Origin of the sequence: Nonomuraea antimicrobica (genome assembly GCF_039536965.1) — a bacterium.
GTDB lineage: Bacteria > Actinomycetota > Actinomycetes > Streptosporangiales > Streptosporangiaceae > Nonomuraea > Nonomuraea antimicrobica.
The window spans coordinates 14845-96370 of record NZ_BAAAZP010000003.1 but is presented as its reverse complement, the minus strand read 5'-3'; the positions used below and the strand labels follow the sequence as shown (position 1 = coordinate 96370).

The 81526-nt window shown below is 71.1% G+C and carries 80 protein-coding genes, 1 pseudogene and 1 riboswitch; of the genes and pseudogenes, 48 read left to right on the top strand and 33 right to left on the bottom strand.

All coding sequences use genetic code 11. From position 1 onward, the window contains the following. A pseudogene (locus ABD844_RS00515) lies at positions 1–655 on the top strand (FtsX-like permease family protein); the annotation flags it as partial. 21 nt (positions 656–676) lie between these two features. Here ABD844_RS00515 and ABD844_RS00510 read toward each other — a convergent pair. Further along, on the bottom strand, positions 677–1678 hold the full coding sequence (locus tag ABD844_RS00510) for an LLM class F420-dependent oxidoreductase (protein ID WP_344871725.1): 1002 nt from the start codon (positions 1676–1678) through the stop codon (positions 677–679). Positions 1679–1760: 82 nt separating this feature from the next. On the opposite strand from ABD844_RS00510, the gene ABD844_RS00505 reads away from it, so the two are divergent. After that, positions 1761–3188, top strand: a complete 1428-nt coding sequence (locus ABD844_RS00505) for a sulfatase family protein (RefSeq protein ID WP_344871723.1) — start codon at positions 1761–1763, stop codon at positions 3186–3188. A gap of 7 nt (positions 3189–3195) precedes the next feature. On the opposite strand, the gene ABD844_RS00500 is transcribed toward ABD844_RS00505, so the two are convergent. Then, positions 3196–3894, bottom strand: coding sequence for a FadR/GntR family transcriptional regulator (locus ABD844_RS00500; protein WP_344871721.1), 699 nt, complete (start codon positions 3892–3894; stop codon positions 3196–3198). A 98-nt stretch (positions 3895–3992) separates the two neighbouring features. On the opposite strand from ABD844_RS00500, the gene ABD844_RS00495 reads away from it, so the two are divergent. The 3 genes from ABD844_RS00495 to ABD844_RS00485 are packed head-to-tail and all read left to right on the top strand — an operon-like array spanning position 3993 to position 6656. Next, positions 3993–4724 (top strand): (Fe-S)-binding protein, encoded by a 732-nt coding sequence (locus ABD844_RS00495; protein WP_344871719.1) that lies wholly within the window; start codon positions 3993–3995, stop codon positions 4722–4724. Continuing rightward, a complete protein-coding gene (locus ABD844_RS00490; RefSeq protein ID WP_344871717.1) occupies positions 4721–6112 on the top strand; it encodes a lactate utilization protein B in 1392 nt (463 codons plus the stop codon). Before ABD844_RS00495 ends, ABD844_RS00490 begins: the two co-directional genes overlap by 4 nt. Next, positions 6099–6656 (top strand): LutC/YkgG family protein, encoded by a 558-nt coding sequence (locus ABD844_RS00485; RefSeq protein ID WP_344871715.1) that lies wholly within the window; start codon positions 6099–6101, stop codon positions 6654–6656. Before ABD844_RS00490 ends, ABD844_RS00485 begins: the two co-directional genes overlap by 14 nt. A gap of 49 nt (positions 6657–6705) precedes the next feature. Here ABD844_RS00485 and ABD844_RS00480 read toward each other — a convergent pair whose 3' ends face one another. Next, the gene (locus ABD844_RS00480; RefSeq protein WP_344871713.1) at positions 6706–7719 is read right to left on the bottom strand and encodes a baeRF2 domain-containing protein; all 1014 of its coding nucleotides are present in this window, start codon (positions 7717–7719) and stop codon (positions 6706–6708) included. A 3-nt stretch (positions 7720–7722) separates the two neighbouring features. Then, positions 7723–8130, bottom strand: coding sequence for a DUF2795 domain-containing protein (locus tag ABD844_RS00475; RefSeq protein WP_344871711.1), 408 nt, complete (start codon positions 8128–8130; stop codon positions 7723–7725). A 76-nt stretch (positions 8131–8206) separates the two neighbouring features. On the opposite strand from ABD844_RS00475, the gene ABD844_RS00470 reads away from it, so the two are divergent. The 11 genes from ABD844_RS00470 to ettA all read left to right on the top strand — a co-directional run bounded on the left by ABD844_RS00470 (position 8207) and on the right by ettA (position 25227). Beyond that, positions 8207–9286: a GNAT family N-acetyltransferase gene (locus tag ABD844_RS00470; protein ID WP_344871709.1), complete on the top strand. Its 1080-nt coding sequence runs from the start codon at positions 8207–8209 to the stop codon at positions 9284–9286. An 80-nt stretch (positions 9287–9366) separates the two neighbouring features. Next, on the top strand, positions 9367–10542 hold the full coding sequence (locus ABD844_RS00465; protein WP_344871707.1) for a bifunctional cobalt-precorrin-7 (C(5))-methyltransferase/cobalt-precorrin-6B (C(15))-methyltransferase: 1176 nt from the start codon (positions 9367–9369) through the stop codon (positions 10540–10542). A gap of 69 nt (positions 10543–10611) precedes the next feature. Further along, positions 10612–11457, top strand: coding sequence for a sirohydrochlorin chelatase (locus ABD844_RS00460; RefSeq protein ID WP_344871705.1), 846 nt, complete (start codon positions 10612–10614; stop codon positions 11455–11457). A 13-nt stretch (positions 11458–11470) separates the two neighbouring features. Beyond that, the gene (gene cobT / locus ABD844_RS00455; RefSeq protein ID WP_344871704.1) at positions 11471–12544 is read left to right on the top strand and encodes a nicotinate-nucleotide--dimethylbenzimidazole phosphoribosyltransferase; all 1074 of its coding nucleotides are present in this window, start codon (positions 11471–11473) and stop codon (positions 12542–12544) included. A 27-nt stretch (positions 12545–12571) separates the two neighbouring features. Then, a complete protein-coding gene (speB, locus tag ABD844_RS00450) occupies positions 12572–13585 on the top strand; it encodes an agmatinase (protein ID WP_344871702.1) in 1014 nt (337 codons plus the stop codon). A gap of 83 nt (positions 13586–13668) precedes the next feature. Further along, positions 13669–14901: a uroporphyrinogen-III C-methyltransferase gene (cobA, locus tag ABD844_RS00445; protein WP_344871700.1), complete on the top strand. Its 1233-nt coding sequence runs from the start codon at positions 13669–13671 to the stop codon at positions 14899–14901. Further along, positions 14898–17630: a dynamin family protein gene (locus tag ABD844_RS00440; RefSeq protein ID WP_344871698.1), complete on the top strand. Its 2733-nt coding sequence runs from the start codon at positions 14898–14900 to the stop codon at positions 17628–17630. Before cobA ends, ABD844_RS00440 begins: the two co-directional genes overlap by 4 nt. After that, the gene (locus tag ABD844_RS00435; RefSeq protein ID WP_344871696.1) at positions 17627–19249 is read left to right on the top strand and encodes a YfjP family GTPase; all 1623 of its coding nucleotides are present in this window, start codon (positions 17627–17629) and stop codon (positions 19247–19249) included. Before ABD844_RS00440 ends, ABD844_RS00435 begins: the two co-directional genes overlap by 4 nt. Positions 19250–19694: 445 nt before the next feature. Beyond that, on the top strand, positions 19695–20465 hold the full coding sequence (locus ABD844_RS00430) for a single-stranded DNA-binding protein (protein WP_344871694.1): 771 nt from the start codon (positions 19695–19697) through the stop codon (positions 20463–20465). A 1318-nt stretch (positions 20466–21783) separates the two neighbouring features. Next, positions 21784–23097, top strand: coding sequence for a GGDEF domain-containing protein (locus ABD844_RS00425; RefSeq protein ID WP_344871692.1), 1314 nt, complete (start codon positions 21784–21786; stop codon positions 23095–23097). Positions 23098–23562: 465 nt separating this feature from the next. Further along, entirely contained in the window at positions 23563–25227 is a 1665-nt protein-coding gene (gene ettA, locus ABD844_RS00420; RefSeq protein WP_344871690.1) for an energy-dependent translational throttle protein EttA, read from the top strand. 255 nt (positions 25228–25482) lie between these two features. Here ettA and ABD844_RS00415 read toward each other — a convergent pair whose 3' ends face one another. From ABD844_RS00415 to ABD844_RS00405, 3 genes are read right to left on the bottom strand one after another with little or no spacing between them, the layout of a single operon-like run. Further along, positions 25483–25902: a hypothetical protein gene (locus tag ABD844_RS00415; protein ID WP_344871688.1), complete on the bottom strand. Its 420-nt coding sequence runs from the start codon at positions 25900–25902 to the stop codon at positions 25483–25485. 3 nt (positions 25903–25905) lie between these two features. Next, positions 25906–26853 carry a ribonucleotide-diphosphate reductase subunit beta gene (locus ABD844_RS00410; RefSeq protein ID WP_344871686.1) on the bottom strand — a complete coding sequence of 316 codons (948 nt, stop codon included), beginning with the start codon at positions 26851–26853 and terminating at the stop codon, positions 25906–25908. Further along, the gene (locus ABD844_RS00405) at positions 26850–26999 is read right to left on the bottom strand and encodes a hypothetical protein (RefSeq protein WP_344871684.1); all 150 of its coding nucleotides are present in this window, start codon (positions 26997–26999) and stop codon (positions 26850–26852) included. Before ABD844_RS00405 ends, ABD844_RS00410 begins: the two co-directional genes overlap by 4 nt. A gap of 98 nt (positions 27000–27097) precedes the next feature. On the opposite strand from ABD844_RS00405, the gene ABD844_RS00400 reads away from it, so the two are divergent. The 4 genes from ABD844_RS00400 to ABD844_RS00385 all read left to right on the top strand — a co-directional run bounded on the left by ABD844_RS00400 (position 27098) and on the right by ABD844_RS00385 (position 30518). Continuing rightward, positions 27098–27604: a VOC family protein gene (locus ABD844_RS00400; RefSeq protein WP_344871682.1), complete on the top strand. Its 507-nt coding sequence runs from the start codon at positions 27098–27100 to the stop codon at positions 27602–27604. A gap of 247 nt (positions 27605–27851) precedes the next feature. After that, positions 27852–28532 (top strand): LuxR C-terminal-related transcriptional regulator, encoded by a 681-nt coding sequence (locus ABD844_RS00395; protein WP_344871680.1) that lies wholly within the window; start codon positions 27852–27854, stop codon positions 28530–28532. An 87-nt stretch (positions 28533–28619) separates the two neighbouring features. Beyond that, positions 28620–29819: a sensor histidine kinase gene (locus ABD844_RS00390; protein WP_344871678.1), complete on the top strand. Its 1200-nt coding sequence runs from the start codon at positions 28620–28622 to the stop codon at positions 29817–29819. Positions 29820–29906: 87 nt separating this feature from the next. Continuing rightward, positions 29907–30518 carry a TetR/AcrR family transcriptional regulator gene (locus tag ABD844_RS00385; RefSeq protein WP_344871676.1) on the top strand — a complete coding sequence of 204 codons (612 nt, stop codon included), beginning with the start codon at positions 29907–29909 and terminating at the stop codon, positions 30516–30518. Between the two features lie 112 nt (positions 30519–30630). On the opposite strand, the gene ABD844_RS00380 is transcribed toward ABD844_RS00385, so the two are convergent. Together ABD844_RS00380 and ABD844_RS00375 are read right to left on the bottom strand one after the other, a co-directional pair. Further along, a complete protein-coding gene (locus ABD844_RS00380; RefSeq protein ID WP_344871674.1) occupies positions 30631–31449 on the bottom strand; it encodes a MaoC/PaaZ C-terminal domain-containing protein in 819 nt (272 codons plus the stop codon). A 1-nt stretch (position 31450) separates the two neighbouring features. Beyond that, on the bottom strand, positions 31451–32350 hold the full coding sequence (locus ABD844_RS00375; RefSeq protein WP_344871672.1) for an SDR family oxidoreductase: 900 nt from the start codon (positions 32348–32350) through the stop codon (positions 31451–31453). Positions 32351–32410: 60 nt separating this feature from the next. Between ABD844_RS00375 and ABD844_RS00370 the strand changes: the two genes are divergently transcribed. From ABD844_RS00370 to ABD844_RS00360, 3 genes are read left to right on the top strand one after another with little or no spacing between them, the layout of a single operon-like run. After that, complete coding sequence (locus ABD844_RS00370; protein ID WP_344871670.1) at positions 32411–32605, top strand: hypothetical protein; 195 nt, start codon at positions 32411–32413, stop codon at positions 32603–32605. Next, the gene (locus ABD844_RS00365) at positions 32557–32976 is read left to right on the top strand and encodes an acyl-CoA thioesterase (RefSeq protein ID WP_344871668.1); all 420 of its coding nucleotides are present in this window, start codon (positions 32557–32559) and stop codon (positions 32974–32976) included. Before ABD844_RS00370 ends, ABD844_RS00365 begins: the two co-directional genes overlap by 49 nt. An 8-nt stretch (positions 32977–32984) precedes the next feature. Continuing rightward, on the top strand, positions 32985–34148 hold the full coding sequence (locus ABD844_RS00360) for an MFS transporter (protein WP_344871666.1): 1164 nt from the start codon (positions 32985–32987) through the stop codon (positions 34146–34148). 112 nt (positions 34149–34260) lie between these two features. On the opposite strand, the gene ABD844_RS00355 is transcribed toward ABD844_RS00360, so the two are convergent. From ABD844_RS00355 to ABD844_RS00345, 3 genes are all read right to left on the bottom strand, one after another. Next, a complete protein-coding gene (locus ABD844_RS00355; protein WP_344871665.1) occupies positions 34261–34641 on the bottom strand; it encodes a globin in 381 nt (126 codons plus the stop codon). A gap of 10 nt (positions 34642–34651) precedes the next feature. Next, positions 34652–35608, bottom strand: a complete 957-nt coding sequence (locus ABD844_RS00350) for a mechanosensitive ion channel family protein (protein ID WP_344871663.1) — start codon at positions 35606–35608, stop codon at positions 34652–34654. A gap of 742 nt (positions 35609–36350) precedes the next feature. Further along, a complete protein-coding gene (locus tag ABD844_RS00345; RefSeq protein ID WP_344871661.1) occupies positions 36351–36635 on the bottom strand; it encodes a hypothetical protein in 285 nt (94 codons plus the stop codon). A gap of 276 nt (positions 36636–36911) precedes the next feature. Here ABD844_RS00345 and ABD844_RS00340 point away from each other — a divergent pair, with 276 nt between their 5' ends. The 5 genes from ABD844_RS00340 to ABD844_RS00320 all read left to right on the top strand — a co-directional run bounded on the left by ABD844_RS00340 (position 36912) and on the right by ABD844_RS00320 (position 42959). Next, on the top strand, positions 36912–38465 hold the full coding sequence (locus ABD844_RS00340) for an NsdA family TPR-like regulatory protein (protein ID WP_344871659.1): 1554 nt from the start codon (positions 36912–36914) through the stop codon (positions 38463–38465). Continuing rightward, a complete protein-coding gene (locus ABD844_RS00335) occupies positions 38465–38953 on the top strand; it encodes a GNAT family N-acetyltransferase (protein ID WP_344871657.1) in 489 nt (162 codons plus the stop codon). Before ABD844_RS00340 ends, ABD844_RS00335 begins: the two co-directional genes overlap by 1 nt. A 342-nt stretch (positions 38954–39295) precedes the next feature. Continuing rightward, on the top strand, positions 39296–40558 hold the full coding sequence (locus tag ABD844_RS00330) for a DMT family transporter (RefSeq protein WP_344871655.1): 1263 nt from the start codon (positions 39296–39298) through the stop codon (positions 40556–40558). A gap of 197 nt (positions 40559–40755) precedes the next feature. Next, a complete protein-coding gene (locus ABD844_RS00325) occupies positions 40756–42465 on the top strand; it encodes a tetratricopeptide repeat protein (RefSeq protein WP_344871654.1) in 1710 nt (569 codons plus the stop codon). A 41-nt stretch (positions 42466–42506) separates the two neighbouring features. Then, positions 42507–42959: a hypothetical protein gene (locus tag ABD844_RS00320; RefSeq protein ID WP_344871652.1), complete on the top strand. Its 453-nt coding sequence runs from the start codon at positions 42507–42509 to the stop codon at positions 42957–42959. A 101-nt stretch (positions 42960–43060) separates the two neighbouring features. On the opposite strand, the gene ABD844_RS00315 is transcribed toward ABD844_RS00320, so the two are convergent. Next, the gene (locus tag ABD844_RS00315) at positions 43061–44008 is read right to left on the bottom strand and encodes a zinc-binding dehydrogenase (protein ID WP_344871650.1); all 948 of its coding nucleotides are present in this window, start codon (positions 44006–44008) and stop codon (positions 43061–43063) included. A 73-nt stretch (positions 44009–44081) separates the two neighbouring features. On the opposite strand from ABD844_RS00315, the gene ABD844_RS00310 reads away from it, so the two are divergent. Together ABD844_RS00310 and ABD844_RS00305 are read left to right on the top strand one after the other, a co-directional pair. Continuing rightward, the gene (locus tag ABD844_RS00310) at positions 44082–44708 is read left to right on the top strand and encodes a TetR/AcrR family transcriptional regulator (RefSeq protein ID WP_344871648.1); all 627 of its coding nucleotides are present in this window, start codon (positions 44082–44084) and stop codon (positions 44706–44708) included. A gap of 15 nt (positions 44709–44723) precedes the next feature. Further along, complete coding sequence (locus ABD844_RS00305; RefSeq protein WP_344871646.1) at positions 44724–45497, top strand: hypothetical protein; 774 nt, start codon at positions 44724–44726, stop codon at positions 45495–45497. 65 nt (positions 45498–45562) lie between these two features. Here the strand turns inward: ABD844_RS00305 and ABD844_RS00300 are convergent, their stop codons facing one another. Beyond that, positions 45563–46006 carry an NUDIX hydrolase gene (locus ABD844_RS00300; RefSeq protein ID WP_344871644.1) on the bottom strand — a complete coding sequence of 148 codons (444 nt, stop codon included), beginning with the start codon at positions 46004–46006 and terminating at the stop codon, positions 45563–45565. A gap of 85 nt (positions 46007–46091) precedes the next feature. On the opposite strand from ABD844_RS00300, the gene ABD844_RS00295 reads away from it, so the two are divergent. Both ABD844_RS00295 and purU read left to right on the top strand, forming a co-directional pair. Continuing rightward, positions 46092–47045: an SDR family NAD(P)-dependent oxidoreductase gene (locus ABD844_RS00295; RefSeq protein WP_344871642.1), complete on the top strand. Its 954-nt coding sequence runs from the start codon at positions 46092–46094 to the stop codon at positions 47043–47045. Positions 47046–47195: 150 nt separating this feature from the next. Further along, positions 47196–48050 (top strand): formyltetrahydrofolate deformylase, encoded by an 855-nt coding sequence (gene purU, locus ABD844_RS00290; RefSeq protein WP_344871640.1) that lies wholly within the window; start codon positions 47196–47198, stop codon positions 48048–48050. 27 nt (positions 48051–48077) lie between these two features. Here purU and ABD844_RS00285 read toward each other — a convergent pair whose 3' ends face one another. Further along, the gene (locus tag ABD844_RS00285; protein ID WP_344871638.1) at positions 48078–50135 is read right to left on the bottom strand and encodes a prolyl oligopeptidase family serine peptidase; all 2058 of its coding nucleotides are present in this window, start codon (positions 50133–50135) and stop codon (positions 48078–48080) included. A gap of 283 nt (positions 50136–50418) precedes the next feature. On the opposite strand from ABD844_RS00285, the gene ABD844_RS00280 reads away from it, so the two are divergent. From ABD844_RS00280 to ABD844_RS00270, 3 genes are read left to right on the top strand one after another with little or no spacing between them, the layout of a single operon-like run. Then, positions 50419–50925 carry an HNH endonuclease gene (locus tag ABD844_RS00280; RefSeq protein WP_344871994.1) on the top strand — a complete coding sequence of 169 codons (507 nt, stop codon included), beginning with the start codon at positions 50419–50421 and terminating at the stop codon, positions 50923–50925. Between the two features lie 45 nt (positions 50926–50970). Next, positions 50971–51780 (top strand): GNAT family N-acetyltransferase, encoded by an 810-nt coding sequence (locus ABD844_RS00275; protein WP_344871636.1) that lies wholly within the window; start codon positions 50971–50973, stop codon positions 51778–51780. Positions 51781–51789: 9 nt separating this feature from the next. Further along, positions 51790–51996 (top strand): FmdB family zinc ribbon protein, encoded by a 207-nt coding sequence (locus tag ABD844_RS00270; RefSeq protein ID WP_344871634.1) that lies wholly within the window; start codon positions 51790–51792, stop codon positions 51994–51996. Between the two features lie 41 nt (positions 51997–52037). On the opposite strand, the gene ABD844_RS00265 is transcribed toward ABD844_RS00270, so the two are convergent. The 3 genes from ABD844_RS00265 to ABD844_RS00255 form a co-directional block, all read right to left on the bottom strand. Continuing rightward, positions 52038–52538 carry a helix-turn-helix transcriptional regulator gene (locus ABD844_RS00265; protein ID WP_344871632.1) on the bottom strand — a complete coding sequence of 167 codons (501 nt, stop codon included), beginning with the start codon at positions 52536–52538 and terminating at the stop codon, positions 52038–52040. Positions 52539–52735: 197 nt separating this feature from the next. Next, a complete protein-coding gene (gene ilvD / locus ABD844_RS00260) occupies positions 52736–54574 on the bottom strand; it encodes a dihydroxy-acid dehydratase (protein ID WP_344871630.1) in 1839 nt (612 codons plus the stop codon). 210 nt (positions 54575–54784) lie between these two features. Next, positions 54785–55567 carry a thioesterase family protein gene (locus ABD844_RS00255; protein WP_344871628.1) on the bottom strand — a complete coding sequence of 261 codons (783 nt, stop codon included), beginning with the start codon at positions 55565–55567 and terminating at the stop codon, positions 54785–54787. A 93-nt stretch (positions 55568–55660) separates the two neighbouring features. Between ABD844_RS00255 and ABD844_RS00250 the strand changes: the two genes are divergently transcribed. Beyond that, on the top strand, positions 55661–56422 hold the full coding sequence (locus ABD844_RS00250; protein WP_344871626.1) for a TetR/AcrR family transcriptional regulator: 762 nt from the start codon (positions 55661–55663) through the stop codon (positions 56420–56422). On the opposite strand, the gene ABD844_RS00245 is transcribed toward ABD844_RS00250, so the two are convergent. After that, on the bottom strand, positions 56407–57234 hold the full coding sequence (locus tag ABD844_RS00245; RefSeq protein ID WP_344871624.1) for a nuclease-related domain-containing protein: 828 nt from the start codon (positions 57232–57234) through the stop codon (positions 56407–56409). The two genes, ABD844_RS00250 and ABD844_RS00245, sit on opposite strands and share 16 nt — an antisense overlap. Before the next feature lie 275 nt (positions 57235–57509). Here ABD844_RS00245 and ABD844_RS00240 point away from each other — a divergent pair, with 275 nt between their 5' ends. Continuing rightward, a complete protein-coding gene (locus ABD844_RS00240) occupies positions 57510–57800 on the top strand; it encodes a hypothetical protein (RefSeq protein ID WP_344871622.1) in 291 nt (96 codons plus the stop codon). A 20-nt stretch (positions 57801–57820) separates the two neighbouring features. Beyond that, the gene (locus ABD844_RS00235; RefSeq protein WP_344871620.1) at positions 57821–58183 is read left to right on the top strand and encodes a DUF5130 family protein; all 363 of its coding nucleotides are present in this window, start codon (positions 57821–57823) and stop codon (positions 58181–58183) included. Here the strand turns inward: ABD844_RS00235 and ABD844_RS00230 are convergent. The 3 genes from ABD844_RS00230 to pepN all read right to left on the bottom strand — a co-directional run bounded on the left by ABD844_RS00230 (position 58180) and on the right by pepN (position 63353). Further along, the gene (locus tag ABD844_RS00230; protein ID WP_344871618.1) at positions 58180–59130 is read right to left on the bottom strand and encodes a hypothetical protein; all 951 of its coding nucleotides are present in this window, start codon (positions 59128–59130) and stop codon (positions 58180–58182) included. The two genes, ABD844_RS00235 and ABD844_RS00230, sit on opposite strands and share 4 nt — an antisense overlap. Positions 59131–59347: 217 nt before the next feature. Continuing rightward, on the bottom strand, positions 59348–60628 hold the full coding sequence (locus ABD844_RS00225; RefSeq protein ID WP_344871616.1) for a serine/threonine-protein kinase: 1281 nt from the start codon (positions 60626–60628) through the stop codon (positions 59348–59350). Between the two features lie 160 nt (positions 60629–60788). Further along, positions 60789–63353 carry an aminopeptidase N gene (gene pepN, locus ABD844_RS00220; RefSeq protein ID WP_344871614.1) on the bottom strand — a complete coding sequence of 855 codons (2565 nt, stop codon included), beginning with the start codon at positions 63351–63353 and terminating at the stop codon, positions 60789–60791. 89 nt (positions 63354–63442) lie between these two features. Here pepN and ABD844_RS00215 point away from each other — a divergent pair, with 89 nt between their 5' ends. Together ABD844_RS00215 and ABD844_RS00210 are read left to right on the top strand one after the other, a co-directional pair. Next, the gene (locus ABD844_RS00215) at positions 63443–64063 is read left to right on the top strand and encodes a mycothiol-dependent nitroreductase Rv2466c family protein (protein ID WP_344871612.1); all 621 of its coding nucleotides are present in this window, start codon (positions 63443–63445) and stop codon (positions 64061–64063) included. 146 nt (positions 64064–64209) lie between these two features. Then, positions 64210–65613: an aldehyde dehydrogenase family protein gene (locus ABD844_RS00210; protein WP_344871610.1), complete on the top strand. Its 1404-nt coding sequence runs from the start codon at positions 64210–64212 to the stop codon at positions 65611–65613. 60 nt (positions 65614–65673) lie between these two features. On the opposite strand, the gene ABD844_RS00205 is transcribed toward ABD844_RS00210, so the two are convergent. Then, positions 65674–66405: an SDR family oxidoreductase gene (locus ABD844_RS00205; protein WP_344871608.1), complete on the bottom strand. Its 732-nt coding sequence runs from the start codon at positions 66403–66405 to the stop codon at positions 65674–65676. A gap of 9 nt (positions 66406–66414) precedes the next feature. Further along, positions 66415–66900: a peptide deformylase gene (gene def, locus ABD844_RS00200; RefSeq protein ID WP_344871606.1), complete on the bottom strand. Its 486-nt coding sequence runs from the start codon at positions 66898–66900 to the stop codon at positions 66415–66417. Between the two features lie 95 nt (positions 66901–66995). On the opposite strand from def, the gene ABD844_RS00195 reads away from it, so the two are divergent. Further along, positions 66996–67463, top strand: coding sequence for a ribose-5-phosphate isomerase (locus ABD844_RS00195; RefSeq protein WP_344871604.1), 468 nt, complete (start codon positions 66996–66998; stop codon positions 67461–67463). A gap of 11 nt (positions 67464–67474) precedes the next feature. Here the strand turns inward: ABD844_RS00195 and ABD844_RS00190 are convergent, their stop codons facing one another. Both ABD844_RS00190 and ABD844_RS00185 read right to left on the bottom strand, forming a co-directional pair. Further along, complete coding sequence (locus ABD844_RS00190) at positions 67475–67633, bottom strand: hypothetical protein (RefSeq protein WP_344871602.1); 159 nt, start codon at positions 67631–67633, stop codon at positions 67475–67477. Positions 67634–67705: 72 nt separating this feature from the next. Continuing rightward, positions 67706–68935: a GNAT family N-acetyltransferase gene (locus ABD844_RS00185; RefSeq protein WP_344871600.1), complete on the bottom strand. Its 1230-nt coding sequence runs from the start codon at positions 68933–68935 to the stop codon at positions 67706–67708. 118 nt (positions 68936–69053) lie between these two features. Here ABD844_RS00185 and ABD844_RS00180 point away from each other — a divergent pair, with 118 nt between their 5' ends. Beyond that, positions 69054–70166 carry a PP2C family protein-serine/threonine phosphatase gene (locus ABD844_RS00180; protein ID WP_344871598.1) on the top strand — a complete coding sequence of 371 codons (1113 nt, stop codon included), beginning with the start codon at positions 69054–69056 and terminating at the stop codon, positions 70164–70166. 191 nt (positions 70167–70357) lie between these two features. Here ABD844_RS00180 and ABD844_RS00175 read toward each other — a convergent pair whose 3' ends face one another. Further along, a complete protein-coding gene (locus tag ABD844_RS00175; protein ID WP_344871596.1) occupies positions 70358–70954 on the bottom strand; it encodes a response regulator transcription factor in 597 nt (198 codons plus the stop codon). A gap of 153 nt (positions 70955–71107) precedes the next feature. Between ABD844_RS00175 and ABD844_RS00170 the strand changes: the two genes are divergently transcribed. Together ABD844_RS00170 and ABD844_RS00165 are read left to right on the top strand one after the other, a co-directional pair. After that, complete coding sequence (locus tag ABD844_RS00170; RefSeq protein ID WP_344871594.1) at positions 71108–72412, top strand: M50 family metallopeptidase; 1305 nt, start codon at positions 71108–71110, stop codon at positions 72410–72412. Between the two features lie 7 nt (positions 72413–72419). Continuing rightward, entirely contained in the window at positions 72420–72773 is a 354-nt protein-coding gene (locus tag ABD844_RS00165; protein ID WP_344871593.1) for an MmcQ/YjbR family DNA-binding protein, read from the top strand. Positions 72774–72794: 21 nt separating this feature from the next. Here the strand turns inward: ABD844_RS00165 and ABD844_RS00160 are convergent, their stop codons facing one another. The 3 genes from ABD844_RS00160 to ABD844_RS00150 form a co-directional block, all read right to left on the bottom strand. Beyond that, positions 72795–73781 carry a coiled-coil domain-containing protein gene (locus tag ABD844_RS00160; RefSeq protein WP_344871591.1) on the bottom strand — a complete coding sequence of 329 codons (987 nt, stop codon included), beginning with the start codon at positions 73779–73781 and terminating at the stop codon, positions 72795–72797. Between the two features lie 6 nt (positions 73782–73787). Further along, positions 73788–73931: riboswitch (cyclic di-AMP (ydaO/yuaA leader) on the bottom strand. Positions 73932–73999: 68 nt separating this feature from the next. Beyond that, complete coding sequence (gene galT, locus ABD844_RS00155; RefSeq protein ID WP_344871590.1) at positions 74000–75079, bottom strand: galactose-1-phosphate uridylyltransferase; 1080 nt, start codon at positions 75077–75079, stop codon at positions 74000–74002. Beyond that, entirely contained in the window at positions 75076–75855 is a 780-nt protein-coding gene (locus ABD844_RS00150) for a DeoR/GlpR family DNA-binding transcription regulator (protein ID WP_344871588.1), read from the bottom strand. The genes galT and ABD844_RS00150 overlap by 4 nt, the downstream gene beginning before the upstream one ends. 169 nt (positions 75856–76024) lie before the next feature. Here ABD844_RS00150 and ABD844_RS53010 point away from each other — a divergent pair, with 169 nt between their 5' ends. Then, entirely contained in the window at positions 76025–76102 is a 78-nt protein-coding gene (locus ABD844_RS53010; protein ID WP_371252575.1) for a 50S ribosomal protein bL37, read from the top strand. Between the two features lie 50 nt (positions 76103–76152). On the opposite strand, the gene ABD844_RS00140 is transcribed toward ABD844_RS53010, so the two are convergent. Both ABD844_RS00140 and ABD844_RS00135 read right to left on the bottom strand, forming a co-directional pair. Continuing rightward, entirely contained in the window at positions 76153–77463 is a 1311-nt protein-coding gene (locus ABD844_RS00140) for a TrpB-like pyridoxal phosphate-dependent enzyme (RefSeq protein WP_344871584.1), read from the bottom strand. A gap of 4 nt (positions 77464–77467) precedes the next feature. Further along, positions 77468–78130, bottom strand: coding sequence for a nucleoside/nucleotide kinase family protein (locus ABD844_RS00135; RefSeq protein WP_344871582.1), 663 nt, complete (start codon positions 78128–78130; stop codon positions 77468–77470). Positions 78131–78207: 77 nt separating this feature from the next. On the opposite strand from ABD844_RS00135, the gene ABD844_RS00130 reads away from it, so the two are divergent. Continuing rightward, positions 78208–78708 carry a DUF5946 family protein gene (locus tag ABD844_RS00130; RefSeq protein ID WP_344871580.1) on the top strand — a complete coding sequence of 167 codons (501 nt, stop codon included), beginning with the start codon at positions 78208–78210 and terminating at the stop codon, positions 78706–78708. A 55-nt stretch (positions 78709–78763) separates the two neighbouring features. Here the strand turns inward: ABD844_RS00130 and ABD844_RS00125 are convergent, their stop codons facing one another. Beyond that, complete coding sequence (locus tag ABD844_RS00125; protein WP_344871578.1) at positions 78764–79012, bottom strand: hypothetical protein; 249 nt, start codon at positions 79010–79012, stop codon at positions 78764–78766. A gap of 234 nt (positions 79013–79246) precedes the next feature. On the opposite strand from ABD844_RS00125, the gene ABD844_RS00120 reads away from it, so the two are divergent. Next, positions 79247–79801, top strand: a complete 555-nt coding sequence (locus ABD844_RS00120; protein ID WP_344871577.1) for a hypothetical protein — start codon at positions 79247–79249, stop codon at positions 79799–79801. Positions 79802–80605: 804 nt separating this feature from the next. Further along, positions 80606–81040 (top strand): VOC family protein, encoded by a 435-nt coding sequence (locus ABD844_RS00115; protein ID WP_344871575.1) that lies wholly within the window; start codon positions 80606–80608, stop codon positions 81038–81040. The last annotated feature ends 486 nt before the right edge of the window (positions 81041–81526 follow it).

Genomic DNA, 81526 nt, shown 5'->3' with positions numbered 1-81526 from the left:
GCACGGCGGCGAGGCCGCCGGGCCGCCCCAGCTCCGCGTCACCGCGCCCGCCGGGCAGGCGGCGAAGGTGACGGACCAGGCCCGCGAACGGCTGCGGGCGGCGGGCGTCACGGCCACCGTCGAGCCGGTCAAGGGCGTCGTGGTCGCGGCCCTGGGCAGCTCCGCGGACGCGGCCGCGGTCGACCGGGCGCGTACCGCGCTGGCCGGGCTCGTTCCCGGCCGCACGCCCACCACACAGAGCGACGACCGGCGCTTCGGCACCCAGATCCTGGCCGACGTCCGGGTGGGCACGATCGTGGTGCTGTCGGTGTCGTTCCTGGTCGCCATCGCCAGCTCGGGGATCACCGCCACGTCGTCGGTGCTGGACCGGCGCCAGACGTACGGGCTGCTGCGGTTGGCCGGGACCCCGCTGGAGGTGCTCGACAGGGCCAGGCGGGCCGAGACGCTCATCCCGCTGACCGTGATGGGCGGCGGGGCGATCCTGGTGGGGGCGTTCTGCGCGCTGCCTTTCATGATCGGCGGCGTCAACGTGGTCGGGGTGGTCACGCTGGTGGGCTGCGTGGTCGCGGGTTTCGCGGGGGTGGTCGGCGCGGGCGCGCTGAGCAGGCCGCTGCTCCGCTCGGTGACCGCCGACCCGGCGCCCCGCCCCGACTGACCGCCGCGCGGGCGGGGTTCGTCAGCCGAGGACGAGGTCGCGGACGAGCTTGAGCGACGGCTCGTCCCTGACGCCCATGACCAGCAGGCTCGTGACCGGGCTGCGGTGCCACAGCTCCAGGCGTTCCTTGATCCGGCCGGGCGGGCCCACGAGCGAGATGCCGTCGGCCAGCTCGTCCGGGATCGCCCGGAACGCCTCGTCTCTGCGCCCCGCCAGGTAGAGCGCCTGGATGTGCTCGGCGGCCTCGGCGTATCCCATCCGGCCGATGATGTCGGCGTGGAAGTTGCGCTGTTTGGCGCCCATGCCGCCGATGTACAGCGTCAGCATCGTCTTCACGCCGTCCAGCGCGGAACGCACGTCGTCGGAGATGGTCACCAGCACCATGGCGGCCACGTCGAAGCCGTCGGGGGCGCCTGACAGCGCGTCGCCGTACATCTCCCCGATCTTCTCGGGGAAGGCGAACAGCGGCAGCCATCCCTGGGCCACCTCGGCGGCCAGCGCGACGTTCTTGGGCCCCTCCGCCCCGAGGTAGACGGGGATGTCGGACCTGAGCGGATGCGTGATGAGCTTGAGCGGCTTGCCCAGCCCGCCGGGCAGCGGCAGCGGGTAGTGTTCGCCCTCGCTGGTGACCGGCTCCTCGCGGCGCCAGACCTTGCGCATGATCTCGACGTACTCGCGCGTCCTGGCCAGCGGCCTGGCGAACGGCCGGCCGTACCAGCCCTCCACGACCTGCGGCCCCGAGGCGCCGATGCCGAGCAGCAGCCGGCCGCCGGTGAGGTGGTCGAGCGTCATCGCGGTCATCGCGGTCGTGACGGGCGGCCTGGCCGAGATCTGGGCGATCGAGGTGCCCAGCTTGATACGGCTGGTACGGGCGCCGTACCAGGCCAGCGGGGTGAACACGTCGCTGCCGTACGCCTCGGCCGTCCACACCGAGTCGTAGCCGAGCCGTTCGGCGGCCAGGACGGATTCGGTCGCGTCGTCGGCGTTGCGCTGCCAGTAACCGAGGTTCAGGCCGAGCTTCATGAGACACCTCCGGAATTAAGTTCTATTACCCCTGTGGGCCGTCAGAGTGTCAATGGCGGATCTATCGGGGAAGTCACATTCTGTGCTCAAGGCTCTCTGTCGTCTCGCCTGCCTGCTGCTTCTCCTGCCTGCGGCCGAACCCACGGTCGCCGAGGGTGACTCCAGGCCGAACATCGTGGTCGTGCTGGCCGACGACCTGGAGAGCGGCACGCTGCCGTACTTCCCGAACATCTCCCGGCACCTCGTACGGCAGGGCGCCTCGTTCGACCGGTTCTTCGTGACCAACTCCTGGTGCTGCCCGTCGAGGTCGTCGATCCTGCGCTCCCAGCACGTCCACAGCCACAGCGTGTGGACCAACACCGCGCCGGAGGGCGGTTTCGACCGATTCCACACGCTCGGTCTGGAACGTTCCACGATCGGCACCTGGATGCAACAGGCCGGCTACCGCACGGGGCTCATGGGCAAGTTCCTCAACCACTATCCGGGGGCGAGCGCTCCCGAGACGTTCGTGCCGCCCGGCTGGAACGAGTGGGCCGTGCCCGTGCGCGCCCTCTACGAGGAGTACGGCTACCGACTCAACGAGAACGGCACCCTGTACGACTACAACTGGTCCGAGCACGCCTATCTCTCCGACGTGCTGGCCAACAAGGCGTATGACTTCATCAGAGGGTCGGACAAGCCGTTCTTCCTCTTCCTGGCCCCGATCGGCCCGCACAACCCGGCCAACCCGGCCCTGCGGCACATGGACGCGTTCCCGATGGCCAAGGCGCCGCGCACGCCGTCGTTCAACCAGGACGACGTCAGCGCCGAGCCGCTCTGGCTGCGCACCCGGCCGCCGCTCTCGCCCATGCTCGTCGACGAGGTCGACGAGCGCTTCCGCGCCAGGCTGAGGTCCATGCTGGGGGTGGACGACCTGGTCGGGGCCGTGGTCCACGCCCTGCGCGACTCGGGGAAGCTCGACGACACCTACATCTTCTTCAGCTCCGACAACGGCTTCCACCTCGGAACACACCGGCTCAAGCAGGGCAAGACCACCCCGTTCGAGGAGGCCATCAGGGTTCCGATGGTCGTCCGCGGTCCCGGCGTCGAGCCCGGCTCGATGATCAACCAGATGGGAGCCGCGATCGACCTGGCGCCCACGATCGCCGAACTCGGCGGGGCCACGGTGCCGCCCTTCGCGGAGGGCCGCTCCCTGGTGCCGCTGCTGCGCGGGCGACCGCCGGACGAGTGGCGCACCCAGGTGCTCGTGGAGTTCGCCAGGCCGTCCGACCGCTCCTCGGCGGCCCAGACGCCGGTGCCGGCCTATCAGGCGCTGCGCACCGAGCAGTACGCGTACGTGCGCTACGAGACGGGCGAACGCCAGCTCTACGACCTCGACGCCGACCCGTACGAGCTGCGCAACCTGGCCATGACCGCCGATCCGGGGCTGGTGGCGCGGCTGGACGCGCGGCTGGCGGGCATGGTCGCGTGCTCCGGCGCCAACTGCAGGGAGGCCGACCGGCAGGAATGACGGCCGGTCAGCGAAAGAGCGAGGGGTAGGCGTGCGCCAGATGGTCGGAGACGGCGCGGACGGCCTCGTCCCGGTCGCCGCGGCCGATGGCCTCCAGGATGCGAACATGGTCCGCGCGCAGGACCGACGTGTCGCCCAGGCGCTGGACCGCTTCGACCGAGTACCTGCGCATGGAGTCGCGGAGTGAGCGCATCATGGCGGCGATGAGGCGGTTGCCCGAGGCGTCCGCGATCGCGCGGTGGAAGGCGATGTCGTGCTCGACGAACTCCTCGGCCGACGTCGCCGCGTCCATCCCGGCCAGGGCGGCGGCCAGGCCCGAGGTGTCGGCCCCCGCGGTGGCCGCGTGCGCGGCGGCCCACTGCTCGATCATGTGGCGGGCGTCGATGACCTCGCGCATCTCCAGGCTGGCCAGGCCGAGGTGGAGCCTGAGCAGGTCGGTCAGCGGCGAGTCGGGGCGAGAGGTGAGCACCGCGCCCGCGTCAGGCCCCCGGCCCACCTGTGAGGAGACCACGCCGAGCGTCTCCAGCACGCGCATGGCCTCGCGTACCGAGGAGCGGCTGACGCCCAGTTGCTCGGCGAGGTGGCGTTCGGCGGGCAGCCGGTCGCCCGCCGTCAGGCCGTCCTCGGCGATACGCCGCTCGATCTGCGCGAGCACGTCCTCGAACGCCCGCGTTCGCTTGACGGGACGCCAGCCGGTGCCGTCCAACGAAGCCTCCGATGGTGGCCGGGGAAAGGTGTGTTAGATATGGTCTGACCATACAGTGGTCGGACCATACCGTTGGCCATCACTTTGGAAGGAGAGTCGTGCGAGTCGCCCTGTTCATCACGTGCGTGAACGACACGCTCTTCCCGGGCACCGGCAAGGCCGTCGTGTCGCTCCTGCGCCGGCTCGGCTGCGACGTCGACTTCCCCGCCGCCCAGACGTGCTGCGGGCAGATGCACGTCAACACCGGTTACCGGGAGGAGGGCGTGCGGCTGGCCCGGCACTTCACCGAGGTGTTCGCCGGGTACGACGCCGTCGTGGCGCCGTCGGGGTCCTGCGCGGCCATGGTGCGCGAGCAGTACCCGAGGCTGGCCAGGCCGGGCAGCAGGGGAGCGGCGGCGATCGCGGAGGTCGTCCCGAAGGTGTATGAGCTGTCCGAGTTCCTGATCGACGTCCTGAAGGTCGAGGACGTCGGCGCATATTTCCCGCACCGGGTGACATATCACCCGACGTGCCACTCGCTCCGCAGTCTCCGCCTGGGCGACCGGCCCACCCGGCTCCTCCAGCACGTACGCGGCCTGGAGCTGGTCCCGCTGCCCGGCGCGGAGGAGTGCTGCGGCTTCGGCGGCACGTTCGCGGTCAAGAACCCGGCGGTCTCCGCCGCGATGGGCGCCGACAAGACCCGCAGCATCCTCGACACCGGGGCCGAGGTGCTGTGCGCGGCGGACAACTCCTGTCTCATGCACATCGGCGGCACGCTGAGCCGCCAGCAGACCGGTGTCAGGACGATGCACCTGGCCGAGATCCTCGCGTCGACGGAGGGGGCCCGATGAGTGCGACATTCCTCGGCATGCCCGGAAATTTCCCGGAGAACGCGCAAAAAGCCGTTCAAAACTCTCAGCTTCGCTTCAACCTCCGCAAGGCCACCCACACCATCCGTGGCAGGCGCGCGAGCGTCGTGGGCGAGCTGCCCGACTGGCAGGAGCTCCGCGCGGCCGGCAAGGCCATCAAGGACCACACCCTCCGCCACCTCGACCGCTACCTGCTCCAGCTCGAAGCGGCCGTGACCGGGGCGGGCGGCACCGTGCACTGGGCCAGGGACGCCGCCGAGGCCAACCGCATCGTCACCGGCCTGGTCCAGGCCACCGGCGAGACCGAGGTGGTCAAGGTCAAGTCGATGGCCACCCAGGAGATCGAGCTCAACGAGGCGCTGGCCGCGCACGGCATCACCGCGTACGAGACCGACCTGGCCGAGCTGATCGTCCAGCTCGGCGACGACTTCCCGAGCCACATCCTGGTCCCCGCGATCCACCGCAACCGGTCGGAGATCCGCGAGATCTTCCTGGAGAAGATGCCCGAGGTGTCACCCGACCTCACCGACGACCCGCCCGACCTGGCCGAGGCCGCCCGGCTCCACCTGCGCGAACGCTTCCTCAGGAGCAAGGTCGCGATCTCCGGCGCCAACTTCATGGTGGCCGAGACCGGCACGCTGGTGGTGCTGGAGTCGGAGGGCAACGGCCGCATGTGCCTGACCCTGCCCGAGACCCTCATCAGCGTGGTCGGGATCGAGAAGCTGCTGCCGTCCTGGCGGGATCTGGAGGTGTTCCTCCAGCTCCTGCCGCGAAGCTCCACGGGCGAGCGGATGAACCCCTACACGAGCATGTGGACCGGCGCGGTCGAGGGCCAGGACTTCCACCTGGTGCTGCTCGACAACGGTCGCACCGACGTGCTCGCCGACGAGGTCGGCCGCCAGGCGCTGCGCTGCATCCGCTGCTCGGCCTGCCTGAACGTGTGCCCCGTGTACGAGCGCGCCGGCGGCCACGCGTACGGCTCGGTCTACCCCGGCCCCATCGGCGCGATCCTCACCCCGCAGCTCAGGGGCATGTCCTCCGACCTGGACGCCTCGCTGCCGTACGCCTCCAGCCTCTGCGGCGCCTGCTACGAGGCGTGCCCGGTGGCCATCGACATCCCGGAGGTCCTGGTGGACCTGCGGGCGAAGGCCCCGCACGCCGCTGCGGAGCGGGCCGGGATGACGGCCGCCGGCTGGATACTCAACGATCACCGGCGGCTGGCCAAGGCGCAGCGCGCGGCCATCCGCCTGCGCAAGCTGGTGCCCAGGCGGCTGCCGGGCCCGCTGTCGGCGTGGACCGACACCAGGGACGTCCCCGAGATCCCGGAAGAATCCTTCAGAGACTGGTGGGAGCGGAATGAGCGCGCGTGAGGAGATCCTCGCCAGGGTCCGCGAGGCCGTGGCCGGCGCCGAGGACGTCGAGATCCCCCGGCACTACCGGACGGAGCGGGAGGTGGCCGACCTCGTGGGGCTGTTCGCCGAGCGGGTGGACGACTACCGGGCCATCGTGCACGTCGTCCCCGAGGCGGAGGTCCCAGGCCGGATCGACGCCGCCGTGGGCGAGCGGCGCATGATCGTGCCCGACGGCTTCGACCGGGCCGGCGGCTGGGCCGATCTGAAGACGGCCGACGGCGTGATCACCAACTGTGCCGTGGCCATCGCCGAGACCGGCACCATCGTCCTCGACCACGGCCCCGGCCAGGGCACGCGGGCCCAGACCCTGGTGCCCGACTACCACCTGTGCGTCGTACGGGCCGATCAGATCGTGGCCGGCGTGCCCGAGGCCGTCGCCCGCCTCGACCCGGCCCGTCCACTCACCTGGATCAGCGGCCCCTCGGCCACCAGCGACATCGAGCTGAACCGGGTCGAGGGCGTGCACGGCCCCCGCACCCTCGAAGTGATCATCAGCACCTGACCGCTCAGCACCTGACCGCTCAGCACCCGAGCGCTCAATACCTGAGCGCTCAATACCTGAGCACCGCCGCGACCTCCGGCACTCCGTCCGTGAACCACAGCTCGGCGTCCGTCATCGCGGCGGCCCGCACCAGGGCCGAGTCGGAGCGCTCGCGGACGGGCTTTTCCACGCCCCAGTGCCGCAGCTCGCCCTCGTCGGTGGCGAGCTGCGTGCCGGCCTCGCCGATCCAGACGGGAGCGGGCAGGTCGCCGGGCACGAGCACCGCGTGCACCCGGCCCTCGCGCAGCGCCTGGGAGACCCTGGCCATCCCGCACGGCCCGGCGGACTCCAGGTGCCGTTCGAGCAACTCGGCGCGGCGGCGGGCGAGCCAGTCGTCGAGGGCCTGCTCCACGTCCTGCTCGAACCGGCCGTGGTCCTCCCGGCTGCCGTGCTCGACCATCGTCACCCGGTCGGCGGCCTTGGTGCCGAGGTGGTGCAGCAGGTACGAGCGCGACTTCGGCTCCCCGGCCACCAGCACCATCTCGACGCGGACGCGGCGTACCTGCTCGTCGATCTCCTGGGCCACGGCCGCCGCGTTCTTCTCCCAGGTCTCGTCCACGGCCCGCTCGTACCGCTTCTGCGACCAGCCGCCCTGCGCGGTCTTCTGCAGCGGCCACGAGGCGGCCGCCACGGTGGCCCTGCGCGGCGCCCCGCACCCGAACACGGTCAGCTCGGCCCCCGCGTGGTCCACGATGACCCGCAGGTGCGGCACATTCTCGCCGCGGGCCATCAGCATGGGGGTGACGTGCGGCAACGGCGTCCACGTGGCCAGCTCGGACGGTGCCCGCGGCAACGACTCGGCCACCACCACGTCACCGTGCGTGGCGAACAGCGCACGCCCCGCGGCGGCCCGCAGGGCCTCCTCCTCCAGCGCGTCCAGGGTCGCCTGGTCGGCCTGGTGGTCGAGCCGGTCGCGCACGCCGCGCCAGTGGGACTCCCGCTCGGGCCCGGTGAGCGCGCCCAGGTACACCGACGCGTACGGGCCGCGCCTCTCGTAGAGCGGCCGGATGAAGTCGAGCCGCACCGGTCACCACCTCCGCTCCTCCACGCCCAGCCCCAGGGCCTTGGCGACGTCCGCCACGTTCACGTAGCGACGTTCAGGGAGGGACTCCACCATGTCCGACACCCGGTCCGGCGCGTCCGCGCGCTCGGCATGCCGCGCCAGCTCCTCCTTGGACGCGGGCCAGCGGGCGTCACTGAGCCATTTCGCGAGGTCGCTGCGGATGTTCACACCGCGTGGCGTGATTCCGGCCGCAGTGCCCGGCGCGTGTCCTGGCGGGTACGAACCAAGCGCATCCTCACCGGCCGCCGGCATGGCCTCGGGCTGCTTCCACTCCTCGGCGTGCGTGGTGCCGCCACCGCGTATCAGGCCCTCGGTCTCGTGCTTCTGCTGGTCGTCGAGGCGGGGGTTGTGCTTGTCGCTCCCACGTTGCATGGTTTCCTCCCTCCTCTCAGTGCGCCCCTACCCCCGCTTTCGTGGGCAAACATCGCGGGTGTGTACCCTGCCCAGCGTGTTCGTCCCCGATGTGAGCATCACCGCGGCACGGCTTACGCTCCGGCCGTTCGGCCCTCACGACGCTCCCCGGATCCGCTCGATCGTGCAGTCCGGCGCGCGGTTCCTGCCGCCTGGCGCGCCCGCCAAGCCGTCCGGGGTCCCCCAGTGGCTGGAGATCGGCGTCCACGAGCTGCACCGCTCGGGGCAGGGCGTCCATCTGGCCATGACCGAGGCCGACGGGCTGATCGTGGGCGCGATCAGCCTGTTCAAGACCTCGTGGAGCGCGGGCACGACCGAGGTCGGCTACGGCGTGCACCCCCTCTATCGCAGCCGCGGCTTCGCCACCGAGGCCGTGTGCGCGCTGGCCGCCTGGACCTTCGAGAACACCGGCCTGCGCCGGATCGACCTGACCGCGAACCTGGACAACCTGGCCTCGCTCCGCGTCGCCCAGAAAGCGGGCTTCACCTGGGAAGGCGTGCTGCGCGCAGCCGTGCTCGAAGCGGACGGCCCGCGCGACCTGGTGCTGTTCGGCCTGCTGCGCGAGGACGGCCGCCTGCCCTCCGACACCCTGCCCAGGACCGAGCTGCGCACGCCCCGGCTGCTGCTGCGCCCGCCGTCCCTGGCCGACGTCCGCGACCTGGCCGCGACCGGCGGCGACCCGCTCACCCAGGCCATGACGGGCATCCCCCGCGACTACTCCGAGCAGCACGCGCGGGCGTTCATCGAGCACGCCGAGCGGGCGCGGATCAGGGGCGCGGGCATCGCCTGGACGGCCGAAGAGCTGCGCACCGGCCGCTTCGCCGCGAACCTGGACCTGCGCGACGTCGACTGGAACCACCGGACCGTCGAGATCGGCTACATGACCGCGCCCTGGGCCAGGGGCAACGGGTACGCGGGAGAGGCCGTGCAGGCCGTCGCCCGCTGGCTGTTCGAGCAGCAGGGCTTCAGCCGGCTCCAGCTCCGCGCCGCCCCCGGCAACACGGCCTCCTGCCGGGTGGCGGAGAAGGCCGGCTTCGTCCGCGAGGGCGTCGCCCGTGCCTCCCTCGACGGCGAGGACCTGGTGGTCTTCAGCCTCATCCCCGCGGACCTGCCGTGAGGGCACACCGGACTGACCCCCGTACCCTTTGTGAAACCCCTCGGGAGCGGTCACCCTTGAGTTGAGGACGGTGAGGCTCAATGATCACGGTTGTCGGCTGGGACGGGTCGGATCTCTCGGCCAGGGCGGTGGCCAAGCTGCACGAGGCCGGGCTCGTTGTCGGCCCCGACGCCGTCCTGCGACAGCTCGGGCTCACCTCGACGACCGCCGAGCAGGGGTCGCTGCTGGAGAGGATCGACGCCCACCTCGAACGCGGCGAGGGCCCGGCGGTCGTGGTCGCGGAGGGTGATCCCGGCTTCTTCGGCGTCGTACGCACGTTGCGGGCGCACGGCCTCAGCCCCGACGTGCTGCCGGCCATGCCGCTCGTCACCCGCGCCTTCGCCCGCGCCGGGCTCAACTGGGAGGACGCCCTGGTCGTGGCCCCGTCGGGCCCGGCCCAGCTCAACCGGGTGGTCAACGCCTGCCGCGCGCACCCCAAGGTCGCGCTGCTCGTCGCGCCCGGCGTCGGCCCCGGCGAGATCGCCAGAGAGCTGGCCCCCACCACGCCGCGCACGCTGATCGTGTGCGAGGACCTCGGCGGGCCCGACGAACGGGTCACGCACAGCCGCATGGGCGAGGCCACCACCCGGCCGTGGAAGGACCCCGACGTGGTGCTCGTCATCGACCCGCTGCACCGGCCCAGGGAGGCGGGCTGGGTGGCCGGGGCGCAGCCGGGGCCGTCCGAGTGGGCGCTGCCGTCCGAGGGCCCGCTGCCGCCGGAGGTGCGGGCGTACGTGCTGGCCAAGCTGGGCCCCCGGCTCGGCGACCTGGTGTGGGACGTGGGCGCGGGCGTCGGCCAGATCGCCGTCGAATGCGCCAGGCTGGGCGCGGCCGTCGTGGCCGTCGAACGCGACGAGGGCCGGTGCGCCCGGTTGCGCGCCAACGTGCTCGCACACGGCGTGAAAGTGGCCCTGGCCAGAGGGCAGGCGCCGCCCGCGCTGGAGCCGCTGCCCGACCCCGACGCCGTCTTCGTCGGCGGTGGCGGCCTCGACGTGATCCTGGCCTGCGCCGCCAGGGGCCCGCGCGCGCTGGTGTGCGCGCTGCGCAAGGTCGAGCAGGTCCCGGCCGTGCTGGAGCGGCTGCGCGATCAGGGCTATTGTGGCGAGGGCACCCAGATCCTGGCCTCGAAGCTCACGCTCGACCCCGACGGTTCACATCGTCTGAGCGCCTGCGACCCCGTGTTCGTGGTGCATGCGACGCCCGCGCACACAGCGTGACCTGTTCCCTACCGGTGTGCATCGGTTATCCTCGCGTGTCTTTGTCCACTGCTCCGGAGATCCCTCACGATGAAGCCGCCGCTCCTGCTGATCGGGCAGGGCTCACAGGATGACGCCTACGCCGCGGAGTTCGGCAGGTTCGTACACCGCCTGCGCTGCCGCCTCGACCAGACGGGCGCCGACGTCTCCGGCGGTTACCTGGAGCGGGCCACGCCCCGGCTGAGCGACTCCGTCGCCTCCCTGGTCGCCAGGGGGCACCACCGGCTGGTGGCGTTGCCGTTGAGCCTCAGCAGGGTGAGCGAGGAGTTCCCCGCCGCGATGGCGATCGAGCAGCAGCGCCACCCCACGCTCATGTACGACTACGGCCGCCCTCTCGGCCCCGACCCCCGCGTGCTTGCGCTGCTGGCCGAGCGGCTCAACGACGCCGCCACCGAGATCTCCAAGCCGCGCGCGCTCGAACTGGTGGGCGCCAGGCCCCGGCTGCGGGCCGTCGACTCCTCGCCGGCCGACGACCTCCACGCGCACGTCGAGCCGGGGGAGACCGCGGTGGTCCTGGTGGGCGAGGGCTCCACCGACGCGACCGCCAACGCCGAGATCCACCGGGTGTCGCGGCTGTTCTGGGAGACGCACGCCTACGACTTCATGACCGTCGAGACGGCGTTCGTGTCCGTCACCCCGCCCGGGGTGCCCGGCGGGCTCGAACGGTGCCGCCGGCTGGGGGCCAAGCGGGTGATCGTGGTGCCGTACCTGCTGTTCGCGGGGGGCATGCTGGAGCGCGTGTGGGCGCAGGCGCTGGCGTACGGCGCGGGGCACCCCGATCTCGACATCCGCTGTGCCGAGGTGATCGGCGACTGTGAGACGCTGGCCGACGTCGTGATCGACCGTTACGAGGAAGCGCTCCAGCTCGTCCCCTAAGTGGAGGTTTGTCGTGCTCGCTGAGACGCTGGCCGCGATTCGCCCGGCTGACCCGGGGGCGCTCGCCGAGGCCCGCGCCCATCAGGACCGCCTCACCAAGCCCCGCGGCTCGCTCGGCGTGCTCGAAGAGGTGGCCGTACGCCTCGCGGGCGCGGCCGGCGTGAGCCCGCCGCCCATGCCGGAGCCGGCCGCGCTGGCGATCTTCGCCGCCGACCACGGCGTGCACGCGCGCGGCGTCAGCCCGTGGCCGCAGGAGGTCACGGTGCAGATGGTCGCCAACTTCCTGTCCGGCGGGGCCGTCGCCAACGCCTTCGCCGCCCAGGCGGGCGCGTCGGTGACCGTGGTGGACATGGGCGTGGCCGCCGACCTGCCCGACGCTCCCGACCTGGTCAAGCACAAGGTCGCGTACGGCACCGCCGACCTGTCCGAGGGACCCGCGATGACCGCCGACCAGGCCGTCAGCGCGCTGGAGGCCGGCATCGCCGTGGCCAAGGGCCTGGTCGACGGGGGCGCGCGCTGCCTGATCACCGGAGACATGGGCATCGCCAACACCACCGCCTCCGCCGCCCTGGTCTCCGCGTTCACCGGCAAGGACCCGGCCGAGGTGACCGGCAGGGGCACGGGGATCGACGATGAGACACACGCGCACAAGGTCGGCGTCGTCCGCGCCGCGCTGCGCGCGAACGCGCTCACCGGCTTCGCCCCCAGCTCCCCTGGCGAGGTGTTGCGGGCCCTGGCAGGCGTCGGCGGGTTCGAGCACGCGGCCATCGCGGGCTTCGCCCTGTACGGCGCGGCGGCGCGCGTACCGGTGATCCTTGACGGCGTGATCGCCGGCGCGGCCGCCCTCGTGGCCGCCGCGCTCGCGCCTGCCGCCGTCGACCACTGGGTGGCCGGTCACCGCTCCGCCGAGCCGGGCCACACCGCCGCGCTCGCCCACCTCGGGCTGCGTCCGCTGGTGGAGCTGGAGTTGCGGCTCGGCGAGGGCACGGGCGGCCTGCTGGCCCATCCGATGGTGTGCGCGGCCGTACGGGTGATGCACGAGGTGGCCACGTTCGACTCGGCGGGAGTGACCGAGAAGCCCGTGTGATGATGGGAGACGCTGGAGGTGCGAACAGTGTCTCGTTATGGAGCCATGTACGGCCCGGACATCACGTTTCTCGGAGTCGACCGCTGCGACGTCGACGACCCGGCCACCTACGAGGACGCCGACGTGGTCATCATCGGCGCGCCTTTCGACGGCGGCACCAGCAACCGGCCGGGCGCCAGGTTCGGCCCCATGGCGCTGCGCCAGGCGTGCTACCTGCCGCACGACGGCTCCAGGCCCAGCCTGGCGCTGCGCGTCGACGCCCTGCGCGACCTGCGCGTGCTGGACGCCGGTGACGTGGAGTGCTATTCGGGTGACGTCGAGGGCTCGCTGGCGGCGATCGAGGAGGCGGTGCACCGGGTGGCGTCATCGGGCGCGATCCCGATGGTGCTCGGGGGCGACCACACGATCGCGCTGCCCGACGCGAGGGGCACGGCCAGGGCGCACGCGGCAGGACGCACCTCGATGCTCCACTTCGACGCGCACGCCGACACCGGCGACATCACGTTCGGCCACCTGTACGGGCACGGGCAGCCCATGCGCAGGCTCATCGAGTCGGGGGCCATCAGGGGTGACAGGTTCCTGCAGATCGGGCTGCGCGGCTACTGGCCGGAGCCGGAGACGCTGGGTTGGATGGCCGCCCAGCACATGCGTTCCTACGAGATGACCGAGATCGTGGCCCGCGGGCTCGACGAATGCCTGACCGAGTCGTTCCGGATCGCCCTCGACGAGTGCGACCAGATCTTCCTGTCGGTGGACATCGACGTCTGCGACCCCGGCCACGCCCCAGGCACCGGCACGCCCGAGCCCGGTGGCCTCACGGCCAGGCAGCTCCTCGACGCCGTCCGCCGGATCTGCTACGAGCTGCCGGTGGCCGGGATGGAGGTGGTCGAGGTGGCGCCGCCGTACGATCACGCGGACATCACCGCCCACCTCGGGAACCGGGTTATCCTTGAAGCCTTGTCAGCGATGGCCAGACGCCGTGAAGACGATGGGGGCGGGCCTCGCTGGGATCCTCGCCAGCCCCTTCTCGACGGGCGTTGACCCGTGCGCAGCAAATGACGGATGCGAAGCCGGTAGGTTTACCTCTGAAGACAACCAACCTCCGCGAACGGGAGATTCCCCCCATGGGTCCCTACCTCCTCGGCCTGCGGCTTTCCGGCCGCCGGGTCCTCGTCGTGGGCGGCGGGCACGTCGCGCAGCGGCGAGTGCCCGCGCTGCTAGAGGCCGGCGCGGAGGTCACCGTCGTCTCGCCGAGCGTCACACCGGCCCTCGACGACCTGATCGCCGCGGGCCGGGTCACTTGGCACGCCCGCCCCTACGAGGTCGGCGACTGCGACGGGGCCTGGCTCGTGCAGGCGTGCACCGATGACCGGTCGGTCAACACGGCGGTCGCCGCCGAGGCGGAGGCCAAGCGCGTGTGGTGCGTGCGCGCCGACGACAAAGACGCCTCCGCCGCCTGGACCCCGGCCAGCGGACGGGTCGACGAGATCGGCGTGGCCGTCACGGCGGGCGGCGACCCGCGCCGGGCCGCGGGCATCAGAGACGCGGTCGTCGAGGCGCTGCGCGACGGCACGGTCGACGCCCGCCGCAACCGCACCAAGCCGGTCGGCGTGGCCCTGGTCGGCGGCGGTCCCGGCGACCCCGGCCTGATCACGGTGCGCGGGCGGCAGTTGCTCGCCCAGGCCGACGTGGTGGTCGCCGACCGGCTCGCACCCCGGGCCCTGCTCGACGAGCTGGCCCCCGACGTCGAGCTGATCGACGCCGCCAAGGTGCCCTACGGCCGCGCGCTGTCCCAGGAGACGATCAACGAGCTGCTCGTCGACCGCGCCAGGCAGGGCAAGTTCGTGGTCCGGCTCAAGGGCGGCGACCCGTTCGTGTTCGGCCGGGGCGGCGAGGAGATGATCGCGTGCGCGGAGGCCGGCATCCCGGTGCTGGTCGTGCCCGGCATCACCAGCGCCGTCGCGGTGCCAGGCGCGGCCGGCGTACCGGTGACGCACCGCGGGGTCAGCCAGGCGTTCCACGTCATCTCGGTGCACGTGGCCCCCGACGACCCCAGGTCCACCGTCGACTGGCCCGCACTGGCGCGCTCCGAGGGCACCCTGGTGCTGATGATGGCCGTCGAGCGCCTGGCGAAGGTGACAGAGACACTCATCCGCGACGGACGTTCGCCGGAGACTCCCGTAATGGTGGTGCAGGACGGTACTCTTCCGACCCAGCGGGCGGTCAGCGCTTCGCTTTCCACCGTGGCCGACCGCGTCTCCGCGGCCGGGATACGGCCGCCTGCGATCGTCATCGTCGGCGACGTCGTGAGGGTCGGCCAGGAGGTCGAGATGGTTCGAGCGGAGCGCTTGCCGTGAACACGGCCATGGATGACGGGCAACAGGAGTCACCTGGGGAGCAGACGTTGAGCTTCCGCGCGGTGACCGACCAGGACCTCCACGAGGTCCGGCCCGACGACGCCCAGAAAGGCGCCCCAGAAGGCGCCCACGCCGAGCCCGCGGACGGCTCGGCCGGCCCTGAGGCCGACCGTGCCGCCGCCGGCGGCGGCTCCAGCGTTCACCGGGATCGTGGCGATCCTGACGCCTCTGGGGCTGAGGGCGGCACCCAGGCTCGCGGCGCTCAGGACGACGCGGATGCTCGCGAGGCTCCGGGCGGGGCGGACGACTTCGAGCCCTGGGGTGGCGCAGGCGCTCGCGAGGCTCCGGGAGGGCCGGACGACTTCGAACCCTGGGGCGGCGCAGGCGCTCGTGCGGCTCGGGGCGGGGCGGACGTTCGCGAGGAGCCCCCTGCGCGCAGGCCGTCGCTCTTCGAGAAGCCGGAGGCGCTGCGACGGCCCCCGGCCTCCGACGCGTCCTCGCCCGCCTTCCGGCCCGCCTTCGAGGAGCCCGAGCCCTCCTCCGAGCGCCCCTCCCTGTTCGTGAAGCCCGCCTCCCTCGGTGGCCCAGGTGTCCGCACGTCCTCGCCCTCTCCGGCGGCGAGCGAGCCGAGCGGCGGGGCGCGGCCGTCCACGCGAGATGACGAGCCCGCGCCACGCCTCGCCGACGCGGCAGGCACGACGACGGATGTTCCCGACGAGTCCGCGGATTTCCCTGATACGGCGGAAGCGGAGCCCGAGTTCGATCCAGGGCGCGCGGGGCTCGGGGCCGAGGGCGTCGAGTCCGGGGAAGCGGACGCCGGGCCGCGAGCCGACGCGTCCGATGCCGACTCCACAACTGGGTCCACAACTGGGTCCACGACCGAGCCTCCGACTGAGCCCGAGCCTGAGCCTGAGGAGTCCGACGAGCCGGAGACGGCCGAGACCGGCTCCGACGACGGCGAGTCGGCTTCCGAGCCCGGCGCCGGAGCGGCTGAGGCAGCGGCCGACTCCGCTGAGCGGGTGGCCGCGGCGGGCGTTGGGGCCGACCAGCCCGAGACCGAGAGGGCCGGTCGTGAGCGGGTGGAGGAGCTGCCCGCCGAAGTCGTCGAAGCCCTCACCTCGGCCCTCGGCGCCCTCCGCGAAAGCGTCGCCGACCTGCGCTTCAGCCTCGACCTGCCCGGTTCGGCGGAGGCCAGGCAGGCCCAGACCGACCTGCTGGCCCAGCTCGAGAACTACGTCCTGCCCAGGGTCAAGACCACCGCCGCCCCCGCCCTCATCGTGATCGCGGGCTCCACCGGCGCGGGCAAGTCCACCCTGGTCAACAGCCTCGCCGAGAAGCACGTCTCGCGCACCGGCGTACGCCGCCCGACCACCGGCACCCCCGTCCTGGTCTGCCACCCGGAAGACCACAAGTGGTTCGCGGAGGGAGAGCTGCTCGGCGGCCTCGAACGCCTGGAGCAGGCCACACCTGAAGCCGGGCTGGGCAGCCTGCTCATCGTCACCACCGAGAAGCTCCCGCAGGGCGTCGCGCTGCTCGACACCCCCGACATCGACTCGGTGGTCGAGGAGCACCACGAGGTCGCCCACCGCATGCTCGACGCCGCCGACCTGTGGATCTTCGTCACCACGGCGGCCCGCTACGCCGACGCCCCCGCCTGGAGCCTGCTGCGCCTGGCCAAGGAGCGGGGCGCGCGGCTGGCCATCGTCCTGTCGCGGGTGCCGCAGAGGTCGGCTGACGTGGTGCTCAAGCACTTCGTACGCATGCTCACCGAATACGGGCTCGGCGACATCGACAGGTTCGTCATCCACGAGTCGAAGGTGGCCGACGGGAGGCTGCCCGACAGTGAGGTGACCGACCTGCGGCTGTGGCTGGCCGAGCTGTCGGTGGACGAGGGGCGGCGGGCCCTGGCCGTACGCGAGACGCTCAACGGCGTGCTCAACAGCTTCCGCACCCGCGTACCCGCGCTGGCCAAGCACCTGGAGGCGCAGGTCGCGTTCAGGGCCGAGCTGCGCGGCGACGTGGAGGCGGCGTTCCTGAGCGCCCTGACCGAGATAGACAAGGCGTCCAAGAACGGCTCGCTGCTGCACGGCGAGGTGCTGGCCCGCTGGCAGGACTTCGCGGGCTCGGGCGACCTCATGCGCTCGCTCCAGGTCCGCAGGCGCGGCCGGCCGGACAGGCAGGCGCCGGAGCGGGTGCTGGCGTTCAAGGCGGCGATCCGTACCGGCCTCGAATCGGTCATCGTGGCCGCGGCCAACCGCGCCTCGGAGGAGGTGGTGGCGCGCTGGCGGCACCGTTCGGGGCTGGGGGCCAAGCTGGGGGAGAGTCTCGACCGGCCGTCCGACGACCTCGCACGCCACACCGGCCGGGCCATCGCGTCCTGGCAGGAGCACCTGAGCGAGCTGGTACGCACGGAGGGTGTGGCCAAGCGGTCGGTGTCGAAGCTGGTGTCGTTCGATCCCGACTCGCTCGCCCTGATCTTCATGGTCGCCATGTTCAGCGGGGGCAACGGTGAAGGAGTGCCCCACAGGCTGGTCAACGCCGTGCTCGGCGCCGAGTCGCTGCGCGGCATCGGGGCCAAGGCGTTCAGCGACCTGCGGGCCAGGATCGGCATGTTGTTCGACGAGGAAGCAATGCGTTACGTGCAAGCGCTCGACTCCGCGGGCATTCCGGACGAGTCCGTCGCCACCCGCCTCTACCAGGCGACGTACAACCTCGAGGTCGCTCGATGACCACGATGACCACCAGGCCAGGGCTCGCTCCGCGGCTGACCGCGCTCACCAAGGTGGTGGAGCTGGGGCCGGGGCGGCTGGACAAGAAACTGCTCAAAGAGGCCAACGAGCTGCTGCGGCGGGCCGGTGAGCGGCTCAAGCTGTCGTCAGACCACACCGTCGTCGCACTCGCGGGTGGCACCGGCAGCGGCAAGTCGTCGCTGTTCAACGCGATCTCGGGGCTGGAGCTGTCGCCGACCGGCGTACGCAGGCCGACCACCGCCCGCACACACGCCTGCGTGTGGGGGCTGGAGGGCGCCGGGCCGCTGCTCGACTGGCTGCAGATCCAGTGGCGGCACCGCTTCTCGCGGGCCAGCGCGCTCGACAAGGGCGACAGCCAGTTGCACGGGCTGATCCTGCTCGACCTGCCCGACCACGACTCGATCCGGGCGCTCACCGACACCGAGGCCGACCGGCTCATCGGGCTGGCCGACCTGGTGGTGTGGGTGCTCGACCCGCAGAAGTACGCCGACGCCTCCACGCACCGGCGCTACGTCACGGAGCTGGCCGGGCACGAGGCGGTCACCGTGTTCGCGCTCAACCAGGCCGACCGGCTGACCACCGAAGAGCTGGCCGAGCTGGTCATCGACCTCAACGACCTGCTGCGCCGCGAAGGCGTCGAACACCCCAGCGTGGTCCCGACCTCCGCGGTCACCGGGCGGGGCGTCGAGAGCCTCAAGAGCGTGATCGCGACCGCGGTCACCCGGCGGCGGGCCGCCATCCAGAAGCTCGAAGCCGACCTGCACCGGCTGGAGCAGAAGCTCAGCCAGGCGATGCCCATGGGGGAGGCGCTGTCGGCGCCGTCCGCCGTCGACGAGGCCCGCCGGATGGGGTTGACGGACGCGCTGTGTGACGCCGTGGGCGTACCGGCTGTGGGCGAGGCCATGGAGAACGTCTACGCGGAGCGGTCGAACCAGTTTGTCGGATGGCCGTACCCGAGGTGGTTCGCGAAGTTCCGTCCCGATCCGTTGAAGAGCCTCAAGCTGGAGGACGTCGGCCAGGAGATCCGCGGCATCTCGAGCACCACGGTGAGCGCTCAGTCGGCCGAGGTCTCCAACGCGGTGCAGGCGCTGGCCGACGGGCTGTCCCAGGGGATGGACCCGGTGTGGCGCACCGCCGTGCACCAGGCGGCGCGCTCCCGGTCGACCCAGCTCCCGCAGGCTTTGACGGAAGACCTCACGGAGGTCGCGCCGCAGCTCGACCGCGTACCGGCGTGGTGGCGGCTGCTCAAGATCTGGCAGTACTTCCTGGTGGTGGCGTTCGTGGCCGGGCTCGCCTGGCTGGCGGTGGGGCTGTTGCTGCCCGGCCAGCCTCCGTCGTCCCTCGAACTGCTGGGCGACACGGCGACGCTGCCGTGGGTGGGGCTCATGATGGCCTCCGTACTGGGGCTGGGGGCTCTGTCCGGCATCGCGTCGCGGAACTTCGTGGAGCTGGGGGCGTCGAGGGAGCGCGAGCGGCTCGAACGGGAGATGCGGCGCCGGGTCGCGGCGGTGTCGGCGACCATGGTGGTGGAGCCGGTGGAGCGGGAGCTCGGACGTCACCATGCCTTCTACACGGCCATGCGAGACCTGTCGGTGTGACCGCTGGGCGCGGCGAGTAGGCGGCTGCGTCGGCGGTGGCCACGGCTTGGTGTGATCGCGGCGGTGGTGGCCGTGGCTTGCGGTGGTCAGGGCTTCTGGTGGCTACGGCTTGCGGCGGTTGCGGCTTTGTGGTGGCTACGGCTTGTGGTGGTCACGGCTTTGTGGTGGCTACGGCTGCGGTGGCTACGGCTGCGGTGGCTACGACCTGCGGTGGTCACGGCCTGCGGTGGTCACGGCCTGCGGTGGTCATGGCTGCGGTGGTCACGGCGCTCTCCGCTGCCATCCGCGTCGTGCGCGGTCCAGGCCCTATTGCCGTCATCCACAGCCTCAACGCTCACCCTCTCCCTTTTCCACAGAACCGCGTTCGGCCTCTCCCCGGCCCGCCCTCCCACGGCACCGTGTCCTCAGGTCGCGGGCAGTCGGCCCGCCGTATGGGAGGCACGGGATGAACGACATCTACATCACGCTCACCGGCAACGTCGCAGCGGAGCCGAGGCAGTACAGCTTCGACGAGGGCGTCAAGGTCACCTCGCTGAGGGTGCTCACGTCCCACCGCTATTTCGACAGGAAGACCGGCCAGTGGACGGACGGCGAAAAGGTCTGCTTCACGGTCCGCTGCTGGCGGGCGCTGGGGGAGAACGTCGCGGCGTCCGTACGGGCGGGCCAACCCGTGGTGGTGTCGGGCAAGTTGCGCATCCGCGAGTTCGGCGGAGAGGGCGACCGCCGCTTCGTCCCCGAGATCGAGGCCAGCGCGGTGGGCCACGACCTGCGCTGGGGCACCGGCGTCTTCACCAAGCCCGAAAGGGGCGGCATCGGCACGATGAGCAGGGAGATGCGCGACCGGCTGGACGAGGAGACCCGCGACTGGGCAATGGGCACGCGTCCCGCCCAACGCCCTGGGCACCGCCCCGGCTTCACCGAGGCACCTGACGCATCCCACGCCGACGGGCCCGCCCGCCAAGAGGGGGCGGATGACGGCACGGTCCACCCGCTGACGACGAGGGAGGATGGGGCCCGTACCTGGGGGTCGGAGGAGGGCGCTCTACACACGTGGGAGTCGGAGGGCGGCACCGTACGCACCTTGGGCCAGACCGACGACACGGTCCGCATCCTGGGCGCGAGGGGTGATATGGAGGAGCCCGAGACGAGGGCTGACGGCGCGAACGAAGACGGCGACGCCGCGCAACCTGCACTGGAGGAACGCGCAGCCGCGTAACCGAGTCGCCCGCGTCACTAAGCGCTTCTGCCGCAAAGCGCTTCCGCCACTGAGCGCTCCTGCTATTGAACGCCCGCGCAACCCAGGCACCCGCACAGCGGCGAGCGGCGGCCCGGCCGGGGCACCCGCTTAGCCCAAGCGGGTGCGTGCCTGAAGTCGGGTGAGTAGCTCAAGCAGGTGTGTAGCCGAGTGCGCGCTGAACGGGCATGGGCTCGACGAGCGCGAGCCGGATGGACGTCGGCTGGACGGGCATGGCCGGATGGGCGCTGGCTGGATGGGCGTGGGCTGGGCGGGCATGGCCGGGCGGGCGCTGGCCGGATGGGCGTGCGCTGGACGAGCGCCGGTTGGGCGGGCATGGCCGGATGGGCGCGGGTCGGATGAGTTCGGGTCGGATGGGTTCCCGACCCGTGCCCCACAGCCCTGCGTCCCCACAGCCCTGCGTCCCCAGCTCCGAGCCCTCAAGCCCGAAGCCCCCAAGCCCCAAGCCCTGAGTTCTGAGAGTCCTGAGTCCCCAAGCTCTGAGCCCTCGGCTCTGAGCCGCCCCAGCCCCGAGACTCGTGCACGTCCAGCCTCGTCTCGTCGCACTCGCCCCCGTGTCCGCCAGCCTTGTGCGCGCCCACGCGGCCCGTGCCCATCGGACCCGGACCCCATCGGACCCGGACCCCATCGGACCCGGTCAGGTCCATGGTCGGAGTCGGGTGGTCAGGTTCATGGTTGAGGGTGCCCGTTCGGTGACATGTGTGATGCCGTCCCGTGAGTCATCTCAGCCGGTGAGTCGTACGGAGACGGGCGCATGACGGTGTGGTCGGCGCAGCGGTGAGTGGTCGAAGCGGGGCGTAGAGCCGAGGAGGCAGGCGAGGCTGACGGCGGCGAGAGGGCCGGGAAATGCGGCGCCGGATGCTGGGGGCGTCCGCGCGACCCGTGCTTGGGCGGCCGGCGTGGCCCATGCGCGCGGCTCATGAGAGCGGGCCGCGCGCGTGGGCCGTTTCGGGTGTCGTGCCTGCTCACAGGCGGAGGGGAGTGGGGGAAGTGAGCGTAGCGATCAAACCGGAATGGAGGGGAGAAGGGGGCCACCGGCCGAGTCCCGACGACACCCTCAGGGACCGCCGATGGTGTGTTGCCCGTGTCAGATACCTAGAGCATCTGTCACGTCCAGGTCACGCCCCGAACCATGGCTGCTCCTTTCCAGCACGGCTCTTTTGTCACGTCCCGCTCGTGGATTGAGCAGGTGTGTTCCTTGCCAACGTATCGGTTCCCATCGCACAACGCACACTCCGCAATTATTGTGTTACACATCGTTAGTTTGGGAGGAGACGGGATGGCGGTGACGAGTCACGCCTCGATCAAGTCTCGCGACGCTGTGTCAACGCTGGCCGACCGCTGGCCACTGCTTGGGCAACGTCGCCCGCTCGTGGTCTACCTGTGCGCGATTGTCGCTCTTGATCTCGTCGCGATCGTCGTGTTCTCGGCTACTACCGTTTTCCAGTGGCGCGACGCGCTCACGTTCACCGCCCTCATGGCGTGCGGAGCGGTGTGCATCGAGGCCACCAGGCGGCTGGGAATGCCCGCAGGGGTGTCCCGTGACCTGCTGTCGGCATGGTGGCTGCCCGTGGCACTGCTGCTGCCGCCGGTGTACGCGCTCTTCGCCCCCATCGTGCTGCAGATCCTGCTCCAGGTCCGCGTACGGGCGACCGTGCTCTACCGCCGGGTGTTCAGCTCGGCCGCCATCGGGCTGGCCGGGTGCACCGCCTCCCTGGTGTTCCACCGGCTCGTGGACGATCCGTGGGTGCTGTCGCAGGGCAGTGGGCCGCCGATCCTCTTCGCGGTGGCGGCCGCCGTGCTCTTCTCCCTGCTCAACATCGCGCTCATCGCCATCGCCGCACACACGGCCGACCCCGACATGAGCTGGCGGGAGGTTCTGTGGAACCGGGAGAGCGTGCTGCTGGACATCGTCGAGCTCTGCCTCGGGGTCACGGTCTCCATCGCTTGCGGTCTCAACCTGGCCCTGCTGCTTCTCGCCCTGCCGCCCGTGGTGCTGCTGCAACGCAGCCTCCTGCACGCGCAACTCCAGGCCGCAGCCCGTACGGACGCCAAGACCGGCCTGCTCAACGCCGCCGCGTGGCAGCGTGAGGCCGACACCGAGATCGTCAGAGCCCGCCGCACCGGCGACTCGCTGGCACTGCTGATCATCGACATCGACCACTTCAAACGGGTCAACGACGCTCATGGCCACCTCGTCGGCGATCAGGTGCTGGTCGGGGTGGCCTCGTTGTTGCGCAACCAGCTCCGCGAGTATGACGTGGTGGGGCGGTTCGGGGGTGAGGAGTTTGTGGTCCTGCTGCCGGGGGCGGACATCGACGAGGCCCGCCAGGTGGCCGAACGCCTGCGCGTCGGCATCGGGCGTATGGCCGTGCCCGTTGACGACACTCTGGTCAGGGTCACGGTCTCGACCGGGGTGGCGTTGATGAGCGTGCACGGTGACGACCTGATCGATCTGCTGACGGCTGCGGACCTGGCCCTTTACCGGGCCAAGGAGCTGGGACGCGATCGGGTCTGCATCCCCGCCGTGCCGCCTCCCCCGCCTCCCCAGCCGCCACCTCCCACTCTCCCCAACGACACCCCCACTCCCTGACTCCAACCCCCCATCCCCACCTTCTCGCTCCGAGGCCCACTTCCGTCCGCACCTTCTGGCTCCAATGCCCACCCCCACCCCCTGGCTTAAACGCCGACTTCTGCTCCCGCTTCGTGGTTCCGGGGCCCGCTTCTGCTCCACTTCCTGGCTCTGAGGCCCGCTTCCACTCCACCTCCTGGCTGCAACGCCCACCCCCGCCCTCATCCCCTGGCTCCAACGCCCGACTTCCACTTGCTTCTTGTTCGGGCGTGTCCCTTGGCCGGGTCGGTTTGGCCGGGCTGGTTTGCGGTTGGGGCTGGAGCTTGTGGGGGTGGGTGGAGGCCGTGGTTTGCGGCTGGTGGTGGTGGGAGTTGGGGATGTTCACCTGCGCTTCGAGGGTTCGGTCTGCACCTTGTGAGCGTGGTCGCGGACCGTACGCAAGAGGAGCGGCGGAAGCCTGGGCTGGGAACCCCTAAGCTAGGGGGCATGCCGGAGTACATCTACACCCTGCAGCGCGTGCGCAAGGCGCACGGTGACAAGGTTGTCCTCGACAATGTCACGCTGTCGTTCCTGCCCGGAGCCAAGATCGGTGTTCTGGGGCCGAACGGCACCGGGAAGTCGACGTTGCTCCGGATGATGGCCGGCCTGGAGCAGCCGTCCAACGGTGAGGCCAAGCTCATGCCGGGCTTCACGGTCGGCATGCTCCAGCAGGAGCCGCCGCTCAACGAGGAGAAGACCGTCCTCGGTAATGTGCAGGAGGGCGTCGCCGAGACGATGGCGATGCTCCAGCGCTACAACGACATCGCCGAGCAGATGGCCACCGACTACAGCGACGAGTTGCTGGAGGAGATGGGCAAGCTCCAGGAGCAGCTCGAGCACCGCAACGCCTGGGACCTCGACAGTCAGCTCGAGCAGGCCATGGACGCCCTGCGCTGTCCGCCGCCCGACGCCGAGGTGGCCAAGCTGTCCGGTGGTGAGCGCCGCCGGGTCGCGCTGTGCAAGCTGCTGCTCGAAGCGCCCGACCTGCTCCTGCTCGACGAGCCCACCAACCACCTCGACGCCGAGAGCGTGCAGTGGCTGGAGCAGCACCTGGAGAAATACGCCGGCACCGTGCTGGCCGTCACCCACGACCGCTACTTCCTCGACAACGTCGCCGGCTGGATCCTGGAGCTCGACCGGGGCCGTGCGTTCGTCTACGAGGGCAACTACTCCACCTACCTGGACGCCAAGACCCAGCGGCTCAGGGTCGAGGGCCAGAAGGACGTTAAGCGCAAGAAGCGCCTGGAAGATGAGCTCGAGTGGGTCCGGTCCAACCCGAAGGCCCGCCAGACGAAGAGCAAGGCCCGACTCCAGCGCTACGAGGAGATGGCCGCCGAGGCCGACAAGTTCCGCAAGCTGGACTTTGACGAGATCCAGATCCCGCCGGGCCCGCGCCTGGGCACCACGGTGATCAAGGCCGATGAGCTGACCAAGGGGTTCGGCGACCGGCTGCTGATGGAGGGGCTGACGTTCGACCTGCCGCGTAACGGCATCGTCGGCATCATCGGCCCCAACGGCGTCGGTAAGACGACGCTGTTCCGCATGATCACCGGCGGCGAGACGCCCGACACGGGCGCGATCATCGTTGGTGACACGGTCAAGATCTCCTACGCCGACCAGAGCCGGGGCGGCATCGACCCCAGCAAGAACGTGTGGGAGGTCGTCTCCGACGGGCTCGACCACATCAAGGTCGGCAACGTGGAGATGCCGTCGCGGGCGTACATCGCGGCGTTCGGGTTCAAGGGGCCCGACCAGCAGAAGAAGTCCGGGGTGCTGTCGGGCGGCGAGCGTAACCGGCTCAACCTGGCACTCACGCTCAAGCAGGGCGGCAACGTGCTGCTGCTGGACGAGCCCACCAACGACCTCGACACCGAGACCCTGTCGTCGCTGGAAAACGCGCTGCTCGACTTCCCGGGCTGTGCCGTGATCACCTCCCACGACCGGTGGTTCCTCGACCGCATCGCGACCCACATCCTGGCTTGGGAGGAAGGGTCGAACTGGTTCTGGTTCGAGGGCAACTTCGCGGACTATGAGAAGAACAAGATCGAACGGCTGGGTGCCGACGCGGCGCGTCCGCACCGGGTGACGTACCGGAAGCTGCACCGAGACTGAGCGACTGATCGAAGGGTTCCCCCGCAGAGCGCAGTGCGAGAGGTCGTGCGCCGCTGGGCTTAGGTTCCTGGGTGCTGGGCTCAGGTTCCTGGGGTGTCGTGAGTGGATTGTCGGCCCCGTGCCGCCCCCACCGATGAAGGGTGGTGGTGGCGGCAAGGAGGGTCGTGTCGTGGCTTTGCGGCTTCCGGACCGCCCTGAGGGCTGGCGTTACGTGTTCTGCCTGTCAGGGGGGTCGGGCTGGTTTCGGTGTCTCTGTTATGGCTTTGTCGGCACCTTGGCCAGGGCGGCGAGTGACTCGACGAAGAAGTAGATCACCCGGAAGAAGCCCAGCACGTCGCCTCGTTCGAGGCGCAGCCTCCGGTACATGACCATCCGTCCGGGATCGGCGCCCTCCAGCAGTTCGCGCCAGGCGGCCTCGCCTGCGACCAGTACGTAGTCGGCCGCGCCCGGGTCGGATGTGATCTCCGCCGCCGTGCAGGTGCCGTCCTTCCAGGCCAGCAGCACGTACGTGCCCGTCTCCCGCACGCCGAGCGCCCACGTGGCGGTGTGTCCGGAGCGGGCCCGTTCGATCCAGTTCCAGTACGACGGCAGCTTGCGCTCCCGCTCGGCGGCGGAGGGACCGGTGTTCACGGAGGCGCGTACGGCCTGGGCCCATTCGTCGGTGAACCAGCGCACGCCTCAGCCTCCGGCCAGCTCGGGTTCGATGCGGGAGACCTGTTCGCGGAGGTCGGGCGCGAGCGCGATGCCCACGTCCGTCAGCTTCATGTCGAGCTGGCGGATCATGAGCCGCTGGACCTCCTCGGGCGTCCAGCCGAGCGACTCCAGCGCGAGCCGGTGGCTGGTGGCGCCGTTGATGGCCAGGATCGTGCGCAGGGTCTCGTGGATCTGCAGCAGCAGCCTCGGATCCTCCCGTACGGAGTCGCGCAGGAACCGCATCCCGAACTGCACGTGCCTGGCCTCGTCGCGGCACGTCGCGGTGAACCCGGTGTAGTAACCCGGCAGGAACCCCCGCTCCCGGCAGTAGGTGAGCGTGATCTTCATGACGGTCAGCGCGAGCACACCCTCGATCCACAAGAAGTACGTGGTGCCGTAACGCACCCTGGCCGCCGGGTCCTCGGGATCCCTGCGCAGCTCGTCGGCCTGGTACGCCAGCAGGCCGAACGGCCCCACGAACGTCTCCGACACGTGCTCGAACGACGCGTCCAGCACCTCCTGGACGGTGTCGCCCGGCATGCCGACCACCTCGCGGTAGAAGCGGTCGAAGAAGACGGTGTGGCGGGCCTCGTCCTCGATCTGGCTGGACATGTAGATCTTGGACTCCTCGGAGCCGCCCAGCATGAACACCGGCAGCTCCACCTCCACCTGCCGCTCCCCGTGGTGGAAGCCGGCGGAGATCCCGACGAAGGCGTCGCGCTCCTCCCGCGTCATGCGTTCGCGCCAGTCGAGGACGTCCTGGGAGAAGTCCAGCTCGTAGACGTCCCACCGCTGGCGTAGGTAGCGCCGGTACAGCTCGGTGTAGCTGGGCAGCCGTTTGAGGTCGCGGTGCAGGTAGGCGAGCACGTCGTCGATGTCGAGATCGCGGATCTGGCGCAGGTCGGAATCGCCGACGCCGGGCCTGTCGGTCATGCTTCCGCCTCCCCGACGGCGAATGCGGCGGTGGTGCGCGTGGTACGCCGCCACGGCCCATTGAACCTCAGGATCGCCGGGATGAACAGGACGAGGCAGCCGAGCGCCGTGACGAGCCCTGCCTGCTCGGGCGGCCGTTCGTTCATCCGTGCGTGGGTGAGGGCTGGGGCGGTGAGGGGCACGGGCAGGTGATGTGCGGGCCGCTAGAATGACATTCTAGGATTGTCTAGAGTGAGGAGCCCCCGTGGACCTGGACGGCCTCGACATGTCCTTCGATCACACGGCTGTGGCCGCGCCCCGGATCAGGGATCTGCTGCCGATCTACCACGATCTGCTCGGCGGACGGCATCTCGGCGGCGGGGGCGACCAGCGGGTGGCGGGCTATCGCACGCTGCAGCTCACGTACGCGAACGGGGGCAAGGTCGAGCTCATGGAGCCGCTGGCCGGATCGACGTTCTTCGACAGCTTCTTCGAGCTCACCCGGGGGAGGGGCGGCGTCCACCACCTGAACTTCCACGTCGGCGACCTCAGGGCCGCCGTGGCCGCGCTGACCGAACGCGGCTATCGTCTGCACGGTCTCAACCGGTCGGACGTTCGCTGGCAGGAGGTGTTCCTGCACCCGAAGGAGGCGCACGGCGTACTGATCCAGCTTGCCCAGCCGGGGCCGCGCGAGCCGGGTGAGCCGCGTCCGACGCTGGAGGAGGTGCTGGCCGGGCGCGGCAGGAACGGCAACGGGATTCCCAGCCCTTGAGTGCGCCGAATGTCCCCGAAGGCCGGCGCTGCTGGGCGTGGTGCTGCGGGTGATGGCTGGACGGTGTGGGGCGGCGGCGTGGTGCTGTTCCGGGCGACTGGGCGACTGGGCGGCCGGGTGGTCGGGTGGTCGGGCGGCCGGATGGCCGGGTGGTCGGGCGGCCGGGCGGGTTGAGGGGCGGCTGTTGTCGCTTGTAGTACTTTTAGGGGACTTGTCGGCCGTGCATGGCCCTGCTCACTCTTCCGGCATGCCTTCGCGTTCTGAGCCCAGGGGACACGACGTGATTCGCATCGCGGTGATCGACGACCACGAGCTGATCCGCCATGGCCTGGAGTACCTCCTCCACCGCTCCGACGACCTCAAGGTCGTGCTCCGGGGCGCCGGTATCGGTGACCTGCGCGACTCGGATCTGGACCACGACGTGCTGATCCTCGATCTGTACCTGGCCACCGACCGGCCGTGCGTGGCCGAGATCAGGGAGCTGTCGGCGGTCACCAGGGTGCTGGTCGTCTCCGCCTCGGGGCGGCCCGCCGACGTGCTGGCCGCCGTCCGTTCGGGCGCCAACGGGTACGTCACCAAGGACGCCCCCGCCGAGCTCGTCGTGGACGCCGTGCGTACGGTGGCGGCGGGCGGCTTCTACCTGTCGGCCGGACTGGCCGACATCCTGCAGCGCGAGCTGGACTCGCCCGGTCCCGGCTTCGGCTCCGGCTCTGATTCTGCGCTGCCGCGGTTGTCGGAGCGGGAGGAGCAGACGTTGTCCTACATCGCCCAGGGGTTCACCCACGCGCAGATCGCCCGCCGGATGGACATCAGCAAGGCGACCGTGGACACCTATGTCGAGCGGATCAGGACCAAACTGCAGGTCGGCAACAAGGCCCAGCTCACTCGCGCGGCCCTGGACCGTCTCGAACGCCGCCACCGGCCATGACCGCGGACGCCGCCCGCGAGCCGGACACCGCGCGTGAGGTGGACACCGCGCGTGAGGTGGAGGCGGCACGTGAGGTGGAGGCGGTCCGTGAGTGAGGCGGAGGCCGGCCAGAGGGCGGGTGTGGCGGGCCGTGAGTCGGGGGTGGCGGCCGTTGAGCGTACTCGGGCGGTGGCGGTTTTCGCGCTTCAGATGGGATCGGTGGTGTTGTGCGGGTCGCTGGAGGTGATCGGCGACGCGCGGTGGGCAGGCGTCTGGCCGATGCCCGCCCTGCTGGCGCTTCTCGTGCTGACCGGTCTGGCGATCTCCGCGCCGGCCGGGATCCGTCGCAGGCTTCCGTCACGGTGGTTGTTCGCCGCGCACTACGCGAGCGTGGCGGTGATCTGCGTGGCCGCCCCGCGGCTGGCTCACGACCTTGTGGTGGTCTGGTGGCCGGGCAGCGCGCTGCCGTACGTGCTGCTCACGGCCGTGATGACAGGTGTCTCGTACCGGTCGTGGCAGGCGGTGGCGGCGTGGGTGGGCGTGCTGGGCGGGGCGTTCACGTACGGGAGCGTCATGACCGGCGACGAGTGGTGGGCGGTGCTGCCGCACGTGGCCGGGATGGTGGCCAACGCCGGCGTGGCCTGGTACGTGACCAGGATCCTCACCAGGAACGCCGGTGACCTGGATCGGGCGCGGGCCGAGGAGGTGCTGCGTACCGCGCAGCTCTCGGAGGAGCGCGAGCGTGCGAGGACAGCCCGGCTCCTGCACGACCGGATCCTGCAGACGTTGGAGGCGCTGGTCAGGGACGGATGGATCGCCGACGACGGGGTACGGGCGCGGGTGGCGGAGGAGTCGCGGTGGCTGCGGGCGTACCTGAGGGGTGATGACGGCGACCCGGAGGGCGACGTGCTGGCCGTGCTGGAGACGGTGGTGCGGCAGGCCGTGGGGACGGGGTTGCACGTGGAGTTCAACGCGGGTCGCCTGCGGGGCTCCCCGGACCGCGAACGGGTGCCTCCGGAGATCGCCGACGCGCTGGCGGGCGCGCTGCGCGAGGCCCTGACGAACGTGGCCAAGCACGCCGGGGTCCGGCACGCCGTGGTGTGGGCGGAGAGCCGGGCGGGCGTGCTCACGCTGAGCGTCCTCGATCACGGACGCGGCTTCGACCCGGCCCGCCGCCCGCCGGGTCTCGGGATCGCCCGCTCGATCGTCGACCGCGCCACCGCCGTGGGCGGCACCGCCACCGTCGACTCCGCCGCCGGAGAGGGCACTCACGTCACCGTACGGGTGCCGCTCCCGTCTCCGGTCTAGCCACGTACGGTCGCGCCGGGGCGTAGGCGGGGAACGCTCGACCGCATTTGAATTCAATTCTAGAATTTGCTGGGCTACGATGGCCGCATGGCGCGCAAGTCCTCGTGGGAGTGGAGCCGTACGGCCCAGACCCGTAAAAGCATGCTGCAGGCGGCTCGCGAGGTCTTCAGCGAGCACGGCTTCGCCGACTCCAGCGTCTCCGAGGTGGTCTCCCGGGCCGGTTCCAGCGTCGGCAGTCTCTACCACCACTTCGGCGGCAAGACCGAGCTGTTCCTCGCGCTCTACGAGGATCACCAGGCCGCCCACGAGCAGGCGTCCGCCTCCAGCGTGGCCAGGGCCAGGAAGGAAGGCGTCGACGACCCCGTGGAGCTGCTGATCGCGGGGGCTCGGGCGTACCTCGCGGGGGCTTGGGAGCGGCGTGACCTCGTCCGGCTCTTCATCGACGGCGACGGGCCGCCGGGGTTCGAGCTGATCCGGCGTACGCGGGGGCGAGAGTGGGTGCGTCAGAACGCGGTGCTGCTGGGGGCCGGGGGTGATCCCCTCGACAGGTTCACGGTGGCCGTGCTGACCAGCATCATCGGCGAGGCCGCGCGGGAGGTGGCCACCTCCGACAGTGAGAAGGAGGCGCAGGAGGTCATCGAGGCGGCGATGACGCTGATCCGCCGCCTCGACCCGCTCCAGGTGCTCGACGAGACCTGACCCAACCCGCTCCGCGACGAACGAGACCCGACCCGGCCAGCTCCGCGACGCGCGAGACCTAACCCAACCCGCCCCCGTGACGAACGAGATCAGATTCCGCCCGGAGGCGTCGTCAGGTGATGGTCGCGCGGCCGTGGTCGAGGGCCACGGTCCCGTCGTCCTTGGTGGTCCTGAACAGCACCTCGTCCCCGTCCACCCAGATCGACACCGTCAGCGTCTCCCCGGGGAACACCGGGCTGGAGAAGCGTCCCGACATGGCCTTGAAGCGTCCCGGGTCCGACCCGGCCACCGTGTGCAGCAGCGCTCGGCCCGCCACCCCGTACGTGCACAGCCCGTGCAGGATCGGCCGGTCGAAGCCGGCCCTGGCGGCGAACTCCGGGTCGCTGTGCAGCGGGTTGAGGTCGCCGGACAGCCGGTAGAGCAGCGCCTGCTCCGGACGCGTCGAGCAGGTCACCCGGTGGTCGGGCGCCCGGTCCGGCGGGCTCCACGGGTCGCGCGGCCCCCGGTCGCCGCCGAAGCCGCCCTCGCCCCTGATGAACACCGAGCTGCGCGTGACGATCATCAGCTCGCCGCTGTCCGGGTCCACGGCCCTGGACTCGATGGTCACCAGCGCCCCCGACCCCTTGTCGTAGATCCCGGTCACCGTCGAGCGGGTCCGTACGCCTCCGGCCGGAGGCAGCTCCCGGTGCAGCTCGAAGCCCTGCTCGGCGTGGAGCAGCAGGGCGGGGTCGAAGTCGCCCAGCTGGGGCCTCGGCGCCTGCGCCGCCAGCACGGCGAACGTCGGCAGCACCCGCTGCCCCCTCTCCGTCGTGAACTCCAGCTCGGCGGTGCCGGCTCCGACGCCGAGGGCGTACAGCATGGTGTCCTTCGCGGTCCACGTACGCTCTTGGGCCGGTCCTTCGACACCCACCAGTGAGTGGTCGAGCGGCATGTCAGTCCTCCCGTCCGGGGATGCGGCCGTTGGTGAGGGCGTTCTGGGCGGCCTGGCCGACCAGGGCCGGGATGACCGCGCCCAGCTCGGCCGGGTCCCACCTGCCGCCCTTGTCCACGCCGGGCCCGGCGTGCCAGCCCTCGGCCACGCTGATCGCGCCCGCGCGCACGTTGAACACCCGGCCGGTGATGTCCCGGGCCTCGGCGCTCGACAGCCAGACGACCAGCGGCGCGATGTCGCCGGGGTCGGCACCGGACGAGCCCTCCGGCATGAGGCCCTCGGTCATGCGGGTCAGCGCGGCGGGGGCGATCGCGTTGACGGTCACGCCGTAGCGCGCCAGCTCCTTGGCCGCGATGACCGTGAGGCCCGCGATGCCCGCCTTGGCGGCGCCGTAGTTACCCTGCCCCGGGTTGCCGTAGATGCCGGAGGACGAGGTCGTGTTGACGATCCGGGCGTCCACCGGCTCGCCCGCCTTGGCCCTCGCCCGCCAGTACGCGGCGGCGTGGCGCAGCGGCGCGAACGTGCCGCGCAGGTGCACCCTGATCACGGCGTCCCACTCGTCGGCGGTCATGTTGACGAGCATCCGGTCGCGCAGGATGCCCGCGTTGTTGACCAGTACGTCCAGCGTGCCGAAGCGGTCGACGGCCGCGCGGACCAGCCGTTCGGCGCCGTCGAAGTCGGAGACGTCCTCGCCGTTGACGACCGCCTGGCCGCCCATGGCCTCGATCTCGGCCACCACCCCGGCCGCCGCCCGCGACGACCCCGTGCCGTCCACCTCCGCACCCAGGTCGTTGACCACCACCTTCGCACCCTGCCTGGCGAACTCCAGCGCGTGTCCCCGTCCGATGCCTCTGGCCGCACCTGTGACGATCACCACGCGACCCTCGACGATCCCGCTCATCCGACACCTCATCCCTGACCGGCAGACGATCTGAATAGGATTCTAGAAAAGCTCGGCTCCGTGCCCGGCGACCGCTCGATGGTCGCGTTCTCGGTGCCGACCGTGCCGACCGTGCCGACCGTGCCGACCGTGCTGACCGTGCTGACCGTGCCGACCTGTCCGGCCCGGCGCGAGGCCACCCGGCAAAGCCCGGTACGGTTGCGGACGTGGTTGAACGCACCCCGTACGAACGGCACATCTATCCGCGCACGGTGAGATTCGGCGATGTCGACTCCCAGGGTCACGTGAACAACGTGCGCTTCCTCGACTACCTCGAGGACGCCCGCTTCGGCATGTTCCACATCGATCCGTACAACGCCGGCGAAGAGCCGTTCAAGGGCCTGGTCGTGACCCGCCACGAGATCGACTACCGCCGCCCGCTCGGCTTCCGCGCCGCCCCCGTACGCGTCGAGACCTGGGTGACCGAGATCAGGCCGGTACGCTTCACGCTCCGCTACGAGATCGTCGACGACGAGGCCCTCTACGTCACCGCCCTGTCCGTGCTGGCGGCCTACGACGTCGAGCGGGCCGCGCCGCGCAGGCTCAGCGAGGGGGAGCTGGCCTACCTCAAACGGTTCGCGGAGTAGCGCGCGGGATGCGACGGTGGCTGATGCTGGCGCTGGGCGTCAACGCGCACGCCAGCGTCACTCTGGGGCTGTTCGGCCTGCCTCTGGTCATGCCCGAAATATTGCGACATTTCAACGTCTTACTGCCCGTGGGTGGCCTCATTGGCAACGCCCCGGCTCTGGGGATTCTGTGCGCCCTCGTCGCCTGGGGCGCGCTGGCCGACCGGCACGGCGAGCGGCTGGTCCTGGGCCTCGGCGTGGGGCTGGCCGCCGCGCTGTTCGCCGTCACGGCCTTCGTCGAGCAGACGTGGGCGGTGGTCTCGCTGCTGGCGCTATCGGGGGCGGCGGGCTCGGCCGCGATGGTCGGCGGCGGGCGGATCGTGCTGCGCTGGTTCGAGCCGCCGGAACGCGGGGTCGCCATGGGCCTGCGCCAGGTCTCCTTCACCCTCGGCATGGCCGTGGCCGCCTTCACGCTGCCGCCCATGGCCCAGGCGTACGGGCTGTCCGGCGTGCTGCTGCTCTGCTCCGGCGTGAGCCTGCTGGCCGCCGTTCTGGCCGCGCTGTTCATGGCCGAGCCGCCGCACCCGATCTCCGGGGCGCGGGCGGAACGGGCGCCCTCGCCGTACCGGCAGGCCGCGCTCTGGCGGGTGCACGCCACCAGCGCCCTGCACGTCGTGCCGCAGGTCGTGGTCAGCACGTACGGCGTGGACTGCCTGGTCACGGTCTACGGCTGGGACGACGTGGCCGCCGGGCGGCTGTTCGGGGTGGCGGCCATCGGCGGGGCCGTCGTACGCATCGCCGCCGGGCGCTGGTCCGACCGTACGGGGCTGCGCATGCGGCCCCTGCTCCTGCTCACCCTCTGGAACCTGGCCGTGCTGGCCCTGCTGGTCGCCGGGACGTTCACCGTCAGCGCCCTGGGCGTGGGGACGCTCGTCGTGGCGGCGGTGATGACCGTGGCGGGCAACGGGCTGGCGTACCTGTCGGCGGGCGAGCTGGCCGGACCCGGCTGGGCGGGCAAGGTGCTCGGCACCCACAACACCGTCCAGAACAGCGTCTCGCTCGTGGTCACGCCGCTTGCCGGGGCGCTGATGCTGAGCACCGGCTACTGGGCCGGGTTCGCCGTCGGCCTGGTGTGCGCCGTGGCGTCGCTGCCCGTCATCCCCTTCCGCGGCGAGCGGCCCCGAGGGTCGTGACCCGGCGCCCTCCGGTGGAGAAAAGCACTCCCTCGGGGGGAGTCCAGCCACTCCCCGGTATGAGGAATGGAACTCCGCGTGGCACGCCGTCAGGGGAAGTCAGACGGGCGCGTCAGGTGGGGGAGTTGATCAGGCTGTGGGCCGCGTAGACCAGATAGTCCCAGAGCCGGGTCTCCTGCTCGTCCGGCAGGCCGAGCGAGTCGACCGCGTCGCGCATGTGCCGCAGCCAGGCGTCGCGCTCCGGCTCGCCGATCACGAACGGCATGTGCCGCATCCGCAGCCGGGGGTGGCCGCGCTGCTCGCTGTAGGTCTTGGGGCCGCCCCAGTATTGGATCAGGAAGCCCCGCAGCCGCTCCTCGGCGCCCGTCAGATCGGGCTCCGGGTAGAGCGGCCGCAGGAGCGGGTCTTCCGCGACCCCCTCGTAGAAGCGCTGTACGAGGCGCCTGAAGGTCTCCTCGCCTCCGACGGCGTCGTAAAAGGAGGTCTCTGTCACGGTAATCAGCTTAGGGGGTGGTGGAGACCATCGGGATGTCCGCGGCGTCGAGCGCCGTCTTGACCCGGAGCCTGAGCTCCCTCGATACCTCCGCCTGCGCGGAGGGCAGCGTCTTGGCGGTGATGCGGAACACCAGTGAGCTGTCGGAGAGCTGCTCGACCCCGAACACCTGCGGCTGCTCCACGATCTTGGACTCGCGCAGCTCGGAGTCGGCCCACAGCTCCTCCGCCACGTGCTCCAGCAGCACCCGCACGCCCACGACGTCGGCGTCGTAGGCCACCGGCACGTCCATGTACGCCCGCGACCAGCCCTGCGACTCGTTGCCGACCCGCGTGATCGTGCCGTTGCGGACGTACCAGACGCGGCCGTCGACGTCTCTCAGCCTGGTGACGCGCAGGGTGACCGCCTCGACCGTGCCGACGGCGGCGCCCGCGTCGATCACGTCGCCCACGCCGTACTGGTCCTCCAGCAGCATGAACATGCCCGCGATGAAGTCTTTGACCAGCTCCTGCGCGCCGAAGCCGATGGCCACGCCGAGGATGCCGACGCTGGTCAGCAGCGGCGCGATCGGGATGGTCAGCCGGTCGAGCACGGTCAGCACCGTGGTGCCCAGGACGACGATCGAGGCGACGTGCTTGAGCACCGACCCCATCGTCTCGGCCCGCTGCTTGCGCCGCTCGTGCAGGAGGGCGTCGATGCCGTCGGTCGCCACGCCCTTGCGGAACTTGCTCGTGATCGAGCCGCTCGTCGCCGCCCGGTTCACCACCTTGGTGATGATCCGGTGCACGAGATTGCGGATGACGAAGCCCAGCACGAGGATCAGGACGATCACGATCGCACTGCCCACGAGCGGAGCCCACCACGCGTTGTTGAGCATCCCGGCAAGACTAGAGCAGATGGGGTCATCTTTGCAGGCCCCGGCCATCTGCGTGGTCACCCTGTCGAAGTCGGGCAGGACGGTCGACACCGTCGATGTCCCCGACGGTGCCGGGGACACGGTTGTCACCGCCGGTGTCGGCAACGACGTCGGGGACACGGTCGGTGTCGCCGGGGTCGGCGACGGGGACACGGTCGGCGGCGACAGCGTCACCTGCAGTAACACTATGGTGAATCCCCCTCCGGAAGCGGTTCGGTCGGCGTTTGGACCGTTTCGATCCAAAATACCGCCGACCGAACCGCCCGCCGTCACATCACGCCGGGGAAGACGGGGTCACCGGCTCTCTGGGCCGCGGAGGGAGAGAGCCGGCGCTCCGATGACGGACGGCTCGGAACGGGACACACACCCGGAAGCATGTCCCGTGCCGGTTCCGGAAGGGATCCCCCGAACACCCGACCGGCGGACCGGGCGGGCGGCTTGCGGGCACGGCGTACGTGCCGTCAGGGGTGGGGGAGTGCCTGATGACGGCGCACGCGGTGCGGGCACCTGCGGTGGGGCGTGGCCGGCGCGGGCATGCGCGGCGCGGGCACACGTGGCGAGAGGGCGCGTGAGGGGCACGTGAACACGGGAGCAGGTGGTGAGGGGGGCACGTGGGGAGGGAGCACGTGACGCGGGCGCACGCGGTGGATGCGCGCCCGGGCCGGAACCGGCGGAGTGGCCAGGGCTCCGGCATAAGGGAGTCCCTCCGCACCGATCACTCCGCCGGCCCCCAGGAACCGCCGTGGGGTCCGGTGAGCCGTGGTGGCTGCGCTCCACCCGGTCCACCGTGTCGTCACTCCCCCACGGCGGCGAGCACGCGGGCGACCTTGGTCGCCGCACCGGCCGGGTCGTCGGCCGTGTGCATGCGTTCGCCCCAGGACCAGCAGTACCACCAGTCCGGCAGGCCCGACACGGCTGCCGGCCGACAGGTGACGCTTTCGGACAGGCTCGTGGCGTTCGGGTTGATGACCCGTACGAACCTGCGCCCGCTCTGGGTCTGGACCACTCGTGCGAGCAACCCCCGAGCGCCGAGTTCAGCCACCAGACGCTCCAGGTGCTCGAAGTTGGCGTCCCCCACAGTTCGTCCCTCCGTTGGGAATCGTTGCTGGTGCGCCCAAGATGGCTCAACGTCAAGGGTGTGCGCAACGGCACGTTCCGCTCACGGGGAGTCGCTTCTCCCTCGTGGGTTGTAAGAAACAGTCCCTGGGTGGACGATCCTTAACCGTAGGCTGGCTACTGGCGTTTCCCATCCTGTCGGCATTACTTCATAGTCATGGGTAGGCGCACAGCGACTTGCGGGCTACGCTGAGTCACCAGTTGCGGACCGGTCGAGACATGCGTGAGAGGGGCCGGGATGTCCGGCAGACAGCACAGGGAGACGGAGATCGCCCGACGGGTCAGGGCCAGGGGCCTTGCCGTCGGGCGCACGTCTGCCCAGATCGCTGAAGAGATCCACGAAGCGTGCACGGGCCAGTTCAGCACGACCCGCATCAAGGCGCATCGCTTGGCCTACGGGATCGCGCTGGCGGACGTCATCGAGCAGGTCAGAGCCCTGTTCGAACGTGACGCGAAACCGATGCCCGGCATCGGCGAGACCTTGCTCTCGGCGTACGAGAGCGGGCTCAAACGCCCGGGGCCCGAATACCTGCACTACCTGTGCACGGTCTACCGCGTGGAGCCGATCGCCCTGGGCTTCGACTCGCCCTGCATCTGCGGCCACGGCCACCGGATGCCGGGCGTGCTGACGTCGGAGGTGGTCAAGGACCGGTCGTCGCCGGCTCCCGAGCGGGAGCTGGTCCTGCACCCGATGGGGCCCGACCCCGACGCGGAGGAGGACGAGAACATCCTCCGCCGCACCCTTTTAAGCTTGCTCCACACCGACACCAACCTGGCGGAGCAACTTGAGGGACCGGTGCTCGGAGCGTGCGAGGGCATCCGGCGCAGGATGGACGAGACCATGGTCTCGGCCACCGTCTCCGCCGCGATGCTCGACCAGTGGGAGGAGGCCACGCTCAGCTTCGGCCGCCAGTACACGACGACGGCCCCCCTGCGGCTCCTGTGCGACGTGATGCTCGAACTGAGCGCCGTACGCACGGCGATGGCCCGCCGCCAGCCCATCGACCTGCAAGAGCGTCTGTGCAGGATGGCCGCGCAGCTCGCCGGGCTGAGCGGGATGATCATGATCAACCTGGGTGACCATCGCCTGGCCCGCTCGTTCTTCCGCACCGGGCGCACCGCCGCCGACGAGACCGGAGACCGCGCGCTGCGCGCGTGGATCTGCGCCCGCGAGTCGCTCGTCCCCCTCTACTTCGGCGACGCCCGCGAGGCGCTCACCCTGGCGAAGAAGAGCCGCGACCTGGCCGGCTCCACGCCGTGCCCGGCGCAGGCCATGGCTCCGGTCGTGGAGGCCAGGGCGCTGGCCACGATGGCCGCGACCGACAACAACAAGGAGATCGTCGACCAGGCCAGGCGGGCTCTGGCGCGGGCCAGGAGCGCCTTCGCGCACATGAAACCCGAGGACAAGGAAGACCTCGCCTTCGGCTACACCGAGAAGCAGCTCTACTTCTACCAGGGCGACGTGCTCACCAAGCTCGGCCAGACCATCGAGGCGGAGGTCGTCCTCGACCAGGCACTCGACAAGTACGAGGACCACGTACTCGACCAGACGCTGATCAGGCTCGACCAGGCCCATTGCCGGCTCATCGACGGCGACGTCAAGGAGGCGGTGGCCATCGGCATCAAGGCTCTCACCCTGCTCGGCGACGAATACCTCACCGACTTCATCGTGCGGCCCGCGCTGGCGCTCGAACAGGCCATCATGTCGCGCGACGCGGACGCTCCGAGGATCGGCGAGTTCCGGGCCCTGATCCGGCGGCCGAGGCAGGCCACGTTGAAGGGGGGCGGTTGATGAAGCTGGCGATCAGGCGCTATCGCTGGTCCGACCTCGACACCATCCTCGCGCTGCACCGGGTCTGCCTCGCCGAGGTGGGCCTGGTCCCCGGTGACGGCGTCTACTACGACGACGACTTCCCGCGCATCCAGGAGATCTACCTCGCCTGTGGCGGTGACTTCCTGGTGGGGGAGGTGGCCTCCCGGGTCGTGGCCATGGGCGGGCTCAAACCCGTCGACACGGGCACGGCCGAGATCTGCCGGTTGCGCGTGCACCCCGCGTACCAGCGGCGCGGGTTCGGCGCGGCCATGCTCACGGCGCTGGAGCGGCGCGCGGTGGATCTCGGGTTCCATCTGGCCAGGGGTGACACCACGCTCAACCAGGAGGCCGCGCTGGCGCTGTACGAGCGCCGGGGATGGCGCGAGCTGTCCAGAGAGCAGGTGGGCCGCCTGACCGTCGTCTACATCGAGAAACGCCTGATCCCTCCCGCGGTGCTGGAGCTCTAGGCCGCGACGCCGTCTGTCCAACGGCCCCATGCCGTCCTCTTCCTGGGGCCGCTGTTCGCGGTGCACGTTCCCGGTCAACGGCCCCGGACCTCGGCGTGACGTCCCCGCCGGTCCTGCGCCCTCTCGGCGGCCCTCCTCCGGGCCCCACCGCCCTGCCGGGCGAATCGGGTATCTGCCGCCGAATTTCTCATGAACGAAATGTTCGGCCGGTCCCTATATCAGAGTCCCCGGATAAGGATGTACAAACCCGCGGGTGAGGCTCTTACCACCGAGGTATAGACAAGCCTCACCGGCTGCGCCCTGTACATCCAAGGCTGCGAATAGTAGTGCCATGCTTTTCTCATGGCAGTCGTGCCCGCTCCCCGCCCCCTTCTGGGAGCCGTGCTTCTGTTGTTCGTGAGCGCCGCTTGGGGGTCGGCGTTCCCACTGATGAAAGATCTCATTCCGCGGTTACCGGTCGAGGACCTGCTCGCCGAGCGCTATCTCCTCGCCGCGCTGACGCTGTTCCTCATCCGGCCGCGCTGCCTTCGGGGGCTGCCGCGGCAGGTGTGGATCAACGGGGCCGTACTCGGGGTCATGTTCGGGGTCGGGCAGGCGGCGCAGGCCGTGGCGCTCGACAGCCTGCCGTCGGCGGTGTCGGGCTTCGCCGTCGGCTGCAGCGTGATGATCACGCCCATCCTCTCGCTCGTGCTGTTCCGGCAGCGGGTGGCGGGGCGGGTCTGGGCGGGTGTCCTGCTCGCGCTGGCCGGCATGACTGTGTTCACGCTGGTGCGGGGGGCGGACAAGGAGCAGGAGGTCTCGGTGGTGGCGCTCGTCGTCACCATCACGGCCGCCGCGCTCTACTCGGGGCACACGCTGTTCCTCGCCCACCTGTCCAGGGGGCCGTCCGGCTTCCCCGCGTACGCGCTGACGGTGATCCAGCTCCTCACCATCGGGGTCCTCACCGGAGTGGTGGCCGTGCGCGACGGCGTCTCGGTGCCGCAGAGCCTGCCCGACTGGACGATCCTGGCCCACCTGTCCGTGGTCTCGTGCGCGCTGGGCTTCCTGGCCCGCTCGTACGGGCAGGCGCACGTACCGGCCGTGCCGAGTCAGATCCTCATGTCCTCGCAGCCCCTGTGGGTGGCGGCGATCGCGGTGATCTGGTTCCAGGAGCCGATGGGGTGGGGCATGGTCGTGGGCGGGGCGCTGATGGCCGGGGCGATGCTGCTGGCCCTGCCGTCCCGTACGGTGCCCGCGGTCGGGGAGCGGCACCGCCGAGACCGGCTGGCGCTCGCCCGCCGGGCCGCCATGGCCCTCGCTGACCTGCGGATCAAGCGTGAGGACCCACTACGGCTGGAGGGTGGGCCCGCCCCGCCGTACATCGCGAGGAGCGCCTGTACGGACGTCGACACGTGCCCCTGGCAGACCCGGTCGCTCAAGGGCGGCACGGAGCCGAGCCTGGAGCGGCTGATGGACCGGGCCACCCGCATCGTGCGCGAGAAGAGCACGCCGGGGCCGGGGTGTTGTCAGTCGGTCACGCTGCTCGGACGGTGCCTGTGTGACTTGATGGAGGATCCCGATCCGGCTCATACCACACGACCGCACCGCTGGTTTCGGTCCGAGTAGGTTAGACATAGCATTCAAAAGGCAAGTGTATTTTATCCATTAGCCTCCCACTTAATCCGGATAGTCCTTGATATTCGGTGGGGTGCCCCAATAATGGGTGATTGTCCCCCGAGTGAGAGGCACGTCATGAAGCGCATCGTCGTTCGCAAGCCCGGAACCGCGAGGCTCGCAGGGACCTCCAGCGTCATTCACAAGGGGTGAGCGAGGAGAGGTCCCATCTCAGGGTTGAGGGCGAACCGCCCGCCCGGACAGGGGCCGCGCCGCTGCTGATGCCGTTGATCGACGCGCATCGACGGCCGCGCGGCCCCTACACGGCCGCCGCCGCGCTGCTGGGGCACCTGGTGCCGGCGGCTCTTCGGCGTGCGCCGGAGCTGGTGGCGGCCCACGACATCGAGATCCTGGCCGCCGCGCCCGAGCTGGCCGGGACCGTACGGCCTGGGCGGGGCACGATCGACGCCGGGCTGCCCGACGACGAACGCATCCTCGTGCCCGCGCCCCGCCGCACGTTACGGCTGGCCAACGGGCTGACGGAGTTCGTCCGCGACGCCGTGCCCGCCGGGTGCGCGATCGCCGTGTGCAACACGGCCGCGGCCGACCCGACCGACCTCGAACTCCTGGACGTCATGACGCGCCGGATCCCGCCCGGCACCCTGGCGATCACGCTGTACTCCGGCGGGCCCGAGCCGCCGCCCGACACCCGCGACGCGCAGGAGCTGTGGGCGGTCGTCGACCGGTGCATGCGCGAGGGGTTCCTGCACGCCGTGGCCGAGCTGGGCGAGCTGGGCCTGGCGCGGACCGAGCCGGGCGGCACCCCCTGGTGGCGCTTCGCCCAGCGCACCGCGACCGCGCTCGGCGGCCTCGGGCGCACGGAGGAGGCCCGCGCGCTCTGGGAACGGGTACGCCGGGCCAGCCAGGACCCCGCCATGCACGCCGCGGCGGCGTACGGGACGGCCATGCTCGACGCCCGCCACCCCGACCCCGCCCAGCGCGACCTGGGCCGGGCCCGCTCCTGGATCAACGAGGCCATCGCGATCTCCTCCCTGCTGCCCGACCCCGGCGAACGGGCGTTCAAGCTCGGCTTCGACCGCAACGGCCTGGCCCTGATCGAGCTGCGGGAAGGACGGAAGGAGGCCGCGCTGTCACTGGTGGAGTCGGCCCTCGACCTGGCACGCGAGCTGGGCGAACGCCACCCCGTCCACCGGATGGTGCTGCTGGCCAACCGGGCGCAGCTCCTGGCCGGGCTCGGGCGGGCCAAGGAGGCACTGGAGGACTACGGGGCCGCGATCGCCATCGACCCCGGCTTCCCCGACTACCAGCTCGAACGCGGCAACCTGCTGTTCAAGCTCGGGCGTCACGACGAGGCCGTGGTCGACTTCGAACGGGCCATCCGGGCGGGCCCGCCGCTGCCGGAGGCTTACTACAACCGGGCGGAGCTGCGTACCGTGCGGGGCGACATCGACGGGGCGCTGGCCGACCTGGGGCGGGTGATCGAGCTGGACCCCGCCTACCTGGACGCCTACATCAACCGCGCCGGTCTGCTGGCCGCGCTCGAACGTGACGAGGAGGCGCGGGCCGACGCCGGGACCGGGCTCGGCCTCGACCCCGGCAACGCGCACCTGCTCACGGTGCTGGGCCAGCTCGACACGGCGGTGGGCCGGTACGCCGAGGCCGCAGCGGCGCTGGACCTGGCCGTGGCGCGGGCACCTGACCTGGCCTCGGCATGGGGGAACCGGGGCGTGCTCCGCTACGGCACCGGCGACCTGGAGGGGGCGCTCGGCGACCTGACGCGGGCCATCGACCTCCAGCCCCAGGCCGATCTCTACGCCAACCGCGCCGTCGCCCTGCACGCCCTGGGCCGCCACGCCGAGGCCGCCGCCGACGACCACCGCGCCGCCGGTCTCTCCTGACCGGCGCGCTCTGAGGGCGTGCCGGGTGGGAGCATTGGGGCATGAGGGGGCGAATGGCGCGGGCGGCTGTGGTGTGCGCGGCCCTCGGGGTGTTCTGGTGGGCGAGCGTACGGCTGGCCTGGGCGGGCGTCGGCTGCGAGGACTGGGGCTGTCTGGCGCCGGCCGTGGGGGTTGTCGTGGTGATCAGCCTGGCCCTGCTCGCCGGGTCGGCGCTCGCGCTGGAACGGGTGGACGTGCGGCCGGGCCGCCGGGTGGCGGTGGCGGCGGCCGGGATGCTCGTGGTGTTCAGGATCGCGGGGGAGTCGCTGCCCTCGTGGGCGTCCACGTACGCGGACGTGGTCGCGGCGGGTGCGTCCTTCGCGGTGGCGGGGGCGCTGGCGGCGTACGTGACGGGGACGGGGGCGGGCCGTCGACGCCGGGTCGCGGTGGCGCTCGCCGTGCTCGCCCTGATCCCGGCCGCGCTCGCCGCCTCCCTGACGCTGTACGACCTCTGAGCCGCTGCCGTCACCACCCCTGAAACCGGGAGGCTGTGCGGCCCCTGGACCCGCTCTGACGGCCGCTGAGCCCCGCCGTCACGGCCGGCTGAGCCCTGCCGTCACGGTCGAGCCGGTGGCCGTACGGAAGTGAGCAGGGTCTTGCCGATGACCGTGCGGGCCTCGATGGCGGCGTGCGCCTCGGCGGCCGACTCCAGGGGGAAGGTGGCGCCGATGGTGGGGCGCAGGCGTCCGGCGGCGGCCAGCTCAAGGGCCTGCCCGGACAGCTCGCGCAGGTCCACCGCGGGCCAGGCCACCGCCGTCACCCGGGGATCGGGGACGGTCATGGGGCCGCCCGCCATGCCGTACACGCTGAGCCTGCCCCCGTCCTTGAGCAGCGCCTGTGCCGCCGTGCCGAGGTCGCCGCCCACCCCGTCGAAGACGACGTCCAGGCCGCCGGTCGCCTCGCGTACGACGTCGGTCCAGCCGGGATCGGTGTAGTCGACGGTCAGCTCGGCGCCCAGGCTCGCCGCCAGGTCGCGCTTGGCGGCGCTGCTCGCCGCCCCCACCACCCGCGCCCCCGCGTCGCGGGCGAGCTGGACGAGCAGGCTGCCCACCCCGCCGCCGGCCGCCTCTACCAGCACCCACTCCCCGGGTCTGGGCGCGGCGGCGGTGGCCAGACCCACGGCGGTGCGCCCGTCGGCGAGCAGCGCCACCGCGTGCTCGGGTGACAGCCCGGCGGGGATCGGGAGCAGGTCGTCCGCGCCGGCCAGGGCCAGCTCCGCGTATCCGCCGTAGCCGCCCAGCGTGGTGACCACCCGGGTGCCCTCGGCCGAGGGGTCCACGCCGTCGCCGACCGCCGTGACCGTGCCCGCGACGCCGTTGCCCAGGACCGCGGGCAGCTCGGCCCGCCGCGGCCCGCGGTCGGCGCGTACCTGCGTCTCCACGAACGTGATCCCGGCGACCTCCACCTCCACCAGCACCTGCCCGGCCCCGGGCACGGGATCCGGCAGCTCCTCCACGACCAGGGCCTCGGGCCCGCCGAACCGCCTCAGCACCACCGCGCGCATCGTCGCACTCCTCATCGTTCGTCAGGGATGCGATTGTATCGGAGCGCTGCGCTCCGGAAATATCCTGTACCCCATGAGCACACGCGGCAGGCAGGCCGAGGCGAGGCGCAACGATCTGGCCCTGCTGCGGGCGGCGCACGAGGTGTTCACCACGCAGGGCTTCGACGCCCCGGTGTCGGCCATCGCCAAGCGGGCGGGCGTGGGCATGGGCAGCCTCTACCGCCGCTACCGCACCAAGGAGGAGCTGCTCCAGCGCCTGTGCCTGATCGCCATGGAGCGTTCGCTGGAGGCCGCCGAGTCGGGGCTGGCACAGGACGACCCGTGGGAGGGCCTGGCCCGCTACGTACGCACCTGCGTGGCCAACAGGTCGGGCGCGCTCGCCCCGATAGCGGGCACCATCGAGGTCACCGACGAGATGTGGCGCACGGCGCGCAGGTGCGACGAGGCCGCGGCACGCCTCGTCGCCAGAGCCCACCAGGCGGGCGTGCTCAGGGGCGACGTGACCATGCTGGACATCTCGCTGCTCATGGAGCAGTTCAGCCGCCCGGCGCCAGGCCCACCCGACGAGGAGCACGACCACGTCAAGCGCCGCCTGCTGGCCATCGCCCTCGACGGGCTGCGCGCGCCCGGCGCGACCGAGCTGCCCGGCGAGCCACCGAGCATGGAGTGGTACGAAGCCCGCTGGGGAAGTGCCCCATAGGTCTACCGTGGGACCGTGGGCTTCAACGAGCTGCTCGACGATCTCGACTACGGCGCCGGCGTCCAGGCCGCGGGCATCAGGCGCGGCTACGGCGGGCCGCCCGTCCGCACGCTGAGCGTCACGTACGGCCCGACCCGGCTGCGCTGCGCCTCGCTGCTCAAGCCGCTGTACGCCTGGGTCGCCGCGGCCCGCATCCCCGACCCCGAGCGCTGGCGCCGCCACGCCGAGCCCGCCGTCGTCGTCTCCTCCAACATCGACACGCTCAACCTGTGGTTGTCCGTCGGCCCACGCGTCATCCTCGACGACCTCCGCCGGCGCACCGGCATCGCCTGGGAGCCGCCCAACGGTGATCTGTCCCGGTTCGGCTCGGTCGAGGTGGCGGCCGACGAGGTGGCCGCCGCCTACGCGGACCTGGCCCAGGCCGCCGCGACGGGTGATCCGGTGGCCGCGGACGTCCTCGGGTGGATGGGGGCGGTGGAGCGGCCGCAGGCGTTCGGCGTCCGCGAGGCGCTGGGCCGGCCGGAGGCTGGGGTCAAGTGCGGCTGGTACGGCGCACCCGACGAGAGCTGCCTGCGTACGCACGCGGTGGCCGTCCTGCCGGGCTATGGCACCCAGGTCAGCGTGATCGTCGCGCTGACCGCGCTGCCCTTCACCGACCCGCGCGAGCGCGAGGTCTACCGCGAGCGGGTGGGGCAGGGGCTGCCGGTGGAGGACGAGCACGAGAAGGTGGGCGGGCACGTGCTGCGCGCCCTGATGACGACCACGCTGGCGGAGCTGGGCGAGAGATGAGGCGGGGCGAGGGGCCAGGCAGGCGCCGTGAGGCCCAGTACGGGGGCAGGGTGCGAGGGGAGGCTTCAGGGCAGGTCCTTCGTGAGCAGCTCGACGACCCCCGCCAGCCCCGGAGGCTCGACGTCCGACGGCAGCTCCGCGGCCCACGCGTAGCCCCGGTAGGCGTCCCGTTCCTCCTCGGTCAGCTCCCCTGGGTCCACCTCAGGGCGGACCTCGGCGAACCTGGCCAGGTAGAAGGGTTCATGCTTGACATAGCGGACGCCCAGCCACGAGAAGTCGCGCTCGACCTCGACGAACCGGTCCAGCACGGCCGAGCCGGGCAGCCCGGTCTCCTCGGCCAGCTCCCGCCTGGCGGCCTCCAGCGGGGTCTCGCCGGGGTCGATGCCGCCGCCAGGGGGTTCCCAGACGTCCGCCTGGGCGATCCGGTCGTACCAGTGCATGAGCAGCACCCGGCCGTCCCGGTCGAGGCAGACGACCCGTGCGGCCGGACGATCGTCGAACTCGCTCACGAGGACAGACGCTACCCCCGCCGTCGCTGCCGGGGCCAGGGCGGCGTTTGACCTGGAGCGCACTCTAATTCGTATCGTGGAGCGCATGACCACCCCACAACACAAGATCGGGTCGGGCTTCGGCCCGAGGAGCACCGCCGACGACGTGCTCCACGGCGTCGATCTGACCGGGAAGCTGGCGATCGTCACCGGTGGCTACTCCGGCCTGGGGCTGGAGACCACCCGTGCCCTCGCCCGCGCGGGCGCCCACGTCGTCGTCCCGGCCCGCCGTAAGGAGAGCGCCGAGGAGGCGGTGGGCGACCTCGACGGGGTCGAGGTGGACGAGCTCGACCTCGCGGACCTCGACAGCGTACGCGCGTTCGCCGAGCGCTTCCTCGCCACCGGCCGCAGCGCCGAGATCGTCATCAACAGCGCCGGCGTCATGGCCTGTCCGGAGACGCGCGTCGGGCCGGGCTGGGAGGCGCAGTTCGCCACCAACCACCTCGGCCACTACGCGCTGGTCAACCTGCTCTGGCCGGCCATCGCCCGGGGGCGGGGCCGGGTGGTGGCCGTCTCGTCCGGGGGCCACCGCCACTCGGGCATCCGCTGGGACGACGTGCACTTCGCGCGCGGCTACGACAAGTGGCAGGCGTACGGGCAGTCCAAGACCGCGAACGTGCTGTTCGCGGTGCACCTCGACGCCCTCGCCCGAGACGCGGGGGTGCGCGCGTTCTCGCTGCACCCGGGAGGCATCCTCACCCCGCTGCAGCGCCACCTCCCCAAGGAGGAGATGGTCGCGGCCGGCTGGATCGACGAGGACGGCAACCCGTTGGAGCCCAGCTTCAAGACTCCCGAGCAGGGCGCGGCGACGCAGGTGTGGGCGGCGACGTCCGCGCAGCTCGCGGGCATGGGTGGGGTCTACTGCGAGGACTGCGACATCGCCGAGCCGACCTCCGACCCGCTCGCGCGCGCCGGTGTCCGAGACTACGCCACCGACCCCGCTCAGGCCGCCCGCCTCTGGGCCCTGTCGGCGGAGCTCACGGGCATCAACGCCTTCTGAGCCGAGAGGTGCTCGACCGGGCGCGCGCGCCCGTACGGCCGACCTCGCCGCCGATCGCGGCCACACCCGTGCGCGGGCCGGCCGCCGACCGGTAGCCTGCCCAGGTCGGCCGCGTCGCGGCCCCCCGGTCCGAGCCCGCGAGAGTGAAGCATGATCAGCCCCGCCGAACACATCCTGACGCTGTCCTGCCCCGACCGGCCCGGTGTGGTGGCCGCCGTCTCCGGCCTGCTGGCCGGGCACGGGTGCAACATCATCGAGAGCCAGCAGTTCGGAGACAGGGTGGGGCAGCGCTTCTTCATGCGCGTGCAGTTCTCGGCCCCTCTGGGCGAAGACGAGCTCAACGCCGCCTTCGCCGCTCTCGCGCCCGACTTCGCCATGGAGTTCACGCTGCGCGACGTGGCCAGGAAGCCGCGCGTGCTGATCATGGTGAGCAAGTTCGACCACTGCCTCAACGACCTGCTCTACCGCGTACGCTCGAAGGCCCTCGACATCGAGATCGCCGCCGTCGTCTCCAACCACCCCGACCTGCGGCCGCTCACGCAGTCCAACGGCATCGACTACCACCACCTGCCGGTCACGCCGGAGACCAAGCCGAAGCAGGAGGCCGAGGTGCTGGCCCTGGTCGAGCACTACCAGGTCGACCTGGTGGTGCTGGCCCGCTACATGCAGGTGCTGTCGGAGGAGCTGTGCGCGAAGCTGGCGGGCCGGGCGATCAACATCCACCACTCGTTCCTGCCGTCGTTCAAGGGCGCCAAGCCCTACCACCAGGCGCACAGCCGCGGGGTCAAGCTCATCGGCGCGACCGCCCACTACGTGACGGCCGACCTCGACGAGGGGCCGATCATCGAGCAGGAGGTGGCCAGGGTCAACCACAGCCACTCGCCTGAAGACCTGGTGGCGATCGGTCGCGACGTCGAGTGCGTGGCGCTGGCCAGGGCCGTCAAGTGGCACGCCGAGCAGCGGGTGCTGCTCGACGGGCACAAGACGATCATCTTCCCGCGCTAGCCCGGCACGCCGGGGCCCGCGAGGGGGCTACAGGCCGGTGTACCGGGCCAGGAAGGTGAGGGTGTCGGCCGACAGGTCCACCGTCCTGCTCACCGAGCGTGCGCCGTGCCCGACCTCGGTCTCGTTGCGCAGCAGCACCGGCCGGTCGGCCGTCGAGGCGTGCTGCAGTGCCGCGCACATCTTCCACGCGTGCAGCGGGTGCACGCGCGTGTCGGACTGGAAGACGGTGAACAACGTCGCCGGGTACGCCACCGACTCCCGGACGTGGTGGTAGGGCGAATAGCCCCGCAACCAGCCGAACTGCTCGGGATCGTCGGCCGAGCCGTACTCGACGTTCCAGGAGGCCCCGAGGCCGAACTTCTCGTATCTGATCATGTCGAGCAGCGGCGCGGAGCAGACCACGGCCGCGTACAGGTCGGGCCGTTGCGTCAGGGCCGCCCCCACCAGCAGGCCGCCGTTGGAGCCGCCGGAGATGCCGAGCTGGGCGGGCGTGGTGAGGCCCGTGGCGATGAGGTGTTCGGCCGCGGCGTGGAAGTCGTCGAACACGTTCTGCTTGTTGGCCAGCATGCCCGCGCGGTGCCACTCCTCGCCCTCCTCGCCGCCGCCGCGCAGGTTGGCGATGGCGTAGACGCCGCCCGCCTCGACCCAGGCCAGGATCGACGCGGAGTAGCCGGGGGTCATGGACAGGCCGAAGCCGCCGTAGCCGTACAGGATGGTGGGCCGCGGCCCCTGCGCCTCGACGACCGGGGAGATGATCAGCATGCGGACGTCGGTGCCGTCCTTGGAGCGGTAGACCACCTGCTCCGTGCGGACCTGCGGCACGTCGACGGCGCCCGGCGAGGCCGCCCAGAGCGTGGTCTCGCCCGTCGCGGCGTCGTAGCGCTGGATGGTGGGCGGCGTGGTGTTGTCGGTGTAGCCGAACCACGCCTCGTGGCCGCCCTCGGGACGTTCGACGATGCTGCCGATCGAGCCGAGACCCGGCGTCGGCACCTCGCCGAGGCGCTCGCCGGTCTCCAGGTCGTGGACGGTGATCTCGCTGATCGCGTGGCGGGTCCAGCCCACCAGCATGACCGGGCGCTCCAGGCCGTCGAGGATCGCGAAGTCCGACAGCACCGCCTCCGGGTCCTCGGGGATCAGGTCGCGCCAGGTCTCGAAGCCGGGCTCGGCCGGGTCGGTGACGCACACCCGGCCCCTCGGCGCGTCGCGGTCGGTGTGCACGTAGAGCCGGCCGTCGCGGCCGAACACCAGCCCTGACTGCGCGTCCACGCCCTCCTGCACGACCCGTAGCTCGGGCCGGTCGATCGGGGACGCGGTCAGGTCGGCCACCCAGACGTCGTTGCGCGGCGCGGTGCCCTCGTGGGACGAGACCTGCAGCCACCGGCCGTCGCGGGAGACGGCGACGCCGTAGTAGTTGGTCATCTTCAGGCCCTGCCCGAAGATCATCACGTCGTCCTCGGTGGAGGTGCCGACGCGGTGCAGGTAGACGCGGCGGTGGAACTGGGTCTCGTTCTCGGGGACCTCGGTGCTGGGCAGCCTGCGTACGTAGTAGAACGCCTCGCCGCCCGGCAGCCACGCCACGGGGGAGTAGCGGCAGCGGTCGATCGGCCCCTCCAGCCGCGCGCCGGTGGCGACGTCGATGATGTAGAGCACCGACTCCTCGTTGCCGCCCACCGAGATCTGGTACGCCAGTAGGCGCCCCTCCTTGTCGGGCTGCACCGCGTCGAGCGTGGTGAGCCCGGACGGATCGATCGCCATCGGGTCGATCAGGGCCCGCTCGGTGCCGTCGGGCGCGACCACGTAGTAGACGGCGTGCTCCTGGTCGGGCGTGCGCCGGGAGAAGAAGTGATTTTCGTCACGCCAAATTGGGGCTCCAACCGATCCTGACCTGAGCAGTTCGGCGACGCGGCTCTTGAATCGTTGCGTCCCCCGCTGCTTGCCGTACAGCTCGGCCTGCGCGAGCAGCCAGTCCTTCGTCTCGGGGCTGTCGGGGTCCTCGAGCCACCGATAGGGGTCTGGGACGGGCGTTTCGTGCAGGATGTCTACGATGTCTTCACGGCGTGCGCTCGGGTACGGCTCTCGCGTCATGCACGGAACCCTACTGCCAACGGGGATGCGTAAAGCGCTGGTCGAGCGGGCATAAAACGTGTCGTGGGTCCCTCGGGCCATTCCGGCAGGAGGATTTTGGGGTGGCGGGGACCACGGTGCAAACGCCAGACTTGGTGACAGGACGGTGCCGTGGTGACCATCCGCTGGACCGTCCGGCGGAGGTCCACGTGACGGAAGCACAAGTGCCCCAGGAGGGGCCGACAGTCGGGACATGCCACGGCATGTCCCCTTTGATACGCAAGCAGCGGGGAGAGGCCCGATGATGCGCCAAGTCCTGCTGCTGAATGCCACCTACGAGCCGCTGACCACCCTCTCGCTGCACCGCGCCGTGGTGCTCGTGCTGCGGGAGAAGGCCGACGTCGTGCACCGCGACGGCAGAGGCGCGGTGTTGCGCTCCTCGAGCCGCACTCTCGACGTGCCCTCGGTGATCAGGCTCCGCAGATACGTCCGCATCCCCTACCGGTCCCGTATCCCGCTGACCAGGGCGGCCCTCATGCGGCGCGACGACTACCGCTGCGCCTACTGCGGGCTGAAGGCCGAGACCATCGACCACGTCATCCCCCGGTCCAGGGGCGGCACGCACACCTGGGAAAACTGCGTCGCCTCGTGCACCACGTGCAACCACAGGAAGGCCGACAAATACCTGGAGGAGCTGGGGTGGACGCTGCGCGTCAGCCCCGCGGTGCCACGGGGCGCCCACTGGCGGCTCATCGGCGCCTCGCTCGTGGGCGACCCGCAGTGGGCGCCCTACCTCGAGGCCGCGGCCTGAAACCGCGTTGAGGGGAGCGGCCACGGCCTGACAGCATGAACAGGCATGTGGACCTTCACCTCAGACGTTGAGGAATACGCCACGGTCGCCGAGCCGTTCCTGCTCGGCGACCCGGTGCGTAACACCGTGCCACTCACCGTGCTGGCCGGCCTGCGGGCGGGCCGGCCCGTGAAGGATCCCCTCTTCGGCTGGTGGACGGTGGAGGGGGAGGTTCGCGGGGCGGTCTTCCGTACGCCGCCGCATCCCTTCGGGCTGTTCGCCGTGCCCGTCGAGGCGGTCGCGCCGCTGGTCGAGGCGCTGGGCGGCGAGCTGGTCGGATTCATGGCCCCGCTCGCGGTGGCCGACGAGGCCGTGCGACTGCTCGGCCCGCCCGCGCGGGTGGTCTCGGAGCGCCTCTACCGGCTCGGCGCGCTGTGCGTCCCCGCCGTGCCCGGCCGGGGGCGGCTCGCCGTGCCCGGCGACTTCCCGCTGCTGGTGAGCTGGTTCCAGGGCTTCGGCGCCGAGATGGGCCGGGGCGAGTCCGACGACGTGGCCGAACGGGTCTCGCGGCGGCTGGCGGGCCGGGAGCTGTTCGTCTGGGAGGCGCAGGGCGCGCCGGTCTCGCTCGCCGGGCTCTTCCCCGCCTGCGGCGGCGTCTGCCGCATCGGCCCCGTCTACACGCCGCCCTCGTGCCGCAGACGCGGATACGGCGCCGCCGTCACCGCCCACGCCAGCCGGGTCGCCCTGGCCGAGCGCTGCGAGCAGGTGGTGCTCTTCACCGATCTCGCCAACCCGACCAGCAACGCCGTCTACCGGTCCATCGGCTACGAGCCAGTCTCCGACTACACCCATGGCGACTATGGGCCGCCGGGCTAAGATTGACCCATGCCGCGTTACGACTTCCGCTGCCGCGCCTGCGGCTCCACGTTCGAGGTGTCCCGGCCCATGTCGGCCTCCGACGCCCCGGCGAGCTGCCCCGACGGTCACGACGACACGGTGAGGCTGCTGTCCACGGTCTCCATGACGGGCAGCGCCGCCGCTCCACGGGCGAGCGGCGGCGGCTGCTGCGGAGGCGGTTGCTGCGCGTCCTGACCGCCCGCCCCGATGGCTCGGGGCAGCCGGTCTAACAGGTCCTACGCGGCCGTGCGGGCGCGCCGCTTGCGGCGCTGGAACGGCAGGAACCGGTCGGCCAGGTGCGGCCGGGACGGCGTGAGCGTGGGCTCGACGGCGAGGATCCGGTCGAACCTGAACGCCCTGATCGCCCGGCGCATCCTGCACACGCCGACCACGTACCAGTATTCGCGGTGCACCAGGCACGTCACCGGCTCGACGTCGCGCACGGTGATGGAGCCCGAGGCGTCGCGGTAGTGCAGGCGGATCATGAGGCGGCTGGTGATGGCGTCGGCCATGAGCCTGGCGCGTGAGGCGACGTCGACGGGCAGCGGCTCGGTGAGGGTCGTGAGGGTGGTGGAGATGACGTCGTCGTCGAGCTCCAGGTGCTCGAATGCGTGTCGCAGGCCACGCCGGGCGGTGACGGCCTGCGGGCCCGCTCCGAGGTGAGCGAGGGAGAGGGCGAGGGCGGCGATCTCGGCGGTCGTCAGCGGGCGAGTATCGTGCTTCACGACTGTCGTCATACCCCAAGAATACGGGTGGGTACCGACATTTTTCGAAAACCTGTCCGGTAAGCTACATCGCCCGCGACCCGGCCCGGCCTTCGTTCCTGGGCCTGCACCCAGCGCTCCGGCCGGCCCGCAGCGCCTGCCCTCATTCCGAAAGGACCCCCGCCGACGTGCGGCGGAGGTCCTTGGTCACCGGACGCGCGCAGGCGCGCTCAGCGCGAGAGCTGTGACAGGTCGCGGGAAGCGCCCGTGGAGGCCGACGTCGTCATCGCCGCGTAAGCCTGCAGCGCCACGCTGACCGGCCGGTTCCGGTCACGAGGCCGGTATTCGCCCAGCTCGGCCAGCAGCCGCTCGCGCCGCGCGGCCAGCTCGGCCTCGGGCACCCGCAGCTCCAGCGTCCGGCTGGGGATGTCGATGTCGATGAGGTCGCCGTCTTCGACCAGCGCGATCGCGCCGCCCTCGGCCGCCTCGGGCGAGGCGTGGCCGATCGACAGCCCGGAGGTGCCGCCGGAGAAGCGCCCGTCGGTGACCAGCGCGCACACCTTGCCCAGGCCCTTGCCCTTCAGGAAGGACGTCGGGTAGAGCATCTCCTGCATCCCGGGCCCGCCCTTGGGCCCCTCGTAGCGGATGACGACCACGTCGCCGGCCTTGACCCGGCCGCCGAGAATGCCCTCGACCGCCTGCTCCTGCGACTCGAACACCACCGCGGGCCCGCTGAACCGCCAGATCGACTCGTCCACCCCGGCCGTCTTCACGACCGAGCCGTCGCGCGAGATGTTGCCGTAGAGCACGGCCAGGCCGCCGTCGGCGGTGTAGGCGTGCTCGCGGTCGCGGATGCAGCCGGCCTCGCGGTCGAGGTCGAGGGAGTCCCAGCGGTTGCCCTGCGAGTACGCCTTGACCGTGCGCACGTTGCCCGGCGCGGCGTGCCACAGCTCGACGGCCTCGGGCTCGACCGACGGCGAGCGCACGTCCCACGAGGCCAGCAGGTCGGCCAGGGTGCCGCCGTTCACGGTGGGCACCTCGCGGTGCAGCAGCCCGGCGCGGTCGAGCTCGCCCAGGATGGCGGGGATGCCACCGGCGCGGTGGACGTCTTCGACGTGGTACTTGCTCGTGGCCGGGGCGACCTTGCACAGGCACGGCACCCGCAGCGAGATCTCGTTGATCTCCTTGAGCCCGAAGTCGACCTGGGCCTCGCGGGCGGCGGCCAGGATGTGCAGGATCGTGTTGGTCGAGCCGCCCATGGCCACGTCGAGGGTCATGGCGTTCTCGAACGCCTCGCGGGTGGCGATCGAGCGCGGCAGCACCGACGCGTCGTCGTCCTCGTAGTAGCGGCGGGTGATCTCGACGAGCCGGCGGCCGGCGTCCTCGAAGAGCTTCTTGCGCGCCTGGTGGGTGGCCAGGGTCGTGCCGTTGCCCGGCAGCGCCAGGCCGATGGCCTCGGCCAGGCAGTTCATGGAGTTGGCGGTGAACATGCCGGAGCAGGACCCGCAGGTCGGGCAGGCGCTCTCCTCCATCTCCAGCAGCTCGGCGTCGGAGACCGAGTCGTCGGCGGCGGCGATCATCGGGTCGATCAGGTCGAGCTTCTTGCCGGGGGTCTTGCCGGCCTCCATCGGGCCGCCGGAGACGAAGACCGTCGGGATGTTCAGCCGCATCGCGGCCAGCAGCATGCCCGGCGTGATCTTGTCGCAGTTGGACACGCAGATCAGCGCGTCGGCGCAGTGGGCCTCGACCATGTACTCGACGGCGTCGGCGATCAGCTCGCGCGACGGCAGCGAGTAGAGCATGCCGCCGTGGCCCATCGCGATGCCGTCGTCGACCGCGATCGTGTTGAACTCGCGGGGGATCGCCCCCGCCTCCCTGATCGCCGCGGACACCACGTCGCCGACCTCGCGCAGGTGGACGTGGCCCGGCACGAACTGGGTGAAGCTGTTGGCCACCGCGATGATGGGCTTGCCGAAGTCGCTCCCGGCTACGCCGGTCGCCCGGAGCAGGGCCCGGGCACCGGCCATGTTCCTGCCGTGGGTGACTGTACGTGACCTGAGGGCGGGCATTGCGCATCTCCCATCGCTAGCGAGTCTTCACATGCTACGGCCACTGCCCGGTAAATGAGACGCCTGTCCACCGATCGGACAGGTGGTTACCGGATCGTGCCGGAGCCGAGGTCGGCGACCGGCCGGGCGACCTCGGCTCCTTCACACGATAGACCCGCGGGCGGCGCGTACCGGCCAGGAGCCAAGGAGGGGACCGGCGGGGCGGGGACGCTAGCGGGGCAGGCGGACGGCGGCGAGCTGGGTCGCCTGACCCACCAGACGGCCCTTGTCGTCCCATGCGTGGGCGACCTCGTCCATCCGGTCCCCGCCGACGTCGGTGGCCGACATCCGCACCCGGATCGGCCCGGGGGCGGGCAGCCTGCGGATGTACGCCGAGAGCTGGATCGTCGGCACCCACCCCGACAGCCCCAGGTCGAACGAGACCGGCGGCACCGGGTCCAGCGCCACCAGCAGGCTCAGCGGGTCCCAGTCGGAGCCGTCGGCCAGCCGCTGCCAGGACGCGATCTCGCCGCGCATGGAGGGGGCGCCGAAGGCGAAGGCCAGGTGCTCGGGGTTGACGCGCTCCTCGATCACGGCCATCAGCGGCACGCTCACGTCCGTGCCTGGAGGATCGACGGGGGCCAGGAAGCAGTCCTGCTCGGGCGGCAGGGACACCGGCTCGTGGGCCGACCACCACGGGTCCGAGTCGTCCAGGACGCCCAGCGTGACGTGGGCCTCCACGCACGTGCGGCCCCGCTGCGCCAGCGTGGCCCTGACCTGGGCCAGGCTCCTGCCCACGCGCAACGTATCGACGCGTGCGACGGCCTCGCCCGGCTCCGGCGGCTCGACGAACGTGGCGCTGACGGCCGTCACGTGCGGGTGAGCGGCGCCCGCGGGGCTCTCGCAGGCGGCCCTGGCCAGCACGGCCAGCAGGTAGCCGCCGTGCAGGCGCGTCCCGACGCTCCACTCGGCGTCGAGGAGGGCGCCGAACGCGCCGTCCCCGCGATCGGTCAATGCGGTCGCATCCCGAAAATTGCCCATATTTAGTCATCCCTTCCCCAGGGGATCAGATTGACATCGTCAACTTGACGGCGTCAATCTGAATCCATGACCACCAGACGCGTACGCGCCAGGCGCGGAGAAGGAGCCCTGCTGCGCGAGGAGATCCTGCGGGCGGCCGACGAGTTGCTGGCCGAGTCGGGCACTGAGGACGCGCTCACGCTGCGCGCGGTCGCCATGCGCGCGGGTGTGTCCACCCCGGCGGTCTACCTGCACTTCGCCGACAAGGAGGCGCTCGTCGAGGCGGTCTGCCTGCGGGTGTGGGACGAGCTGGGCCACCTGTTCACCGACAACCTCGGCGGCGATCCGTTCCTGGCCCTGGGCAGGTGCGCCCGTGCCTACGCCCGCTTCGCCCTCGACCACCCCGTGCAGTACCGGGTGCTGATGATGCGTCCCTCAGCGTCCCCGGGGGTGCCGCCGGCCGCCGCGCAGGCGTTCCTGCACATGGTGGCGGCCGTCTCGGCCTGCGTGGAGACCCGGGTGCTCGAAGGCGACCCGGAGGAGCTCGCGCTCGGCCTCTGGTCGGCCGTGCACGGCTGCGTCTCGCTGCTGATCGCCCAGCCGTCGTTTCCCTGGCCGCGCGACAGGGAGGCGCTGATCGACCACATCGTGCGCCTGGCCGGGTTCGGTGCGGCGGTGTACTCGCGGCTGCCGCGCAGGATCCCGCCGAGCGCGGAACTGGCCGCCCGCCTCGACGACTTCGGCGCGAGGCTGGCGGCCACCGGAGAAGAGAGCCGGCCGTCGCCGGCCGGCGGGGAAGGAGCTCAGCCGTCGCCGACCGGCGATGAGGGAGGTCAGCCGTCGCCGTAGCGGGCCGGCAGCACCTGTGCGGCGATGTCGTAGATCCGGTCGATCTCGGCGGCCGTCAGCGCCTGCTCCCGCTTGGTGATCCACTTGCGGGCCCGATCGCCCTGGTAGACGTCCACGCCGCGGATGGTCATGATCTTCCAGGGCACCGGCGGGCCGTAGATGGCCAGCGACGGCACCACGGAGATCTCCCGGCCGAACGACTTGGTGATCAGCTCGCTGGCCTGCGTCGCCTCCCACATGGCCTCGGTGAGGCGGGGTTTCATGTCGAACGGGCCGTGGAAGAGCTTTTTGCCCATCTGCACGCGTACGGGTAGGCGCCGGTCCCACTTCTCGGAGTCGACCGCGTACACGCCGGTCGGGCCCACCACGAGGTGGTCGATCTGGGCCTCGCTGCCCGGGATCGCCCTGGCGTGCAGCGTGCGGTAGCCGCTGCGCTCGAGCTTGCGCAACTGCGCCTCGGTACGCCGCTCCGCCACGGACGAACGCCGCCACGCCGGCACCGAGGAGTTGGATCGCGAACGGTAGACCGCCTCGGCGATGGCCGCGATCACCGCCGCGGTCACCCCCAGCCGCCAGTCGCGCACGAGGAAGCCCACTACCAGGCCGACGAGCACCGCCAGGATCGCCCGGTTGCGCAGGCGGCGGAACCGCGGCTGTTGCAGCAGACTACTCACGGACGCGCGCTCGACCGGCGCGTACGTGGAGGTGGGCGCCGAAGGTTTCGCGGCGGCGGTCTGCTCGCTCTCTGTCCGTTCGCTCACCCAGATGGGTGACGCGTTGTGACCGTCTTCACGCTGGTTGTCGGAGTCCACGTCACTCACCGTAGCCCGGGGATTCGATCGATTCCTAGTGTTGCCGTGTCCATAGTTTTATGGCCCAGCTCATCGTGTTCCACGCGTCTTTTCGGGGTATGTCTTATGTTCTTCTTCTCTAGAGAGGTCCGCGGCGCCGAATGTGATCTTACCCTGCGAACGCCGTTCCACCCGGGTTTCGACGGCTCCCGAGGGGCGGGTTCCGCGGCGGGTGGTCCGGTAAGACACCCAAGCGGGGTCTGGCCGGACCCGCTCACGAGGATTACGGTCTTGTTGTGAACAGCGCGGCAGAGATCCTGCTCTTTCTCATCGGGGTGTCCATGGGGCTGTTCGTACTGATCAGCCTGTTCGTCATGCTGCCGGGGCGCGGCGCGCAACGCCGGATCGAGGCGGGCCCCGTCTGGCTGGGCGGCCCTTCCAGGAGCGAACGCGGGGTGAGCACCTCGGGGCTGGTGCTCGCCGATCGGGTGGCCCCCTGGGCGGAGGTGCCGGAGCACGACTGGATGGCCGCCGCCGAGACGGCCGAACCCGGCAGCCGCGTCGGCGGCGCCACCGCGGGATGGTGAGGCGGGATGGTGAGGTACGCATGCGAGGACTGAACGCCACCCAGGCCGACGACCTGAGGCAGGCCATGCACACCGCCGAGCGCCGCAGCGGCCTGCGCTTCGGCGTCTTCGTCGGGGAGCCGGTGGGCGGGCGGCGGCACTTCGCCGAACGCCTGCACGCCGCCCTGGGCGAGGAGGCCGACGACGCGGTGGTGGTCTTCGTCGACCCCACGGGGCGGGCACTGGAGATCGTGACCGGGGAGCACGCCAGGCGGCAGCTGAGCGACGGCGCGTGCCGGATGACCGCGATGTCGATGGCCACCGCCTTCAGCGTGGGCGACCTGGTCGGCGGCCTGCTGTACGGGATCGCGGCGCTCGGCGAACAGGCCACCGCTCGCCGTTAGCCCCGCTCCAGCAGGGTGACGATGTGCTCGCTGACCCCGGCCAGCAGGGTCGAGGGCTCGATGGGCGCATCGGCGATCGCCGAGAACAGCGAGGCCAGCCCCGGCAGCGGGAACCCGTCGTCCTTCAGCGCCGCCGAGCCGACCGCGTTCTTGTCGAGCGCCGCCCGGCTGCGATCCCACGCGTCGAGCACCTCCTCCGGCGAGGGCACCCCGAACCCGTGCCCGACCGGCGCCGCGTGCCGCAGCCGGACGAGCGGCGTCTCGGCGAAGGCCAGCGCCGTGCGCGAGCGCGCCTGCAGGTCGGCCCGCGGCTCCGGGGCGATCCAGTCCATGGCCGTGCACGGCTTGCGGCAGGTGGCCACGCACACCGCCAGCGCGCCGGCCACCTGGCTGTGCTGCCGGTCGAAGTAGGCCCGCCACCCCTCGGACGGCTCGGTGGAGACCCGCAGCGTACGGTTCGTGGCCGACTGCTCGGACTTGGTGTGGTCGCACTCCCGGTCGCCGATCACGCCGAACCTGCTCCCGGTCGCGCTCAGCCCCGCCGGCCACCTGGCCGGGTCGCCGGCGTGGCCGAGCTGCGGCTCGAAGGCCAGCAGCGGCAGGTATTCGCTGGCGATGTGCACCGTGGCGATCATGGTGCTCAGCTCGCGCCGGTGCCAACGGGCGGCGATCACCTCCAGCAGCAGCCCGTACGCGGGGCGCAGGGACTCCAGCGCCCCGCGCGGCTGTTCGCGCGGCGTCTGCGGCATGTGGCAGGCGCGGGCGCGCCGCCGCAGGTCGGCGGGCACCACCCGGGCCTCGGCCGCGAAGTCCTCGGCGTCGAGCGAGAGCAACCGGTGCCCGAACTCGCACACCTCCGTGATCTCCGCGTCGGGCGCGAGCGCGCCGAGGTCGGCGAAGGCGTAGCGGCGGGCGAGGGCGATGAGCAGGTCACGAGTCGAGTCCACGCGTTGACTTTCTCACGATCAGCAGGTGATGACGGACATGAGGCCGATGGGCGTCGCCAGGCCGACATGATCGGGAACAGCCGGATGTGGCCGAGGACGACCGGCACGCTCGGGGGCGGCCGGCCCGGCCGGGAACGGCTGACACGGCGGGATCCCAGGGCACGCGGTCAGGAACCGGCGGGATTCTGGGATCACAGGAAGGGGCGGCACCCGGGGATCAGGGGCACGGAGCCCGGATGCACTGGATGTCGCCGGGCGGCCCGCTGACCGTGGGCTCGGACGTCGGCTCCTCGGGGCCCGGCGAGGTGGGCGGCTCTTCCGTCGGCTTGGGCTCGGAGGCGGTCGGCGTGGCCGTCGGCGTCTGGGTCGGCGGCGTGATGGTGACCGTGGGGCTGAAGCTGGGCACCTGCGTGACCCGGGTGGGCCGCGGCGTGGGCTGGCGCTTGGTCGGCGGCGCCGACTGCCTCCTGGTCGAGGTCGGCGGCGTCTGCGGGACGAGGTAGGTCGTGGTGCCCTCGACCGTGGGCACCGGCGCGTCGACGACCTCACCGGTCGTCGGCTCGGCCGGCCGCAGCCACACGGACCCGGCCACCACCCCCGTCACGACCACGGCCGCCACCATGGTGAGCATCGCCCGCATGGTACGCGGCCGGCGCGGCGCGGGCAGCCTGCCGGGGTCGCTCAGCGCCTTGCGCGCGGCCTCGGCCATCATCGGGGCCGTCTGCCAGCGCGCGTCCGGCGTCTTCTCCAGCGCCCTGGCCACCACCTGCCGCGGCCCCGGCGGGATGCTCTCGGGCAGGCGCGGGACGGGGGAGTTGAGGTGCTTGAAGATGATCTGTACGGGAGTGTCGCCCTGGAACGGCAGCCGCCCGCTCAGGCACTCGTACGCCACCACGCCCAGCGCGTAGACGTCGACCGCGGGGCTCACCTCGCTGGAGGTGGCCATCTCGGGCGCGCAGTAGCCGGCCGAGCAGAGCATCGTCCCCGTGGCCGTCAGGTGGCCCAGGGAGGCGGAGTGGGCGATGCCGAAGTCGGTGAGCACCACGCCGCCGTCGGGCCTGACCATGAGGTTGGCCGGCTTGACGTCGCGGTGCACGATGCCCTGCGCGTGCGCGGCGGCCAGCGCGTCGGCGACCTCGGCGACCAGGCGCATCGTGGTCTCGGGGTCGAGCGCCCCGCGCCGCAGGACGCGGTCGAGCGACTCGCCCTGCACGTATTCCATGACCAGGAAGCTGACCTGGCGGCCCTCGACCTCGCAGATGCCGTAGTCGTAGACGTCGACCACACCGGGGTGGCGCAGCGTGGCCATGGCCCTGGCTTCGTTCTGGAAGCGCTGGGTGAAGGTGGGGTCTTCGCTGAGCGCGGGCATGAGCACCTTGACCGCGACCGTGCGCCCGAGAACCGTGTCGTCGGCACGCCACACCTCGCCCATGCCCCCGCCGCCGAGTCGGCCGCCGAGCAGGTAGCGGTCGTTGAGGGTGGTCCCCGCGCCTAGCACGCTTCGAGGCTAACACCGTGGCCAGGGTGCCATCGTCAAGTCGGCGTAGCCGGCAGGACTCAATGGCCTACCGGCTACGCAGGTCAGAAGGCTGCCGCGGGTCCGATCCCGGCACCCGGCCCACGCGCGCGGGCCCACGCGCCCGGATCGGACGTGCGGATCAGGCTGAGCCGGCGTCCCTGTCCCGGTTGCGCAGCGCGCGGCTGACGCCGTCGGCGCCCTCCAGGACGAGACGGCGCAGCGCCTGCGGCGGCTGGTCCGCCGCGAGGAAGTCGTGCGCCGCCTGGACCGTCGCCGGCTCGATGACCAGCCCGGGGAAGCACCCGACGGCGAACGTCGAGGCCTGGTCGAACGTCCACTCCCGGTAGATGCGCCCGGCCTCGGCGAAGTACTTCTCCCGGTACGGCGCGAGCAGCTCCACGTGGTGCGGGTCCTGGAAGCCGTTGATCGTGGCGCGGGCGATGTGGTTGGCCAGCTCGCCGCCCACGATGCGCTCCCAGGCCGCCGCCTTCGCCTCGGCCGTCGGGATCGCGGCCCGGCACAGCGCGGCCGAGCGCTCACCGGTCGCCGTAGGGTCGAGCGCCAGCTCGGCTTCGACGGCGGACTCGTCCAGCCGGCCGCCGGTGACCAGCGCGTGCACGAGCGTCCAGCGCAGGTCGGCGTCGACGGCCAGCCCCTCGGGCACGTCCGAGCCGTCGAGGATGCCCTGGAGCAGGTCGAGGTCGCCGGCCGAGGCGGCCGTCGGCGCGAACGCCTGTAGGAAGGCGAGCTGGTGGTCGGAGCCGGGCGCGGCCGAGGCGAGCAGCGTGCGCAGCTCGGCAGCCAGCAGCGCCAGGCCGTCGGCCCGCCAGGACGGGGCCGCGTACTGCTGCGCGGTCTGGCGCGCCTGGCGCAGGATCGCCTGCAGGACCGTGATGTCGGTGACCGTGGCGGCGCCGGAGACGACCAGCTTGACGTAGTCGCGCGCGGGCATCTCGCCGTCGCGGGTCATGTCCCAGGCCGACGACCAGCACAGGGCCCGCGGCAGCGACTCGGTGAACGCCGCGATGCCGCCCTCCACCAGGGTGCGCAGCGACCGCTCGTCGAGGCGGACCTTGGCGTAGGTGAGGTCGTCGTCGTTGAGCAGCACCAGGTCGGGCTGCTCGTCGCCGACGAGCTGGGCCACGTTCGTACGCGCGCCGACGACGTCCAGCTCGACCCGCCTGGTCCGGGTCAGCTTGCCGTCGGCCAGCGTGTAGAGCCCGATCGCGATGCGGTGCGAGCGCAGCGTCGGGTAGTCGGCGGGAGCCTCCTGCACGACCTCGAACTTGGTGAAGCGACCCCCCGACACCTCGAACTCGGGGCGCAGCGTGTTGACCCAGGAGGTCTCCAGCCACTCCTTCGACCAGGCCGACAGGTCGCGGCCGGAGGTGCGTTCGAGGGCGTCGAGCAGGTCCTTCAGCTCGGTGTTGCCCCAGGCGTGCTCGGCGAAGTAGTCGCGTACGCCGGCCAGGAAGTTGTCCAGGCCGACGTAGGCGACGAGCTGCTTGAGCACCGAGGCGCCCTTGGCGTACGTGATGCCGTCGAAGTTGACCTCGACCGCCTGCATGTCGGGGATGTCGGCGGCGATGGGGTGGGTGGAGGGGAGCTGGTCCTGGCGGTAGGCCCACGCCTTCTCCACGTTCGCGAACGTGGTCCACGCGCCCTTGCCCCACCGCGTGGCCTCGGCCTGGGCCAGCACGGACATGTAGGTGGCGAACGACTCGTTCAGCCACAGGTCGTCCCACCAGCGCATGGTGACGAGGTCGCCGAACCACATGTGCGCCATCTCGTGCAGGATCGTCTCCGCGCGCCGCTCGACGACCGCGTCGGTGACGCGGGAGCGGAAGACGTAGTCCTCCAGGAAGGTCACGCAGCCCGCGTTCTCCATCGCGCCGGCGTTGAACTCGGGGACGAAGAGCTGGTCGTACTTGCCGAACGGGTAGCGCAGCCCGAACACCTTGTGGAAGAAGTCGAAGCCCTGCCGGGTGACCTCGAGGATGTTGTCGGCGTCGAGGTGCTCGGCGAGCGAGGCACGGCAGTAGATGCCCAGCGGGATGCCGTCGTGCTCGGAGGTCACCTTGTGGTACGGCCCCGCCACCAGCGCGGTGATGTAGGTGGAGATGACCGGGGTGGGCGGGAACTCCCACCGCTTGGCGGCCCGCACGGTGCCGTGCCGGCCCGCCTGCTCGGGCAGCTCCTCGACCTTGGCGGCGGCGGCGTTGGAGACGACCTCCCAGTCGCCCGGGGCCAGCACGGTGAGCTGGAAGGCGGCCTTGAGGTCGGGCTGGTCGAAGCAGGCGTACATGCGGTGCGCGTCGGCGGTCTCGAACTGGCTGTGCAGGTAGACGCGCTGGTCGACCGGGTCGACGAAGCGGTGCAGCCCTTCGCCGGTGCGCATGTAGGCGCAGTCGGCGTCCACGACCAGCTCGTTGGCGGCGGCCAGGGAGGGCAGCGGGAAGCGGCCCTTCTCGGCGTCGTAGGCGGACACGTCGAGGTCCTCGCCGTTGAGCGTGACCTTGCGGAGGTCGGCGCCGTGCAGGTCGATGAAGGTGGACGCGCCCGGCGTCTCGCTGGTGAAGCGGACCGTCGTGACGCTCTCGAAGCGCTCGTCTCCCTCCGTCAGGTCGAGTGCGACCTCGTACGACTCGACCTTCAACAGCCGGGCGCGCTCGCGAGCCTCGTCCCGGGTCAGGTTGCCTGCCAAGTTGCGCTCCTTTTCACCACTTCGTCGGGGATGTCCGTATCCTGTCATGCCGGGAATAGGACCCACTCCACCTCAGGTTACGGGGAGACATGACAGAGAAGATTCCGGTGGACCTGTGGTTCGATCCTGCCTGCCCGTTCGCCTGGGTTACGTCACGATGGCTGCTCGAAGTAGAGAAAGTTCGGCCTATCGCCCCTCGGTGGCGGCAGATGTCGCTCTACTTCCTCAATGAAGAGAAAGATGTCCCGGCCGACTACCTCGAGCGCGCCGCCCGGGCCATGGGGTCGGTCAGGGTGATCGCCGCGGCGGCGGCCAAGCACGGGGAGCACGTCATCGGGCAGCTCTACACCGGCATCGGCACCCGCCTGCACAACCAGGGCCTCGGCAAGGAGAACGACCGCCTGCGCGAGGTCATCGAGGGCGCGCTCGACGACGCCGGTCTCGACCGGAGCCTGGCGGACGCCATGCACTCCGAGGAGTACGACCCCGCCATCCGCGTCTCGCACGACGAGGGCATCGGCCTGGTCGGCCAGGAGGTCGGCACCCCGATCATCCGCGTCGGCGAGAACGCCTTCTTCGGGCCCGTGATCACCAGGATCCTGCGCGGCGAGGAGGCGGGCAGGCTGTGGGACGGCGTGCTCATGGTCACCCAGTACGACGACTTCTTCGAGCTCAAGCGCACGCGCACCAAGCGGCCCCAGTTCGACTGACACAGTTCTACTGAGGCACAGTTCGACTGAGGCACAGCTCGATTGACACGCGGAGGGGAAGAAGGTCGGCCGCGGTGTAAAGGGCTTATCCCCGGTGTAAGGATGAGCCCTCGCATTCTCGTCGCGAACGCTGTCAGGATGGGTCCATGCGTGAGCTGTACATAGGCGGCTCTTGGACCGCTTCGGCATCCGACGAACCCATCGAGGTCGTCAACCCGGCCACGGAAGACGTCATCGACAGGGTGCCCGCGGGCGCCCCCGATGACGTCGAGGCGGCCGTGGGCGCGGCTCGAAGAGCCTTCCCCGCGTGGTCGCGGACGGCCGCCGCCGAGCGGGGCAGGTTGCTCGCCGGCGCGGCCGACCTGCTCAGACAGCGCGCCGACGACATGGCCAAGACCATCGCCACCGACATGGGCGCGCCGCTGGGCTTCGCGCTCAAGGTGCAGACGCTCATGCCGGCCACCGTGCTGTCCACCTACGCCCAACTCGCCGAGACCCATCCGCGCGAGGCCAAGGTCGGCAACTCACTGGTCGTCAAAGAGCCCATCGGCGTCGTCGCCGCGATCACCCCGTGGAACTACCCGCTGCACCAGATCGTGTGCAAGGTCGCGCCCGCGCTGGCCGCCGGGTGCACCGTGGTGCTCAAGCCGAGCGAGGTGGCGCCGCTGGCCGCGTACGCGCTGGCGGAGATCTTCGCCGAGGTGGGCCTGCCACCGGGTGTGTTCAACCTGGTCAGCGGGCGGGGGCCGGTCGTCGGCGAGGCCATGGCCGCCCACCCCGACGTCGACATGGTCTCCTTCACCGGCTCGACCGTCGCCGGGCGCCGGGTGGCCGCGCTGGCCGCCAAGTCGGTCAAGCGGGTGGCACTCGAACTGGGCGGCAAGTCCGCCAACATCATCCTGCCGGACGCCGACCTGGCCCTGGCCGTCAAGGTCGGCGTGGCCAACTGCTTCGTCAACGCCGGCCAGACGTGCTCGGCGTGGACCCGGATGATCGTCCAGCGCGACCAGTACGACGAGGCCGTCCGCCTGGCCGTCGAGATCGCGCGCGGCTACCGCGTCGGCGATCCCTTCGACGAGTCCACCAAGATCGGGCCGCTGGTGTCGGCGGCCCAGCGCGATCGCGTGATCCGCTACATCAACCGGGGTCAGGAGGAGGGCGCCCGGTTGGTCGCGGGCGGCACCGACTACCTGCACGAGCGCGGCTACTACGTCGAGCCGACCGTGTTCGCGGCCGTCGAGCCGGGCATGACGATCGAGCAGGAGGAGATCTTCGGCCCGGTTCTGTCGCTGATCCCGTACACGACCGAGGACCAGGCCGTCGACATCGCCAACGGCACCAGGTACGGCCTGGCCGGCGCCGTCTGGGCGGGCACCGAGGACCGCGCGGTGGCCGTCGCCCGCCGCCTGCGTACGGGCCAGGTGGCCGTCAACGGCGGCCGGTTCAACCCGCTGGCCCCCTTCGGCGGCTACAAGCAGTCGGGCGTGGGCCGCGAGCTGGGCGAGCACGGCATGGAGGAGTACCTCGAGGTCAAGTCCCTGCAGTTCTAGCGAGCCCCGGGGGCGTGGCGGGCGTGCCGTCCGCCACGCCCGGGGTCGGTCAAGAGGGCGTCAGAGGAAGAGGCCGCCGGTCGCCAGCACGTTCTGGCCGGTGACCCAGCGCCCGTCGGGTCCGGCCAGGAACGCCACCACCGCGGCGATGTCGTCGGGCCTGCCCAGCCGCCGCAGCGCCGTGAAGGCGGGTGTCTGCTCCAGCGCCTCCGGCGGGTTGGCGCCGCGCAGCATGTCGGTGTCGGTGGCCCCGGACGAGACCGTGTTCACCGTGATCCCGCGCACGCCCAGCTCTCGCGCGGCCACCTTGGTGAACTGCTCCATCGCCCCCTTGCTGCCGCAGTAGAGCGACAGCGTGGGCGCGGGCACGAGCGTGTTGAGCGAGGAGACGCTGACGATTCGCCCGCCGTCGCGCATCACCCGCCCCGCCCACTGGATGGCCAGGAAGACCGAGCGGGTGTTCACCGCGAACACCCGCTCGTAGTCCTCGTCGGTGATCTCGGTCATGGGTTTCTGCGGCTCGGCGGTGGCGGCGTTGTTGACCAGGATGTCCACCCCGGGCAGCCGCTCCTCCGCCTCGGCGAACAGCCGCGCCAGGTCCTCCTTGCTCGCCAGGTCGGCGCGTACGGCGTGCGCGCCCGTCTCCTTGGCGACCTGCTCGGCCGCCTCGGCGGAGTGCTGGTAACAGAAGACGACGTCCGCGCCGTCGGCGGTCAGCCGCTCCACGATGGCCTTGCCGATGCCCCTGGAGCCGCCGGTGACCAGTGCGCCCTTTCCTGAAAGTACGCTCATGCCGCCAAACTACGCCCTGAGCATGATCTTGCGCGCCTCGTCGCGCGGCAGGCGGTCCACGTACAGCTCTCCGTCGAGGTGCCCGGTCTCGTGCTGGAAGCAGCGGGCCAGCGAGCCGCGGGCCTTGACGCGTACCTGCCGCTGGAGCCGGTCGACGCCCTCGACGGTCACGCCCGCGGCACGGGCTAGCGGGGCGTAGATCGGCCGGCCGGTCTGGCGGTCGGTCACCGACAGGCAGCCCTCCTCGTCGAGCACCTCCTCCGGGTCGTCCACGGTCAGCAGGGGATTGACCACGTGCCCCTTGCGACCGGCGATGTCGTAGACGAACAACCGCCGCGACACGCCGATCTGCGGGGCGGCCAGACCCACGCCGTTGACCGCGTACATGGCCTGGAACATCTCGTCGATCAGCCGGCGCAGCTCGCGGTCGAAGTCGGTCACCGGCTCGGCGGGCGTACGCAGGACCGGATCGCCGATGACGCGGATCTCTCGCATGGCTCTCTGTTCTCGCTTCTGTAAGGGGTGGATACGGTAGGAGGTCCTTACTCTAGCGAGCGAGCCCGATCGCCGGGCTGTGGAAGACTGGTCGCGTGCGTGTCTACATCGGTGCCGACCATGCCGGCTATGAGCTCAAGAACCACCTCGTGTCCTGGCTGAAGGACCACGGGCACGAGGTGACCGACTGCGGTCCCTTCGTCTACGACGCCGAGGACGACTACCCGGCGTTCGTCCTGCGGGCGGCCGAGGGCGTCGCCGGCGACCCCGGCAGCCTGGGGGTGGTCATCGGCGGATCCGGCAACGGCGAGCAGATGGCCGCCAACAAAGTACGCGGCATCCGCGCGGCCCTGGCCTGGAGCGAGGAGACGGCCGCCCTGGCCCGCGAGCACAACAACGCGAACATCGTGAGCCTGGGCGCCCGCATGCATTCCGTCGACGAGGCCACCAGGTTCGTGGAGGTCTTCCTGACCACCGCGTTCTCCGGCGGCGAGCGCCACAGCAGGCGCATCGCGCAACTGGCCACCTACGAGACGATCGGCCAGTTGCCCTCGCTGCCTTAGCCCTTGTGCCCTTAGCTCTTGCCCGTGGCCGGTCGTTTGGGGTCGCGCTTGGGCATCTCGTCACGCAGGGGCCGCCGGTCGGCGGCCTCCTGCTGCTCCTTCGACGGCCTCGAAACGTCGCGGGCGCGCATGGCGACGACCGCGGTGATCTGCAGACTTTGCAGCGCCATACCGCCGAGCCTACGCCACCTTCGCCCGCCTGCCCCGGCGGACGGGCCGGGGCAGGCGTCTTGCGGGACGGGCTAGAAGACCAGGCCCGCCCAGGGCTTCGGGCTCCACGACATGGCGACGGCGAGCCTGCGTACGGTGCCGGGGGTGTGCTCGCGCAGCAGCCCGGCGGCGAGCCGCTCGTCGAGCGTCCCGTCACCCAGGTACGCCGACCCGAGCGCGGACACCGGCACCGTCACGTCCGGCTCGTCGTCCACGGGCTTGCACTCGGCGCCCGACGGGTCGGCGGTGAGCCGCCAGCGGCGGGCGTTCCACGGGCACACGTCGTCGTCGACCTCGATCACCACGTCCACCGGCGCCGAGTAGGCGCGCGCGGACAGTGCCCGGTCGACCTCGACCAGGCGTACCCACAGCTCGTCGACCCAGCGGGCACGGAGCCGGCGCTGGTCGGCCAGCAGCGCGATCAGCGGGTCGTCCACCGGACGGCGCTCCGCCTCCACCGTGGTGACCAGGTCGCGGTCCAGCACGTTGCGCCAGAGCAGCGCGTAGGCCGCCGGGTCGGACGCCTCCAGCTCGAACAACTTCAGCGTGCCGTCGGAGATTCCGTCGCCGTCCCACGACGACTTGATGCGGAACAGGGCGTAGCCGCGCACGCCGTGGTCGTCCTCGGCCAGGACCGTGCGCAGCGATCCCGCTCCGCGCTGGTCGAACTCCTCGTCGGCCAGGAGGATGTCCCAGGTCTGCGGCTTGCGCTCGTACCGGCCGGGCCGGCGCGCGACCACGGAGGCGAAGAGTCTCTCCAGCTCGCCGCGCACGTCGGCGGGTTTGGCGACGCGGAGCCGGAGCGACGGGTCCCGCGGGGCGTCGGTGACGAACGTCGAGCGGGCGCCGGCGATCCTGAACCGCAGCTCGGTGGACGCCCGCCCGTAGCCGAACCGGCCGTAGATCAGCGCCTCGGAGGCGTAGAGGGCGGCCACGGACTCGCCGCGGTCACGGATGTCGGCGAGCTGCCTGCGCATCAGCGACGTCAGCACGCCGCGGCGGCGGTGGGAGGGTAGCACGCTGACCGCGGTCACCCCGGCGACGGACAGCATCCCGCCGGGGACCGCCATGGTGAGGCTGTAGGCGGAGGTGACCCCGGCGATCTGCGCACCGTCGAAGGCGGCGAGTGACCGGTCGAACTCGGTCTCCGCCTTGTAGCGCTCGGTCTGCGTGGGGTGCGGCGTCCAGCCGAACGCCTCGTGGAGGACCTGCGAGAAGGCCGGCCACTCAGATTCATCAATCGGACGGATCGGGTACGTCATCCGTCCAAGGTAGGAGCGGGCAAAGGGGGAGGGCCACCCAATATACCTGCTTAATGATCAAGGCCTTGGTCAAGTGGGCTGCCCAAACACGGGTCAGACCGATACAGTCAGGCGCATCATGAGTTCCCGACCGGCGCCGCTCATCCCGCCACGGGTCCGTGCGGTCCTGGTGCGGGTGCCGTTCCTGGTGCCTGTCGTCCGCTTCGTTCGGCGTTTTCTGTCCCAAGACCGCAACCTGCTGCTCACGCTGGTCGTGCCGGCGCTCGTCATCGGAGTCCTCGCGGCCGAGGTCTCGACCGGGTGGTTCTCGCCCTCGCTGCTGATCCTCGTCACGCTCATCGGCGGGCTCCAGCTCCGGCTGCGCAGCCTGGTCAAGCTGCTCGTCGCGGTCGGGGCGGCGCTCGGCTACGTCGCGATCACGCTGGGCGTGGACCGGATCGGGCTGGGGCTGACCGTGACGATCGTGTTCACCAGCGTGCTCGCCGTGCTCATGGCGCGCACCAGGGGCAAGCTCGGCGTGCAGGGCCTGCGCGGCGACGCGATGCTGCTGGAGCTGCGCGACCGGCTCAGGAGCCAGGGCGAGCTGCCCCCGCTGCCCAAGGACTGGGGTGGCAAGGTCGTGCTCAAGCAGGCCGGCGGGTCGTCGTTCGGCGGTGACTTCCTGGTCTCCATGCGCGACGGCAAGTCCGTCGAGATCGCCCTCGTCGACGTCTCCGGCAAGGGCGTGGACGCCGGGACACGGGCGCTGCTGCTGTCGGGCACGTTCGGCGGGCTGCTCGGCTCCGTCGCCGACTTCCTGCCCGCGTGCAACGCCTACCTGCACAGGCAGCGGGGCGACGAGGGGTTCGTCACGGCCGTGCACGTACGCCTCGACCTCGACACGGGCGACTACACGATCACCTCGGCCGGGCATCCGCCGGTGGTCAAGTTCGACGCGGGCACGGGCAACTGGCAGGTCGCCTCGGCCAAGGGCGTGGTGCTCGGCGTGGTGCCCGACCTGCACTGCGAGCCCGACAGCGGCACCCTGCGCAAGGGCGACGCGCTGCTGCTCTACACCGACGGCCTGATCGAGCAGCCGGGGCGCGACATCGACGCCGGGCTCGACCGGCTGCTCGGCGAGGCGGAGCGGCTGCTGCCCTCGGGGTTCCGCGACGGGGCCAAGGCGCTGGTCAACGCGATGGCCTCGGGGCACAACGACGACTGCGCGCTGGTGCTCATCTGGCGTCCGTGAGCCGCGACCGGCGTTCGTGAGCCGTGACGTTTCACATGGGCCGGTCGTGTGGGCGGTCACTGGCCGCGGGCTCGGCCGTGCTGGGATCCTCTAGGTGTTCGGGGCTCCGGCGGAGCGGCGCGGCTCCACGGGGTCCCGTCTCATCGGAGCCTGTGTCTTACCCGGGCATGTGCGGGCCTGTCAGCGCGCCGTCACAGCCAGCCGGAGTCGCTGGCGATGCGCACGGCGTCGAGCCGGTTGCGCGCACCCGTCTTGCACATGATGCGCGACAGGTGGTTGCGTACGGTGCCGACCGACAGGAACAGCTCGTCGGCGATCTCCGTCGAACGCGCCCCGCCCGCCGCGATCCGCAGCACGTCGAGCTCCCGCCTGGTCAGCGGGTTGGTCGCGCACTGGAGCGCGGCCACGGCCAGCTCCGACTCGATGGCCCGGCGCCCGGCGGCGACCTGGCGCACCCCCTCGGCCAGCCGCTCCGGGGCCACGCACAGGCTCATGAAGCCCAGCGCGGGACCGGCCAGCGCCTGGCGCACCTGGGCCGGGTTGGGCGCGGCCGACAGGATCAGCACCCCGCACCGGGGCACGTGCGCGGCCACCTCAGTCACCGCCGGTCTGCCGGGCAGGTCGAGATCCACCACTGCCACGTCGGCGGCGGCGGCGACCGCCGCGCGCACCACCTCCTCCGAGCGCCCGGCCTCGGCGACGACCCGGAAGTCGGGTTCGGCTCCGAGGGTGGCGAGCAGGCCACGGCGGACCAAGGGCAGGTGTTCGGCGATCAGTATGCGGATCAAGACGTCCCCCTCCGTCGTTTCTTAGGGTGATCGGCTGATCGCGGGCTGTCAATGCTCGTCAAAAGCGGTACGCCATGGGGCGTGCCGAGTTCGACTACTCTGGGGCTGTCGGACCTTTCGTCTGCCCTGCCGTCTGCCCTGGAGCGCGCCTAGATGAACTGGCTCTACGTCGTGGGGATCATCCTCTTCCTGCTCGGGCTGATGTTCTCCATCGCGCTGCACGAGCTCGGCCACCTGGTGCCGGCCAAGATCTTCGGGGTCAGGGTGACCCAGTACATGGTGGGTTTCGGCTCGACGGCCTGGTCACGGCGTAAGGGCGAGACGGAGTACGGCATCAAGTGGATCCCGTTCGGCGGCTACATCCGCATGATCGGCATGCTGCCGCCGCGTCCGGGCGACGACCCCACCAAGCTCAGGAGCAATGCCACCGGCCCGTTCCAGGGTCTCATCGAGTCGGCCCGCGACGCCGCGCAGGAAGAGGTGCGGCCGGGCGACGAAGACCGGGTCTTCTACCGCAAGAAGTGGTGGCAGAAGGTCATCATCATGTCGGGCGGTCCGGCGATGAACTTCGTGCTCGCCTTCGTCTTCTTCAGCATCCTGCTGGTCGGCATCGGCCTGCCCACCTGGGCCCCGATCGTCTCGCCCGACACCAACACGTGCGTGATCCCGATCTCCGAGCAGCGTACGCAGTGCACCGCCGCCGACAGGCCCACGCCGGCCGCCCAGGCGGGCATGAAGCCCGGCGACCGCATCGTCTCCTTCAACGGCCAGCAGATCGGCTCGTGGGACCAGGCCACCCGCCTCATCCGCTCCCACGGCGCCGGCGCGGTGCAGCTCGGCATCGTTCGCGACGACAAGCCGATGACCCTCGACGTCACGCTCATCGTCCAGGACCGGCCCAACGCCGAAGACCCCAGCAAGATCGACAAGAACGTGGGCTTCCTCGGGGTGCTGCCCACCGAGGTCATGGAGAGGCAGAGCCTCGGCCAGGTCGTCGGCTACATGGGCGAGCTGACGGGCCGGGTGGCGGCCTCGCTGCTCAACCTGCCGGAGAAGATGGTCGGCGTCTGGCACGCGGCCTTCTCCGGTGACGAACGCGACCCCGAGGGCCCGGTCGGCGTGGTCGGGGCGGGTCGCATGGGCGGCGAGATCCTCGCCTCCGACCTGTCCACCGAGAAGAAGATCGCCATCTTCGTCAACCTGCTGGCCGGCTTCAACCTGGCGATCGGCATGTTCAACCTCATCCCGCTGCTGCCCCTCGACGGCGGTCACATCGCAGGGGGCCTCTGGGAGGGCATCAAGCGGGCCTACGCCAAGGTCATGCGGCGGCCCGAGCCCGGTTACGTGGACATCGCCAAGGTGCTGCCGCTGACGTACGCGATCGCGATCGTGATGATGATCATGGCGGGCCTGCTCGTCTACGCCGACCTGGTCAACCCGCTCACGCTGACGAACTGAGGCCGCGGTGGACACCGTCGACCGGCTGCGGGCCCTCTGCCTGGCCCTGCCGGAGACCACCGAACGGCTCTCCCACGGGGAGCCGACGTGGTTCGTCCGGGGGAAGAAGACGTTCGTGATGTTCGCCGACCACCATCACGACGACCGCCTGGCCTTCTGGTGCGCCGCGCCCGCCGGGGTGCAGGAGGAGTTGGTGGCGGAGGCGCCCGAGCGGTTCTTCCGCCCGCCGTACGTGGGGCACCGGGGGTGGCTGGGGGTCTATCTCGACGTCCCGCTGATCGACTGGGACGAGGTGGCGGAGCTCGTCACCGACGCCTACCGCCACATCGCACCCAAGTCGCTCGTCGAACGCCTGCCCTGACCTCCGTATCGCGGGCCGCGATCAGTACATCGAGATGTGCACGTGGTCGTAGTGGTTCTCGGTGATGCTGCCGCGGTCGGACATCGTGCTCCAGCCGGAGCCCTGGTTGATCCGCTGCCTCCAGATCACGTACTTGACGCCGAGCTTGTCCTTGTTCTTCAGCGCCCACTCGGCGATCCGGTCGCCGAGTGCGTTGTTGGCGTCGCTGGGCATCGAGCCGCCCGTGCTCATCATGAAGTCGCAGGCGCGGCCGAGCGGGTGCTCGCCGCTTGAGCCCGAGCGGAAACACCCCACCGCGAACGGCAGCGCGAAGTTCTTGTCGAGCTGCTCCTTCATCAGCCGGGTCCGCGCGGTGATGTTGTCGGACCCGTTCGGCAGCTCGGGCGCCCAGGAGCCGTTGGAGTTGCGCCCGGTCCCGTACGGCACCAGGTCCTCCAGCTTCTTTTGGATGTCCTTGATGACGTCCTCGGCCTCGTCGCGCTGGCCGGCCACCTCGGCCGTGTCGGACTTGATCTGCGCGGCCAGCGCGGCGGCCTCCTCGCTGGCCCGCTTCTTCTCGTCGCGGGCCTTGGCCACGCTGTCCACGACCGCCTGCTGCTCGGCGGTGAGCTGTTCGAGCAGGGCCGCGCTGCCCGCGTCGGTCGGGAGCATGAAGGAGGTCAGCGACAGGTCGCCGGTCTGGTAGCGCAGGCGCGCGATCTCGGCGACCCGCTGCTCGGCCGTGGTCACGGCCTGCTCCGCGGCCTCCGCCTTGGCCTGGGCCGTCTTGGCGGCCTCCTGTGCCTTGGCCAGCTCGACGCGTTTGAGGTTGTACTTCTCGATGAGCTTGTCGACCTTGGCGTTCAGCTCTTTGAGCTGGGCGCGGAGCTGCGCCTCCGTCGGCTTGGGGGCGGCCGACACCCTGATCGACGGTGAGGTGGACGCCGAGGCCGGGGCCGCGGGGAGGGCGGCGACGGCGATGGCGCTGATGAGACCGATGGCAAGACTCGCGGGGGACGAAGCCGCCACGTGGATGTTTCCTCTCCCTCTGCCGGCCGGGTTAGCTGACGGGTTCGGGTATGGGAGCTGCGTTTCCCTACCGCCTGAGCGGATTCACCCCGGGTGCGATTGGGTCCCCGGCTCCCGGGCGCGGCGCCCGGGATTAGGCCCGCAACGGCTGTTACGGCCGGTGCATATCGGGATATTAGTGGTAGATCACGAGTCATGCGACCCTAAGTAGAAATCTATTAGTGATCTACTTGTGATCGGAGCATGCGTGCGGCCTCCTCCGGCAGCACGTCGTTGACGAACGCCCCCATCGCCGACTCCGACCCGGCGAGATACTTCAGCTTGCCGGCCGCCCGCCGGATGCTGAACAGCTCCAGGTGCAGATAGGCCAGCTCCCTGCCGGTACGCACGGGCGCCTGGTGCCAGGCCGAGACATACGGCATCACGACCCCGAACAGCCCGTCGAACGCCCGCAGCACCGAGGTGTACAGCGGCGCGAACGCCGCCCGCTCCTCCTCGGTGAGCGCCGCGAGGTCGGGCACCTGCCGGTGTGGGTAGAGATGCACCTCGAACGGCCACCGCGCGGCGGCCGGCACGAAGGCCGTCCACAGCTCGTTGGCGGCCACCACCCGCGTCCCCGCCGCGCGCTCGGCGGCCAGCACGTCGGCGAACAGGTTGCCCGGCCCCCGGTGCCGCGCCGCCGCGCCGAGGTGCAGCCGGGTCCTGGGCGTGACGTACGGGTAGGCGTAGATCTGGCCGTGCGGGTGGGCCAGCGTGATGCCGATCTCCTCACCCCGGTTCTCGAAGCAGAACACCTGCTCCACGCCGTCGATCCCGGACAACTCGGCCGTACGGTCGGCCCACGCCTCCATGACCAGCGCCACCTGGGCGTCGGAGAGCTGGGAGAAGGAGGAGGAGTGGTCGGAGGTGAAGCACACCACCTCACACCGCCCCACCCTCGGACGGACCTCGCTAAGCCCGCCCGCCTCTCCATAGGCCCCGAAATTTCCGGAGAAGGAGGGGAACCGGTTCTCGAAGACCGCCACGTCATAGTCGTACGCCGGGATCTCCGACGACCGCGTCCGCGACGACGGGCACAGCGGGCACTCGGCCGTGCCGCCGCTCGGCAGGAACGTACGCGTCTGCCGGTGCCCGGCGATCGCGATCCACTCCTCGGTCAGCGGGTCGTAGCGCAGCTCGGAGGCGACCGGCCGGGGATCGAGCGTACGCCGGTCGATCGCGCTCCGGTCGGCGTCGTCGCGCCGGTCGAAATAGATCAGCTCCCGGCCGTCGGCCAGATGGGTGATGGTGCGCTTCACGGCGAGCCCTCCGCGATGATCAGTTCTCCGGCCCGTTCGGCCAGCTCGGTACGTGCTTCCTCGGGCAGCCCGGCGTCGCTGATGACCACGTCGGCCTCGCTCAGCTCGGCGATGGTGCTGATGCCCACCGTGTTCCACTTGGTGTGGTCGGCCGGGACGACCAGCCGGCTCGCCGCCGTGACCAGCTCTCTGTCGGTCTCCGACTCCAGCAGGTTGGGCGTGGTGAACCCGGCCCGCACGCTCATCCCGTGCACGCCCAGGAAGAGCGTGTCCACGTGCAGGCGGCGGATCGCGGCCACGGCGACCGGGCCCACCAGGGCGTCGGACGGCGTACGCACGCCGCCGGTCAGCACGACGGTGCGGTCGGCGCGCGGGTTGCGGTGGAAGACCTCGGCGACCGGGATCGAATTGGTGATCACGGTCAGCTCGGGCACGGCGACCAGGTGGTGGGCCAGCGCCCACGTGGTGGTGCCGGCCGACAGCGCCACGGCGGTGCCCGGCCGGACGAGCCTGGCCGCGTGCCGCGCGATGGCCTCCTTCTCCTGCTGCTGGCGGGCGGACTTGGCGGTGAAGCCGGGCTCCTCGGTCGAGCCGGGGCCCAGGGCGGTCGCGCCGCCGTGCACCTTCTCCAGCAGCCCGCGCTCGGCCAGCACCTCGAGGTCGCGGCGGATGGTCATGTCGGAGACGCCCAGCTCGCGTACGAGGTCGGCCACCCGGACGCCGCCGTTGCTGCGCACGCGTTCGAGAATCGTCTGCTGACGCTGCTGTGCGAGCACGCCCACTTCCTTCCAACAGATTCCACCAAATTATGACACGTAATTGTTGGGGAATGTTAGGTCGTGCGGCGCGCTTGCACTGACTCTCTTGGAGAGGGACGTTGGGAGCTTCACGCCGTACCGATCAGCCCGTACCGATCAGCCCGTACCGATCAGTGGAGGCGAGCACATGGCCAGGCGAGCACGCAAGGGCAAGGCCCGCAAGAAGAAGAAGGCGAACCACGGCAAGCGTCCCACGGCGCGATGACGGGCCGGTGGCCGCCCTTCCCCAGGGAAGCGGCCACCTCCCCGTGGCCGTCACCCCGGCAGTTCGGCCAGCGCCCGGTCGATGCGCTCCTGCGGCAGCGAGTAGTCGTCCAGTTCGCCGGCCAGATAACGGTCGTACGCGCCCAGGTCGAAGTGGCCGTGGCCGCACAGCGCGGTCAGGATGACCTTCTCCTCGCCGCTCTCCTTGCACCGCAGCGCCTCGGCGATCGTCTCGGCCAGCGCGTGCGTGGGCTCGGGCGCCGGCACGATGCCCTCGGTCCTGGCGAAGCGCACCCCGGCCGCGAAGCACTCGTTCTGGGCACGGGTGACCGCCTCGAACAGGCCCAGCTCGTACATGTGCGACAGCAGCGGCGACATGCCGTGGTAGCGCAGGCCCCCGGCGTGGATCGGGTCGGGCACGAACGTGTGCCCCAGCGTGTGCATCTTGAGCAGCGGCGTGAACCCGGCCGCGTCGCCGAAGTCGTAGGCGTACGCGCCGCGCGTGAACGACGGGCACGCGGCCGGCTCGACCGCGCGGAACACCGTGCCGATCCGGCCGGCCAGCTTCTCGCGCAGGAAAGGGAAGGCGAGACCGGCGAAGTTCGAGCCGCCGCCGGCGCAGCCGACGACCAGGTCCGGCATCTCGGGCAGTTGGGCGAGCGCCTCCTCGCCGATCACAGTCTGGTGCATGAGGACGTGGTTGAGCACCGAGCCGAGCGCGTACCGGGCGTCGGACGTCGCCCCGGCCACCTCGACCGCCTCGCTGATCGCGATCCCCAGGCTGCCCGGGGAGTCGGGGTCGTCGGCCAGCACCTTGCTGCCCGCTCCCGTCACGGGGGAGGGGCTGGGGTGGACGGTCGCGCCGTACACCTGCATGAGAGAGCGACGGTACGGCTTCTGGTCGTACGACGCCCGTACCATCCAGACCCGGCATTCCAGGCCGAACTGGGCGCAGGCGAACGCCAGGGCCGACCCCCACTGCCCCGCGCCGGTCTCGGTCGTCAGCAGCCGCACGCCCTCGCGCGCGTTGTAGAACGCCTGCGGCACGGCCGTGTTCGGCTTGTGCGACCCGGCAGGGGAGACGCCCTCGTACTTGTAGTAGATCCTGGCCGGCGTGCCCAGCTCCTTCTCCAGCCTGTGCGCCCGGATCAGCGGCGTCGGCCGCCACAGGCGGTAGACGTCCAGCACCTCCTGCGGGATCGGGACGAACCGCTCGCCGCTGACCTCCTGCCCGATCAGCTCCATCGGGAACAGCGGGGCCAGGTCCTCCGGACCTATCGGCAGGCGTGTGCCGGGATGCAGCGGTGGCGGAGGCGGCGCGGGCAGATCGGGAACGATGTTGTACCAGTCGCTGGGGATCATCGTCTCAGTCTGCGCCGCTCGCGCGCCGCGTTCCAGCACCGTCGGGGACCAGCACCGCCGGCCTGTCGGGGTGGTCGGCCCGCACCACGACGTCGGCCGCCTCCTGGGGCCGCGCCTCCCGCTCGTAACGCTCGTAGGCGGGCAGCCGCCACCGCTCGCCCGGCGGGGTGCCGCGCTCGAGCGCCGCCACCGACAACCACAGGTGCACGCCGACCTCGACCGCGAGCCCTCGCCCCAGCAGCAGCGTCCCGTCGACCACCACCACTCCGCCGGGCGGCAGCTCGAAGTACGGCACGCGGAAGGCCCGGTCGATCCCGCTGTCCCACAGCGCGGGCAGCACCCGGCCCGAGCCACCGGGGTCCAGCGGCTCCAGCACCTCCCGCCGCAGCGCCTTGACGTCGAGCCAGTCGTCGTAGAAGGCGTCGGGGTCGGTGCGGCCGTACTCCAGGCGCAGGGAGGCCGGACGCAGGAAGTCGCCCGCCGACACCCGCACCACGGGCCGCCCGCGCAGCCGCAGCGGGGAGACGAGCTCGTCGGCCAGCGCACCGGGCCGCGTGGCGGGCGCCCCGTCGACGGCCACCCGCACCCACGCGCCCGGCGGCCGTGCGGCGATCAGCTCGGCCAGCTCCTCGACGAGGGCCTCACGGGAGATCGGTCGCGCACGCATCGATCAACAGCTTACGAGCGCGGTCAAAGCGGAAATGCCTTCGACGGGGCCCGCGTCGCCCGCCTATATTGCCCGCCATGGCTCCACGCGACTGCTGCGACTGCGGCGCGACCGCCGGGCCGCTCGGCCTGTGCGCCGACTACTACCACGCGATCCTGGTCGACGAACAACTGGATCCGCGGATGCGCCCGTGGCACGCGGTCGTCGTCTGCGTGTATCTCCTGCAGCACCCCTCCAGGGGGCACGAGAAGCACCTCGACGGCCAGTTCCGGATGCTGCAGTACTACCTCGACCGGGGCCTCGACGCCCTCCTCCGCTTCGCGGCCCACCAGGTGGCGCGCAACAACCATCGGGCGCGGTCGGGCTACGACCTGCGGCCGCTCGAACCGTACGAGCCGCTGCCGCCGCACGGGCCGCCAGAGCGCTTCCGTACGAGCTTCTGCGACCTTCCGCACGACGGGGACGGCGGTTTCGTCTCCGACGGCCACGACGCGTACGGGCAGCGCATCCGCGACCTCGCCGAAGCGACCGCCGAATCCTGGAAGTCCATCGGGCCGGACCGGGCCGCGCCCGGGTAACCCGAGGGTCATCTGCCGGACGGTCCGGAGCCTGTCGGCACGTCCGCGTCGACCGTCAGGGTGACTCTTCGTGACGCCGCCCGCGTCGTACCGACGCCCTGGCCAGCCATCGCCCGCCACGGATCAGGAGGCGAACCAGGCCGAAGAGGAACGCGACCGAGAACAGCGCCTCACACACGAGCAGGACCTCGCCGAGCGGGCCACCACCGCCGTCGGACGCCGCCCACCGGCGCACGAACGGCGTGAGCAGCATCCCCAGCCCGAAACCGAGCACCGCCAACGTCTCGCCGAGCCCGCCGCGCATGAGCTGATCATAGAGCGCTCCCGCGACCCGCACTCTCCCTATATCTCTGGCCCGGCCGCTCTGGGGCTCCCGAGCCGGTTCGAGGCCCGCCGCCATGGCGAGTGCGATGTGAGAAGGCCGACGGGTGGCATTCTGGACCGAGGTCGGCGGCTCGGCCACGATGAGGGCATGACGGAGAACAGATCAGCGCGGCCGGCGCGCGGAGGCGCAGGCTCCCGTCTGGACTGGACGGCAGTGAGCGCTCTCGCGGCTGCGTTCGCCGCCCTGGTCGCGCTGGTCGCCTACCTGGTGCCGCCGCCCCAGCCTCAGCCCGACCCGGTGGCCCCTGCCCCGACCCCGCCGTCATGGTCACCAGATCCGGACACCACCCGCCCCGAACCGCCGACCCGCAGCTCATCGCCTGAGTCCAGCACGCCCCAGCCGGAGAGCCCCACGCGAGAGCCTCAGCCGGCCAGCCCCGCACGAGAGGCCCCGGCTTCCTCCCCGCTGCTGTCAGCGGTCCGGCCCGGCGGCTGCGAGGACGCGGCGGCGGCGCTGACCGCATACCAGCGGAACGCCGGGAGCGTCCGCAGCAGCCAGGCAGCGGCGGCTCGCCAGGCATACCTCGACCTGATGAGCGCGGTCCTCGACGCGGAAGGGGTGGTGGGGGCGAAGATCAGTCTGCTGGCCCGCGAATTCCAGGAACTGCACTTCCGCCTGACCGGCATGGTCGGCGGCGATCCCAACCAGGTGATCGCGGACATCAACACCGACGCCGCCGAGCTCAACAGGCTGTGCGGCTCCACCTGACCCGACGACGTGTCGGTCGCGAGCGGGTCGCCGGGTCGATGGCCGTACTCGGAGTGGCGGAGATCACGAAGGCCAGGTCGCATCAGGGGGCCGACCTGGCCTTTCGCCGTCGAGAGCGGACGACGGGAATCGAACCCGCGTAGCTAGTTTGGAAGATTTCGGCTCGTGATCCCCTGACGTGCTCCTGCTCTGGTCAGAGGCAGTGCGGCCCTGCCCGCGAGTCCCCGCTACTCCCCCTTGATCACCGCCCTATCGGGCACGCAACGGGCACGCGCGCCCACTGGCGACGGTTTTACAGGGCGTCGCCCGTTCCAGTTCGCCACGAACCCTGACCTGCGGCGCAGCCAGTCGACAGGGCGCCGCCCCCGTAGATCGTTCCGCGCATATTCCGGATCATGAAAGACACGCCTGAGTCCACGTTGGTACCAGCCGCAACTCGGAAGCAGACAGCAACCGCGCCCGTCATCGGCGGTAGCGCACCCGACACTGATGGAACTGCCCATACGTCCTCGTCCTTGACGGGCACCCCTTGGGCGCGGAGATGTTCGGGACCCGGCGCGGGGGCATCCCCATCAATCCTCGTCGTCGGAGTCGTCGGCGTCAGGATCGCGCAAGGCGAGGGATGATTCCCTGCTCACCATGGCCATTCGATCTTGGTCTTGCCAGATAACGAAGGCCATCTCGCAACCCTTCGACGAGCGAGGCGTTCAGGCTGGAGCTGTGGATCTTCCAGGACTTCGCCACTCCGGCCGGGGTGCACGGTGGGCGATCACGGTATGCATAGATCTATGGGAGGATTTTCCCATGGTGTCCGTTAAGCAGATTCAAGTCGCCTTCGATTGCGCTTCACCTGAGCGTGTCGGTCGCTTCTGGTGCGAGGTGTTGGGGTATGTCGCGCCGGCACCGCCTGAGGGGTTCGCCAGTTGGGACGACTTCAATCGCACGCTGCCGCCCGAGCAGCGGGACTCATGGTTCGCATGCAGCGACCCCTCGGATGTCGGTCCGCGGCTGTACTTCCAGCGCGTTCCCGAAGGCAAGGTCGCCAAGAATCGGCTGCACCTTGACGTGCGGGTCGGCACCGGACTCGTCGGTGCAGAGCGCCTGGCAACCCTCGAGGCCGAATGCGCACGATTGATCCCTCTCGGCGCGAAACGCGTGCGGCTCCTGCCCGCCGATGAAGAAAACGAGTCGTGCCTCGTGATGCAGGACATCGAGGGCAACGAGTTCTGCCTGAGCTGACGAACGTCTACCTCGTTGAACGCGACACAGACCTGACTCGCTGATCGGCTCCCACGGGGAAGGCTTTCCGTCAGCTCTCCCTTCGCACCGCGCCGCTGTTCATCTCGGGAAGATCGGGGATCTCGCCGAGTTCGCGCAGTCCCTCGGAAGGCCCGGACGAAGCGATGGCATAGCGGCCCAGGAAATTCACGTGGGCGTGGCCCAGCGGGCTGAGCCGGGCGACTGCACGCGGTGATCAGCCACGTTCCTCGGTGAGCCAGGGTGAGGAACGAACCCTGGATCGTCGATCGCCCCCAACCATGTGCGGCGTCCAGCCATGCAGTGGCGATCGTCGGGCTGCATCTGTGCGGCGGCGCGGCAACCCCGGTCGGCGCGTTCGGGAAGTGCGGCGAGGCCGGCGTGCGGTGCCCGGCCCGGTGTCCCGCCGCCGTCCGGGACCGGCCCCCAGGCCGCACGCCCGGACGGCGGGCGGGCGGAGGGCCGGGG

Excerpts from the sequence above, each read along its gene's own strand:
- ABD844_RS00510 (WP_344871725.1), bottom strand. The coding sequence starts at position 1,678 with ATGAAGCTCGGCCTGAACCTCGGTTACTGGCAGCGCAACGCCGACGAC.
- ABD844_RS00490 (WP_344871717.1), top strand. The coding sequence starts at position 4,721 with ATGAGTGCGACATTCCTCGGCATGCCCGGAAATTTCCCGGAGAACGCG.
- ABD844_RS00485 (WP_344871715.1), top strand. The coding sequence starts at position 6,099 with ATGAGCGCGCGTGAGGAGATCCTCGCCAGGGTCCGCGAGGCCGTGGCC.
- ABD844_RS00475 (WP_344871711.1), bottom strand. The coding sequence starts at position 8,130 with ATGCAACGTGGGAGCGACAAGCACAACCCCCGCCTCGACGACCAGCAG.
- ABD844_RS00465 (WP_344871707.1), top strand. The coding sequence starts at position 9,367 with ATGATCACGGTTGTCGGCTGGGACGGGTCGGATCTCTCGGCCAGGGCG.
- ABD844_RS00460 (WP_344871705.1), top strand. The coding sequence starts at position 10,612 with ATGAAGCCGCCGCTCCTGCTGATCGGGCAGGGCTCACAGGATGACGCC.
- cobA (WP_344871700.1), top strand. The coding sequence starts at position 13,669 with ATGGGTCCCTACCTCCTCGGCCTGCGGCTTTCCGGCCGCCGGGTCCTC.
- ABD844_RS00435 (WP_344871696.1), top strand. The coding sequence starts at position 17,627 with ATGACCACGATGACCACCAGGCCAGGGCTCGCTCCGCGGCTGACCGCG.
- ABD844_RS00430 (WP_344871694.1), top strand. The coding sequence starts at position 19,695 with ATGAACGACATCTACATCACGCTCACCGGCAACGTCGCAGCGGAGCCG.
- ABD844_RS00425 (WP_344871692.1), top strand. The coding sequence starts at position 21,784 with ATGGCGGTGACGAGTCACGCCTCGATCAAGTCTCGCGACGCTGTGTCA.
- ettA (WP_344871690.1), top strand. The coding sequence starts at position 23,563 with ATGCCGGAGTACATCTACACCCTGCAGCGCGTGCGCAAGGCGCACGGT.
- ABD844_RS00410 (WP_344871686.1), bottom strand. The coding sequence starts at position 26,853 with ATGACCGACAGGCCCGGCGTCGGCGATTCCGACCTGCGCCAGATCCGC.
- ABD844_RS00405 (WP_344871684.1), bottom strand. The coding sequence starts at position 26,999 with ATGAACGAACGGCCGCCCGAGCAGGCAGGGCTCGTCACGGCGCTCGGC.
- ABD844_RS00395 (WP_344871680.1), top strand. The coding sequence starts at position 27,852 with ATGCCTTCGCGTTCTGAGCCCAGGGGACACGACGTGATTCGCATCGCG.
- ABD844_RS00385 (WP_344871676.1), top strand. The coding sequence starts at position 29,907 with ATGGCGCGCAAGTCCTCGTGGGAGTGGAGCCGTACGGCCCAGACCCGT.
- ABD844_RS00380 (WP_344871674.1), bottom strand. The coding sequence starts at position 31,449 with ATGCCGCTCGACCACTCACTGGTGGGTGTCGAAGGACCGGCCCAAGAG.
- ABD844_RS00375 (WP_344871672.1), bottom strand. The coding sequence starts at position 32,350 with ATGAGCGGGATCGTCGAGGGTCGCGTGGTGATCGTCACAGGTGCGGCC.
- ABD844_RS00360 (WP_344871666.1), top strand. The coding sequence starts at position 32,985 with ATGCGACGGTGGCTGATGCTGGCGCTGGGCGTCAACGCGCACGCCAGC.
- ABD844_RS00340 (WP_344871659.1), top strand. The coding sequence starts at position 36,912 with ATGTCCGGCAGACAGCACAGGGAGACGGAGATCGCCCGACGGGTCAGG.
- ABD844_RS00335 (WP_344871657.1), top strand. The coding sequence starts at position 38,465 with ATGAAGCTGGCGATCAGGCGCTATCGCTGGTCCGACCTCGACACCATC.
- ABD844_RS00330 (WP_344871655.1), top strand. The coding sequence starts at position 39,296 with ATGGCAGTCGTGCCCGCTCCCCGCCCCCTTCTGGGAGCCGTGCTTCTG.
- ABD844_RS00320 (WP_344871652.1), top strand. The coding sequence starts at position 42,507 with ATGAGGGGGCGAATGGCGCGGGCGGCTGTGGTGTGCGCGGCCCTCGGG.
- ABD844_RS00315 (WP_344871650.1), bottom strand. The coding sequence starts at position 44,008 with ATGCGCGCGGTGGTGCTGAGGCGGTTCGGCGGGCCCGAGGCCCTGGTC.
- ABD844_RS00310 (WP_344871648.1), top strand. The coding sequence starts at position 44,082 with ATGAGCACACGCGGCAGGCAGGCCGAGGCGAGGCGCAACGATCTGGCC.
- ABD844_RS00295 (WP_344871642.1), top strand. The coding sequence starts at position 46,092 with ATGACCACCCCACAACACAAGATCGGGTCGGGCTTCGGCCCGAGGAGC.
- purU (WP_344871640.1), top strand. The coding sequence starts at position 47,196 with ATGATCAGCCCCGCCGAACACATCCTGACGCTGTCCTGCCCCGACCGG.
- ABD844_RS00285 (WP_344871638.1), bottom strand. The coding sequence starts at position 50,135 with ATGACGCGAGAGCCGTACCCGAGCGCACGCCGTGAAGACATCGTAGAC.
- ABD844_RS00280 (WP_344871994.1), top strand. The coding sequence starts at position 50,419 with ATGCGCCAAGTCCTGCTGCTGAATGCCACCTACGAGCCGCTGACCACC.
- ABD844_RS00275 (WP_344871636.1), top strand. The coding sequence starts at position 50,971 with ATGTGGACCTTCACCTCAGACGTTGAGGAATACGCCACGGTCGCCGAG.
- ABD844_RS00270 (WP_344871634.1), top strand. The coding sequence starts at position 51,790 with ATGCCGCGTTACGACTTCCGCTGCCGCGCCTGCGGCTCCACGTTCGAG.
- ABD844_RS00265 (WP_344871632.1), bottom strand. The coding sequence starts at position 52,538 with ATGACGACAGTCGTGAAGCACGATACTCGCCCGCTGACGACCGCCGAG.
- ilvD (WP_344871630.1), bottom strand. The coding sequence starts at position 54,574 with ATGCCCGCCCTCAGGTCACGTACAGTCACCCACGGCAGGAACATGGCC.
- ABD844_RS00250 (WP_344871626.1), top strand. The coding sequence starts at position 55,661 with ATGACCACCAGACGCGTACGCGCCAGGCGCGGAGAAGGAGCCCTGCTG.
- ABD844_RS00235 (WP_344871620.1), top strand. The coding sequence starts at position 57,821 with ATGCGAGGACTGAACGCCACCCAGGCCGACGACCTGAGGCAGGCCATG.
- ABD844_RS00215 (WP_344871612.1), top strand. The coding sequence starts at position 63,443 with ATGACAGAGAAGATTCCGGTGGACCTGTGGTTCGATCCTGCCTGCCCG.
- ABD844_RS00210 (WP_344871610.1), top strand. The coding sequence starts at position 64,210 with ATGCGTGAGCTGTACATAGGCGGCTCTTGGACCGCTTCGGCATCCGAC.
- ABD844_RS00205 (WP_344871608.1), bottom strand. The coding sequence starts at position 66,405 with ATGAGCGTACTTTCAGGAAAGGGCGCACTGGTCACCGGCGGCTCCAGG.
- def (WP_344871606.1), bottom strand. The coding sequence starts at position 66,900 with ATGCGAGAGATCCGCGTCATCGGCGATCCGGTCCTGCGTACGCCCGCC.
- ABD844_RS00190 (WP_344871602.1), bottom strand. The coding sequence starts at position 67,633 with ATGGCGCTGCAAAGTCTGCAGATCACCGCGGTCGTCGCCATGCGCGCC.
- ABD844_RS00185 (WP_344871600.1), bottom strand. The coding sequence starts at position 68,935 with ATGACGTACCCGATCCGTCCGATTGATGAATCTGAGTGGCCGGCCTTC.
- ABD844_RS00180 (WP_344871598.1), top strand. The coding sequence starts at position 69,054 with ATGAGTTCCCGACCGGCGCCGCTCATCCCGCCACGGGTCCGTGCGGTC.
- ABD844_RS00170 (WP_344871594.1), top strand. The coding sequence starts at position 71,108 with ATGAACTGGCTCTACGTCGTGGGGATCATCCTCTTCCTGCTCGGGCTG.
- ABD844_RS53010 (WP_371252575.1), top strand. The coding sequence starts at position 76,025 with ATGGCCAGGCGAGCACGCAAGGGCAAGGCCCGCAAGAAGAAGAAGGCG.
- ABD844_RS00140 (WP_344871584.1), bottom strand. The coding sequence starts at position 77,463 with ATGATCCCCAGCGACTGGTACAACATCGTTCCCGATCTGCCCGCGCCG.
- ABD844_RS00135 (WP_344871582.1), bottom strand. The coding sequence starts at position 78,130 with ATGCGTGCGCGACCGATCTCCCGTGAGGCCCTCGTCGAGGAGCTGGCC.
- ABD844_RS00130 (WP_344871580.1), top strand. The coding sequence starts at position 78,208 with ATGGCTCCACGCGACTGCTGCGACTGCGGCGCGACCGCCGGGCCGCTC.
- ABD844_RS00125 (WP_344871578.1), bottom strand. The coding sequence starts at position 79,012 with ATGCGCGGCGGGCTCGGCGAGACGTTGGCGGTGCTCGGTTTCGGGCTG.
- ABD844_RS00115 (WP_344871575.1), top strand. The coding sequence starts at position 80,606 with ATGGTGTCCGTTAAGCAGATTCAAGTCGCCTTCGATTGCGCTTCACCT.